This window comes from Microbacter sp. GSS18, from assembly GCA_029319145.1.
Taxonomy (GTDB): Bacteria; Actinomycetota; Actinomycetes; order Actinomycetales; family Microbacteriaceae; genus Microbacterium.
This window is the reverse complement of record CP119753.1, coordinates 3163414-3278490: the sequence shown is the minus strand read 5'-3', so window position 1 is coordinate 3278490 and position 115077 is coordinate 3163414. Positions and strand designations below refer to the sequence as shown.

Here is a 115077-nt window from a genome sequence, read left to right as displayed (position 1 = left end):
TCCGCACCCGCCGTTCACCTGCGTCGCATACCGTAGAGGGGGCCCTTCCCCCGGGGCCAGAAGGAGCACCACCATGAAGATCGTCTCGTCGTCCGATTGGCGCAGCTCCCTCCCGTTCGACACCCCGACGCTGCTGTCCGACGTCATGCCCGGCGAGGACACCAACTGCTTCATCTGCGGCACCGGAGCCGAGCCCCGGCCCCGCACGGAGCTGTGGGCGGTCAAGCACCGGCATCCGAAGAACCACGACGGGTACGTGCGGTTCTACTGCCTCGAGCACCGGCCCGCGATCGCGGCACCGCCCGCGCCGGCGCACGCCGCGAGCGCGCCCGCCCGGGCACGGGCGAAGACCGAGCGCCGCGCCGCCGCGCCGCGCCGCGCGCCGGCCGCCCCCGAGAAGCCCCGGGCGGTGTGCCCGGACTGCTTCGTCGAGGTGGCCGCGAGCGGCATCTGCGGCCTGTGCGGCAACAGAGTCGGCTGAGCGCTACTTCTTCTTCAGCGACTTCTCCGACGCCGGCGCCTCACCCGAGGCCTCGAGCGCGGCGTAGTACGCGCGCGCCTCGTCCTGCCGTGCCTGCTCGGCGCCGGAGGCGATCGGCGCGCGCACGTGCTCGGGCGCGAAGCCGTAGGCGTCGACGAGATCCTGCGCGTGGGGTCGGAGCCGGTTGCACAGCCGGTCGATGTAGCGCGAGACGGATGCCGCGCGCTGCGTCGACAGGCGGCCGTTGATGAGGTGCCATGCCAGGTGCTTCTCGATCAGGTGCAGGCCGAACAGGTCGCGCAGCCACGTGAGGACCTGCTTCGTGCCCTCGTCGGACACGGCGTTGACACCGTCGGAGAATGCCTCCCACTGCAGCAGCTCGCCGTGGGCGCGGGCCGCCTCGATCAGCTCGGCCTGGTGCTGGTTGAACAGCGCGGCCGCCTCGGCGGGGTCCAGCTTGGACGCTGGACGCAGAGCCGCGGCGACGTCGGCGACCATCTGCTCGACGCGGTCCGCCAGCAGCTCGTGCTGCTGCTCGGCGCGCAGCCCGAGCTCGACCGAGCGTGCGGTCGAGCCGAAGTCGGCGACGGCCTGGCCGAGCTGGCGAAGCCCGGCGCCGTGGAACACCTTGCCGGCCGTCTGGCCGACGGCGAAGCGGGCGAGGGTCGCGGCATCCGCTCCCTTGAACTGCTTGGCGTAATCGCTGAGCAGGCGCTTGCCGACCAGCTGCAGCAGGACGTTGTTGTCGCCCTCGAACGTGACGTAGACGTCGAGATCCTGGTGCAGGCCCACGAGCCGGTTCTCGGCGAGGAAGCCGGCGCCGCCGCAGGCCTCGCGGCACTCCTGGATGCCCGACAGCGCGTTCCACGTCGAGAGGGGCTTGAGGGCGGCGGCGAGGGTCTCGAGGTCCTCGCGCTCCTCCGGCGTGTCGTGCTCGCCGCCGAACACGCCGTCGAACTTGCGCAGCAGCTCGTCGTGCGCGAAGAACTGCGCGTAGTTCTGGGCGATCAGCGGCAGCAGACGCCGCTGGTGCTTGCCGTAGTCCAGCAGCACCACTTCGTCGGTGCCCGTGCCGGAGTCGAACTGACGGCGCTGGTTGGCATACGTGACGGCGATGTTCAGCGCGAGCGCGGTGCCGGTCGTCGCGGCGCCGTCGAGCGAGACGCGGCCCTGCACGAGCGCGCCGAGCATCGTGAAGAACCGGCGGCCGGGGCTGCCGATGTCCGAGGAGTAGGTGCCGTCTTCGGCAACCTGGCCGTAGCGGTCGAGGAGGTTGAACCGCGGGACGCGCACGTGGTCGAAGTGCAGGCGTCCGTTGTCGATGCCGTTCAGGCCTCCCTTGACGCCGTCGTCCTCGCCGCCGACGCCCGGGAGGAAGTTCCCCTCGTCGTCGCGCAGCGGCACGAAGAAGCAGTGCACGCCGTAGTTCACGCCGCCGGTGATGAGCTGAGCGAACACGGTCGCCGCCTTCCCGTGCAGGGCGGCGTTGCCCAGGTAGTCCTTCCACGCGCCGCGGAACGGCGTGTGGATGACGAACTCCTCGGTCGCGGGGTCGTAGGTCGCAGTCGTGCCGATCGCGGCGACGTCCGAGCCGTGCCCGGTCTCGGTCATCGCGAACGCGCCCGGGAGCTCGAGCGTCATGACGTCGCGCAGCCACGCGTCGTGGTGCTTCTCGGTGCCCAGCTGCTGGATCGCCGAGCCGAACAGGCCCCACTGCACACCCGACTTGATCTGCAGGCTGGGGTCGGCGAGGACGACCTCCTCGAAGCCGGCGAGGTTGGCGCCGTTGTCGTTCAGACCGCCGTACCGCTCGGGGTACGCGCGGCCGGACGCGCCGTTCTCGACGAGCAGGTGCAGCTGCGCCAGCACGCGCTCGCGATGCTCGGGCACCGGCATCCCATCGATCCGCCAGAACGCGGGGTCCTTGATCATCTCGCGCGCGGCACGACGGGTCTCGGCCCACGTGCCCAGCAGCAGGTCGGTGACTCCGGGGATGTCGATGCGGGGCTCGGATGCCTCCTCGGCGGTGTGCGGCGCCGTGGGGGCACCGCCTGCGGGCGTGCGTCGGCTGGTGGACGGCTTGTGGGAACGGACGGCGGCGTCGGTCATGCACATCACCTTTCGCTGTGATGGGGACGGGAAGTCGACTCCGAACGTAGGACTCCCACAACAGCACTCCAAGCTCGTTGTTCGAGAGGCACAAATGTGCGTCGGACCGGTCCCGAGACGTGTTGTGTGTTCCCGACAGCCGCTGTGCCGCGGGGATGTTGTCGAGGTCGGAGGACAGGCGCAGGATGGCTGCATGGAGGTCTCGCTCGTGCCGTGGAGTCCAGATGATCTGGCCGTCCTCGAGCGCGCCAACACCCCCGACATGACCGAGCACCTGGGCGGGCCCGAGACCGACGCACAGGTCCGTGCGCGGCACGAGCGCTACCTGCGCGACCGCGAGACGGGCGCATCGCACATGTTCCGCATCGACGTGGACGGACACACCGTCGGCGGCATCGGATACTGGCCGATCGAGTTCGACGGCGAGCCCGCCTACGAGGCCGGGTGGAGCGTCGAGCCGGCGTGGCAGGGTCGTGGCGTGGCGACCGAGGCGCTGCGTCGGCTGGTGGACCTGGTCACCGCCGCCGGTGATCGGCGGCTGCTCGCAGCCTTCCCGTGGCCGTCGAACACCGCGTCGAACGCGATGTGCCGGCGCGCGGGATTCACGCTCCGGGGCACATCATCGGGACCGTGGCGGGGGCGGGACGTCGCCTACAACGAGTGGGTGCTCGAGCTCGGCGTCGATTGAGCCCGCCGGACGGGTTCGTCGTTCGTCGCGACTGCGGTGACGGCCCCCGAGCACCGGGCGTCACGTCACCTCAGAACAGCCCGATGATGCGCCCGCTCTCGTCGACGTCGATCGAGGCGGCCGCGGGCACGGCGGGCAGGCCCGGCATCGTCATGATGTCGCCGCAGATCATCACGACGAAGCCCGCGCCGGCCGACAGACGGACTTCGCGGATGTCGACGACGTGGCCCGACGGTGCGCCGCGCAGCTTCGCGTCGGTCGAGAACGAGTACTGCGTCTTGGCGACGCACACCGGGAACGACCCGTAGCCGTCGTCCTGAAGACGGCGGATCTGCTTGCGCACCGCCGAGGACGCCGTGATGTCGGACGCCCCGTAGATCCGCGTCGCGATCGCGCGCATCTTCTCCCACAGCGACGCCTCGTCGGGGTAGGTGAAGCTCATCTCGCTCGGCTCGTCGCACAGCTCGACGACCGCCCGGGCGAGCTCCTCGGCGCCGGCGCCGCCCTCGGCGAAGTGCCGCGCCACGATCGCGCGGCCGCCGGCATCCGTCACTTCGTCGATGAGCGCCTGGACCTCGGCATCCGTGTCCTCCGCCCGGTGGTTGATCGCCACGACCGCCGGGATGCCGAACGTCTCGCGCACCGTCGCGAGGTGGCGGCGGACGTTGGCGCATCCCTTGCGGACCGCCGCGACGTCCTCCTCGGCCAGGTCCGGGACGTCGACCCCGCCGTGGTACTTCATCGCGCGCACCGTCGCCACGATCACGGCGGCGTCCGGACGCAGGCCCGACTCGCGGCACAGGATGTCGACGAACTTCTCGGCCCCCAGATCGGCGCCGAAGCCGGCTTCGGTGACGACGTAGTCGGCGAGGTGGAGGGCGGACGAGGTCGCGATGAGCGAATTGCAGCCGTGGGCGATGTTCGCGAACGGACCGCCGTGGACGAACGCCGGCGTGTGCTCGAGGGTCTGCACGAGGTTGGGGGCGAGCGCATCGCGCAGGATCGCGGTCATGGACCCGTGCGCATCGAGGTCGCGGGCGCGCACCGGCTGCCGTTCGCGTGTGTAGCCGACGACGATCTCGCCGAGCCGCTCCTTGAGATCGGCGAGGTCGGTGGCGAGGCAGAACACGGCCATGACCTCGCTCGCCACGACGATGTCGAACCCGCTCTCGCGCGGGTAGCCGTTGCCCGGGCCGCCCAGCCCGATCGCGACGTCGCGCAGCGCCCGGTCGTTGACATCGAGCACGCGCCGCCACGTGACGCGGCGCAGGTCGATGCCGAGCGCGTTGCCGTGGTGGATGTGGTTGTCGATGAGCGCGGCGAGCAGGTTGGTGGCGACGCCGATGGCGGCGAAGTCGCCGGTGAAGTGCAGGTTGATGTCCTCCATCGGCACGACCTGGGCATGGCCGCCGCCGGCGGCGCCGCCCTTCATGCCGAACACCGGCCCGAGGGCGGGTTCGCGCAGACAGATCATGGCACGCTCGCCGACGCGGTTCAGGGCGTCGCCGAGGCCCACGGTGGTGGTGGTCTTGCCCTCGCCGGCGGGCGTCGGCGACACGGCGGTCACGAGGACGAGCCTGCCGCGCGGGCGATCGGTGATGCCGGCGAGGAAGTCGAGCGAGACCTTGGCCTTGTGCCGGCCGTACGGCTCGATGCTCTCGTCGGGGATGCCGAGGCCCTCGGCGATCCGGGTGATGGGGTGCAGGCTGGCCGCCTGGGCGATCTCGATGTTGCTCGGCATCCTCGGACCCTTCCGGACGTCGTCGTCCGAACCTCAGCCTAGGCGGGCGACGCGGCGCGCGTCATCCGGCCCGCCGCGGCGGAGGGGCGGGCGACGCGGCGCGCGTCATCCGGCCCGCCGCGGCGGAGGCACGACGGGCCGGACCGGTAACGGTCCGCCGCCGAGTCGTCGCTACGCCTCGCGGGCGATCCGGCGCACGCGCGCGTCGACCTCGTCCATCCCCGGACCGGTCAGCCGAGGGTCCGACGACGACCGCCCGTGCAGCGCATCGTCGAGGTAACGGCGGTCGGCATCCAGGCGCGCGATCGCATCCGCGCCCGGAGAGCCGTGCCCCGGGATCACGACGCGCGCGCGGGCCGCGGCATCCGCCAGTCGATCGAGCCCCACGAGGTACGCGGAGATGTCATCGGGGTCGAAGGGCAGGGGCAGCTCGACGTCGCTCAGCATGTCGCCGGCGACGAGCACCCGCTGGTCGGGCAGCCACAGCGCGGTGTGACCGGGCGCATGCGCGTCGTGCACGATCAGTCGGGGGTGGAACCCCCGCGGAACCGAGGCTCGAGGCAGCGCGTCCCCGACGGGCCGGACCTTCCCGACCAGCTCGACGAGAGGGGCGGGGAACCCGGGGCCGAGCGCGGCGATCGCCGTCCTGCGCTCCTGGCGCGCAAGGTGTGCCGTCGCCGCCGACGCCCATCGCGGCACGCTGCCGAATCCCGGATGCCACAGCAGGTGATCGTGGTGGGCGTGCGTCGAGAAGCCGCCGATGACGCGGATGCCGCGCCGCGTCAGCTCGGCGGCGAGCCCGTCGAGCTCATCCGGCGTCCAGGCCGGATCGACCAGCAGCGCCTCGCCGCCGGCGACGATCACCGTCGAGGTCGTCAGCTGCTCGCGGCTGGTCGCGACCAGGACGCCCGGAGCGACCTCCTCGAGCTCGCGCATGACACCAGCTTGCCCCGTCACGGCCGTCGGCGTGTGCGATGGCGGGGATCGCGGGCGACGCGCCGGATCCGGCCGTCGCGGAGCGGCGTGTCGGCGAGGACCCCCGCCGTTCGGCACGCTCGGGCGTCAGCGGCAGGTGGCGGCGACCTCGATCATCTCCTGCGGCGGGTAGCCGTAGGCCTGCACGCCGTTTCCTTCGGCGTTGTGCCCCATGCTGATGGCCCACGCCGTCGCCCACTGCTCGTTCGCCGTTTCGTCGGCGGAGTCGAACAGGTCGCTGCACTTCGATGTGATCGCGTGGCCGACCTCATGGGCGACGAGCGCCATCGCATCGGCGGACGGCCAGTTCTGGGCGACCGAGTCCGACAGCGTGATCGTGGAGGACCCGCCGCGCGCGGTGTTCCACGTGGCGGTGCCGCTCATGCCGTACACGCCGCCGAGACCGTTGACCAGGGGCGCCCAGTCGAAGTCGAGCACGACGCCTCCCGAGATCGAGCGCGCGTACGCCTCGATCTCGAGTCGGGTGTCCAGAAGCGGGCCGGCCTTCTCAGCCAGTTCGCTCTGCGCCGAAGACCGCAGGTTCTCCGCCGCGGCGGCGTAGCGCTCGAACGCCAGCACCGCACCCGTGCTGATCCGGTCCCGCGACGCGGCGAACTCCGCGGCGTCGCGGAAGTCGAGCACGACGATCCAGCGTGCCGAGATGTTGGCTGCCTCGAGGGCGGCCGCCGAGGCTTCGACGGTGGACGACAGCGCCTGACCGCTGTCGGTGAGCTCGGCCAGCGAGTCGTCGATGGCGGCGGTGGCCGTCGCGAGCTCGGCGGTCTGCGCCGCGAGAGCCTCGGCGGTGTCGTCGAGGACCGGAGTGGCTGCCAGGAGCTCCCACGTCCACACGGGTCTCGGTCCGGGGGCCGAGGGAACGTCGGCCGCGGCCACCTGCTGGGCGGATGCGACCGTGGCTGCGACCCTCGCGCCGGAATCCTCGAAGCTCGATCGCGCGTCGGCCGCGACGAGTGAGTCCGCGGCGGCGACGACGATCGAGGCCGCGGCATCTGCGGCAAGCGTCCCGTCGCCGATCGCGTCGGCAGCATCCGCCTGCGCGGCGGAGTGCGCGGCGGCCGCCGCCTCCACCCGCTCGAGCGCGGCGTCGAACGATCTGCTCGCATCCAGGTGCACGAGGCCGCCGGCGACCGCTCCGGCCAGGACGAGGACTCCGACGATGATCCACACGAGCGGGCCGCGCCTGCGACGCTGTCGCGGGGCGAAGGTGCCCGCGTACGCGACGGGGGCCGTCGAGGTGATCGCCGACCGCGGATCGTCGAGGGCGTCCACCGCGCCGCCGTGCTCGACTCCGTCACCCCAGCTCACCAGGGAACCCTATCGGCCCGGCGGGGTTCGCCGGCGCCGGGCCCCGGACCCTGTGGACGGCACGCGGACCCGGTGCACCATCGCCATCCCACGGTGCGGCTGCGGGACGAATGGCACTCGACACCCCGCGGGGCGCGCCTACCCTGGAATCGAGGGACCTGCGGGCAGGTCCGCAGGTGGCGACGCCGTCGGCGATCGGTTGGGAACCGAACGAAAGGCGGTTGATTGCGATGACAACGGTCACCCACACAAGCCACGTGCACGTCGACGCTCCCGTCGAGCGTGTGTTCGCGCACGTCAAGATGCCGGAGAACTTCTACGCAGCCATGAACGGCACGTTCCGGGCCGGCGATGCGGGACACATCACGAAGATGGAGATGGCGCAGGATGACGGCGTCGGCTCGGTCTACGAGTGGGAGTCCCGCGTGATGATGATCCCCTTCCACGCGACGACGACCCGTGAGGAGTTCGTCCCCGACGAGAAGATCGTGGACCACACGTCGACGGGCGTGACATGGATCTGCACCCTCGAGCCCGAGGACGGCGGCACCAAGCTCGTCCAGACCGCCGAGGTCTCCAGCAAGGTCCCGGGTTGGGCGCGGCTGGAGGACCTCATGGCGTGGAAGGGCGATGAGGACCTCGCCAAGATGCTCGCGTTCTACAAGGAGGCGATCGAGGCCTGAGAGGTCACCCCGCCGCCGCGACGACCTCGATGACGGCCTCGCCGTAGGCCTCGCGCTTCTTGGCGCCGATGCCGGTGATGCCGTCGAGGTCGCCGAGGTTCTCCGGGCGGTGCTCGGCGAGCGCCCGGAGCGTCGCGTCTCCGAAGACGATGTAGGCGGGCACGCCGAGGTCCTTCGCGACGCCTGCGCGCCACTCGCGCAGCGCCTCGAACAGTCCGCGGTCGCCGTCGGCGAGGGATTCGGATGCCGAGACCTTGCGCTGGCGCGGTGCGCCGCCCGTGCGTCCGAGGACGTCGCGGCGCAGCGGCACCGGGGTCTCGCCCCTCAGTACGCCTGCCGCGGGGTCGCCCAATGCCAGCGTCCCGTACTCGCCGCGCGCGACGAGGATGCCGCGGGCGAGCAGCTGCCGCACGACGCTGCGCCAGTCCTGCTCCGACAGGTCGGCGCCGAGACCGTAGGTCGAGAGCGTGTCGTGGCTCTGCTGGCGGATGCGGTCGGTCGAGGCCCCCCGCAGGATGTCGATGAGGTGGCCGGCGCCGAAGGACTGCCCGCGCTCGCGCTGAAGGCGCACGATCGTCGACAGCAGCTTCTGCGCCGGGATGAGCCCATCCCACGTCTCGGGCGCCTCGAGGCACGTGTCGCAGTTGCCGCACGGCTGGGACGGCTCGCCGAAGTAGCCGAGCAGGTTCTGCCTGCGGCATCCGACCGTCTCGCACAGGGCCAGCATCGCGTCGAGGTGCTGGCCGAGCCGGATCTTGTAGCCGCGGTCGCCCGGCGACTGGTCGATCATGCGGCGCTGCTGGACGACGTCGCCCAGGCCGTACGCCATCCACGCCACGGCCGGATCGCCGTCCCGCCCGGCGCGCCCGGTCTCCTGGTAGTAGCCCTCGACCGATTTCGGCAGGTCGATGTGCGCGACGAACCGGACGTCGGGCTTGTCGATGCCCATGCCGAAGGCGATCGTGGCGACCATCACCACGCCGTCCTCGCGCAGGAACCGCGACTGGTGCTTCGAGCGCACCGAGGCGTCGAGGCCCGCGTGATAGGGAAGGGCGTCGAGCCCCTGCGTCTGCAGGTACTGGGCGGTCTGCTCGACGGACTTGCGGCTGAGGGCGTACACGATGCCCGCGGAACCCGCCGGCTGCGCCTTGATGAACGCGGCGAGCTGGCGCCGGGGATCGGACTTCGCCTCGATGCGGTACTGGATGTTCGGCCGGTCGAAGCTCGAGACGAAGTGCTCGGCTCTCGGCATCCGCAGGCGCTCGGTGATCTCCTTGTGGGTCGCCGGCGTCGCCGTCGCCGTCAGCGCGAGCCGCGGCACGCCCGGGAACCGGTCGGCGAGGTCGCCGAGCGCCAGGTAGTCGGGCCGGAAGTCGTGGCCCCACTGGCTCACGCAGTGCGCCTCGTCGATCGCGATGACGCTGAGCCGCCCCTTCTCGAGGAAGCGCAGCATCGGCTCGGTGTTGAGCCGCTCGGGAGCGACGTAGAGCAGGTCGAGCTCGCCCGCGAGGTAGGCGCGCTCGACGGACTGCCGCTCATCGGCCAGCTGCGTCGAGTTGAGGTACGCCGCGCGCACGCCGTTGGCCACGAGGGCGTCGACCTGGTCGTGCATGAGCGCGATCAGCGGGCTGACGACCAGGCCCGTTCCCGGCCGCACGAGGGCCGGGACCTGGTAGCAGACGCTCTTGCCGCCGCCCGTGGGCATCAGGACGACGGCATCCCCGCCGCCGACGACGTGGTCGACGATCGCGGCCTGATCTCCGCGGAACGCGTCGTAGCCGTAGACCTCGTGCAGCACCGCTCGGGCGTCCGATCCGGCGAAGTCGCGTCGTGGGCTGCCGGTGTCGGCGGCGGGAGCGGACGCGTCGCCCGGGTCCGGCGGCGGCATCCAGCCGTCGGGCGGCGGTGCCCATTCGTCCGGCGGCGGGGCGTAGGCGTCGTCCGGCGGCGCGTAGGCGTCCGGGTCCCACGCGAGGTCTGCGTACGGATCCGACGGGCTGGTCACCCGCCCCACTGTAGCCCGGGCCCACGACGCGGGATCCGCCTGTGGACGGCATCCGCCGCACCTCCCGCTGGGGAGGACGGAGCGTCAGGACTCCGAGGGCACGAGCGGGAGCTCCGGCCCGTGGTTCCAGGCCAGGATCGCCGGCTGCTCGCGGTAGAAGCCGAGCACCGACACCGAGCCGGCGTCGAGGGTGATCATCGCGCCGAACCGCGGGGCCTGGCGGAGGAAGACCGCGGTCAGGATCCGCAGCAGATGCCCGTGGGCGACGAGCGCCACATCGCCCGAGACCATCGCCGGCAGCACGCGCGTGAGCACGCGCGACGCCCGCGCGGCGACCTCTTCGACCGTCTCGCCCGGCGTCTCTCCGCGGACGACGCCATGCGTGAAGGTCGTCCAGTTGTAGCCGAGCTCCGCGCGGATCTCCTTGGTGGTCCGTCCCTCGTACCCCCCGTAGTCCCACTCGACGAGGAGCGGGTCGATCTCGGCGTCGAGCCCGGCGAGCTCGGCGGTTCGCCGGGCGCGCTCGAGCGGCGAGCTCAGCACGAGCGAGAAGTCGTAGTCGCGGACCAGGTCGCCGGCCCCGCGCGCGAGCTCCTCCCCGTGGGCCGTCAGCGGAATGTCGGTGAGCCCGGTGTGCTTTCCCGCCTTGGACCAGGCCGTCTCGCCGTGCCGCAGGAGCACGAGCTTTCCGTGCGGATTGTCCGGCGCCGGACGGTCAGGGAGCGGGTCGTTCACGTCCACGACCCCACGCTAGTCCCGCCCGGCTCACCCGTGGGGTGGATCTTCTCCGGCGAGCCCCAAAGGCCCGATCCGATCAGCACCACTTCGCCGCGATCGCGGTCACGACGTTGACGTTCCGGTTGGTGGCGACGCCCAGCAGCGGCGCGGCGCCGAGCGGATCGACCTGCCCGCCCTGGTAGCCCTCGCCCATGAGGGCGTGGGCGGCGCGGCCGCGGACCACCATGCTGCCGACGTCGGAGGTGAGGGCCTCGACCTCGGCAGCCCGCTCGGCGGTGAGCTCGTCCTTCATCAGGTACACGTAGTGACGCACCAGGCCCGGATGCTCCGCGCTCAGCTCCGCCGCCCCGGCGGTGACGCGCGCGAACTCCGCGGCCGTGAAGGAGACCGTCGGCACGTCGAATCCGCGATCGGCCAGGAACGCCGCCTCGAGCTTGTGCTCGACGCGCGGCCGGGACCGCATCCCGGTATCGAACCGGACGTTGCCGGTGTTGATGTGCGTCTCGACGGCGCCGAACCCGGCGCCCTCGACCACGCGTCGGATGTCGTCCTTGGGGAACTTCCGCGTCGGCCCGAGATTGATCGCGCGCAGGAACGCCAGCCACGTGGTCATGGCGCCACCCTAGACGCCGGTCCCGACGGGGCTACCCTGGCCCCGTGGTGTCGTACACGCTCCGGCAGGTCGAGTACTTCGTCGCCGTCGCGGACGCCGGCTCGATCTCCGCCGCGGCCGAGCGCCTCCACGTCTCGACCGCGGCACTGTCGCAGGCGCTCGGCGAGCTCGAGCGGATCGTCGACGCCCAGCTGCTCGTGCGGCGCCGGTCGAAGGGCGTCGCGCTCACGGCATCCGGAAGCGCGTTCCTGGTCGACGCACGGGCGCTGGTCCGGCACGCCGCGGACATCCAGGACCGCGCGACCGAGCGCCAGACCGAGGTGGCGGGGCCGCTGTCGCTCGGCTGCTACACATCGCTCGCGCCCTTCTGGATCCCCGCGATCAGTGCCGACTTCATCCGCGCGCATCCGCGGCTGGAGATGACCGTCGAGGAGGGGGACGCCGGCGAGCTCCAGCAGCGGATGCTCGAAGGGCGGCTGGACGCCGTGCTCACGCACACGCGGCATGTCCTGCCGGACGTCGACGCGCACGTCGTCGCACCCGGCCGCCCCTACCTGCTGCTGCCCGCGGACCACCGGTTCGCCGACCGGCCGTCGGTGGCGCTGTCCGAGATGGCCGGCGACGATTACGTGCAGCTCGACGTGCCCTCCGTGCGCGACAACCAGCTGGCGAACCTGCGCGAATCGGGGCTCGAGCCGCGCGTGCAGTGGCGCTCGTCGAGCTTCGAGGCGGTGCGCGGCATGGTGGGCCGGGGGCTCGGCTACACCGTGCTCGTGCAGCGGCCGCCCACGGACATGACGTACGACGGCGGCGCCGTGGTCGCCGTCGAGATCGACGGGCCGATCGGCCGCAGCGACATCTGCCTCGCCACGACGAGCGCGCAGCGGCCGAGCCTGCGATTGCGCGCCCTCATCGAGTTCTGCACGCGGCACGGACGCGGCGAGGCCCGCCGCCCCGGTGAGGAGGCGGCGGGCCGGTGAGCCGCGCGGGTGTCAGAAGTCGCGCTGCGTGAGGTCCTGCGTGCGACCCTCGCGGAGGGCCAGCAGGGCGATCAGGGCGACGACGAACGCACCCGCCCAGCACACCGCCACCAGCCACAGCTCGCCCCCCGCGAGCAGCACCAGGGCGCTGGCGATCATCGGCGTGAAGCCGGCGCCGATGGTCGAGGACAGCTGGTAGACCAGCGACGCGCCGGTGTAGCGCATCCGGGTCGGGAAGAGCTCGGCGGTGAAGGCGCCGAACGGGCCGAAGATCGAGCCCTGCACCACGCCGTTCGCGAGGAAGAGCGCGATCGCGAACGCCCACAGCTCGCCGAGGCCGAGCAGCCAGATCATCGGGTAGGCCAGCACGATACCGGCGATGATGCCGAAGGCCATGACGGGACGGCGGCCGAAGCGGTCGGAGGCGCGAGCGGCGAACCACACCGCGATCACGGTCAGGAGGGCCCCGATCGCCTTGATGTTCAGCACACCGGTGCGGCTCACGCCCATCTCGTCGACGACGATCGCGATGGCCCACACCGTCATGAGACCCTGCACGGTGTAGGAGCTCATGCCGGCCAGGGTGCCCAGCAGGACGCGGCGCGGGTACTTCGCGAAGACCTCGATGAGCGGCATCTTCGCGCGCTCGGCCTTCTCTTCGAGGGCGACGAACAGCGGCGACTCCGACACCTTCAGCCGGATGACCAGGCCCACGCCGACGAGGATGACGCTCGCGAGGAACGGCAGGCGCCAGCCCCACGCGAGGAACTGCTCCTCGGGCAGCACCGACACAGCCGACACCGCGAGGGTCGCCATGACCGCGCCCGCGGGACCGCCCATGTTGGCGAAGCTGGCCGCGAAGCCGCGGCGCTCCTTGGGTGCGTGCTCGAGCGCCATCAGCATGGCGCCGCCCCATTCGCCGCCGACGGCGATGCCCTGCACGATGCGCAGCAGGATGAGCACGATCGGCGCGAGCATGCCGATGGCGGCGGTCGGCGGCAGCAGGCCGATGAGGGTGGTGGCGACGCCCATCATCACCATCGAGATGATCAGCACGCCCTTGCGGCCGATCCGGTCACCGAAGTGACCGAACACGATGCCGCCGATGGGGCGGGCGAGGTAGCCGACCGCGAGCGTCGCGAACGATGCGAAGATCGCCACGCCCGGCGCGAGATCGACGAAGAACACCTTGTTGAACACCAGCGACGCGGCGGTGGCGTAGAGGATGAAGTCGTAGAACTCGATCGCGCTGCCGATGAAGCTCGACGCGAGGATGCGCCGCATCGCGGGCGTGTTCAGGCTGGGAACGGCGATCTTGCCGCTCTCGGTGGTGCCTGAGGTGTGAGGGTCCATGGTGCTCGTCATCGTGCAACCGCCATTTCATCTTCGTTGATGGATGCCGCCGGGTCGATGCCCGGCTGCGGGGGAGTGGAGAAGGGGATGCGGTCCAGGTCGTCGGGCACGAGGAACGTGCCGTCGAACAGGGGCGCGTGGGAGTGCCACACCGCGTCGGGCGTGGTGCCCGGCACCAGGTGGTGCAGGGCGAGGGTGCGGGCGCCGGCGCGCTCGGCGATCTCGATCGCCTGCGCGGGCGAGGTGTGCGAGCGGCGGTGGTGCGAGATCGACGCGCGCGCCTCGTCGCTGTCGATGTGGCCGTAGGCGCGCTCGACCCAGTCGAAGTCGATCGCCTCGTGCAGCAGCAGGTCGGTGCCCGCTGCGAGGGTCACGAGGTTCTCGCACGGCGCGGTGTCGCCCGAGATCGTGACCGAGCCCTCGGCCGTGTCGAAGCGGAACGCGAAGGCCGGGGCGATCGGCGGGTGCGCGACGAGTGTCGCGGTGACGGTCACGAGGTCGTCGCGGTAGATCTCGAACGGCGCCATGCCGGCGGGTGTCGGGTTGTCGTTCGGGTGGTACCCGCTCGAGGCCGGGATCGCGATGTCGGATGCCTGGAAGTGCGCCGCCGGCGAAGGGCGCAGCGCGTCGAGGATGCGGTCGTTGAGGTCGGTCGCGTGCGCCCGCAGCAGCAGCTCGAACATCTCGCTCGTTCCCGGGGTCGGCGACGCGGGGTTCAGCGGCTGGGGCCGCGTGGTCGCCAGCGGCGAGACGGGAGGAAGCACCCCGCGGTCGCCGGGGCCGATGATGCGGATCGGGCGGTGCCCGGCGGGCAGCGTGAACATGCCGAAGACGGCGAGGCTGCCGAGGTCGATCGTGTGGTCGGAGTGCAGATGCGTCAGGAAGATCGCCCGCAGCGAGGGGATCTCGACACCGGCGCGCTGCAGCTGCCGCCCGACGCCCGTGCCGGCGTCGACGAGGTACGCCGCATCGCCGACCATGACGGCGGTCGCGATGCCGCTGCGTCGCCCGGCGTTCTCGCCGGTCCACCAGCGCGGTCCGCCGGCGGTCCCCAGCGTCAGCACGTGCGGTTCGAGGTTCGTCTTCATCGATGGCACCTTCCCAATCGGCTGCTCTGCCGTTGGTTCATGGTCCGCCCGACGCATTACCTCGCGCAAACGGGTAAATCAGGCCAACTTAATCGGCTCAGCCGATTAGGCATCCGTCCCCCACCGCATCCGTGTCCCACTTCTGGCCGCTCGCACGCCGCCCAGGCGACCAGAAGTGGGACATGACACCTCAGCCCCGCGGGGACGTGTCCCAGAAATGACCGCGTCACGGGCGCCCAGGCGACCAGAAGTGGGACATGACACCTCAGCCCCGCGGGGACGTGTCCCAGAAATGACCGCGTCACGGGCGCCCAGGCGACCAGAAGTGGGACATGACACCTCAGCCCCGCGGGGACGTGTCCCAGAAATGACCCCGTCACGGGCGCCCAGGCGACCAGAAGTGGGACATGACACCTCAGCCGGGAGCCCGGACGGATCCCGTGTCAGAGGCGCAGCACCTCGGTGATCCGCACCACCGCGGTGCCGGCCTCCTCGGAGGCTGCGAGGTCCACCTCGCCGCGGATGCGCCAGTCGTGGTCGCCGGCGGGGTCGTCGATCGTCTGCTCGACCTTCCAGAGGCCGGATGCCGCGGCCTCCGCCTCGTCCACGTCGACGAGCCGCGGCGAGCGCGCCGGGCCGCCGGTGAGGATCTCGTCGTGCTCCTCGAAGTAGCGATCGAGGGCGGCGGGCCAGTCCACGTCGGGGTCCAGCTCCACGAGTTCGTCGTCGCGCTGCAGCGCGGCCAGCTGCACGCGGCGGAACAGCTCGTTGCGCACGAGCACCAGGAACGCGCGCCGGTTCGTCAGCACCGAGGGCGGAGCCGGCGGAACCACGACGGCGTCCGGCACGTCGACGGGGTTCACCAGCGACGCCCACTCGTCCACGAGGCTCGAGTCGACCTGGCGCACGAGCTCGCCGAGCCACTCGATGACGTCGATGAGCTCGTTCGTCTGCGCCTCGGCGGGAACGGTCTGCCGGATCGCGCGGTACGCGTCGCTGAGGTAGCGCAGCACGAGTCCCTCGCTGCGGGCGAGCTGGTACCACGACACCAGCTCGGCGAACGACATCGCGCGCTCGAACATGTCGCGCACCACCGACTTCGGCGACAGCTCGAAGTCGCGCACCCACGGCTGGCTCGACGCGAACACCTCGTAGGCCTGCCCGAGGAGATCCTCGAGGGGCTTGGGATACGTGATCTCCTCGAGCGCCTCCATGCGCTCGTCGTAGTCCAGCCCCTCCTGCTTCATGGCGGCGACCGCCTCGCCGCGCGCCTTGAACTCCTGCTGCGACAGGATCGCGCGCGGGTCGTCGAGCGTCGCCTCGATGACGCTCACGACGTCGAGCGCGTAATGGCCCGTGCCCGCCGCGCCCGGGGTGTCCTCGGGGTCGAGCAGCTCGATCGCGGCGAGCGCGAACGGCGACAGCGGCTGGTTGAGCGCGAAGTTCGGCTGCAGGTCGACGGTGAGGCGGATGCTTCCGTCCGAGGTCGCCTCCACGACGCCGGCGGCCACGAGGGTTCGGAAGATCGCCAGCGCCCGCCGCGCGAGCGCGTACTTCTCGGCGCGCGGCTGGTGGTTGTCGAACACGAGCGACCGCACGTTCGAGAACGCGTCGCCGCCCCGCCCGATGACGTTGATGAGCATCGCGGCCGTGAGCTCCAGGTGCGGCGTGAGCGGCTCGGGCTGCGCATCGACGAGCCTCTCGAACGAACCCAGGCCCCAGTTCACGACTCCGGTCGGCGCCTTCTTGCGCACGATCTTCTTTCGCTTGGCCGGGTCGTCGCCGGCCTTGCGCAGCGCGGCCTCGTTCTCGATCTCCCACTCCGGGGCCATCACGACGACGTTGCCGTAGGTGTCGTAGCCGGCTCGGCCCGCGCGCCCGGCGACCTGATGGAACTCGCGGGCGCTCAACTGCCGCATCCGCGTGCCGTCGTACTTCGACAGAGCCGTGATGAGGACGGTGCGGATCGGCACGTTGATGCCGACGCCGAGCGTGTCGGTGCCGCAGATGACCTTGAGCAGCCCGCGCTGGGCGAGCGTCTCGACCAGGCGCCGGTAGCGCGGCAGCATTCCGGCGTGGTGCACGCCGATCCCCGCGCGCACGTACCGCGACAGCGTGCGCCCGAACGCCGTGGTGAACCGGAAGCCGCCGATCGCCTCGGCGATCGCGTCGCGCTGCTCGCGCGTGACGAGGCGGATGCTCGACAGCGCCTGCGCCCGCTCCATCGCGGCAGCCTGCGAGAAGTGGACGATGTAGACCGGCGCCTCGCGCTCGTCGAGCAGGCTCTGGACGACCTCGTGGATCGGCCGCCGCTCGTAGGAGAAGTGCAGCGGCACCGGACGCTCGACGCCGGTCACGAGCGCCGTCTCGCGGCCGGTGCGGCGCTTGAGGTCGTCGGCGATGTCGGTGACGTCGCCGAGCGTGGCCGACATCAGCACGAACTGCGCCTTCGGCAGGAGCAGGAGCGGGATCTGCCACGCCCACCCGCGATCGGGGTCGCCGTAGTAGTGGAACTCGTCCATCACGACCTGGTCGATGTCGGCGTCGGCCCCTTCGCGCAGCGCCAGGTTGGCGAGGATCTCGGCGGTGCAGCAGATGATCGGGGCGTCCGGATTGACCGACGAGTCGCCCGTGACCATGCCGACGTTGTCGGCGCCGAACACGTCGACGAGGGCGAAGAACTTCTCGCTCACCAGCGCCTTGATCGGAGCGGTGTAGAACGTCACCCCGCCGCGGGCGAGCGCCGCGGCGTGGGCGGCGATCGCCACGAGCGACTTGCCGGTCCCGGTGGGGGTGGACAGGATCACGTTCGCCCCCGAGACGATCTCGATGACCGCCTCGTCCTGCGCGGGGTAGAGCGTCAGCCCCTGCTCGCCTGCCCACTCGACGAAGCCGAGGTAGACGTCATCGGGCTCGGCACCGGTCGGGACGAGGTCGAGGAGCGCGGACGGCATCCCTCCACTCTGTCATCGATCCGCGTGGGGCGATGACGCCGCGGGCGCTGTCGCCCGCGGCGTCCGCGCGGCGGCGATCAGGCGACGCCGAGCGCGAGCAGACCGTAGTACACGAGGTACACCGGCCACACACACGCCTGGAGCAGCCCCAGAATGACATCCCAGAAGCCGCCGTCGGTGATCGAGATGAAGTAGATCGCGGCGCCGATGTACGCCAGCAGGAAGAAGAATCCCCACGGTGCCGCGCGCTCGACGTATCTGACCCGCTCGGTCATGTCGGCCCCCTTTCTCCGGAGCAGACGCTAGACCGGTGCACCCGCTCGTCACAGGGCCATTGGTCGCATCACGCGGACGAGCCGGGGTCGCCCTGAGGAGACCCCGGCTCGTCCGTGATCGCAGGGACTACGGGGTCAGCATGGCGGCGATCGCCTGCTGCCCGGGCGTCGTGATGTGCAGGCTCCGGTCGAAGGTCTTCTTGCCCGACACCAAGCCGCTGATCCATCGGTCGCCGGTGTCGCACAGCCCGTGGCCGAAGAACAGCGCCGCCACGTTTGCGTAGTCGACATTCGGATCGCCGAGTCGGATGGTCTGGACCATCTGGAAGAGCGCCGAATCCAGCGCCGCGATCGCGGCGTTGACCGCGTGCGTCTGCTCCGACGTCACCTTGACGGGTGTGCCCTGCACGGCGCCGATGCTGCAGAAGTCTTCGACCTCCCCGAAGAGCAGCGGGTAGCCGGTCACGAGGATGGTGGCGCTCGGCGCCATCGATCGGATTCCGCCGACGGAAGCGGCGAGGTTGCCGATCATGCCCGGAACCGCGCCGGAGCTGGCGGCGATCGCGGCCGCGCATGCCGCGTCGTCCATGGTGAAGCAGGTCTCCAGCGCGGTCTGCCAGGAGAGGTCGTTGGCGCCGATGGTGATCGTGACGAGTTGAGTGCCCGCGCCCAGCGCTCCGTCCGCCATCGCCATCGCGATCTGCTCGGGCAGATCGAGGGCGGCGGACATGTCGTAGGTCGCCGCTCCCGAGCAGGCGTAGGACATGCCTCCTGCCAGCAGCGGATACGACTTCTTGGAGCGCTTGCAGTCCTCGTCGACGTACGGGAGGTTGCCCGTGCCCGCCGCCTCGGAGTCGCCGAATGCGACATAAGGCACGCCGATCGCCGGTTCGGCCGTCGCCGCCGGCGCCACCCCCACGACCGCGGTCAGCCCCAGAGCGGCAGCCGCCAGCATCCCCAGCACACGTCTTTTCACGATTCCTCCTCGAACCACGAACCGGCGGTTCCCCATGTCACCGCCTGAGCCAGAGGATAGACCTGTCCGGTCACAGGCGACAGGGGGCCACCGTCGCATCGGCCCTCGCGTGGGCTGCTGAGCCGCCGGAGCCCGGCGTGCGGACCTCGGCCGGTGCCGTGCAATGCCGCGCCGGCGGCACGGGAGCCCGCTAGCGTGGACCCAGGAGGAGGCGCGCATGACGGCCATCGACGGAACGCTCACGGTGCGACGCAACGACGACGCCGGTCGCTACGAGATCTACGTCGGCGATGTGATGGGCGGCTACACGGAGTTCCAGGCCGACCCGCACGGTCGGCTGCGATTCCCCCACACCCTCATCGACCACGCGTACCGCGGCCGGGGCCTCGCGAACGTGCTCGTCGAGGGGGCGATGCGCGACGTCGCCGCGCGCGGCGAGACGGTCGAGCCGATCTGCCCCGTCGTGCGTCGCTGGCTGCGCCACAACACCGTTCCCGGCCTCGAGGTCATCTGGCCGCTGTGGGCGCAGAAGGAGGAGGAGGGCGGCGCATGACGCGCCTGGGCGCCGACGCGCCTGAGTCCCTCGAGACCGCCGCCGAGTGCGACGGCCCCCGCGCCCTCGTGCTCGAGGCGCGCGACGTGCCGCTGGGCGGCGTGCGGGCGATGTCGGTGCGCCGAGCGCTGCCGCAGCGCGATCTTCCCCTCGTCGGCGCCTGGTGCTTCCTCGACCGCTTCGGACCGCAGACGACGCGCATGCGGGTCGAGCCGCACCCGCACACGGGGCTGCAGACGGTCACGTGGCCGTTCGTCGGCGAGGTGCGCCATCGCGACTCCCTGGGCAGCGATGTCGTCGTCCGCCGGGGGGCGTTGAACATCATGACCAGCGGCGCGGGCATCGCCCATTCGGAGTACTCGGTGGGCGAAGGCGAGATCCCGCTGGACGCCCTTCAGCTGTGGGTCGCGCTGCCGGAGTCGCGGCGGCACGGCGCCGCGGGCTTCGAACAGCACGAGAACCTTCCGCTCGCGCGGCTGGACGCCGTCCACGGCGAGCCGGGAGACGCGATCGTCGTGGTCGGCGAGTTCGGCGGCGGCTCTGCTGAGCCCGGACGAAGCATCAGCTCTCCGGCGACGATGCACACGCCGATCGTCGGCGCCGAGCTGCACGTCCCGGCGGGTTCGCGCGTGCGCGTGCCGCTGCGGCCGGAGTGGGAGCACGCCATCCTCGGCGTCACCGGCGACGTGCGCCTGGTGGAGGCGGATGCCGACACCGACGTCGAGGTCGGCACCGACCTGCTCTACCTCGGTCGCTCCCGCGACGGCGCCCATCTCGAGAGCACGGACGGCGCGACGGCGTTCCTGCTCGGCGGCGAGCCGTTCGCCGACGAGATCGTGATGTGGTGGAACTTCGTCGGCCGGTCGCACGACGAGATCGTCGCCGCGCGGGAGGCCTGGGAGTCCGGTGACGGACGCTTCGGACACGTCGTGACGCACGGCGGCGAGCGCATCCCGGCGCCGCCCCTGCCGGGCGTGCGCCTCACCCGCCGCCGGCGCCGGCTCTGACGGTCTGTGCGGGTGCACGAGCGCCCGGCGCCCCCGAACGCGCAGAGGGCGCCCGGGCCGAAGCCCGGGCGCCCTCTGTCGTGCGGGGTGTTACGGCACGTCGACCGAGAGCACCGTGCGCACCTCGGAGTCGCCGTAGCGGACCACACCGAGGTAGCTGCCCGACGTCAGGCCCGACCACGACAGCTCGAACGCCGCCGTCTCACCCTCGGTGACGGGGAGCGGGTTCGGCGTCGCCTTCAGGTCGCCCTCGCCGCCGGTGGTGACGAGCGCGCCCGTCAGGTCCCACGTGAACGGGTCGGTGTACGAGTACACGTGCGACTCGATCAGGTAGGTGCCCGGGGTCGGCGTGGTGAGCTGGACCGCCTCGTCGGCGGAAGCCGTCGCCGAGGTCCACATCTCGTAGTAGCGCCAGTCCTCGGGGCCGACCACGCGGTAGACGAACAGATCCATGTCGGAGCCGGTGTCATCACTCGAGTCGATCGCGAACCGAGCGAGCTCGGTGCCGTCGACGACCTCGACCACCTCGTAGCTGTACCCGCCTTCGGCGGCGCCCGTGGTCTCATCGCCCTGGATGAGGAGCTCCTCGGGCGCGAGGCCGAACAGGTTCAGCGGCAGCTCGCCGCTGAGACCCGGGACGATCTCGACGCCGACCATACCGTCCGCGCCCGAGCCCGTGACCGCCGCCGGAGCGTCGGCCGTGACCGGGAAGATCGCGATCGGGGAGCGCACCTCGGTCTCGCCGGAGGTCCAGGTCAGGAACCCGGTCGCCCACTGCTCCACGTCGGCCTCGGCCTTGGTGAAGGTGACGGTGAACTCCTGCTTCTCACCCGCGCGCTTGAAGTCCAGCGTGCTGGGCTCGACCTTCGCGTCGATGCCCGGCAGGTCCACCGAGGCGGTGAAGGTGCCGGCTTCGGTCGAGGTGACCGAGCGCGTGATCGTCTGCGGGCCCGACAGGGCGCCGATGGCGATCGAGGCGAGGTTCAGGTCGCTGGCGTCGATCGGCTCGATGCCGAAGTTCGCCAGGCCGAGACCCTGCAGGTACTGCGCCCAGTCGTACGAGCCGCTGAGGTACAGCAGACCCGGCTCGAAGAACTTCGTCGGGTCGACGTGACCGGCGCCCTGCGCGAACGGGTCGGTGTTCTCCGAGCCGTCGGCGTTCACCGAGTCGTAGGCCGTCGTCATGAGCGCCGACTTGACCTCGGCCGGCGTGGCGTTGGGGTGCTCACCGAGGTAGAGCGCACCGAGACCGGCGACGTGGGGCGACGACATCGACGTGCCCGACTTGAACCCGAAGGTGGGCTCGGTGCCGGGAGCGTTGTGCTCGGCCGCGAGGATCGCGACACCCGGAGCCGTGACGTCCGGCTTGAGGACATCGCTGCCGTCGGCGAGCATCGGACCGCGGCTCGAGAAGCCCGCGATCTGCGGCGTCGGGGTGACGTCGTCCGTGATGTTGCCGCTGACGAGGGTCGCCGTGGGGTCCTCGGCGTTCTGCACGTAGTCGAGCAGGTCGTCGCGGTAGGTGTCGGGGATGTGGATCGTCGGCACCGAGTGGAAGTCGTTGTCGAGCGACGCGGGCGTCACGTTGACGTGGATCATTCCGATACCGCCGGCCTCGGCGACCGCCTGCGACTTCTCGACACGCGCGATGGCGCCGCGGTCGCAGACCACGATCTTGCCCGCCACCGCTTCGGCGTCGAGCGAGTCGATGTAGCACAGCGCCGACACCGAGGACTCGACGCCCTCGGCCGGCACGTCGCCGGCGTAGACGACGTCACCGCTGATCTCCTCGCCGAAGGGGACCGTGATCGTCGCGCCGACGGCCTCGAAGCCGTTCGGGAGCACGACGGTTCCCTCGTAGGTCGGGATCGTGGATGCCGCCACCGTCATGTACCACGGCGAGGCGTGGTCGGCCGTGGAGTAGCCCGGGCCCGAGTTGCCGGCGCTGGTCGAGACGAAGACGCCCGCCGCCGCCGCGTTGAAGAACGAGATGTCGTCCGGTCCGAGCACCGTCGTGGCGGCGCCGCCGCCGATCGAGTAGTTGATGACGTCGACGCCGTCCGCGACCGCCTGGTCGATGGCGGCGAGCAGGTCGCTCAGGGCGCAGATGTCATCGGCGGACGAGAGCAGGTCGGGCCCGACGAAGCAGGCCTTGTAGCTCGCGACCTTGGCGCCCGGGGCGACACCCGAGATCATGCCGAAGTCGATGCCCTGCACGTCGGCGTCGACACCGAAGTTGCCGGCCGCCGTGCTCGCGGTGTGCGACCCGTGGCCGTCGCCGTCCAGCGGCGACAGGTAGTCCGACGAGAAGTCGTAGCCGGCCGCCTCGGCGCCCGACGAGAAGTACTGCGCGCCGATGAGCTTGGTGTTGTAGTCCTGCTTGCTCCAGCCCTCGCCGACGACGCGCTTGGAGCGGAAGATGTTGCCGTCGGACTTGCGGTACAGCACGTGGTTGCCGTCGATGTACGGCGTCGCGCCGGGCTTGCCCTTCAGCTTGTCGCCTGCGAACGAGGGGTTGTCTGCGGCGATGCCGGTGTCGATGACACCCACCACGATGCCCTCGCCGGCGCCGTCGGTCCCGCCGACCTCGTCCCACACGCCGCCCGTCCCGTCGGGGAAGGCGCCCAGCCCGAGGAACTCGGTGGAAGGGACCGCGTCCAGGTGCCGGACCTCGTCGGCGTAAACGCCGAGCACGCTCTTGTCAGCGCGGAGCTTGGCGACATCGGCCGCCGTCAGGTCCGCCGAGAAGCCGTTGAGGGTGATCTGGTACTCGGCCGAGGCCTCGACCCCCACGCTCTCGGCGAGCTTGCGCTGCTCGTTCTTGAGGTGGGCGACGTACTTCTGCGAGTTCGGCGTGTAGGCGTCGAGCTGCTCGCCCTCGGACGGCTTCGTCGGGGCGATGCCCGGCGTTCCGCCCTCGTAGGTGGCCAGCGGCTCGTCCTTCAGAAGGACGATGTAGTGGCCGTCGGTGGCATCGACGGGGGTGGGTGCGTTCACCTCCTCCCCGGATGCTGCGAAGCTTGCGGTGGCTGTTCCGGTGAACAGTGCGGCGAGTGTGACGACCGCAGCTGCTCTCACGGAGTTTCGACCCATGAGCGGCCTTTCCGAGGAAGGGGTATCTTCAACGTGCGCACGGCTTCGCCGCCGCACAGTGAATGCCAACCTAGCTCACAGCGTGTATCCAGCAAACACCCGATTGTGAATTCCTTGTGACCCAGCCCGAGAAGCCTGAGCGGTCTGCTCAGCGAAGCCGAATCTCCACCAGCACTCTGCTCATCTGCGCCGCCATCGGCGTCGGAACCGGTGCGCTGCAGGCGGGCGCCGGCGCGCTGGGCGGAGTCGTGTCGGCGGCGGTGCCGCTCATGTACGGCCTGGTCCTGGGCATCCATGTCCTCCCGGGCGTCATCGCCCAGGAGCTGTTGCGCCGCCCGTGGGTCGCGCTGCTGACGCATCTCATCGCGGCCCTCGTCGGAGCCGCGTTCGTCCCGGTCTGGATTCCGCGGTACATCGGCACGGCGCTGCTCATCGGCGGCCTGCAGGAGGGGATCGCGGCGCTCGGACGCTACCGGCGGTGGGAGCCGTGGCGCTTCTTCGTCTCGGCGATCGTCGTGGGCGCAGTCATCGCCGCGCTCATCTGGTTCGCCGCCGACGTGTCACGCTTCCCCCTGTGGGGCCAGATCGTCTACGTCGCGATGTTCCTTCTCGGCCCGGTCGTCTGGACGGCCGTCGGACTCGGCATCGGCGCCGCGCTGCGGCGCGCCGGGGTCGCCCGCCGCACCTGATCGGCGGGCCCGCCGGGCTCGGATAGCGTGGAGGGTGATCCCGCAAGGTCCCCCGAGTTCAGGAGCCCCGTGGCCGCCCTCGAGCGCGACGTTCCCCCCGCGGCGACGGCGCCGGCCGGCACGCCGCTCGTCCGCGTGCGCGATGTCGCGGTGACGCACGCGGGAGCCGATCGAGCCGCGCCCGCGTCCGTGTCGTTCACCCTGTCGCCGGGCGAGGTGCTTCTCGTCCTCGGCCCGAGCGGATGCGGCAAGTCGACGCTCGCGCTGACCCTCGACGGCCTGATCCCGCATGACATCGATGCGACGGTCGACGGCACGGTCGAAGTGCTGGGGCTGGACGCGGCGAGATCGACGCCCGCCGAGCTCAGCACGCGCGTGGGCACCGTGTTCCAGGACCCTGACGCGCAGCTGGTGACCGGTACGGTGCTCGACGAGGTCGCGTTCGGACCCGAGAACCTGCGGATGCCGGTGGCCGACGTGCTCGCTCGCGCGCAGGACGCGCTCACGCGGGTCGGCCTCTGGGAGCGACGCGGCGAGAACCCCGACCGACTGTCGGGCGGGGGTCGGCAGCGCCTCGCCCTGGCCTGCGCACTGGCGATGGGCTCGCCGGTGCTGGTGCTGGACGAACCCACGGCCAACCTCGATCCGCGCGGCATCGACGAGGTTTACGCGACCCTGGCGGAGGTGGTCGCGGCTCGCGATCGTGCGATCGTGCTCGTCGAGCACAACCTCGACGCAGCGATGGACGTGGTCGACCGTGTGCTCGTGCTCGACGCCGACGGCCGCGTGGTCGCCGACGGCTCCGTCGACGACGTCCTCCGACACGACGCCGACCGCCTGGACGCGCTCGGGGTGTGGCTGCCGACCTCGGCGCTGGCCGCGCTGCGCCTGCGCGACGCCGGCTTCGTGCTGGATCCGCTGCCTCTGACACCGGACGAGCTGCGCGCGGCGCTCGAGGCCGAGGCGGGTCCGGGCGACGACGGGCAGCCGGACCCGGATGCCGCCGGACGCCGCGACGCGCCCGCGGACGGGCGCTCCGGAGCCGCGCCGCTCATCTCGGTCCGCGGCCTCGCCGTGGATCGCGGGAGGCGCCGCATCCTCGAGCCGATCGACCTGGACGTCCGCGCGGGCGAGTTCGTGGCCGTCGTCGGCCGCAACGGCGCCGGCAAGACGACGCTGCTCCAGGCCCTCGCCGGCGTGCGTCGCCCGCCGAAGGGCACGGTGCACATCGACGGGCTCGACGTCGGCCGCGTCGACACGCGGCGGCTGTCGGCGCGCATCGGCTTCGTCTTCCAGAACCCCGAGCACCAGTTCATCGCCCCCACCGTCTTCGACGAGATCGCCCACGGGCTGCGGCGGCGGCGTCTTCCCGAGGACGAGGTGCGGGAGCGCACGACGGACCTGCTGGCCCGGTTCGGCCTGACCGACAAGGCCGAGCTGCATCCGTTCCTGCTGTCGGGCGGACAGAAGAGGCGCCTGTCTGTGGGAACGGCCCTCGTCACCGGCGCACCCGTGCTGGCGCTGGACGAGCCGACGTTCGGCCAGGATCGCGCGCGCGCCGACGAGCTGATGGGACTGCTGCGAGAGCTCAACCGCGGCGGGACGACGATCCTCATCGTCACGCACGACATGCAGCTCGTCGCCGAGTACGCCGAGCGCACGCTCGTGCTCTCGCAGGGACGCCTGCTGCGGGACGGGCCGGCATCCGACGTCCTCGCCGACGACGCGCTGCTGGACGAAGCCGGGCTGCGCCCACCGCCGCTGCGCCGGGCGCTGCGCGGGCTGACGCGGCATCCGCACCTCGCCCGTGCGGGCCGGCTCGCCGACCTGCCGACGACGCGAGCCGAACGGGGGAGCACGTCGTGAGCTCGGTCGACCCGATCCTGTCGGTGCAGGCCACGCATGCGCGCGTCGACCCATACGCCGACCGCGTCTCGGCGTCGCCCGTGCGGTTCCTGCACCGGCTGAGCCCGATCGCGAAGCTCGCGGCGCCACTGCCGGCGATGCTGCTGCTGGTCGTCGTGCGCGACATCGCCACGCCGGCGGCCTTCCTCGCGCTCAGCTACGCCGTCGTCCTCGTGGGAGCTCGTCTGACCCGGAGGGTCGTGGCCGTGCTCGCGATCCTCCCCGTGGTCGCCGTGGTGATCGGCCTCGGCTTCTCGATCTGGACCGACGCCTCGCGCGTGGACCAGTCGGTGGTGGCGTGGCAGATCGGCTCGTGGACGATGTACGGCGGGGCGCTCGTGGTGGGCTTCGCGACGGGCCTGCGCATCGCCGCCATCGCGTCGCTCGCCCTGATCGTGGGCCTGTCGACGACCGGACCCGATCTTGTGCGCGCGACCGTCCAGCAGCTGCGCGTGCCCTACCGGATCGGCTACACCGCGCTGGCGGCCCTGCGGTTCGTGCCCCGGTTCGGCCACGAGCTCGACGTCATCCGTCAGGCGCACCGCGTCCGTGGCGCGCACGGCGGACGCGGTCCCCTCTCGGCGATCGCGCGCTGGTCCGGCTACGTCGTGCCGCTGCTGGCCGGCGCGATCCGCCATGCCGAGCGGGTGGCGCTCGCGATGGACGCCCGGGCGTTCGGGGCGTACCCCGAGCGCACCGAGCGTCATCTCGTGCCGTGGCGGGCCCGCGACACGGTGTTCACCGTCGTGTTCGCGGCGTCATCCGTGGCGGTCTTCTGGGCGCTGTTCCCGTGGGGGCTGTGACCTGCCCGGACGACGGATGCCGTGAACCGCGGCCTCCGGCGGGGCCTCGGCTCACGGCATCCGGAGTCGTCGCGTCGGCTACTTGCCCTTGACGATCTCGCGGCTGACGATGTCGCGCATGATCTCGTTCGTGCCTCCGTAGATGCGGTGGACGCGCGCGTCGAGGAACGCCCGGGCGATCGGGTACTCGGTGATGTAGCCGTAGCCGCCGTGCAGCTGCACGCCGATGTCGAGCAGCTCCCACTCGCGATCGGTCGCCCAGAACTTCACCTTCGCAGCCTCTTCGGCGGTGAGCTTGGAGTCCTTGTAGAGCATCATCGCCCGGTCGATGTAGGCCCACATGACGTCGACCGTGGTGGCCATGTCGGCCAGCTTGAACCGCGTGTTCTGGAAGTCCGCGACCGACTGCCCGAACGCCTCGCGGCTGAGGGTGTAGTCGCGGGTCCATGTGAAGGCCGCCTCGCCGGCCGCCGCGGCGGCGACGCCGATCGACAGGCGCTCGAGCGGCAGGTTCATCATGAGCTGGATGAAGCCGAGGCCTTCCTTGCCGCCGATGAGGTTCTCCTCGGGCACGAACACGTCGCTGAAGCTGAGCTCGGCGGTGTCCCAGCCGTGGAAGCCCATCTTCTCGAGCTTCTTCCCGTGGTCGAAGCCCTCCATGCCGTTCTCGAGGATCAGCAGGCTGAATGCGTCGGGGCGGTTGCCCTCGCCGGTCTTGACGAAGGTCACGACGATGTCGGCGGTCTTGCCGGACGAGATGAAGGTCTTGGCGCCGTTGACGATGTAGCCGCCGTCGACCTTCTTCGCGGTGGTCTTGATGCCGCGAAGGTCCGAGCCGGCACCCGGCTCGGTCATCGCGAGGGCGCCGAGGATCTCGCCGGTCGCCATGCCCGGCAGCCACTTCTGCTTCTGCTCCTGCGTGCCCATGTGGGCGATGTAGGGCACCGCCAGGTCGTCCTGGATGCCGAGGGCGCCCGCGAGCGAGCCCTGGCCGGCGCCGATGACCTCTTCGAGCACGATCGAGCGGAAGCGGTAGTCCTGCAGCATGCCGGCGCCGCCGAACTCTTCGGGCACCGACAGGCCGATGATGCCCGCCTCGCCCGCGGCGAGCATGGTCTCGCGGTCGACTTCGCCGTCCGCGTCCCACTTCTTGCGCTTGTCCTCGCCGGCGTATCGCTTGATGAACTCCTTGACGACGTCGCGGAACGCCTCGTGGTCCTCGTCGTAGATGTCGCGCTCCATGTGCGCCGTCCTCTCATCCTCGAGTCTTCGCGGAGAATGCAGATGGCATTCAATCCCGCCATCTATGGTACTCAGTTTCGACCTGAACGGGTGCTGTCAGTCCTCGTAGTCCGGAGCGGCCGGCAGGCCGAAGAACTCCTCGAGCGTCGTCCAGCCGCCGTCATGGTACGCCCGCGCGAGCTGCGGCCCGATGTAGCGCAGGTGCCAGGGCTCGGGCACGTAGCCGGTGACCTCGGTACGGTCCTGCTCGTACCGGACGACCCAGCCGTACCGCCACGCGTTCTCGACGATCCACTCGCCCTGGGTGGTCGCGGCGAGGTCATCGAGGGTCCCGCACCGGCCGTCGCACGCCACGACGTCGGCGGCGAGGCCGGACTGGTGCTCGCTGTGCCCGGGGCGCGCGCTGACGAGGTCGGCACCGTCGACGCCGCGGGCGGACACCTGCCGGCCGTAGGAGCCCTGCTGCGTCCGATACGAGCGGAACCCGCTCTCCAGCGCGATCTCGCCGACGCCGTCGGCGAGCGCGTCGGCCGCCATCGCCGACAGCGCTGCCGCCGCGTCCGCACGCAGCCCTCCGCCGGACAGGCTGCGAACGCCGTCGGGCATCGCCACGGGGGACGGCTCGTAGGCGATCGGGTCGAACGGGCGGTGCTTGTTCACCACGACCCACAGGCGCGCGGCGTCGTCCAGCGCCGCGCAGTCGGCCTCTCCCGCGACGATCGCGGCGCGGAACGCCTCGCCGCCGCCGGCCCTGTCGATGGCCGCGACGTCGTCTCCCGCCGCGAGGGCCTCGGCGACGCCGGCGAGTTCGCAGATGTCGGCGGTCGCCTCGGCCGAGCGGAGCGAGGGGACGGGGATCGCCGCGGCGACCTCCGGCAGCGGCGCCGCCTGCTCGCCCACCGGCGCGCCGGCACCCAGCGGCGCGTCGGCCGCGAGGGCGGGCCCGGTGAGGGCGGCTGCGATCGCCACTCCCGACCCCACGACGAGCGTGAACGCGAGAAGGCCGCCGAAGCCGGTGGCGATGCGCGCGGCCCGGCGGACCCGCGCATGACGGACAGGCGACGTGGACACGTCCATGAGCGCGTCCGCGCGCGCCGCGCGGCGCGAGGTGGGGCTCGTGTCCGGTCGGGGCGCCGTCACATGCCCATTGTGTCCGGCCCTCCGCCCGAATGCGAACGGGCCGGGCCGAGTGTCGCCGGCCCTGTTCCGAATCTCACACCGTCGCGCTTGACGGACATTCGTTTCTATGTTCGACTGATCCCATGAGATGGCAGGGACAGCAGCTCGGCGCGGCGGATGCCGCGGCGCTCCCCGGCCTCGAGCGGCTGAACGGTCTCGTGCGCTCGGTGACGACGCCCGAGTTCGCCGACGTGACGTTCCACGAGGTCCTCTGCAAGTCCGCGCTCAACCATGTCCCCCGCTCCTCGGCGATGCCGTTCGAGTGGACCGTCAACCCCTACCGGGGATGCACTCATGCGTGTTCGTACTGCTTCGCCCGGGGCACGCACGAGTACCTCGAGCTCGACGCCGGGCGCGATTTCGACTCCCAGATCGTCGTCAAGACCAATGTCGCGCATGTCCTCCGCAAAGAGCTGTCGCGCGGCAGCTGGCAGCGCGAGCACGTCGCACTCGGCACCAACACCGATCCGTATCAGCGCGCCGAGGGCCGGTATCGGCTCATGCCCGACATCATCGACGCCCTGGCGGCATCGGGCACGCCGTTCTCGGTGCTGACGAAGGGGACCCTGCTGCGCCGGGACCTGCCCGCCCTGCGCGAGGCCGCATCCGCCGTGGAGGTCTCGCTGGCGATGTCGATCGCGGTCTTCGACGATGCGCTGCAGAAGCTCGTCGAGCCGGGGACGCCCTCGGCGACCGCCCGCCTCGAGACCGTGAGGGCGGCGACCGACGCGGGGTTCGGCGTGACGGTCTTCCTGATGCCGGTCATGCCGCATCTCACCGACTCGATCGCCCACATCGACCACGCGCTCAGCCGCATTCGCGAGGCGGGCGCCGTCCGCGTCGTGTACGGATCGCTGCACCTCAGGCCCGGCGCCAAGCAGTGGTTCTTCCGGTGGCTCGAGGCCCACCGGCCGGATCTCGTGTCGTCGTACCGGGGGCTCTACCCGGGCGCGTCGGCGAACGCGTCCAAGGTCTACCGGTCGTGGCTGGCCAAGCGTGTACGTCCCCTGCTGCGCGTCTACGGCCTGGACGGTCACGAGGAGGACGATGCTCCGCGCCGCGCGCGACCGCAGTCACGCGGAGCGGAGGCCGCGCGCGATCGCATCGTGACCACGTCGCGCGGCCGTGCCGCCGCCCCGGCCGCGGCCATGCTCTTCTGACGTCGGCACCGCCGCACCGGGGGCGCTCGGAGGTGGGACGATGAGGACGGGAGTCCTCGGATGTTCGTCTTCGCCTATGCCTCGCTGCTGCACCCCGACTCGCTGTCGGCCACGCTTCCCGGCGTCTTGCTGTCGGACTGCGTGCCCGTGTGGTTCGAAGGCCGGGAGCGCACGTTCTCCGTCGCCTTCCCGAACGCCGGATCTGAGCCCGACAAGGAGTATCGCGACGACGCCGGCCGCCGGCCGCCGGCCGTGAGGTTCTGCGATCTCACACCCTCGCCCGGTTCTCGGGTCAACGGCGTCTGCATCCCCGTCGACGACGCCGCCCTCATGCGTCTGCGACAGCGCGAGCGCCGCTACGACGAAGTGGTGATCGCCGCCGAGGTCCGCACATATGCGGACGAGAGCATGTTCGCGCACGAGGTCGTGGCGTTCATCGGCAAGCAGCGGTATCGCGCTGCGACGCGCGAGACCGGAGTGGTGCCGGCGGGCTATCTCGAGACAGCCGTCTCGGGTGCGCGGCACTGGGATGCCGTCGCCCCCGGCTTCTTCGATCACTTCCGCCGCTCGACCGTCATGCCCGCTCCGCACGAAGTGGTGCCCCTGACCCGCATCGACCTCGCTTTCCGCGGGCCCCGAGCCGGCGAGGGATGACACGATGGGCTGGTGGCAGACGACACCCGTGACGAGCTGAGGTCTCTCCGCGAGCGTGCGTTCGGGCGGCACCCCGACATCCACGATGATCCGGCCGCTCTGGAGCGGCTGTACGAGCTCGAACACGTCGTCGGATCCTCGCGCCCCGAGCCCGAGGCGACACCGGCACCCGCAGCAGCGCCGGACGCCGCCGACCGCGTCGGCGGGCAGCCCGCCGATGCGGATTCCGGCGGCGCCCCCGCAGCCACGTCCGCGCCCCGAGCGGCACTCGAGCGACCGCAGTCGGCCGCGACCGGCCCCGCAGCCACGGAGACCTCGACGGTGCCGACCGCCGACGCCGCCGCCGACGCCTCCGGCGATCGCCCGCGGCGCCTCTCGCTCCGCGTCGCGTGGGCGCTGTCGCTCGTCGCCGCGATCGCGCTGACCGCCGTCGCCACGACCGCGATCCTCGCACCGGGCCACACCCGGGTCGCAGTTCTCCAGACCTCGGCGGACCAGGACTGGTCCACGGACTTCTTCGGACCCTCCATCGAGGACGCCGTCATCTTCGAAGAGCACTACGGTCTCACGCCGATCGCGTTCGAGCAGTCCTGGACCCGATCCGAGGGGGTCGAGAGCCACTGCCTGTACGTCGTGTCCCGCGACAGCGGCGCGGGCGACGAGATGGTCGGCGGCGGGTGCGGGGTGGGCGGTTTCTCGGCCGCCGCGACGCTCGCCGTCGTCGCCGACGCTCCCGAGCCGCTGCGCGAGCGGTACGGCGAAGGCACAGCGCTGCGGTTCGTCCTCGACGGCTCGCAGGTCGTGGTCTACAGCGACACGCCCTGACCTCCCGCCCGCGCCTCGAAGTGCGCGGGCGCAAGGGCGTGATCGGGCAGCGTCAGGTGCGCCACCGCAGCGTCGAGGAACGCGTCGGAACGCACCAGACGGGCATGCCAGGCGCCGTCGGTGTCGAGCGTCGCCGCCTGCGGCAGCGCCGCCCGCAGCCGGTCGGCCTCGGCGTGGGGGATGACGCGGTCGCGGCGGTCGTGCGCGATGAGCGCATGCACCGCATCGCCCAGCGGGTGGGCGACGGCCGACACCCGGCCGATCGGGTCGTCCTCGTCGAAGTAGCGCCGCGCGAACAGTGCGCGCATCGACACATCTGCCGCATCGTCCAGCCCAGCGCCCGCGGCGAAGACGTCGAAGACCGCGGCCGCGTCCGCGGGCGCGGACGCGGTCACGACGCGGCGGACCTGAACGCCCTCGGCGACGGCGACGAGCACCGCGAGCCCGCCGAGCGAGTGGCCGACGATGCCGTGCAGCGCGCCGTGGCGTGCCTGCACAGCGCGGATCGCCGAGATCCAGTCGACGATCGTCGTCGCGCGCCCCGGCGCATCGCCGTGGGCGGGCATGTCGACGGCCACCACGCGGAAGCGCTCGGCGAGCAGCTCGCGCACGAGAGGAGCGAACTGGCTCGCGCGGCCCTGCCACCCGTGCACGAGGAGCACGACGTCCGCGCCGGTTCCCCACTCGTAGACGCCGACGCGCGCACCCCGGCCGCGAGTGCCCGGGATCAGCGCCTCCCACGTACGCGCGCGGAGCATCGTGGCGGCGTCGGCGGGGTCCACCGGCATACGCCGACCGACCCGCATGAACAGAGGGAGGGCGATCCGTGCGGCCAGTCCGGGAGACACGGCGGACGTGGCGCCGAACAGGCCCTGGACGATGCGCTGACTCGTCTTCATCATGACTCCAAACCGCACGTACGTTCGTGCGTACTTGTCGAACACGAACGATCGTACGTATAATGGCGTCATGCCGCAAGAGGTGATCGACGGACGACGGGCCCGGGGCGACGAGACACGGCGGATCGTGCTCGCCCACGCGGTCGATCTCGCGAGCGTCGGAGGACTCGACGGCCTGTCGATCGGTCAGCTCGCCGAGGCGTCCGGGCAGAGCAAGAGCGGTGTCGCCACCCTCTTCGGCTCCAAGCAGGCGCTCCAGCTCGCGGTGGTCGAGGCGGCCCAGACCGTCTTCACGCGCGAGGTCGTCGAGGCGGTGCGAGCACGCATTCCACGCGGTCTCGACCGCGTCGTCGCTCTCGTGACCGGCTGGATCGAGTACTCGCGGGGTCGTGTCTTCGCGGGTGGATGCTTCTTCTCGGCGGCGTCCGCAGAGTTCGACTCGAAGCCCGGGCCGGTGCGCGACGCCGTCATGGGCGCGCTCGACGCGTGGGAGTCCTACCTGGCCGCTTCACTGGCCCACGCGGCATCCGAACTGCCAGGGATGTCGGATCCCGCCCAGATCGCTTTCGAGGCGACGGCGGTCCTCGCCACCGCGAACACGAGGTCGCTCCTGCACGACAGCGATGTGCCCTACGCACGTGCCGCGGCGGCCATCCGCGATCGTCTGCATTCCCTCGGCGCCGACGAGGCGAAGCTGGCGCCCCTGGCGGCTGTCGCCGACGACGTCACCGCTCCCTGACCGCCCCCCGAACGGCGCCCTCCGGCGCGACCGGTCAGCCGGCGGTGGGGTCCACCTGCCGTCCGCTGATCTCCTCGAGCACGTCGTCACCGAGGTCCGCCTCCTCGAACGGTGCATCGATCTCTGCGCGGTCGAGCAGCTCCGCCATGCGGCGGCGGCGCTGACGCGTCACGAGGGTCACGACGGTTCCGGCACGACCGGCCCGGCCGGTGCGCCCGGAGCGATGCAGGTACGTCTTGTACTCATCGGGTGCATCGGCCTGGATCACGAGGTCGATGTCGTCGACGTGGATGCCGCGCGCGGCGACGTCGGTGGCGACCAGGACGCTCACCTTGCCGCTGGTGAGCTTGTCGAGGTTGCGCATGCGCTTGGCCTGGTTGAGATCGCCGTGCAGCGCGAGTGCGGGGATCCCGGCCTCGTCGAACTGCTCCGAAAGCATCTCGGCGTAGGCGCGCGTACGTGCGAAGACCAGGGTCTTGCCCTCGCGGTCGACGAGTGAGGCGAGGATGTCGGCCTTGCGGCGGTGGTCGATGACCAGCACACGGTGGTCGATCGTGCCCGAGCCCTGGTCCTCGCCTGCGACCTCGTAGACGGCCGGGTCGACGAGGAACTCGTCGACGAGGGCGGCGACCTCGCGGTCGAGGGTGGCCGAGAACAGCAGCTTCTGGCTGCCGTCTTCGGTCAGGCGCAGGATCCGCTGCACCGGCTCGAGGAAGCCGAGCTCGCACATGTGGTCCGCCTCGTCGAGCACCGCGATGCGGATCTCGGACAGATCGAGGCGACCCTGCTCGTGCAGGTCCTCGATGCGGCCCGGGGTGCCGATCACGATGTCCACACCCTTCTTGAGCGCACCGACCTGGCGCGCCTGCGGGACGCCGCCGTAGATCTGGGTGGTGAACAGGCCCACGCTGCGCGCGATCGGCTGGATCGTGCGGTCGAGCTGCAGGGCGAGCTCGCGCGTCGGCGCCAGGATCAGGGCGCGCGGCGCACGGCCGTACTCCCGCTTCTTGCCGGCCTGGGTGCGCAGGATCGACTCGACCAGAGGTGCGCCGAACGCGATGGTCTTGCCCGAACCGGTGCGGCCGCGACCCAGGACGTCGGCGCCTTCGAGGATCGGGCCGATCGTCGCCGCCTGGATCGGGAACGGGGTCTCTGCCCCCAGGTCCGCGAGCGCGCGGACGATGTTCTGGCCGAGGCCGAGGTCGGCGAACGTGGCGCCCGACACCTCGTCGGCCTGGATCGCGCGGGCCTGCAGCCGCTCGTGGACGACGTCGACGTGCTCGTCGTGGGCGCGGGTGGCGCCGGGCTTCGCCGTCCAGTCGGCCCGGCTCGGCCCGTCGTCACGGCGAGGCCGCTCATCCCGGCGGACGCGGTCATCGCGACGCGGACGATCCTCGCGACGACGGTCCTCGTAGCGCGGACGGTCATCCCGACGCGGACGATCCCCGTAGCCGCTGTCGTCACGACGCGGACGATCCTCGCGACGACGGTCCTCGTAGCGCGGACGGTCATCCCGACGCGGACGATCCCCGTAGCCGCTGTCGTCACGACGCGGACGATCCTCGCGACGACGGTCCTCGTAGCGCGGACGGTCATCCCGACGCGGACGATCCCCGTAGCCGCTGTCGTCACGACGCGGACGATCCTCGCGACGACGGTCCTCGTAGCGCGGGCGTTCGTCGCGGCGCGGACGGTCCTCGATGCGCGACCGGTCGTCGCGCCGCGGACGATCCTGACCGCGGATGGCGCGAGCCTCGTCCCGGCCCGCCCGCTCCTGGGCGGTCCAGCGGCGCTTGGGCGCCTCACCGGACTGCTCCGGGCGATGCCCGCGGTGGTTCGGGCTCTTCGAGCCGGCCTTTCCGGCCGACGATTCGCCGGGGCGGCGCTTGCGATCCTGATACGAGGTCTTCGCAGCGTATCGGGGCTCGAAGTTCTTGGCGGCGCGGCCGCCCGAGGGCTTCCTGTTCTTGGGCACGGGTGCGTCCTTCTGTCGTTCTCGCACGAGAACGGCGTCCGAGCGCACGCCCGGACAGCCCGGACAACCGTCGGCCGGGGGCCATTCCTGTGATGGTTCATGCGCGCCGATCGGCGCTCACCATCGGCCCCCTGGACTCACAATGCTCACACGCGCCCACGGCGCGGCGTCCTGAGCCGACGCTCCAGATTATCGGCAGATCCTGAGAGATCACAGACCGTGAACCTTGGCGGGCGGGGATACGATGCTCCCGTTACGAGCGCCGTCTCACAGCCGTCAGCAAGGGGGGACCTGCGGACGTCGACGACGCTCGCTTCGGGATTCCGTGCCGGGCGGTCTCGCGCGGAGCGGGCCGTCGACCCGTGGAAGAACGATGACAACGTCGACGATCACACCGAGACCGTCCACCGCCGCGCTGCCGGACGCGCCGCCGGACAGCGGTGAACCGCCCTCGATCCCCCTCTCCCACCGATCGTTCATGCTCGCGATCAGCATCCTGGCCGTCGGCGTCGGGATCGCGATGTTCACGACGAGCGATTCGGAGTGGTGGCGCCTGCACTTCTCCGAGCTCGGGACGCACGCCGACTTCTCCGGCCGGCTGTTCAACTCGACCGCGATCGGCTCGGGCATGCTCCTGGCCCTCTACGGCCTGCTGCTGGCTGCCGACATGCCCGCATCGGTGGGCGCGTGGCCGTCGCGCGGCATCCGGGCATCGATCGTCTCGGCCGGCGGCCACCTCACCATGGTGGGTCTCGTGCCGATCCCGGTCTCGACGCTGATGCACGATCTGGCCGCGATGGGGCTCGCACTGTCGTTCCTCGCGCTGGTCGCCTGGGCGCTCGCCCTGCGAGGGGTTTCCGCGCGGTTCCGCGCGGCGACCGTCGGCGGGGTCGTCGTCCTTGCGGGAGGCATGACCGCGCTGATCACCGGGGTGATCAACCTCGCCGCCTACGAGGCCATCGCCTTCGCGACGGTTGGCTGCTGGATCGTCGCGTTCAACCGCATGACCCGCGGGGCGGGTTCACGTGCAGAGCCGAACCGCGCGACGCTGACAATGGATGCATGGCAGACCCGGAGTCCCCGCATCCCATCACCGTCGCGATCGAGCGGCGCATCGACCCGGCACGCACCGTCGAGGCGACCAGCTGGATGCAGGCCGGCACCGACCTGGCGACCGGCTTCGAGGGCTTCCTGGGCTCGGGCTGGGTCCGCGCCGGCGAGGCCAGCGACCTCTGGTACATGCTCTACCGGTTCCGCGACATCGCCACCCTGGAGGCGTGGGAGGACTCGGCGCAGCGAGCGTGGTGGCTTCAGTCCGGACGGCCCTTCGCCCGCGAGGTGAGGATAGAGCGGCGCACCGGCATCGAGGGCTGGTTCGACGCGCCGTTCGCCACCGACGTCGAATCGTGGCCCGGAGCGGATGAGCCGCGCACCGCTCCCGTCCGTCAGCCCATTCCGGCGGCGCCTCCGCGGTGGAAGCAGGCCGTGACGATCTGGCTCGGGTTCTTCCCCGTCAACCTGCTCGCGTCATGGCTGCTGGGCTACGTCCCCGGGTTCGAGGCACTCCACCTCATCGTGCGTGTGCTCATCACGACGGTGGTGCTGACACCGCTCATGACCTACGCCGTCCTGCCGGCCGTGACCCGCGTGCTGCGCCCGTGGCTGCAGCGACCGCGCCGCGCGGCCGGCTGACGCGGGACCTCAGCGCTCCTCGTCGTCGGACGCACCGTCCCCGGCGTCGGAACCGGATTCCTCGGCACCCTCGGGCACGGCGTCGGATCCTGACCCGTCGGTGTGCTCGGGAACGTCGTCGCGCGCTTCGTCCGAAGGCGCGTGCGCGTCACCGGAGTCCTCGCCTTCGGCCTCCGCGGCAGGCTCGGAACCGCCCTCGGCGCCTTCGACGTCGGCGTCGCTCACGTGCTCCGAATCCTCATTGCCGCTCTGATCGGCATCGTCGTGCGCATCCGCTTCGGTCACCGACTCCGGCGCCTCCGGCTCCGCGTCTGCACCGGAGGCGGCATCCGTCTCGACGTCCGCGTCAGCATCCGATTCGGCGCCGACGTCCGCGACCGCACTGTCGTCCGCACCCAGGCCCGACGGACGGTAGGCGCTCGGCGCGCTCCACGCACCGGCGAGCTTGTCCGCTCCGGGCAGCCGGCCGCCCGGCAGCCGGTCCGCACCGGGCAGTCCGCCCGTGGCCGGCCGGTCGGCGTCGTCCGCGGACGGCTCGGTAACCTCGGGCGCGGCGTCCTCGACGGCTCCGACGGCTCCGACGGCTCCGACGGCTCCGACGGCTCCGACGGCTCCGACGGCTCCGACGGCATCCTCGCCCGACGTCTCGTCGGCGTCCGCCGTCGGGATGTCGACGATGTCGACGATGTCGGCGGCGCCCGCGGGGGCGGGGGTGCCGTCCGGAACCTCGACGTCGGGCGCCTCCTCGATCGGCGGCACCTCCACGTCCTCCGCGGTCACGATCGCGATCGAGCCCGTGGTCACCGCAGCGGCCGCGGCGGCGGCGAGACGACGTTCACGCCGGGTCTCGAACACGGGCTCGGCGCTCGCGGGCGCGGTATCGCCGGCACCCTCGGTCTCCTCCGCGCCCTCGGTGACGGACGCCGCGGACTTCGCGGCGCGGCGAGCCTGCCTCCGCTCCTTCGCGCCCTCGACGAGGTTGTAGAGCGTCGGCAGCACGAGCAGCGTCAGCACGGTCGAGGACACGAGTCCGCCGATCACCACGATCGCGAGCGGCTGCGAGATGAAACCGCCCTCGCCGGTGATCCCGAGCGCCATGGGCGTGAGAGCGAAGATCGTCGCGAGCGCCGTCATCAGGATCGGCCGGAGCCTGCGCGCGCCGCCGGCGATGGTCGCATCGTGCGCGGACAGACCCTTCTCCCGGTACTGGTTGACGAGGTCGACGAGGACGATCGCGTTCGTCACGACGATGCCGATCAGCATGAGCACGCCGATGAGGGACGCGACGCCCAGCGGGACGCCGGTGGCGATCTGCAGCAGGATCGCGCCGGTCGCGGCGAAGGGCACCGAGACCAGCAGCAGCAGCGGCTGACGCAGCGACTTGAAGGTCGCGACCATCACGACGTACACGATGAGGATCGCCGCCAGCAGGGCCAGGCCCAGCTGCGAGAATGCGTCCTGCTGCTGCGACACGACGCCGCCGAGATCGGCGCGGGCGCCCTCGGGCAGGTCGATGTCGGCAAGCACCTCGTCGACCGCCGCGGTCGCGGCCGTCAGGTCGTCGGTCGCGGGCGTCACGGCCACCGTCGCGGTGCGCTGGCCGCGCTCGGTCGTGATCGAGGTCGGGCCTTCGGCGACCTCGACCGTCGCGACGTCCTGAAGCTCGACGGGACCGGTCGCGGTGGGGATCTCCAGCTCGCGCAGCTCGTCGAGGCTCGCGGGCTCGTCGCTCGCCGCGAGGTACACCGTCAGTGCGGTGTCGTCGATCTCGACGGCTCCGACCGACTGGGGCCGCATGGTGTTGGACACCAGCGCGCCCACCGCGACCTCCGACAGGCCGCGCGCGGCGGCCTCCTCGCGGTCGACGGACACAGCGATGTACGGCAGCGACGCCGCCAGGTTGCTCGAGACCTGCGACACGCCGTCTGCCCCGCCGGCGGCCTCGACCACGACGTCGGTCGCCTCCTGCAGTGTCGCGGAGTCGGGCGCGGTCACGCCGATCTCGATGTCGCTCGAGCCGAAGCCGCCGCCCGACGCCGACACCGTGATCTCGCCGACGTCGTCGAGGTCGGCCATCGCGGCGATGACCTCGTCGCGCAGCGCCACCTGGTCGGCGTGCTCGTCCGTCGTGATCGAGTAGGTGATGCCGCTGCCGCCGCCGGAGAAGGCGTCCGCGAGGGCCGATCCGCTCGTGCCGATCGAGGCCTGCACGGTCTCGATGCCCTCGATGTCGAGCAGCACCTCCTCGACCCGCTCGGCCGCGGCCTGCTCGGACTCCAGGCTCGGCGCCGCGCCGATGTCCTGCGTCATCGTGAAGGTGTTCTGCCCCGAGTCGCCGAGGAAGTTGGTCTTCATGAACGGCGCCGCGGCGACCGTCCCGGCCAGCACGAGCACCGCCAGGAGGAGCGTGACCCACGAGCGGCGCAGCGTCCACCGCAGAATCGGCAGATAGCCCTTCTGCAGGATCGACGGCGGCGCCGCCGGGTCCTCGGGGTCGACCTGGTTCCCCTCGTCGTCGAGAAGGGGCTTGCCGGGCTTGAGGAACCAGTACGCCAGCACGGGCACGATCGTGAGGGCCACCAGCAGGGACGCCAGCATCGCGATCGTGACGGTCAGCGCGAACGGCCGGAAGAGCTCGCCCGTGATGTCGCTGACGAAGGCGATGGGCAGGAACACCGCGACGGTGGTGATCGTCGACGACGAGATCGCCGTGGCCACCTCGCCGACGCCGCGCAGCACCGACTTCAGCTTGTCGGCGTCGCCGACGTAGTGGCGTTTGATGTTCTCGATCACGACGATCGAGTCGTCGACGACGCGTCCGATCGAGATGGTGAGGGCACCGAGCGTGAGGATGTTCAGCGAGTACCCGAAGGTCTGGATGCCGATGAAGGTGATGAGGACGCTCGTGGGGATCGAGATCGCCGTGACGAGCGTCGCGCGCACCGACAGCAGGAACACCAGGATCACCAGGACGGCGAAGGCGAGTCCGAGCATGCCCTCGACCGCGAGCGTCTCGATCGACTGCTCGATGTACGGGGCCTGGTCGAACACGATCGTGAACTCGGCGCCGCCCAGGCCCTCCTCGAGGTCGGGCAGGAGCGCGGCGACGCCGTTCGAGACGTCGACGGTGTTGGCGGCCGGGAGCTTCGTGACGGCGATCGTGAGCGCCGGCTCGCCGTTCACGCGCGAGATGGTGGTGACGGGGTCCTTGTCGAGCTCGACGTCGGCGACGTCGCCGATCGTCGTCGTCTCGGCGGCGAACTGCTCGGCGTCCGTCGGGACGAGCGGAAGGTCGGCGAGCTCGTCGACGCTCGTCACCTTCGCGCCGGTCTGGACCGTGAGCGTCTCGTCGTCCTCGGTGATGCTCCCGCCGGGGAAGAGCACGCCGTTCTGGTCGAGGGCGTCGGTGATGGCCTGCTGCGTGTAGCCCGCCTCGGCGAGGGCCTCCTGATCGGGCGTGATGGTGACGCGCTGGCCGATGCCTCCGACGATCTCCGCCGCGTTCACGCCGTCGACGTCCTCGAGTTCGGGCACGACGGTGCGCTCGAGCTGCGCCTGGATCGTGTCGGCGTCGTCGTAGCCGGTGACGGCGATCTGGATCACCGGGAAGTCATCGATGCTCGCCGTGATGACGGTCGGCTCCACGCCGTCGGGAAGGTCGAGGCGGTTGATCGCCTGCGTCATCTTCTGCTCGGCGGTGCCGAGATTCGTGCCGTAGTCGAACTCCGCCTGGACGATCGAGGCGTTGGTGGTGCTCGTCGCGGTGGACCCCGCCAGCCCCGGAACGGCCTGGATGGCGGCCTCGATCGGCGTCGAGACGTCCGTGTTGACGACCTCGGGCGACGCCCCCGGGTAGGTCGAGACGACGATGAGCGCGGGGAACTCGATCGAAGGGATGAGCTCCTGCTTCAGGCTGTTCAGCGCGATGCCGCCGAACACGGCGGCGACGATCGTCACGAGCGCGATGAGCGCCCGGTTCTTCAGGCTCAGGACGGCGAGTTTCGACACGGTGCGCCTTCGGAGTCGGGGTGTGCTGTGGTGTGCCCGGCCGCGAATACGCGGATGTATCGGGACTTGTAGTATTTCACGGCTCAGCCTGGGCGAAGCGGGCGCGGAGCCGACGCGTGATTCAGCCGGCGAGCCCTGCCGCCCACAGCCCCGTGGCGAGGCCGACGCCGGCGGCGATCACCGCCAGGGCCAGCGTGCCGAGGAGGTTGGCGATCGCCTCGCGACGCCGTCGCCGCTGCGCGATCAGCACTGACTCGACGCACACGGTGCTGAAGGTCGTGTAGCCGCCCAGCAGCCCGGTGCCGATCACGGCGAGCACGCCGGCGGGCAGGACCGCCGCGCCGAGGCCCGTGACGATGCCGAGGGCCAGCGAACCCGACACGTTGACGACGAGGATGCCGCGGGGGAACTCGCCCGGAACGCGGGTCAGCCACCGGTCGAGGCTGTAGCGCAGTCCCGCGCCGATGCCGCCGGTCAGAGCGATCAGGAGCAGCTGCCCGATGTTCACTCGGCATCCTCGGCGCGTTCGACCTCACCGGGCACGTCGGCGATGCGCCGGCCGATGAAGAGCCCCGCGAGCGCGGCGAGGACGCCGGCGGCCAGCGATGCGGCCATGAGCACCAGGGCGAGCCAGGGGACGGAGATCAGCTGAGCCGAGGCGACCGCGAACGCACTGTAGGTCGTGAACCCGCCGAGGGCGCCGGTGCCGAGGAACGCACGCATCGACGGGCTGCGGTCGCCGAGCACGCCGACCACGACGCCCAGCATGAGCGAGCCCGCGATGTTGACAGCGAACGTCACCCACACGGCCTCATCGGCGTCGGCCACCGGCGAGAGGATCGCGGCCCGCGCGAGCACGCCCACCGCGCCGCCCGCGACCACCAGCCCGAGAGTGCGGGTGTCGACGGGCTGCGGCATGGGGCCCACCGTACCCGCATCGGCCGGACGGACCGGTGGCCTGCCTTCCGGCCATCGCAGGCGGATAGCACCGCCGCATCGAGCGCGTCAAGCCCCACCGCCGTGATGGGGGGACGGTGCCAGAGTGTCTTCCGTGCCCACGAGGCATCCGGCGCGAATGAGCGCCGGCGAGAGAAGGAGACATCCGCATGAACCTCGCCCTGATCATCATCATCGTCGTCGCCGTGGTCCTCGCCATCGTCGGAGGGCTCGGAGAGGCCCTCAGCTGGCTGCTGTGGGTTGCGCTGATCGCCGGAATCATCGCGCTGATCGTGCTGCTGTTCAGAGTCATCAGCGGCAGCCGGCGCTGACCGGATCGCCTTCAGACCAGAGAGCGGATGCCGCGGCCGGGGGGCCTGCGGCATCCGCTCTCTCATGCGCGGGCCTCACAGATGCGCCGCCGCGTAGGCGGCGAGCGCGTCGCGCACGAACTCGGCGCCGAGCGTGCCGCCCGCGCTCGTGGCGTAGTTCGCCGCGAACCGCGGATCGGCGACGTACATGTCGCCCAGGCCCGTGACGTACGCCTTGAGCGCGGCGGGGTCGCCGCTCGCCGCCGGCGTGCCGGGTATGCCCGTGAGCCAGGCGACATGGCGCGCGGCCACCTCGGCGGCCTGCTCGCCGTCGGGTGGCGCGCCGCTCTCGGCGACGGCGATCCAGTCGCTCTGCAGCCGGGCGGCCTGCTGCGTGAACGCGTCCTTCTCGGACGCGGTCTTGCCGCGCCACCAGCGGTCGCTGTCGGCGTAGGCGTCCTTGCCCCAGCGCTGCTCGACTTCGTCCTTGTACTGCGTGTGGTCGAAGCCGTCGAACATGTTCTCTGCCATCAGTCGTTCACCTCCTCTCAGGGCTTCGATGGTGGTCCGGACGGAGGCGATGCGACGCTCGAGCCTCGCCTGCTCCTGGCGGAGCCAGGCGAGGTGGCGCTCGAGCGCCGTCTGCTCGTCGGCCTCGCGGTCGACGATCTCGGCGATCTGCGGCAGGCCGAGTCCGAGTTCGCGCAGCAGCAGGATCCGCTGCAGCCGGACGAGGGCGGTCTGGTCGTAGTACCGGTAGCCGTTGGAGCCGACGCGCGTCGGCGCGAGGAGCCCGATGTCGTCGTAGTGACGCAATGTCCGGCTGGTCGTGCCGGCGAGCTGCGCGATGTGCTGGATCGACCAGTCCATGTCGTCCTCCTTCCGTCCCGACTCACGGTAGAGCTTGACGTTGCGTCAATGTCAACCGTCGTGACCCCACGGTCTTCCAACTCGCGATATATCGTGTTATTCTGAAGACGCGATATATCGCGAATAGTCTTCGTCGTAAGGAGAACGACATGACCCTGGAGAAGTGGATCGTCCACCCGGGTGAGACCCGGGTGATCGACCTCGAGAACATCAGCAGCCTCAAGGCGGGCCTCGTGGGCGGCCAGATCGACGTGATCGCCCACGACGAGCCCGGCGCGCGCATCGAGGTCCACAGCGTCACCGTCAAGGATCTGCGCATCGAGGTGACGGGCGACGCCGTCGAGATCGACCATCCGCAGCTGCGCTGGGACAACTTCCTCGAGGTGTTCCGCAACTTCGGCGCGGGCGGACCGAAGGCCGAGATCAGCGTGGCCGTCCCCCGCTCGGTGGCTCTGAACCTCGGCGTGGTGTCCGCCGGCGCGCTCGTCTCGGGCCTGACCACGGACGCCCGCGTCAACACCGTCTCGGGCGACATCCTCGTCGACGGCCTCACCGGCGACCTCATCGCCAACGCCGTCTCAGGCGACGTGCAGGCCCGAGGCCTCGTGGGTGCCGTCAACGCCAACAGCGTGTCGGGCGATGTCGCCGTCACAGGCGAGGTGAGCAAGGCGACCGCCGACACCGTCGCCGGCTCCGTGCTCATCGACGCGACGGGCCCCGTGCACTCGGTGGGCGTGAACACCGTGGGCGGCGACATCACGATCCGGATGGACGAGGGGCTCGCGGCCAACTACGTCGCGCGCAGCGTCAGCGGACGCGTGCAGATCGACGGCATCGTCCGGTCCACCTCGGCCATGTCGAACTACGCGGGTTCGACGGGGGAGCTCAGCGGCTCGTTCGCCGACGTCCGGCTGAACTCCGTCTCGGGCGATCTGACCGTGCTGCGCCGTCCCGCCGGCACGGAGACCTCGGCCGCCGACGACACGTCGGCGGCGGCATCCGGAGGGGAGGAGCGGTGATGGCACCGGTCTTCTCGCACGGCGATCTGCGCCTGTACCTGCTGAGCCTGCTCAACGAAGGACCTCGCCACGGGTACGACATCATGCAGGCCCTGTCCGACCGCACCGGCGGCACCTACACCCCCAGCGCCGGCACCGTCTACCCGCGGCTGGCGAAGCTCGAAGAGGAGGGCCTGGTGACCAAGACGGTCGAGGGCCGCAAGACGATCTACGCGATCACCGAGGCCGGGCGCGCCGAGGTCGCCGCTCGCTCGGGCGAGCTCGAGGACATCGAGGAGGGGCTCGCCGACTCGGTGCGCCTCATCGCCGACGAGGTGCGCGGCAGCGTGCGCGAGGCGATGAAGAGCCTGCGTGCCGACCTCGCCTCGGCCACCCGCCAGGAGCGCGCCGGCGCCCCACGCGACGAGCCCGGCGCGGACCCGCGGGTGCGCAGCCGGGAGCAGCTGAACCGAGCGGACGCCGCGGTCAACGACTTCCGGGTGCGCGTGCGCAGCGACCTGCGCACGTTCGTGTCACAGGGCGGGCAGCTCGCCGACACCCTCGTGGACGACCTCGTGGACGGACTCGACCGCATCGCGCGCGACGTCACGCGCACGCTGCGCGGCTGAACCGGTCAGGCGGACCAGGGGTCCTCGTCGTCGGGGACGGGCTCGCCCAGCGGGATGACGAGGACCGGCCGGTGCTGGCGGTGGGAGAGCCGCGCGGCGACCGATCCCGTGAAGAACTCCCGCAGCGACTCGCCGAAGCCGTGCTTGCGGGTGCCGACGACGAAGATCCTGGCGTCGATCTTGTCGCCGAGGTGCTTCAGGGCGAGCGCGGGATCGCCCACCAGCTGACGGATGCTCCACGTCAGGCCGCTGCCGGCGAGCACGTCGTCGGCGGACTGACGGACCTCTTCGAGGTCGCTCTCGCCCGAGGCGATGTTGACGTCGATCGGCGCGGAGTGCACGTAGCCGTCGGGGTCCTCGTAGGTCACGAAGCGCGTGACGTCGACGTGGACGACAAGCAGCGGGGCGTCGAGGAGGCGCGCGTAGTGCATCGCCTCTTTCAGCACGCGCGGGGACTGACCGGGCACCACCGCCGCGACGACGGCTCCGTGGGTGGTCGCGTCCCCGGCGTCGACCTGGTCGACCCCGTATTCCTCGTCGGCCATGTGATTCGCCCTTCAGCATCGTCGCCACGAGAGCCGATCTCGGCACCGCCGGGGCACCGAAGCACCGTGGTATCCTGAATGCTACTCTTACCGGCGCGTGCCGGATTCGTGAATGCCCGGGTGTATGCAGCGGAAAACCCGCGCACAGCCCGCGACTCTGAAATGAGGGGGTCTCGCATGGGGCGTGGCCGTCAGAAGGCGAAGCACACAAAGATCGCCCGTGAACTCAAGTACGACACGTACAGCGTCAACTACGCGGCGCTCGAGCGTGAACTGGGTCACCCGTCGAACGACGAGGAGTACGTCGACAAGTGGGCTGACCAGTACGACGACGAAGACGAGGACGAACTGGAAAGGGCCTAGCGCCCGCTTTCCATCCTCACCAGCCGATCAGCCGCCGCCTTCGCGGCGGCTTTTCGCGTGCGCCGAGCCCGCCACCACACCCAGAAGCGGTCGAGCAGGCTCTTCAGCCACGCGGCGACCCGGCGCGCCCAGTGGAACTCCGTCCCCAGGACGGCGAGCCCGAGGAAGACGATCAGCCATCCCGGGCCGGGAAGCGGCACGAGGATGAGTCCGCCGATCACCATCGTCACGCCGACGATCGCGACGGCCGCACGGTAGGCGAACTCCATGCGCGGATGCGCGGCCACCCACTCGCGCATGAGCCGCATGCGGCGGCGGATGCGTCGCTCGGGGTCCTCGGCCTCGACGATCTCGGCACGTACGACCTGTTCCAGGTGTCCCGGCTCGACGGCGGGATCGGCAGGCTGCACCGGTGCGAGCGTCATGGCCCGACGCTAACACCGCTGGTCGCGAACCACCTGTGAATCCCGCCCGCGACGGCTGAGCGCAGACGGCGGCGCGGTCGCGTGCGCGACGCGCGGGTCGAAGGGCCTTGCGACCGGGGTCGGCAGACGCTGAGATGGTGCGAACAGCGCACGGAAGGAGCCCGCGTGCACGAGCCCGCGTTCACCGTCGGCATCGAGGAGGAGTACCTGCTCGTCGACCGGGACTCGCGCGCCCTCGCCGTCGCCCCCGAGGGCTATCTGGAGGCCCTGCAGGCTGATCTGCAGGAGCAGGTCAGCCCCGAGTTCAAGCAGTGCCAGGTGGAGATCGGCACGCGCGTGTGCGCCGACATCGGCGAGGCGCGCGACGACCTGCGGCGCCTGCGCGCCACGGTGTCGGAGCATGCGGCCCGCTACGGGCTGTCGCCGATCGCCTCTGCATGCCACCCGTTCGCCGACTGGAAGCGCGAGCACCACACCCGCAAGGATCGGTACGACGGTCTCGAGCGCGATCTCGCCGGCGTCGCGCGGCGCCTGCTCATCTGCGGCAACCATGTGCACGTCGGCATCGGCGACGACGCGCTGCGCATCGACCTGATGCGCCAGATGTCGTATTTCCTGCCGCACCTGCTGGCCCTGTCGACGTCCTCGCCGTTCTGGCAGGGCGAGGACACCGGCATGGCGTCCTACCGCGTATCCGTGTTCGACAACCTGCCGCGCACCGGACTTCCGCCCGACTACTCCAGCTGGGCGGAGTACCAGCGCTCCGTCGCCGTGCTGGTCGACCTCGGCATCATCGAGAACACGTCCAAGATCTGGTGGGACATCCGCCCCTCGCACTCGTATCCCACGCTCGAGACGCGCATCATGGACGTCTCACCGCGCCTCGAGGACGCGCTCACCCTCGCCGCGACGACACAGGCGATCCTGCGGATGCTGTGGCGCCTGCGCACGCAGAATCAGCGCTGGCGCACCTACGGCCGCTTCCTCGTCGGCGAGAACCGCTGGCGCGCCCAGCGGTACGGCGTCTCCGAGGGGATGATCGACTTCGGGGCCGGGACGATCAAGCCGTTCCCCCCGCTCATGGAGGAGCTCATCGAGCTCGTCGCCGAGGACGCGGACGCGCTGGGCTGCCGGGACGAGCTCGAACGCATCGCCGCGATCGCGTCCTCGGGCACATCCGCGACGCGACAGCGCGCGACCGTGGCGGGCGCCGAGGCGGCGGGATCGGATCACACCGCCGCGATGGAGGCGGTCGTCGACAGCCTCATCGAGGAGTTCCACGAAGGCCTGTGACCGTCAGGACTCCTGCGTGCCCTCGACCCACGAGAGGTACTCCTCGGACACCGTTCCGGTGACGTAGTGGCCGTCGAAGCAGCTCATGTCGAGATCCTCCACGTCCGAGCCCTCGAGGATCGCGGCCTTCAGGTCCTCGACCTCCTGGTAGACCATGTAATCCGCGCCGAGCTCCTCCGCGATCTCGGGGATGGTCCGCCCGTGGGCGACGAGCTCGTGCCGTGACGGCATGTTGATGCCGTAGACGTGCGGGTAGCGCACCGGCGGGGCCGCCGAGGCGAACGTGACGCTGGTGGCGCCGGCATCCCGCGCCATCTGGATGATCTCCTTGGAGGTCGTGCCGCGCACGATCGAGTCGTCGATGAGCAGCACGTTCTTGCCCTTGAACTCGCTCGACATCGCGTTGAGCTTCTGACGCACGCTCTTCTTGCGCACCGCCTGGCCGGGCATGATGAACGTGCGGCCGACGTAGCGGTTCTTGTAGAAGCCCTCGCGGTACTCGATGCCGAGCTTGCGGGCGACCTGCATCGCGGCCGGCCTCGACGAGTCGGGGATCGGCATGACCACGTCGATCGAGCCCGCCGGGGTGTACTTCGCGATCGTGTCGGCGAGGCGGTCGCCCATGCGCAGTCGCGCCTCGTAGACCGAGATGCCGTTCATGATCGAGTCGGGCCGGGCGAGGTAGACGTACTCGAACGAGCACGGCATGAGCTTCGGATCCGGCGCGCACTGCTGCGTGTGCAGGTGCCCGTCGAGGTCGACGAAGACGGCCTCTCCGGGCAGGACGTCGCGCACGACCTCGAACTCGCCGTTCTCGAGCACGAGCGACTCGCTGGTGACGACCCATTCGTACGTGCCGTCCTCGTTCTTGCGGGTGCCGAGGATGAGGGGACGGATGCCGTACGGGTCGCGGAAGGCCAGCAGACCGTAACCGGCGATGAGGGCGACGGCGGCGTAGGAGCCCTCGACCCGCTCGTGCACCCGCGTGACGGCCTGGAAGACCTGCGCGGGATCGAGCTCGAGCCCCGAGATGGAGGACTGCAGCTCGTTGGCCAGGACGTTGACGAGCAGCTCGGTGTCGCTCGAGGTGTTGAGGTGCCGGCGGTCCTTGGTGAACAGCTCCTCGGTGAGCTCGCGCGTGTTGGTGAGGTTGCCGTTGTGGACCAGCACGATGCCGTAGGGGGCGTTGACGTAGAACGGCTGCGCCTCCTCCTCGCTGGAGGCGGTGCCCTTGGTGGCGTAGCGCACGTGGCCGAGGCCGAGGTTGCCCAGCAGCGCCCGCATGTCGCGCGTCCGGAAGCCCTCGCGCACCTGGCCCTTGGCCTTGCGGACGTGGAACACGCCGCTCGGCTCGGCGGTGGCGATCCCGGTCGAGTCCTGGCCGCGGTGCTGGAGCAGCAGCAGCGAGTCGTAGATCTCCTGGTTGACGGGGCCGCGGCCCACCATCCCGACGATTCCGCACATGGGGTGTTACTTCGCTCCGTCCGCGTACGTGCCCACGAGGCGGACGGCTCCGCCGTCGACGCCCTTCGCGCCCTGCTCGAATTCGCCGGCCGGGCGCGCGCCGTCGCCGACGACGCCGACCTGCCAGGTCGCGATGCCGTCCTCGACGAGGGCGGCGGTGGCCGCATCGGCCTTGTCGGCCGACACGACCGCGAGGAACCCGATGCCGAGGTTCCATGTCCCCTCGGTCGCCGTCAGGTCGAGGTCGCCGAGGTCGGCGAGCACGCGGAACACCGGAGGCGGCGACCAGGTCGACCGGTCGACCTCCGCCCACGTGCCGGTGGGCAGAACGCGCGCGAGGTTCGCGGCGATGCCGCCGCCGGTGACGTGGCTGAGGCTGTGCACGGCGCCCGGGACCTGCGCGAGCAGGCGCAGCAGCGGGCTGGTGTAGAGCCGCGTGGGCTCGAGCAGAGCCTCGCCCCACGTGGTGCCGAAGTCGGCGGCGTTGTCGCCGTACGCGATGCCGGCACCGGTGACGATGTGGCGGATGAGCGAGTAGCCGTTCGAGTGCGGGCCGCTCGAGGCGAGGGCCAGCACGACGTCCCCCGCGCGTACGCGGTCGGCGCCGAGCACGTGGCCCGCCTCGACGACACCCGTCGCGGCGCCCGCGACGTCGTAGTCGTTGATGCCGAGGAGCCCGGGATGCTCGGCGGTCTCGCCGCCGACCAGAGCCGTGCCGGTGGAGGAGCAGCCCTCGGCGATGCCGCGGACGATGTCGGCGATGCGCTCGGGGAAGACCTTGCCGCACGCGATGTAGTCGGTCATGAACAGCGGCTTGGCGCCGACCACGACGATGTCGTCGACCACCATGCCGACGAGGTCCTGCCCGATCGTGTCGTGCTTGTCGATCGCCTGCGCGATGGCGACCTTGGTGCCGACGCCGTCGGTGCTGGTGGCCAGCAGCGGCTTGTCGTACGCGCGCAGCGCGGATGCGTCGAAGAGGCCCGCGAATCCGCCCACGCCGCCGAGCACCTCGGGACCGTGCGTCTGGCGGACGGCCGACTTCATCAGTTCGACGGCGAGGTCGCCGGCGGCCGTATCGACACCGGCTTCGGTATAGGGGTTCGCAGAGGCGTCACGAGAAGGGGAGCCCACGCCTCCAGCCTACCCGCGCCGCGCCTGGACATCCGCCGAGCCCGGCGCGCCGACCCCGGGCGGCCGGGCTCGCCATACAATGGCCGCATGGGCGGGGCTGGGACACCCGAGTGGCTGATCCGCGAGGATGCGAGCCAACCGGTGCTCGTCGCGCTCTATGTGCGGCAGGTTCTCGGCATCCGCTCCCCCGATGAGCTGCCGCAGCTGCGTGGCATCCGCGGCCATGAGGTCTCGCGCGGCGAGCGCGAGCAGGAGACGCTCGAGCGCCAGTGGCGCGAGTACTGGGCGATGACGGTGGAGCCGCAGGCGCACCCGTCCCCGGTGCCGCTCGAGCTGCTCGACGGCTACGAGACGCTCGTGGCGCTGCCGGTGTCCGGCGCCGACCGGCTGCAGGCCGCCATGGCCCCGCTCGCCGCCGAAGCCGTCGCATTCGCCCAGTCCACCCACGCCCGCTACGCCCGCGACGCCGGGACGGGCACGGCGTACCGTGCGTACGCGAGCGCGATCGCCGAGCACGAGCGGCAGGTCGGGCGCCGCGCCCACTCGTTCGAGCTCAACGTGCAGGTGCTCCCGCTCTCGCAGCGCGGAGTGTGGTGGATCGGCTCGCTCACGGTCGCGGTGACCGACGGCCTGCGCGGCGACGTGGCCGCCTTCGACGCGGCGATCCACCCGATCATCGCGGAACTGGCGTAGCGGGCCGAGGTCGCGTCAGCGGCCCGTTTCGATGTCGCCGTCGCAGCGGCCGCCGCGTGCGGATCAGTCCTCGGAGTGCACCGACTCGTGATCGACCGCGACGTCCTGCGCGCGGCGCAGCGACACGCGGTCGAGGATCAGCGCCACGCCGCCGCCGAGCGCCAGGCCCACGGCGATGCCGATGAGTGCGAGGAAGCCGAAGACCTGCGCCTGCGAGTACTCCAGACCCGTGTTCGGGCTGACCTCGTCGGTCCCGCCGAAGGCGAACGTGAGGATCATGGCGGTGAGGATGCCGAGGGCGGCGCCGGCCAGCAGGAACACCGAGATCTTCGGCGCGCGCCGAACGCGCACCGTCTCGACGCGCTCGTTGGTGGAGGCGGGCGTCGCCGGCGTCGTGTCGGGGTTCTCGGGCGATTCGGGCATTGGTCCATTATCTCCCGGCCGACCGGCGGGGCTCGTCGCCGCCGGCATCCGGGTCGACGTCGGCGTCGCCGATCCAGCGAGGCGGGTCGTCGGTGACCGGCGAGGTCAGATCGTCGGTGAGCACCGTCGCGCGCTCGGCCGTCTCGGGGCGGATGCGGCGGCCGACGACCCGGTCGAGCACGATCGCGAGCACCCCCATGATCGCCAGCCCGGCGCCGACGCACACCGCGGCGAGCGCGCCGAAGACCCGGAGGAAGCCGGACGCGCCGGTCGAGAGCGGTCCGCCCGGGTCGCCGGTCGCCGCCTCGACGGCGGTGAGGATGCCGGCCACGATGAGCCCGCCGAAGAGCCCGATCATGAGGAATCGGCCGTAGCGGGGGGAGCGGCGCACCACGACCGAGACGACCTCGTCGTCCACGACGTGGTCGTCATCATCGGGCGAATCCGCGGCGGCGCCGCGTATGCGTGCCATGGTTCCAGTGTCCCACCCCCGCGGCGGGCTGTCGCCGGAGGGGTCAGGGCCGCAGCGGCAGCAGGTGCGACACGTCGGCGCGTGTGCCGCTGGCGACGATGCGTCCGGCCGCCGCCGCATCCGCCCACCCCTCGTCGCCGAGCGCGAGGGCGAGCCACGTCGTCGGGTCGGTCTCGACGACGTTGGGCGGGGTGCCTCGCGTGTGCCGGGGCCCTTCCACGACCTGCACGGCGCCGAACGGCGGCACGCGCACCTCGACGCTGTGGCCCGGCGCCTTCTCTGCCAGCAGCTGGAGCAGGTAGCGGACGGCCGTCGCGTGCGCCGTGCGCGGCGGCGGCGCCCCGTCGGCGGATGCCGCGCGCACCGCAGCGAGCGCGTCGCGTCCGTCTTCCGTCGAGATCCTGCGGGGCACGGGACCACGGTAGTCCCTCCCCCTCCCCGGCCCTTGCCCCGCCCCGTGCCCCGGTGCGATCTCGACGTCACGGCGTGATTGCACGCGAAACAGCCCGATCCCGGTGCTGTCACGCGGTCACGTCTCACTGACGGGCGGGTGGGGGCGCTGGGTAGGGTGAAAGGGTGAAGGTTCTGGTCCTCGGCTCGGGCGCGCGCGAGCACGCCATCATCCTGGCGCTTCGCTCCGAAGAGGCGGAGCACGAGATCCTCGCGGCCCCCGGCAACGCCGGCATCGCCCGCGACGCGACGCTCGTCGACGTCGACCCGAACGACCCCGCCGACGTCACGGACTTCGCCAATGCGAACGCCGTGGACCTCGTCGTGGTCGGCCCCGAGGCGCCCCTCGTCGCCGGGGTCGCCGATGCCCTGCGCGAGCGCGGCATCCCGGTGTTCGGACCCGGCAGGGCGGCCGCGCAGCTCGAGGGCTCGAAGGCCTTCGCGAAGCGCATCATGGAGTCCGCCGGCGTCCCCACCGGCCGCGCCGTCCGCGCGCGCACGCGCGTCGAGGTCGAAGCCGCCCTCGACGAGCTGGGCGCGCCGCACGTGGTCAAGGCCGACGGGCTCGCCGCGGGCAAGGGCGTCATCGTCACCGACGATCGCGACGCCGCGCTCGCCCACGCCGACACGTACCTGGCGGGGGGATCGGTGCTCGTCGAGGAGTTCCTCTCGGGCCCCGAGGTGTCGCTGTTCTTCCTCAGCGACGGCGATCGCGTGCTTCCGCTCAGCCCCGCGCAGGACTTCAAGCGCCTCGGCGACGGCGACTCCGGCCCCAACACCGGCGGGATGGGCGCGTACTCGCCGCTGCCGTGGCTGCTGGAGCGGTTCGGCGGCGAGGACGCCTTCGTGGATCTCGTCACGCGCGAGGTCGCCGAGCCGGTCATCCGGCAGCTGGATGCCGAGGGCACGCCGTTCATCGGGCTGCTGTACGCCGGACTCATCCTCACCGAGGGCGGCGTGAAGGTCATCGAGTTCAACGCCCGCTTCGGCGACCCCGAGACGCAGGTGGTGCTGCCGCGGCTCGTGGACCCGCTGTCGGAGCTGCTGCTGGGCGCGGCCTCCGGCCACCTCGAGGACTTCGCCCGCCCGGCGTTCGCCGAGGCGGTCGCCGTGACCGTGGTGCTCGCCAGCGAGGGCTATCCGGTGGCCCCCCTGACGGGACGCCCGCTGTCGGGCCTCGAAGCGGCCGAAGCCGTCGAGGGCGTCCACCTCGCTCACGCCGCGACGGCCGAGGCCGCCGAAGGGCTGGTCGCGACGGGCGGCCGCGTGCTGAACGTCATCGGCATGGGCACGACGTTCGCCGAGGCCCGCGGCCGCGCGTACCGTGCGCTCGATGAGATCGGGCTCGAGGGCGGGCAGTTCCGCACCGACATCGCCGCCCGCGTCGTCGAGCACTGACCCGCCCGGGTGCGCGGGCGATAATGGGCGGGTGACGGACTCCGCAGCACCCTCGTCCCCGCTCGACCTCCCCGGCTGGCGCCATGTCTACTCGGGCAAGGTCCGCGACCTGTACGAGCCCGCCGACGACGGCGAGGGGATGCTCGTGGTCGCCAGCGACCGCGTGAGCGCGTTCGACCATGTGCTGGACCCCGGCATCACCGACAAGGGCGCCCTGCTGACCTCGCTCAGCCTGTGGTGGTTCGGCCGGCTCGCGGGCGCCGACGGCGGGCGCCCGATCCCGAACCACCTCGTTCCCGGCGCGACGCCGCCGGCGGCCGTGGCCGACCGCGCGATGATCGTGAAGAAGCTCGACATGCAGCCGATCGAGTGCGTCGTGCGCGGCTACCTGACCGGCTCGGGCTGGGCCGAGTACCAGCAGACGCAGACCGTGTGCGGCATTCCGCTGCCCGCAGGTCTTGTGGACGGCGATCGGCTCCCCGAGCCGATCTACACGCCGGCCTACAAGGCGCCGATGGGCGAGCACGACGAGAACATCACGTTCGAGCAGTCGGTGGAGCTCGTCGGCGCCGAGCGGGCGACCGAGTTGCGCGACCTCTCGCTCGAGATCTACGCGCGCGCGGCGGCGATCGCCGAAGCGAAGGGGCTGATCCTCGCCGACACCAAGTTCGAGTTCGGGCTCGACTCCGACGGCGTCATGACCCTCGCCGACGAAGTGCTCACGAGCGACTCGTCGCGCTACTGGGATGCCGAGGCATGGCGCACCGGCACAACGCCGAAGGAGCGCATGGCGAGCTTCGACAAGCAGATCGTCCGCGACTGGCTCGCCGCCCACTGGGACAAGCAGGGCACGCCCCCGGCCCTGCCCGCCGAGATCGTCGAGCGCACGGCGGCGCGCTACCGCGAGCTGATCGGACTGCTCACCGCCTGAGCCCCGGCGGGCGGCCCTTGATCCGCCGGTCCGGCAGGCGTAGATTGCCACCTAGTCGGTCGAACGACCGAACGATACGGGAGTCGGGATGCCGGACACACGTCAGCTGATCATCGATGCCGCGCGGCAGGTGCTTCGCGATCAAGGGTACGGCGCCATCTCGGTCCGCAAGGTCGCGGCCGCCGCCGGCGTGCCGCTGTCGCAGATCCACTACCACTTCGGCTCCAAGCAGAAGCTTCTGCTGGCGCTCTACGAAGACGAGGACCGCCGGCGTCTGGAGCGGCAGACCGACCTGTACGCCGGCGACGAGCGCTTGAGCGAGCAGTGGGATCGCGCGTGCGACTATCTCGAGGTCGACCTCGCCGAGGGCTACGTCCGCGTGCTGATGGAGATGATGGCGGCGGGGTGGTCCGACCCGGAGATCGCCGGCGCGGTGCGCGAGCGCACCGCCGGCTGGATCGGCGTGCTGAGCGACGCTGCCGCCCGCGCTCAGGAATCCGGAGTCCGCCTGGGCGATTTCACCGCCGACGAGCTCGCAGCCCTCACGGCTGCGATGTTCATCGGGGCCGAGGCCATGATCCTGTCGGAGGACGCGTCGGCCGCGGATGCGCGCTCCGCGCTGCGCAAGCTGGGCGGCGTCATCCGCGCCGCCGAAGGGGGATCCGCCTAGGAGGTCCATCATGCGTCCCGTCCAGCCCCGCGAATCCGGGTACGCCCTGCGCGGCGGCCACCGCATCGCCTTCGACGTCTACGGCGACGATGACCGCCCTCGGCCGGCTGCTCTGACGGCCGCTGCACGTCAGCCCAGCAGCATCCGCTCGAGGTTCGCGATCGGCTCGTACCAGCCCTGGTCGAGGATCCACGTCTGGAGCGCCCGGTCCCAGCCGAGCGCGATCCCGAGCCCCACGACGACGAGCAGACCGCCCATGACGCGGCGGAAGACGCCGTGCGGGTCGGCGAGCCACCCGAGCCGGCGGACGAGCGCCGTTCCGGCCAGGGCGATGCCGAGCAGGGCGAGCGCGAGTCCGATCGCATAGGCCGAGACATAGACGACCCCCGCGGCGAAGGTCGCGGGCAGCACCGTGGCGACGATGAGCGCATACGTCGGCGAGCAGCTGCTGAACGCCGGTCCCAGCGCCGCCCCCAGCGCGATGTCGCCCGTGAGCCCGCCTCGGCGGTAGCCGCGGTCGAGCAGTCGCCCGCCGCCGGCCTGCCATCCGGCGGCGACCGTGACGCGCTCCCACACCGCGGGGAAGAGCATCGTGAGCCCCAGCACCCCCACGATGACGCCCGATGCCGTCTGCCACACCCAGACCGGCACGCCCAGCAGCGCGCTGGTCGCCTTCAGCAGCAGCGTGAACGCCACGACGGATGCCGCAAGGGCGGCGGCGATCACGAGCGGGCGGAACCAGCGCCTCTCAGCGACCGCGGTATCGGCATCCGCGCGCGCCGCCGTTCCCCCCACGATCACCGGCAGCAGCGGCAGCACGCACGGCGCGAGGACGGTGAGGACTCCGGCGGCGAACGAGACGAGGGTGAGGGCGAGCATCAGCCCGCGAGTCCGACGCCGGCCAGCGCCGCGCCCACGGTCGGGTCGTCGTAGGCGACGAAGCTCGCGGTTGCGTCGCCGTCGCCGTCGAGAGCGACCACCGTGGTCTGCTGCCGGACGTCGTAGCGCTGGCGGAGGTCGGTGCTGGTGTCGTAGTCGACTTTCAGGATCGTGACGCCGTCGGGCACGCCCTCGTCCTGGATGCTCGCCTCGAGCGCCCGGCACTGCGGGCACCATGTGGCGTGGAAGAACAGCACGCGCGTGCCCTCTGCCGACGCCAGCGCCGACTCGCTGTAGTCGACGTAGGCGCCGGGGGTGACGGCACCCTCCTCCGCGACGGTGTCCGAGGCCGTCGGCTCCGGCTCCGGCTCCGGCTCGGGCTCGGGCTCGGCGGCGGTCGCGGGACCGGCGGTCGCGGTCGCCGCCGTCTCGGGTGCGGCCGTGTCGCCGGCGCCGCCCCCCGCGAGCGCCGCGACGGCCCCCGCCCCGACACCCAGGACGACGACGCCCGCCACCACCAGTCCCACGACCGTTCCGCGCTTCATGAGTCCATCCTCGCCCGCCGAAGCAGGGCGAACGGTGACGATCCGGTGACGGCCTCGTCGCGACGGGCGCGGGCGCCCCCGGCGCTAGGGTGGCCAGCGTCCCACCGCAGCGAGGAGTCGCCATGCCCATCTGGAACCTTCACGGCAACGGCCGCACCGTCGAACCGGGCCGGGTCGTCGCCCCCGACGAACGACTGAACTGGGGCGCCACGGTCGCCGTCGGCGTGCAGCACGTCATCGCGATGTTCGGCGCGACGTTCCTCGTGCCGGTGCTCACCGGCTTCCCGGTGTCGACGACGCTGCTGTTCTCGGGCGTGGGCACGCTGCTCTTCCTCGTCATCACGCGCAACAAGCTGCCCAGCTACCTCGGCTCGTCCTTCGCCTTCATCGCGCCGGTGACGGCGGCGACGGCCTCCCAGGGCATGGGCTCGGCCCTCGCCGGCATCGCCGCCGTCGGCATCCTGCTCGCCGCCGTCGGGTTCGTCGTGCAGTTCGTCGGAATGGGCTGGATCGACAGGCTCATGCCACCGGTGGTCGCGGGCGCCATCGTCGCGCTGATCGGTTTCAACCTGGCGCCGGTGGCATGGACCAACTTCGAGCAGCAGCCGGTGACCGCGACCATCACGCTGGTCGCGGTGGTGCTGTTCAGCGTGCTGTTCCGCGGCTTCCTCGGCCGCATCTCGATCTTCCTCGGGGTCGCCGTCGGCTACGCGGCGGCGGCGATCGCCGGCGAGCTCGACTACACCGCGGTGGCCGAGGCCGCGTGGATCGGCCTGCCCGAGTTCCGCATCGCCGACTTCGCCTCGCCCGGCACATGGTCGGTGATCGCGATGTTCCTGCCCGTCGTGCTGGTGCTCGTGGCCGAGAACGTCGGTCACGTGCGCGGCGTCGCGGCCATGACCACGCGCTCGGTGAACCGGCAGACCGGCCGCGCCCTCATCGCCGACGGTGCCGCCACCACCCTCGCGGGCGCGTTCGGCGGATCGGGCACGACGACCTACGGCGAGAACATCGGCGTGATGGCGGCGACCCGCGTGTACTCGACGGCGGCATACTGGGTCGCCGGGGCGACCGCGATCCTGCTGAGCCTGTCGCCGAAGATCGGGGCGGTGTTCAACTCGATCCCCGCCGGCGTCCTCGGCGGCGTGACGACGGCCCTGTACGGGCTCATCGGCATCATCGGCATCAAGATCTGGGTCGACAACCGCGTCGACTTCTCGCGCCCCGTCAACCAGTACACCGGAGCGGTCGCGCTCGTGATCGCCATCGCCGGGTTCACGATGCAGTGGGGCGACTTCCAGCTGGGCGCGATCGTGCTCGGCGCGGCGGCCGCGCTCCTGATCTACCACCTCGGCAACGCCATCGCCCGCTGGCGGAAGACCGGCGCCGACGACGGCGGCCCGATCCCCGCGGTGGGCGCGATGGGCGGCGACCCGCAGTAGCCGCGGATGCCGCGGCCGCGCGGCATCCGCTTCACCGAGTGCACATGCTCTGGCCGACGGCGTACGTCATCGACGCACAAGACCTATGGTCTCGACGACTGCATGTGCGCTCGTCGCGCGACGCGCGGGCTAGACCGACTCGCGGACGATCAGCTCGGTGTCGAGCACCGTGACGTGTCGGGGGTCGCGGTCGGCGAGGATGTCGAGCAGGATGCCGGCCATCTGCTCGCCCTGCTGGAACGAGGGCTGGCGCATCGTCGTCAGCGGCGGCGTGACCGAGGTGGCGACCGGCGAATCGTCGAATCCGATGATCGCGATGTCGCCAGGCACCCGCAGACCCGCGCCGGCGAGCACGTTCATGGCGCCGCGGGCCATCAGGTCGCTGGCGATGAAGAGCGCGTCGGGCACGTCTCCGCTCTCGAGGATGCGGCGCATCGCGTCGGCACCGCCGGCGGCGGTGAAGTTGCCGTCCTCGACGGCGACCGGCTCGAGGCCTCGTGCCGCGAGCGCCTCGCGGAACCCCACGAGGCGGTCGACGCCGGCGGGCATGTCGAGCGGGCCTGTGATGGTGCCGATGCGGGTGTGACCGCGATCCATGAGGAACTCGGTCGCCATGAGCGCGCCGCGGGTGTTGTCGACGTCGACGTAGTAGTCGCGCTCGCGCTCGCGCACGGGGCGCCCACCGTAGACGACCGGCACGACGGCGGCGATCCGGTCGATGAAGGTGTCGCTGGTGTGGTGCGACACGACGATCGCGCCGTCGACGGCGCCGCTGCGCAGGTAGCTGGTCGTCTTGTCGCCGGGATCGTCGCTGGCGATGAACAGGTTCAGCACGAAGTCCGACCGGCTGATTCGGGAGTTGATGCCCGACACGATCGCGGCGAAGAACGGGTCGCCGAAGAACCGCGTGGTGTCCTCGGGGACGACCAGGGCGATGGCGTGCGTCTGCCTGCTCGCCAGCGACCGCGCGGCGCGGTTGGGGACGTAGTTCAGCTCGGCGATCGCGCGCTTGACGGCCTCGAGCGCCTCGGGGCTGACAGCCGTCGAACCGTTGACGACGCGGGAGACCGTCGAGCGGGACACCCCCGCCGCAGCGGCGACCTCTTCGATCGTGACCGACCCGCGCAGCGCCTGCGTGCTCATGGCGACCTGCCTTTCTGTGCCTACCGTACGGGTGCGTCGGCGACGGCGTCGAGGGAGCGCGCCGCGATGACGCGACGGTACTCGAGTCCGGAGTCCTTGACCGTGCGCTCCTGCGTGTCGTAGTCGACCCGGACGATGCCGAATCGCTTCTCGTAGCCCCACGCCCACTCGAAGTTGTCGAGCAGCGACCAGTAGAAGTATCCGCGCACGTCGACACCGGCCTCGATCGCGTCGAGCACGGCACCCAGGTGCGCGCGCAGGAACGCGCGGCGCTCGTCGTCGTGGACGCGCATCTCGCCGCCCTCGACGACGACGTCGTCGTCGTACGCGGCGCCGTTCTCGGTGACGTAGAGGGCCACGTCGGCGGGAACGGCGTATTCGGCCGACACACGCTCGAGCAGGCGGGTGAGCCCCTCGGGCTGCACCTCCCAGTGCATGCTGGTGCGCGGCAGACCGCGGTCGTGCCAGTGGATGCGCTCGAACGACGGGAACGGCGACCCGGTGGCCCGGTCGGTCGGCGCCTGGCCCGCGTCCGGCGCCGCCACGGGGGCCGCGCCCCCGACGAGCTCGCCGTGGTAGTAGTTCACGCCGAGGGAATCGAAGGGGGTCGAGATGGCCTCGAGGTCGCCCGGCCGGTTGGCCTCCGCGAGCGCGTCGATCGCCGCGGCGCCCGAAGCGCCGGTCGCGCGGATGTCCTCGACGACGTCCGCGGGGTACTCCCCGCGGAAGATGGGGTCGAGGAACCACCGGTTGAACTGGCCGTCGATGCGGCGGGCCGCGTCGGCGTCGGCGGCGTCGGCCGGGTCGACGGGGTCGGCGACGGTGAGGTTCAGGGTGATGCCCAGGTTCAGCGACTCGTCGCGCGCGCGCAGCTCGCGCACCGTCTGCCCGTGGCCGAGCATGAGGTGGTGCGCGGCGAGCACGCCCTCGGTCACGCTGAAGTGGCCGGGGGCGTGGACGCCCGCGGTGTGGCTGAGGAAGGACGAGCACCACGGCTCGTTGAGGGTCGTCCACACGTTGACGCGGTCGCCGAGCGCATCGTGCATGTCGAGCGCGTATTCGGTGAACTTCTCGGCGGTCTCGCGGACCGTCCAACCGCCCTTCTCCTGCAGCGCCTGCGGCAGGTCCCAGTGGTACAGCGTCAGCCACGGGAGGATGTCCGCATCGAGGAGCTCGTCGACGAGTCGCTTGTAGAAGTCGACGCCTGCGGGGTTGAGCGCTCCGCCGTCGGGCCGCACGCGCGACCACGAGGTCGAGAACCGATAGGTCTGCAGGCCCATGTCCTTCATGAGCGCCACGTCGTCGCGGTAGCGGTGGTAGTGGTCGCACGCGACATCGCCGTTGTCGGCGTTGATGACGGCGCCGGGCACGCGGCAGAAGGCGTCCCAGATCGAGTCGGTCCGGCCGTCCTCGTGTGCGGCGCCCTCGATCTGGAAGGCGGCGGTGGCTGCCCCGAAGAGGAAGCGGGTGGGGAAGGCGCGCGCGTCGGACGCGGTCATGGGCGTGGGGTCCTCTCGGAGGGGCTGGTGCGAAGTGCCGAGTGTCGTCTGCTGAGTCATCCCTTGACCGCTCCCGCCATGATTCCGCTCACGAGCTGCTTGCCCGTGAAGATGAACAGGATGAGCAGCGGGATCGTCGACAGCAGCACTCCGGCCAGGACGACCGAGTAGTCGACGAAGTAGTTCGACTGCAGCAGCGACAGCGCCACCGGCAGAGTCGGGTTCTGACGGTCGAGCACGATGAAGGGCCAGAAGAAGTTGTTCCACGCCGTGACGAACGTGAACAGGCCGAGCATCGCCGCGGCGGGCCGCGCTGCGACCACGCCGACGGTGAGGAAGGTGCGGAACGACGAGGCTCCGTCGACGCGCGCCGCTTCGATGAGCTCGTCGGGCACAGACTGACGCAGGTACTGGGTCATCCAGAACACGCCGAACGCCGTCACGAGCGCCGGCACGATGATCGCGCCGATGCTCCCCGTCCAGCCGAGGTCGGCGAACAGGATGTACAGCGGCACGACGCCCAGCTGCATCGGGACCGCCATGGTCGCCACGACGAAGACCAGGAGCGGGCCGGAGCCGCGGAACTTCAGCTTCGCGAACGCCCACCCGGCCAGCGTCGAGAAGACCACGACGGATGCCGCGATGAGCGCCGAGCTGTAGATGGAGTTCCACAGCGCACGCCAGAAGTTCACGGCGGGGTCGCTGACGACGGCGGCGGCGTTGTCGAGGAAGTTCCCGCCGGGCCACCACGACATGTTCGGGTCGTTGATGGTCGAGGCGTCGCCGGAGCCGATCAGGAACGACCAGTAGAACGGGAAGACCGAGCCGATGAGCACGACCACGAGGGCACCGTAGACCCAGAAGCCGGCGCGGCGGCCACGGATCCGGATGGTGCGATGGCGCTTGCGGGGGGCGTTCTCGGTGACGACGGCGGTGGTGTCGAGGGAGGTCATGACGCACGTCCCTTCTTGAGCGGCTTGGGACTGCGTCTGCCCTCGTCCCGCACGAGCGTGCGCGTGACCATGAGGTTGATCAGCCCGATGACCAGGATGATGAGGAAGAGGATCCAGGCGAGCGCCGCTGCGCGGCCGAAGTTCCACTCGCGCCAGCCGATGTTGTAGAGGAACAGCGTGATCGTGAGCCACTGCTGAGCGGGTCCGCCGGCTCCGGTGTTGTCGTACATGCGCGGCTCGTCGAAGATCTGCAGACCGCCGATCGTCGAGGTGATGATGACGAAGATCAGCGTGGCCTTCAGCGACGGCACCGTGATGCTGAAGAACTGGCGGAAGGCTCCGGCGCCGTCCACGGTCGCGGCCTCGTAGTAGTCGCGGGGGATCGCCTGCATCGCGGCGAGCAGGATCAGGGTGTTGTAGCCGGTCCAGCGGAAGTTCACCATGGTCGCGATCGCGACGTGGCTCCAGAACGGGTCCTTGTGCCACGGGATGGTGATGCCGAACCAGTTGTCGAGGACGTTGTTCACGAGTCCGTGGTTGTCGCCGAACATGTTGCTGAAGATCAGCGCGACGGCGACGGGGGCCATCACGAACGGGATGAGCACGCTCATGCGCCAGAAGGTCTTGGCGCGGATGTTGCGGTCGAGCAGGGCCGCGATGAAGATCGCGGCGATCAGCTGCGGGACGCTCGAGAGCAGGAAGATGCTGAAGGTGTTGCGCAGCGCGGTCCAGAACTGCGGGTTGTTGAGGATCCAGATGTACTGCTCGAACCCGATGAACTCGCCCTCGTTGCGGACCAGGTCCCAGTCCTGGAACGAGATCACGGCGGTGAACGCGATGGGGAACAGACCGACGATCGCGAACAGGATGAAGAACGGCGAGATGTAGAGGTAGGGCGAGAACTTCAGGTCCCACTTGTTCAGCCGCTGGCTGAAGGAGAGGACGCGGACGGGGCGGTCCTTGGGGGGCGGCGGCGTCTTCGGTGACGCCGGCGATCGCGTTTCTGTCGCAGTCACGGGAACTCCGGTCGGTATCGGTGGTGGGCGCGGGACCGGGGTGCGTGCGGGCCGCGGGGGCGGCCCGCACGCACCCGACGGATCAGAAGGCCTGGACCTCGTTGACCCACGTGTTCCAGGAGGTCTCCTGGTCCTCGAGGCCGTCGAAGACGCGGTTCACCGCGTTCTGCAGCGCGTCGTGGTACTTGAAGTAGTCGGCGTCCTTGTAGGGCGCGACGGTGACGGCGGCGGCGCGGCTGGAGAGGATCTCACCGGTCGGCGCGTCGTTGAAGTACTCGTTGGTCGCGCCGGCGAGCTCGTCGCTCTCGAGCGCCTCGAGCTGGCTCGGGAAGGTGCCCGCGTTCGCGAACGCCTGCATCTGCTGCTCGGGAGCGGTCAGCCACGAGGCGAGGGCGAGGGCGGCGTCGACGTTCTCGCCGTCGGCGGGGACGGTCAGGTACGAGCCGCCCCAGTTGCCGCCGCCGTTGGGGAAGACATCCGCGATGTCCCAGCCGGTGACGTCGGGCGCGCTGCCGGAGATGACGCCGAGCATCCAGCCCGGGCACAGCATGGCGGCGAACTCGCCGTTGGCCATCGAAGCGAACCAGTCGTCCGACCACTGGCCCGAGTACGCGGCGTTGGGCACGGCGCGCTCGACGACGAGGTTGTACGCGTCCGCGATCTCGGGGTTCGTGGTGGCGATGACGGTGCCGTCGGGCTCGGTGTAGGTGTACTCGATCTGGTTGACGATGCCCTGGAGGACCGAGTTGGCCGAGTCGATCATCGGCTTGCCGGTGGCCTCGCGGTACTGGTCGGCGACGTCGAGGAAGTTGCTCCAGTCGCCGTCGAACAGCGCCGCGACGCCCTCGCGGTCGCTCGCGAGCCCCGCCTCTTCGAACAGGTCGGAGCGGTAGCACACGCCCTGCGGGCCGATGTCGGTTCCGAAGCCGACCAGGCGGCCGTCGCCGTCGGTTGCGGCGGCTTCCTTCCAGTCGAGCCAGCGGCCCTTGACGTCGGCGGGCGCCTCGGCGAGCAGGTCGGAGTACTGCATCGCTTCGGCGAACCAGTCGATCTCGACGGCCTCGACGTCGGCGAGCCCGCCCTTGCCGAGCTTCTGGAAGAAGTTGGCGCGCGCGTCGCCGGACTCGGCGGCGCGGTTGTGGACGACGGTGATGTTCGGGTTCTCGTCCATGTACTGCTGGAGCAGCTCGTCGGTGTAGCCGAAGTCGTTGAACGTGGCGACGGTGAGGGTGATCTCCTCGTCGCCGGTCGAGCCGCCATCGGTCGAGCCGCTGCTCGAGCAGCCGGCCAGGACGACAGCTGTGGCGGAGAAGGCGGCGGCGGCAACGAGGCCTCGCCGGATGGCACGTGATTGCACGGTCACTCCTTTGTGTGTATTCAGGTCAGTCTTGCAGGCAGAGGCCGACTCGGATCGACCTCGGTGTCGGCGGGGAGCTTCCCATGGGAGCGCTCTCACGACCGCGGACCACACGTTACGGGAGCGCTCCCATGAATGTCAAGGGAGCGCTCCCACGAGATTGATCACGGTTGCATCACGGTCCCCTTCGGCATCCGCATCGGCGTCGCCTAGACTTGAGCAGTTCCCTTCCCGCGACATCCGGAGCCTCGAATGCCCACCATCGTCGTCGACGTCATGCCCAAGGCCGAGCTTCTGGACCCCCAGGGCAAGGCCGTCGTGGGGGCCCTCGGGCGCCTGGGGATCGAGGACTTCTCTGCCGTGCGCATCGGCAAGCGCTTCGAGCTCACCGTCGACGGCGAGGTCACCGACGACGTGCTCGACGCGGCCCGCAAGATCGCCGACGACATGCTGTCGAATTCGGTGATCGAGGACGTCGTGGGCATCGAGGTGGTCGAGTGACCGTCCGCGTCGGGGTCATCACGTTCCCCGGCTCGCTCGACGACGTCGACGCGCAGCGCGCGATCCGCGTGGCGGGCGCCGAGCCCGTCGCCCTGTGGCACGGCTCGCACGACCTCGACGGCGTCGACGCACTCGTCCTGCCCGGCGGGTTCAGCTACGGCGACTACCTGCGCGCCGGCGCGATCGCCGCGCACGCGCCGATCATGGCCGAGGTGAAGGACGCCGCAGCCCAGGGCATGCCGATCCTCGGCATCTGCAACGGCTTCCAGATGCTCGTCGAGGCCCACCTTCTGCCCGGCGGCCTGATCCGCAACGCCCACCAGCAGTTCATCCGCCGCGACCAGCGCCTGCGCGTCGAGAACGCCTCGACGGCGTGGACGAGCGCGTTCGAGCAGGGGCAGGAGATCGTCATCCCGCTCAAGAACGCCGACGGCGGATACATCTGCTCGGTGGACACGCTCGAGCGCATCGAGGGCGAGGGCCTGGTCGCGTTCCGCTACCTCGGCGTGAATCCGAACGGCTCCCTCGACGACATCGCCGGCCTCACCAACGAGCGCGGCAACGTCGTGGGTCTCATGCCGCACCCCGAGCATGCCGTCGAGCCGGGCTTCGGGCCCGACACCGCCGCCGCGATGCGCTCGGGAGTCGACGGTCTCGGCTTCTTCACGTCGGCGGTCAGCGCCGTCGTCGCCGCCGCGGCCTGATCCGGCGCCCGCCGAAGCGCGCGCGACCGTCACGGCCTCGTAAGGCCGGGGCCCTTGCCCTCGCTCGCCCGCCGTCGTTGACTGGGATCAGTCGGCGACGCGAGGAGGCGTGGCATGGACGCTTCGCTGGACCCGCTGCGTGCTCGGTCCGCCCAAGCCCTGATGGCGGTCGTCCGCATCGGCGTCGCGCTGATGTGGATCCAGAACGTGGCGTGGAAGCGCCCGCTCGACTTCGGGCGCGCGGCCGACAACGGCCTGTACTTCTGGGCCGGCCAGGCGGTGGACTACCCCGTGCTCCCGCCGTACTCGTGGTTCGTCGAGACGGTGTTCCTCCCGGGCATCGAGGTCTTCGGATGGATCATCCTGCTCGTCGAAGGCGGACTCGGCGCATTCCTGCTCATCGGCCTCTCGACACGGCTGTGGGCGCTCATCGGCATCGCGCAGTCGGTCGCGATCGCGCTCTCGGTGCTCCACGCTCCCCACGAGTGGCACTGGGCCTACTACCTGATGGTCCTCGCCCACGTGGCGCTGTTCGCCACGGCCGCCGGACGGTGGTTCGGGGTCGACGGCGTGCTGCGCCCGCTCTGGCAGGAGTCCCGGCGGCCATGGGCGCGCGCACTGGCGGTGGTGTCGTGAACGCGCTCGGACGTCGCCTCGATCACGCCGCGGTCGCACTCGGCGTAGGCGCCGTCATCGCCGGCGCCTACGCCGCTCTCGCGCTGCCGACGACCCTGAACTTCATCCGCTCCGGCATGGGCGGAGTCCTCGTGCTCCTGATCGCGGGCGGGCTCGCGCTCGTCGGCGGATGGCGGCACGTTCGCGCCGTCGTGCTCGTCGCCGGCGCCGTGCTGGTGGCCGCTGCGATCATTCAGGTCGCGACGCTGGCCGGCGGCGCGTTCTTCGGCGGGGACGCCTCGCTGATGGCGGTGTGCGGCGGACTCGGCATCGGCCTGCTGGCCGTCGGCGCCCCGCGCCGCCCCGACGACCACGAGGACGCCGAACCCACGCCGTAGATCCCGCTCCACCCGCCGATCGGAAGGGCCCCTGCCATGCAACTGCAAGAACGTCTCGCCCCTGTGCTCGCCGCCGCCGCAGACAACGCCGCGGCCGTGGACCGCGACGGAAGGTTCCCCGAAGAGGCCATCGCGGCGCTGAGAGAATCCGGGCTGATGGGGCTCACTCTCTCGCCCGATGTGGGAGGGCTCGGCGGCGGGCCGAGAGACATGATCACCGTGCTCGACGCGATCGCCGGCGCGTGTGGATCGACGGCGATGATCACCCTCATGCACTTCGCGGCATGTGCCCCTCTGGCGGCAGCGCCGCCGTCCGGAGACCTCGATCTGCTCGCCGACATGGCCGGCGGTCGGGCACTCGGCACACTGGCCTTCTCGGAAGCCGGCTCGCGCTCGCACTTCTGGGCGCCCGTGTCGCGCCCCCGGCGCGAGTCCGGCTCCCTGCGGGTGAACGCGAAGAAGAGCTGGGTGACCTCGGCCGGCCACGCCGAGGTGTATGTCCTCGGCACCCAGACACCCGACGGCGCCGGCGTCGATCTGTACAGCATCCGCTCGGGCACCGACGGGGCCGAGATCGCGGGGGGCTTCACGGGCCTCGGCTTCCGCGGCAATGCATCGACGCCGATGACCTTCGACATCGCGCTGAGCGACGGCATGCGCCTGGGCGACGGCGGCGCGGGCGCCGACCTGATGCTTGGCGTCGTGCTGCCGTGGTTCAACCTCGGCAACGCCTCGGTCTCGCTCGGCCTCAGCCGCGCATCGGTCCAGGCGGCCCTCAAGCACACCACGGGGGCTCGGCTGCAGCACCTCGACCAGACGCTGTCGGCCCTGCCGACGATCCGGGCACAGCTGGCGAAGATGTCGATCGAGCTCGAGGCGGCATCGGCGTACCTCGAGAAGGCCGCGGCGCGCGTCGCCGAGCCGCAGGAGGACACGGCGCTGTTCGTGCTCGGCAGCAAGGCCGCGTGCAACGATGCCGCGCTCCGGATCACGGATGCCGCGATGCGCGTGTGCGGCGGGGCCGCGTTCTCGCAGCATCTGCAGCTGGAGCGCTACTTCCGTGACGCCCGAGCCGGGCACGTCATGGCCCCCACCGCCGATGCGCTGTACGAGTTCTACGGCCGCGTGATCACGGGACGGCCGCTGTTCGACCCACCCGCCGACGCAGAGACGTCCGGTTCAGAGGAGGCGGCGGCGTGACCCGCACGCTCGTCGTCGGCGCGGTCGCCTACACCCCGAACGTCGTGACGATCTGGGAGGGCATGCGCGACTACTTCGCAGAGACCGATACGCCCATCGACGTCGTGCTGTTCCTGAACTACGGCCGGCTCGTCGACGCGCTCGTCGCGGGGCACGTCGACCTGGCATGGAACACCAACCTCGCCTACGTGCGCACCGTGAAGCAGACCGGGGGCGCGTGCCGCGCGCTGGCCTCGCGCGACACCGATCTGGTGTTCCGGACGGTGTTCGTCGCGCGCGCCGGCAGCGGGTTCTCGGGGATCGAGGCGCTGAAGGGCCGCCGCCTCGCACTGGGGTCGCGCGATTCGGCGCAGGCGGCGATCCTGCCGGTGCAGTATCTGCGCGAGGCGGGGCTGTCGGACGGCGACGTCGAGCTGATGCGGATCGACAGCGACGTCGGCAAGCACGGCGACACCGGGCGCAGCGAACTGGACGCCCTGCGCGCCGTGCTCGACGATCGGGCCGATGCCGCGGCCATCGGCATCAACACATGGGAGTCGATCGCGCGCGGCGATGTCATGGCCGGCGCCGTCGAGGAGTTCTGGACGTCGCCGGAGTACAGCCACTGCGCCTTCACCGCGATGCCCGCGCTCACCGATGCCGACGCCGAGGCCTGGCTGGCGAACCTGTACGCGATGGACTGGGACGATCCCCGTCACCGCGAGATCCTCGAGCTGGAGGGTCTGCGCGCGTGGGTTCCGCCGCACCTCGAGGGCTACCGCGAGCTGTTCGCCGCCGTCGAAGACCAGGGGATCCCGGAGCGATGGTGAACCACGCGCTCATCCTCGACCTGATCGAGCTGCTTGCCGCGACGCCGGCAGGACAGACTGTCACGCTCGACGTCTCCGGGGGGTCCGACGACCGGGACGAGATCGCCGCGAACAGCGACCTGATCGCCGCGTGGTGCCGCGCGAGCGGCAACGAGCTGGTCGAGGTGCGCCCGGACGCCGTCGTGGTGCGCCACGGGAGAGGGCGCGACCCGCTCGCCGACCTCGATCCCGAGCAGATGCCCGGCAGACGGCTGTGGATGTACGCGAACTTCGACTGCAACCTCCACTGCGACTACTGCTGCGTGGCCTCGTCGCCGCAGACCGAGCGGCGCGCGCTCGGCGCCGAGCGCGTCGCGCGCCTCGCGGCGGAGGCCGGGTCCGCCGGCGTCGAGCAGCTGATCCTCACCGGCGGCGAGCCGTTCCTGCTGAACGACATCGACGAGCTGGTGGCCTCGTGCACCGAGCGTCTGCCGACGACGCTGCTGACCAACGGCATGCTCTTCCGCGGTGCGCGGCTCGAGCGGCTCAAGCGCATGGACCGCGAGCGGCTCACGCTGCAGATCAGCCTGGACTCGGCCACCGCCGAGCAGCACGACGCCCACCGTGGGCGCGGGGCGTGGGAGCGGGCGGTCGCCGGCATCCGCCTCGCCCTCGACGAAGGGTTCGACGTCAAGGTCGCCGCGACGCTGCCGGCGGAGCAGACGCACGAGGTCGAGCCGTTCAAGCGGTTCCTGGCCGACCTCGGCATCCGCGACGAGAACCGCGTCATCCGCGCGGTGGCCCATCAGGGGGTCGCCCGAGACGGCATCGAGCTGCCCGTCGACTCGCTCATCCCCGAGGTCACCATCACCGCCGAGGGCGTGTGGTGGCATCCGGTCTCGGCGACGGACGAAGCCCATCTCGTGCAGCGCGAGATCTTCCCCCTCGCGGACGCCATCGCCGCGGTGCGCGAGCGCTTCGCCGGCTATCGGCGTGCGGCGGACGACGCCGCCGATTGGTTTCCCTGCTCGTAGGAGTCGGTCAGACCGTCCCGGCGGGCGGCCAGACCCCGATGATGACCGCCATGACGATCACCGTCACCAGTTCGTGGGCGATGTTGATGACGGTCAGGTTCGTCGGACGGCCCTCGAACGCGTCGTGCGTGATGAAGCGTGCGGCGGTGAAGCCCGCCCACAGGATGATGCCGGTGAGCACCGAGGCCCACAGGTAGCTGCCCTCGTAGAAGTGCCACGCGATCGTGGCGGCGCCAGCGAGCACCCAGGCCGAGACGAAGCTCACGAACACCGTCACCACGATCGGGAGCACCGCCGACGCTCCGGGCCGGTTCATGTCGACGCCGGCGAGCTGCGCCCACTTCGTCCCGAAGACCTTCGGGGTGTACCAGATCGTGCCGACGATCATCGTCGAGAGGGTGGCCAGGATCACGGCCCAGTAGTTGATCTCGGGAACCTGCATGGCGGCCTCCTGTGGACGCGCGTCGGGTGCTGTCGGGGCGAGCGTAGCGGTCCGCGTGCGGGCGTCGTCGTCACCGCGCCGGACCGGCGGTGCGCGCGGGCTGTCCGCTCCCGCCGAGCCCGGCGCCGCGTCGCGCCGGTAGCGTGGAGCGGGTGACCACCGGCATCCGTCCCCTCGTCGTCTCCGTCCCCGGCGAGGAGCTCGCCGCCGATCTGCAGCCGCTGCCGCCGGGGGTCGAGGTCATCCGCTGGGACATGGACTCGCCCGCGCCCCGGAACGAGATCGACATCGTCGTGCCGCCGTACATGAGCGCGTCGGTCATCATGCCGCGACTGGCGGACGTGCGCACGCGGCTCGTGCAGGGCCAGTCGATCGGCTATGAGGGCATCGCCGACCATCTGCCGCCGGCACACGTCTTCGCGAACGCCGCGTCGGTGCATGAGGCCTCGACCGCCGAGCTCGCTGTGGCGCTCACGCTCGCCGCTCAACGCCACCTCCCCGACTTCGTCCGCGCTCAGGGCGAGCACCGCTGGGCCGCGCAGTTCACGCAGAGCCTCGCCGACCGGCGCGTGCTGCTGCTGGGCTTCGGCGGTGTGGGCAAGGCGATCGCGGCGCGCCTGGCCGGCTTCGAGGTCGACATCACGGCCGTCGCATCGCGCGCGCGTGTCGAGGACGGGATGCCGGTGCACGGCGTCGACGAGCTCGCGGACCTGCTGCCGTCGGCCGAGATCGTGATCGCGTCGCTGCCCGGCGGAGCGTCGACACGCGGGATCGTCGACGACGCGTTCCTTACCGCGCTCCCCGACCGGGCGCTCATCGTCAACGTCGGGCGCGGATCGCTCGTCGACACCGATGCGCTCGTCGACCACCTGCAGCGCGGACGCGTGCGGGCGGCTCTCGACGTCACCGACCCGGAGCCGCTGCCGGCGGATCACCCGCTGTGGTCGGCGCCGGGCACACTCATCGTCCCCCACGTGGGGGGCGCCACGTCGGCGATGCGACCCCGGATCGCGCGCCTGGTGCGCCGTCAGATCGAGCGGATGCTGGCAGGAGACGAGCCGGTGAACGTGGTGATCCGCAGCTGAGTGCGTCCGGCCGGGATCGGCGGCCGACCCCCACGCGGACGCCGATCGTGGCACGCTGGAAGGCGAGGAGTTCGATCCCATGGGAGACGATGCCTACAGCCTGACGTCGCGGATGTACGACCGGTTCGTCGAGCCGATGAACGCACCGCTGCGGCGCATCGCGCATCGGGTGTGCCCGCCCGAACCGGGGTGGACAGTGCTCGACGTCGGCTGCGGCACCGGCGCGGCGCTGTCGGAGTACGCCGCCGCGGGCTGCACGACCATCGGGGTCGACACGTCGCCCGCGATGATCGCGGCCGCTCGTCGGCGTCTCGGCCCGGATGCCGACCTGCGGCTGTCGCAGGGGCCCGGGCTGCCGGTCGCCGACGCGTGCGCGGATCTCGTGGTCATCTCGCTCGTGCTGCATTCGATTCCGCGTGCCGATGCCGTCGCGCTGCTGCGCGATGCGTCGCGCGCCCTCACCGCTGACGGCCGCGTGCTCGTGACAGACTTCGGCTCGGGCGGGTTGCGGTTCCCTCGCGGGTGGTGGAACCGCGTCGTCACGGCGATCGCCGAGATGATCGCCGGGCCGCGCCATGCGGCGAACGCCCTGGCGTACCTGCGCCGAGGCGGGCTGGAGCCCCTCGTCGCGGACGCCGGGCTGACCGTGCGCACGCACCGGCAGTCCGCCGGCGGGAACATCGTGCTCGCGGTGCTCGGCGCTCCCGCCGCGCACGCGTAGCGCCCGGGCGACCGCATCGGCTCCGGCGCGGCGGCTACGACCGAGAGGGGCGCAGCATCCGGATCTCGCGCACGCCGTCGTCGATGCGCTCGACGCCGTCGGGTGCGAAGCCGTTGCGCCGGTAGAACTCCTGCGCGCGGGGGTTGGGGTCGGCGACCCACAGACACGTCGTCTCGCCCGCATCGGTCACGGCGTCCAGCAGCACCTGCCCGACCCCGGAGCCATAGTGCGCGCGGAAGACGTAAAGCACGTACAGCTGGCGGGTCGCCGCGGTGTCGTCGTCCATCGGCGGTCCCGACATCGCGATGCCGACGAGGCCGTCGAGGGAGTCGGCGACGGCGATGCGGTTGCGGCCGGGCCACTCGTCGGCCAGGGCTGTGCTCCACAGGCGCTCGCGTCGCTCGACGAATCCCGGATCGTCGAGGATCTCGTCGCTCATGAGGCCGCGGTACGCCTCGCGCCACGTCTCGACGTGGACGCGCGCCATCGCCGCCGCGTCCTCGGTGCGCGCCGGTCGGACGTGTACGCTCGCGACGGCGTCGCCGCTGGTGGGGTCTCCGCCGGCCCGATCGTGAGCCGGACCGCCCGCGGCATCGCCCTGGACAGGACCGGCCCCATCGCCCACGCCGCCCGCACCGCCAGGGGGCATCGTCAGCCCGCCCCACCCGGCAGCAGCACCACGACCCCCGCGATCGCGGACACCACGGCGAGCACGAGGGCGAGGGTGATCAGCACGACGTGGACGGTGTAGAACGGCGTGCGCCGACCCTCGTCGTCGCGGGCTCGAGGATCGTTCGCGATGCGCGGGTAGAACCGCGGCCACACCACGACGTTGAACAGAGCGTTGGCGAAGAGCAGGACGGCCGCGAGGATGAGCACTCCACGATCGTATGCCGGAGCTCCTGGGCGCATGCCGGAGCCTCTGGGCGCATGCCGGAGCCTCTGGGCGCATGCCGCAGCCCAGGGACGCATGCCGCAGTCCCCCGTGCGCATGCCGCAGCCGTCGTGTCCGTGCCGGAGTCCTCGTGCGGCCCACCGCCCACGGATGCGGGACCCGGCTACGGCGCCCGCGCGATGCGATCTCGCAGGCGCGTGGGCGACGTCGTCGCGCGTCGCCATCGCTGTCCGGGATCCCACCACATCGGGCCGCGCACCTCGGGGACTCCCTCGTTCATGCGGATCCGCCAGCCGCCGGCGTCAAGGGTCCGGTGATGGAACCAGCACAGCAGAACGCCGTTGTCGGTGTGCGTCGGACCGCCGTCGGCGTGTTCCTCGACGTGGTGCACTTCACACCACTGCGGACGGACGCCGCAGCCGGGGATGAGGCATCCGCCGTCGCGGACGGCGATCGCCCGTCGCTGGTGATGGTTGAAGACGCGATCGAGTGTGCCGATCGCCACGACGCGACCCTCGTCGTCGAACACGACCCGCTGCGTCCGCCCCGCACAGGCGGTGTGACGGGCCACGGTGATCGGAACGGGGGTGTCCTCACCGGGAATGTGCGCCCGGCCACGCCCGGACTCGAGGTCTTCCTCGCGCACCGACACCACGAGCGTGGGAGGCGCGCCGCCCAGCTGCGGCAGCGCACCGGACCCTGCGGCGATGCTGAGCGCGACCGCCAGCGCGTCGTGGTGGCGCTGCTCGCGGGTGCGCAGATCGGACCGCTCGGTCTCGGCGCCTGCGCCGGCTGCGTCGTCGCGGGCATCCGGACCGCGATCGTCCTCGACCGCGCGGAAGCGAGGACCGCCGCTCCCGTCGGCAGGGCGTCCACGATCGAGCTCGGAGGCGTCGACCCGGGGATTGTCGATGCTGTCGCAGATGAGGCGGAACTGCGCGGCCGTCTCGGGTAGCAGCATGCCATTGAGGGGCACGAGCCCGTCGCGCTTGACACCGAGCCGGATGCCGCGCTTGCGCATCGACCGCGCCTCCGTGGGCTCGGAGCCGTCCTGGTCGAGATACGTCGCCCAGACGGTCGCCTGCGCACGGAGGTCGTCGGGCGACGCCGGCGGAGCGTCATCGGCACCGCAGCCCCGCGCCGAGGCGGCGAGCTCTTCATCGGCGGCCAGTTGTGCCTCGCGCCCCGCCACGCGAGCGGCACCGGCGAGCGTCCTCACCACGGCGATGGTCCCGTCGAGACCCACGGCCCCGTCGATCAGCGCTTCGCGCATGCCCGGGAACTCGGCCGGCATCCGCTCTCCGCTCGACGGCGAGATGTCGCGCCGGACGGCCCGCGCGACGGCGATCATGCGTGCGGCCGTTCCCGAGGCGACGAGCATCGAGCGCTGGACGAGCTCGTTCACGGACCGGCAGCCGAGGCGGGTGCTCAGGCGGTCGTGGCCCGCGTACGGATTCGACCGCTCGTCGAGGGCGTCGACGCCCCCGATCGCGAGCGCTTCGGCGGCTCGCACCATCTGACCCGCGACCGCGGCGAAGCGCATCGCCTCGTCGTCGCTCGCGCCCGCGAGACGCTCGGAGCCGACCACCTGCTCGACGATGTCGAGGAGGTCGGCGCCGAGCTGCTCGGCGCGGGCGATGAACTCTTCCATGCCCCCATTCTGATGAGGGCCTCCGACATTGTCGGGCTGGTGAAATACCCGGTCAGAGGTGTTTTCCACAGGGCATGTCGAGAAGGTGACAAACGCGCTCCTGTGGAGGAGAAGGTGGCCGCTGGCACGCCCGGCGGGGCTGCGAGCACGACGCGGCACCGAGCACCACGCCGCGCCCAGCACCACGCCACACCGAGCACTACCGAGCACCGAGCACTACCGAGCACCGAGCACCGAGCACCACGCCGCCGAGCACCACTGAACACCACGCGGGGCGACCGGATCCGAACCCGGCCGCCCCGCGTGATCGTCACCGCGCGATCGTCACGCCTCGTGCGCGAGGATCTCGTCGCGACGGCGGTCCATCTCGGCCTCCAGCGCGCGACGGTCCTTCGCGAGGGGCCGGTAGAGCAGCGTCAGGAACAGCGCATTGAGCGTCATGACGCCGCACACGAGCCACAGCATGACCGACTGCAGGCCGTCGGCGTCGGCGAGGAACCCGGCGACCAGCGTGTAGATCGCGAACCCGACAGACTCGATGACCGATACGAAGAACGCGAAGGCCGCGCCGCGCAGCTCGGGCGGGACGACGGCCATCACGAGCGGCCGGTTCACCCCGGCGACGGGCGACTTCTTCACGCAGTACCTGGGCAACCTCGCGGCCAACGACCGCCAGCCCCAGCTGGTCAAGTTGTTCGCGATCCTGTCCGCCGAGAGCATCAGCGACGACCACCCGGCTCACGAGTGGTTCGCGCGCCGCTACCAGAACATGATCGAGGACATCACGGCGATCATCGAGCCGCTGATCGACCCCGCGGCGGCCGGCGCGCACGTCGACGCGCGCACGCTCGCGCAGTGGCTCGTCGGCCTGGCCGACGGGCTGCGGACGCAGGCTCTGCTCGTGCCGGGATCGGTCGACCGGCACGAGTCGATCGGCAGATTCGTGGCCATGATCCGGCCGTACCTGCGCGACCCGGACGCCGACGTCGCCGCCGCGGAGGGAGTCGCCGCCGCGGAGGGATAGGGACCCGGCTCAGCGCTCGTCGACGTCCGACCCGGACCACAGGTCGGATGCCTCCACCTCGATCACTCCGTAGGCGGCGAGGTATGGGCGGGCGCCGCGGTCGCCCTGCAGCGCGCCGGCGACATCGGGCCAGTGCCCGCGCCCGATCAGCACGGGATGACCCGGACGTCCGGAGTACACGGCCTGCACGAGCGCATCGGCGCCCCCCGAGATCTCGGCGACCGCCAGCAGCCGCCGCAGCGCCTCCGGCGGCGCCTCCGGCGTGTCGACCGGCGTGATCGCGAGCAGGTCGGCGCGTGAGGCCCCTGCCGCAAGGATCCCGGCCCGCAGGCCGGCCGACACCCCGTCCGCCCAGTCAGGCACCGAGACGACCGCGGCCTCGCCGGGCACGAGCGCGGCGACGTCATCGCCCCGCGCACCCACGGCGACCAGCACGTCATCGCAGCCGCCGTCGCGCAGCATCCGCACCGCCCGCGCGACCCACGGCTCGCCGTCCGGCATGCGCGCCAGGCCTTTGGGACCGCCGAATCGGGTCCCGGCGCCCGCGGCCAGCACGAGACCGCACACCCGCATGAACCGCCCCGCTTCCCCGCCCTCGGCGCGGCGCACCTGGCGCCGCGTGCGTGTCACGACAGCGTAGTGCGCCCGAAACACAGCGGGTCTAGCGTATTTCCATGCTCGAACTGGCGCGTGATCTCCTGCCGCTGGTGAGGGCGGGAACACCCGTCGCCACCGTGATCGTCACGCACGTCGCGCGCAGCGCCCCGCGCGGAGCCGGCGCCGCCATGGCCGTCACGTCCGACGCCGCCGTGATCGGCTCGATCTCGGGCGGATGCGTCGAGAGCGACGCCGTCTCCCTCGCTCTCCGGGCGATCGCGACGGGCGGCGGGCACACCGCGCGGTTCGGGTTCACCGACGCCGATGCCCACGCCGCCGGGCTCGCATGCGGCGGGCAGGTGGACGTGCTCGCCCGCGCCCTCGATGCGGGCGATCCGCTGGTGATGCGGGCGCTCGAAGACGCCGCCGCCGATCGGCCGGCCGTGCTCGCGCTGGTCGCCACGGGCCCACGCGCCGGAGCGGCGCTCGACCCCGCCGCGCTTCGCGCCGGCATGGACGCTCCCGGTCGCGCCGACCTCGACCGCGCACTCGCGCTGCGTGAGAGCATCGCGCTGCCCGCCGCGCACGACGGCGCCGACGTGCTCGTGATCTCCCACGCGCCGCGGCCACGCCTGATCATCCTGGGTGCGGGCGAGCACGCCGCCGCCCTGTGCCGCGTGGGGGCGGCCGCCGGGTTCGCCGTGACCGTGTGCGACGCGTGGGACGCGCTGGTCACCCGCGAGCGGTTCCCGGAGGCCGACCGTCTCGTCGTGGGTATGCCGCACGAGCATCTCGCGACCCTGGCGGACGACGAGCTCGACGCCCGCACCGCGGTCTGCGTCCTCACCCACGACGAGCGTCTGGACATCCCCGCGCTGCGGCAGGCCCTGTCGATGCCGGTGGGCTTCGTCGGGGCGATGGGCGCGCGCCGCACCGTCGCGCACCGCTCCGAGCTGCTGCGGTCCGCCGGCGTCGACGACGTCGACCTCGCCCGCCTGCACTCGCCGCTCGGCTTGGATCTGGCCGGCTCCAGCCCCGACGAGACCGCCCTGTCGGTCCTCGCCGAGATCGTGTCCTCACGCCACGGCGGCACCGGTCTGCCGCTGCGCGAGCGCACCGGCCCCCTCCACCGGCGCGACGGAGCGCCCGCCACCGCGGACGAAGACCCGGCAGCCCTCGCGGCCGGCATCCCCGCCGCATCCGTCTCGTGCGCCGCACCGGCGCCCCACCGCCGCCGCGCAGGAGCCCCCGAATGACCCGCACCATCATCGAGAACGGCTACGTCGCCACCGTCGACGCCGCCGGCACCGAGCACGCCGCCGGCCACGTCGTCATCGAGGACGGGGACATCGTCGCCGTGGGGTCCGGAGCCGCGCCGGCGGCCGTGCGGGACGGCGCAGAGATCATCGACGCGACCGGATGCCTCGTCACTCCGGGTCTGGTCAACACGCACCACCACCTGTACCAGTGGCTCACGCGCGGCCACGCGCAGGACGCCATCCTGTTCGACTGGCTCACGAGCCTCTACCCGCTGTGGTCGCGCATCGACGCGGGCCTCACCGGCGCCGGCGCCGCGGGAGCCATGGCCGTGCTCGCGCGGTCGGGCTGCACGACGGTCGGCGACCACCACTACATCTTCCCGCAGGGCTCCGGCGACATCGTCGGCGCCCTGGTGGAATCGGCCTCACAGGTCGGCGTCCGCCTGCACGCCACGCGCGGCTCGATGGACCTCGGCGCGTCGCAGGGCGGGCTGCCGCCGGACTTCGCGGTCGAGACGACGGATGCCGCCCTCGCGGCGTCGCAGGAGGCGGTCGAGCGATACCACGACCGATCCCGCGAGGCGATGGTGCGCGTCGCGATCGCGCCGTGCTCGCCGTTCTCGGTCACCGCCGACCTGCTCCGAGAGGCCGCCCTGCTCGCCCGCAGCCTCGATGTCCGTCTCCACACCCACGCGTCCGAGACCGTCGAGGAGGACTCGTACTGCCAGGAGCACTTCGGCAAGACGCCGACGCAGTACCTCGAGGATCTCGGGTGGCTGGGCGACGACGTGTGGATGGCGCACGGCGTGCACCTCGACGACCCGGCGATCCGGCGATACGCCGCCACCGGCACGGGGGTCGCGCACTGCCCGTCGTCCAACGCGCGGCTGGCCGCCGGGATCGCCCCCGTGCGGGACCTGCTGAACGCGGGCGTCCCGGTCGGCCTCGGCGTCGACGGCGCAGCCTCCAACGAGTCCGGGCAGCTGGGCGTCGAGGTGCGCGAGGCGGTCCTGATGAACCGCCTGCGCACCGGGTCGGACTCCATGAGCGTGCGCGACGGGCTGCGCATGGGCACGATGGGCGGCGCCCGCGTGCTCGGCCGGCAGGACGAGATCGGCTCGCTCGAGCCGGGGAAGCTCGCCGACATCGCCGTCTGGCGGGTCGACGGCGTCGAGCACGCCGGCATCCTCGACCCCGTCGCAGCCCTCGGACTCGGCGCCCTTCCGCCGCTCAAGCGCCTGTTCGTCGGCGGCGCGCCGGTCGTCGAGGACGCGACGCTCGTCACTGCGGAGGAGGACCTCCTCGCCCGCGGCGTCGCCGCGGCCTCGCGCGAACTGGCCGAGAGGCTCTGACATGGACATCACGAGCATCACCGGGTTCCGGCGAGCCCGCACTCGAGACGACCTGGCGCTCGCCCCCGGCGAGGTCTTCATGGCCGGGGGAACGTGGCTCATGAGCGAGCCACAGCCCGAGACCACCGGGTTCGTCGACCTGACCACGCTCGGCTGGCCCGATCTCGAGGTCACCGCCGACGGCCTGCGCATCGGCGCGACCTGCACGATCGCAACGCTGCGCGCGTGGGCCGAGGGACGCGGGGCCGAGCCCGTGCCCGCGGACTGGCACGCCACCGGAATGATCCCGGATGCCGCCGACGCGCTGCTGGCGTCGTTCAAGATCTGGAACACCGCGACGGTCGGCGGGAACATCTGCCGCGCGTTCCCCGCCGCGGCGCTGGCCTCCTTCGCCGTCGCGCTCGACGCCCGGGCCGAGATCTGGACGCCGTTCGGCGGCGTCACCCATATGCCCGTTTCGGAATTCATCACCGGTGCCGGCGAGAACGCCCTCGCGGCAGGTGAAGTCCTCCGGGCGATCGACGTCCCGGCATCCGCTCTGCGGTCCCGAGCGCGGCTGCGCAAGATCGCGCTGGCCGAGCTCGGCCGGTCGGGGGCCGTGGTGACCGGTCGCGCGGACGAGGACGGCTCGGCCGTGTTCGCCGTCACCGCCGCCGTCGATCGACCCGCGGTCCTGCGCTTCACCGCGCTGCCCGACGCCGCCGACCTCGCCGAGGCCGTCCGGTCGGCATCCGGCTACTACACCGACTCGCTCGGCGCCGCGGACTGGCGGCGCGGCGTGAGCGTCGTGCTCGCGGAGCGCATCCGGCAGGAGCTGACCGCATGAGACTCGACGTCAACGGCGCCCCGCTCGACGCCGACCCGCGCCCGGGCCAGTGCCTGCGGACGCTCCTGCGCGAGCACGGCCACACCGAGGTCAAGAAGGGCTGCGACGCGGGCGACTGCGGCGCGTGCGCGGTGATCCTGGACGGCGAGCCGGTGCACTCGTGCATCATCCCGGCCATGCGCGCCGAGGGCGCACAGGTCACGACGGCTGCGGGCCTGGCCCGGGGCGACGAGCTGCACCCGGTGCAGCAGGCGCTCGTCGACGGCTTCGGATTCCAGTGCGGCTTCTGCACGCCCGGCATGAGCGTGACCGCGTCGACGTTCGACGGCGCCGACCTCGACGATCTGGACCGCCGCCTCAAGGGGAGCCTGTGCCGGTGCACCGGCTACCGGCCCATCCGCGAGGCGATCCGCGAGTCCGTCCTGGGAGAGGTCCGGCAGACGGGCCCCCGTCCGCCTTCGGACGCGCCCGACGCCGGCGTCGGGCGGTCCGTCTCGCCCGAACCCGCGCGGCGCATCGTGCAGGGGCTCGAGCCCTTCACCTTCGACACCGAGCGCACGAGCGACGCCCTCGTGCTGCGCGTGCTCGGCTCACCCCACGCGCACGCCCGCATCACCGGGATCGACACCGCCGCCGCCGAGGCCCTGCCGGGTGTCGTCGCCGTGCTCACGCATCGCGACGCCCCCGCGACGCGCTTCTCGACGGCGCGGCACGAGCATCGCACCGATGATCCGGACGACACGCGCGTGCTCGACGACGTCGTCCGCTTCGTCGGCCAGCGGGTCGCCGCGGTGGTCGCCGAGACCGCCGAGGCGGCCGACGCCGCGCTCGCGCTCCTCGACGTGACGTACGAGGTCCTGCCGGCGGTGTTCGACCCCGAGCAGGCGCGGCAGCCCGGCGCCCCGCTCGTGCACCCCGATCGCACGGCCGGGGACCGCGTGGCCGAGGCCGGTCGCAACGTCGTCGCCAGCATGCACGCCGGTCGCGGCGGCGACGTCGACGAGGCGCTGGCCGCCAGCGACGTGAGCGTGAGCGGAACGTGGCGCACCGGCCGTGCATCGCACGCCCAGCTCGAGACGCACGGCGCGCTGGGATGGCTCGACGACGACGACCGCCTCGTGATCCGCGCGAGCACCCAGGTTCCGTTCCTCACCCGCGACGAGCTCGCCCGCATCTTCGACCTGCCCGCCGACCGCATCCGCGTGCACACGGCGCGCATCGGCGGCGGCTTCGGCGGCAAGCAGGAGATCTTCGCGGAGGACCTCTTGGCGCTTGCCGTGCTGCGCACCGGCCGCCCCGTGGCGTACGAGCTGACCCGCAGCGACGAGTTCCGCCGCACCGCCGTGCGGCATCCGTATCGCGTCGGCGTCTCGCTCGGCGCCACCGCGGACGGCGTGCTCACCGCGATGAAGGTCGACGTGCTCAGCAACACCGGGGCGTACGGCAACCACGGGATCGGCGTGCTCTTCCACAGCGTGTCGGAGTCCATCAACGTCTACCGGTGCCCCGTCACGCACGTCGACGCCGAGGTGGTCTACACCAACACGGTGCCCTCGGGCGCGTTCCGCGGCTACGGCCTCGGACAGGTGATCCTCGGGATCGAGTCGGCGCTCGACATGCTCGCCGAGCGCCTCGGCATGGATCCGTTCGAGCTCCGCCGCCTCAACGCGGTCCGCGACGGCGAACCCCTGCTGACCGTGCACGACGAGCCCGAGGCGGACCTGGTGTGGGGCAGCTACGGCCTCGACCAGTGCCTCGACCTCGCGCAGGACGCGCTGCGCCGGGGCAACGGCGTCGACGCCCCCGACGGGTGGCTCACCGGCGAGGGCATGGCGATCTCGCTGATCGCCGGCGCCGCTCCCGGCGGGCACTTCGCCGACGCCACGGCGACACTGCGCCCCGACGGCGTCTACGAGATCGCCGCCGGCACCGCCGAGTTCGGCAACGGCACGAGCACCGTGCTGCGCCAGGTCGCCGCGACCGTCCTCGGTGCGCCGCCGGACCGGATCGTGCTGCGGCACAGCGACACCGACCTGATCGGCCACGACACCGGGGCCTTCGCCTCGGCCGGCGTCGTCGTGGCCGGGAAGGCCGTGGGGCGCGCCTGCGCGGCGCTGCGGGATCACCTCGCGGCCGAGCCGGACGCCGGGCCGTTCATCGCCCACGGGAGCGCCGACGCCGCCGAGCGCACACCGTCCTTCAACGTCCACGCGGTGCGTGTGGCCGTCGACCCCGAGACCGGCAGCGTCCGGGTGCTGCAGTCCGTGCAGTCGGCCGACGCCGGCTTCGTCATGAACCCCGCGCAGTGCCGCGGCCAGGTCGAGGGCGGTGCCGCGCAGGCGCTCGGCGGTGCGCTCTACGAGGAGGTCCTCCTCGACGAGGACGGCGCCGTCTCGAACCCGGCGTTCCGCCTCTACCGCGTGCCGCAGTCGGCGGACATCCCCGACACCGAGGTCTTCTTCGCCGACACCCATGACGACATCGGTCCGTTCGGCGCCAAGTCGATGAGCGAGTCGCCGTACAACCCGGTGGCGCCCGCCGTCGGCAACGCCATCGCGCGCGCCCTGGGGCGGCGCCCGTTCCACCAGCCCTTCACGCGCGAGCGCGTGTGGCGTGTCGCGCAGGGCCTCGACGAGGACTGAGCGGACGCCGTCGTCCGCGGCATCCGACCGGCGTCATATCTCCGAAACACGCCGACCTCGGGGCTGAAACGTAACACCACTAGGGTCTTGCCGATCACATTCCGTCCTTCCTAGGGGGAGCCAGACCCGATGGCCATTCACAGCAACCTGAAGGGACGGGCCCGCGTCGGGCTCGTCGCCGCGGCGTTCGCCGCATCCGCACTCGTCCTCGCCGGCTGCGCCAGCAGCGACTCGGGGTCCTCGACCGACACCGAGGCTGAGGCCGCCTCGTACGGCGAGGTCAGCATCCAGTACTCGTGGATCAAGAACGAGGAGTTCGCCGGCGAGTTCTACGCGTACGAGAACGGCTACTACGACGAGGCCGGCTTCGAGAACGTGGTCGGCATCGCCGGCCCCGACACGGGTGTCGCCAAGCTGCTGTCCGGCACGGTGCAGTTCGCCCTCAGCGACGCAGCGTCGGTCGGCGCCGCTGTCGCGGAGCAGGACGCCCCGCTGAAGATCATCGGCGCGACGTTCCAGAAGAACCCCTTCACGATCCTGTCGCTCGCCGACGGCGGCGACATCGCCACGCCCGAGGACCTCATCGGCAAGCGCATCGGCGTTCAGGACTCCAACGCCTCGGTGTTCGCGGCCCTGCTCGCCGCCAACGGCATCGACGCCGCCGATGTCGAGGTCGTGCCGGTCGACTTCGACCCGACCCCGCTCATGAACGGCGAGGTCGACGGCTTCATGGCGTACCTGACCAACGAGTCGATCACGGTCGAGATGTCGGGCTACGAGGTCACCAACCTCGCCTACGCCGACAACGGCCTGCCCTACGTCGCCGAGACGTACACGGTCACCGACCAGTACCTGGCGGAGAACCCCGAGCTGATCAAGGCGTTCCTCATCGCCGAGATCAAGGGCTGGTCGGACGTCTTCACCGAGACGACCGACGACACCGTCGACCTCGTCATCGAGTACTACAACGAGTCCGCCGCCGCCGGCGACCTGACGTTCGGCGACCTCGACCCCGACAAGACCGCCGCCGCGGTCGAGGCCGAGAAGCTGCTGATCTCGACCGAGGAGACCGAGGCGAACGGCCTGTTCACCATCTCGGACGACCTGAAGGCTCAGACGCTCGCGTCGCTGGCCGCCTCGGGCTGGGACCTGACGGCGGATGACCTGTTCGACACGACGATCATCGACGAGATCTACGCCGAGAACCCGGACCTGGTCGACTACCTGGGCTGATCGGCTCGCACATCATGACCGACATCCACAGCACGGATGCCGCCACCACGGCGCCGGCGACGGGGGAGACCTCGTCGCCGGCGCCGACCGGTGGTACGGGCATCCAGATCTCCGGCCTCAGCAAGACCTTCCCGCTGCGCGGCGGCAAGAGCCTGACGGCACTGCAGGACACCGACCTGCACACCGACAAGGGGTCCTTCCTGGCCCTGCTCGGCCCATCGGGCTGCGGCAAGTCCACGATCCTGCGGATCCTCGCGGCGCTCGAGCACCCGACGACGGGCGAAGCGCTCGTCGACGGCGAGACGCCCGACCAGATGCGCGCGAACAGCGAGCTGGGCATCGCCTTCCAGGATCACGCCCTGCTCCCGTGGCGCAGCATCCGCAAGAACATCGAGCTGCCCTTCGAGGTCGCCGGCCGCAAGGTCGACAAGGACTACGTGCAGGAGCTCATCGACCTGGTGGGCCTGCACGACTTCGCCAACGCCAAGCCCTCCCAGCTGTCGGGCGGCATGCGCCAGCGTGCGTCGATCGCCCGCGCCCTCGTGCTCAAGCCCTCGGTGCTGCTGCTCGACGAGCCGTTCGGTGCGCTCGACGACATGACCCGCCAGAACCTCAACCTCGAGCTCCTGCGCATCTGGACCGAGAAGCCGGCGACGACCCTGCTGGTCACCCACGGCATCAGCGAGGCGATCTTCCTCGCCGACCGCGTCGCGGTCATGTCGCCGCGACCGGGCCGCATCAAGGAGATCATCGACATCGACCTCCCCCGGCCCCGCACGCCCGACATGATGCGGACGCCGGAGTTCCACGCGTACGTCGATCAGGCCAGCGAACTGCTGTTCGGAACGGACGGGCGCTCCGAGGCGGAGGACTGATCGTGCGGGCCCGCTCCGTCCCGCGGTGGCTCGCAGGCGTCATCGGCGGTGTCTCGCTGATCCTGCTCTGGTGGATCTTCTCGCTCGTCGTGTTCCAGCCCGGCGAGGGGACCGACTACACGCCGGTCCCCTCTCCCTGGGCCGTGTTCCAGTGGCTGTTCGTCGACGGCAACATCGCCGGCGCGTGGAACGTGTTCCAACCCACCATCACGGCCGCGGCGATCGGGTACGTGTGGGGCAACGGCATCGCGCTCGTGCTCGCGGCGTTCGTCCTGATCTTCCCGAAGACCGAGAATCTCATCACCCAGATCGCCGTCGTCACCTACTGCCTGCCGATCGTCGCGGTCGGCGGCATCTCGGTCGTCGTGCTCGGCGGTGCCAAGAATCCCGGCGAGCCGTCGGCGACCGCCATCTTCCTCGCGGCCCTCGTGTGCGTGTTCACGACCGTCGTCGGAGCGATCCTCGGCTTCAAGTCGGCCGACAAGGCCTCGCTCGACGTCGTGCGCGTCTACGGCGGCGGCGCGTGGACGCAGCTGTACAAGGTGCGGCTCATCGCGGCGCTTCCGGCCATCCTCAACGCGCTGCAGATCGCCGTGCCGACGGCCTTCCTCGGCGCCGTCCTCGGCGAGTACCTCGGCGCCATCACCGCGGGCGTCGGTCCGACGCTCGTCCGCCTTCAGGGTCAGCTGGATTCGGCCGGCGTGTGGTCGGTGTTCCTGCTCACCGCGGTGTTCGCCCTCGTCGCGTACGGGCTGGTGGGACTGCTGATCCGACTCGTCACCCCGTGGGTCGCAGGGAGCGCAGCACGATGAGCCAGAGCCAGATGAACCGCCCCGTCACCGTGGCGAACCCGGTCACATCTCCGATCGACGAGCCGCAGGCCGCGCGCGCGGCGCAGGCGCGGCTGCGCGCCCAGCGGCGCCGCGCCATGACGAAGGCCCTGCTGCGGTCGCTCGGCAACGCCGCGATCACCCTCATCGTGCTGCTGCTGCTGTGGCAGGCGGTCGTGAGCCTGACCGGCATCTCGCCGTTCGTCGCGAAAGGCCCGGTCGACGTGTGGCAGTTCCTGTTCACCGACGAGGACGCCGCCGCGAACCGCGCCCAGATGGCGCCCCTGCTCGCGCAGACGCTCGCCGACTCGGCGCTGGGCTTCGTGGTGGGCATGATCGTCGCGATCGTGCTGGCCGTGCTGTTCAGCCTGTCGCGCTCGGTCGAGGCCGGCGTCATGCCGCTCGTGCTGCTGCTGCGCACGATCCCGCTCGTCGCCATCGCGCCGGTGATCATCCTCATCACGGGTCGCGGGACGACGGCATCCGTCGCGGTGATCGGCACGATCGTCGTGCTGTTCCCGGCGCTCGCGAACGTGCTGTTCGGACTGAACCGCGCCAGCCAGCAGAGTCTCGACGTCGTGCACGTCTTCGGCGGCAACCGGCTGATGACGATGCGCAAGGTCAACATGCCCGGCGCCCTGCCGAGCGTCTTCGCCGCCGCCCGCGTCTCGGTGCCCGGCGCCGTGACCGGTGCGCTGCTCGCCGAATGGCTCTCGACCGGAACCGGCATCGGCGGCTCGATCCTGAAGTTCAACGCGCAGGCCCAGTTCACGCAGCTGTGGACCTCGATCGCGCTGATCACGATCATCACGCTGGTGCTCTACAACCTGGTGCAGATCGCCGAGAACATCGTGCTCGCCCGCATGGCGATGACGACCGCCCAGCAGTAGTGCACGGTGCCGTCCGCGTCTCCACGCGCGGCGCGGACGGTACCGTGATGGGAGGCGACGGACCAGGAGGTGACTCGTGCGCACAGGACGACCGGTACCGCGGCCCAACGCGATCGCCGCGGCGATCCTGCTGGGCGTCGCCGCCGCGGGCCTGGCCGGATGCGCCGACGGCGGTGAGACGGTCGAGACCGCCGAGCCGACGTCGGTCGAGGAACTGTGCGCGATCGAGCTCGTGGTCGACTGCTCGGAAGGTCCGTCCTCGCTCGTGGTCGAGATCGCGGGAGCCGCGACCGACGAAGAGGTGCTCGAGTTCGCCGCCGACGTCCGATCCGTCGCGGCGTCCACGACCTCCGTGACGTCGGCGACCCTCGAGCTCGAGGGCCCCGAAGCCGCCCAGCTCGACGGCGAGGTCACGGCGCCCCCGAAGTGGTCGGTCCAGGTCTACCCCGCGGAGGCCGCGCCGGTCACGGCACTGCTCGAGAAGGTCTTCGAGGTCGCAGCTGTCCCGGGCACCACCGGCATCAGCCTCGACGGCGACTGGCCCACGGTGACGGTGCTGGACATATCCGACATCGAGTGGGTCTTCACGACGGTGCGCGAGCTGCCGCTCTTCGCCGAGGGCGGCACCTACACGCTGCTCCCCGGCGACGAAAGGCTCACGATCGTCCACGTCCCGGCGCGCATGAGCGACGAGGCGGTGCGCGAGGTCATCCGCATCGCGCTGACGCACCCCGAGGCGAGCGTCCTGCTCGAAGCAGCCACGGAGCCGCCGCACAACCCGACCCTCTACGTCTCGGGCCTCACGCCCGAGGCCGTGGCCGACATCGCCGAGCGCTTGAGCGATCCGCGGCTGGCGGATGCCGACATCGACGGCTACCCGGTGTCGTTCGTGCTGTCGACGCCGGGCGAGGACGGCGAGGAGTACACGAGCGGCACGTTCGGCGGGGTCGGGTCCGACTGACGTCGCGTCACGCCTCGGCGTCGACGATCAGCAGCACCCCGCGATCATCGGCTCCGCACACGCGGCCGTACTCACCCAGGAACGACGTCGCGTCCTGTCCGCCGGGCAGCTGGCGCAGCGTGAGGTAGGCGCCGGTGACGTCCAGGCGCGATCCCTGGCCGGCGTGGCGCCCGGAGGGCAGCAGGACGACGTCGGCGTCGAGCTTCACCGCCTCGGGCCAGATGATCCAGGCGCCGTTCGCCGTCCGGGTCTCGGCGTCGATCGTGCGCCACGTGAGGCATCCGTTCGGCTCGACGACGAGTGTTCCCGAGAGGTCGACGACGTCGGCGCCGCTGGCCGCGAGCACGCTCTGGACGACGTCGTGCGTCAGCGTCGGCAGTCCCCGGTCACCGGCGCCGCCGTCCTCGGAGCACCCCGCGAGGCCGGCGAGCGCCGCCGCCGCGAGGACGGCGGACGCTCCGATCGGCCACCGGCGACGACGCGGGTATCGGGTTCGCACATCCGCCATTCTCGTCCGCTCGACGCCTGCCGGCGTCATCGGCTCGGGCGATCCCGCACTCGACGCAGACCGGCCGGCCGGACACGGGGTCCGACCGGCCGTTCGCGCAGGGCGCGGTCAGTGACGCACGAGCACCTTCATGAGCCGCCCCGAGCGCAGGTCGTCGATCGCCTGAGGCACCTCGTCCACCGGGATCTCCGACACCCAGGTCTCGCCCGCGTCGTAGAGGCCCTTCGACATCGCGTCGATGACGGCGTCGAAGTCCTCGGGCAGGTAGCCGAGCGCGCCGGTGATGGTCGTCTCGCCGAGCACCAGCTGCGTCGGGTGCAGATCCATCGTCCGCTCGTGGATCGCGACGACGACCACGGTGCCGCCCGGCGTCAGGGACGCCAGCCCTCCCGCGACGGCCGAGCCGACGCCGGCGGCGTCAAAGGCGACGTCGACGCCGTCGCCGTTCGTCGTGTCAGCGACTCGGGCTGCCAGATCCTCGTTCACGGGATCGACGATGTTCGTCGCGCCGACCGAAGCGATCGCGAGGCGACGAGCCTCGCTCGGCTCCGAGACGAGGATGTTCTCGACACCGCGAGCGCGCAGCGCGAAGCAGCAGAGCGCTCCCGGTCCGGCTGAGCTCAGGCCGGCTGCGGAAGGCCGTCGATCCGGAACACCGGGTGCTCGGCCGCGATCCGCTCGAATGCGGCCGGCGGTGCGCCGCGCTCGGCCGCCAGGTGCGGACGAGCCCCCGGGGCGACATCGAGATAGCGCCGCAGGATCGGCGCACGCTCCGCCACGGCGACCTCGGCGAGGGTCACGTCGTGCTCACCGTCGTGCCGGATGATCGCACGGCCGTCACCGGCGCGGACGTTGCGCACCCAGTTCGCCTGCTCCCCCAGCATCGAGACGAGGTACCAGTGACCCTCGTGGTCGGCGAGCACAACGGGGAACTGCAGCGGGCGGCCGCTCGAGCGGCCGCGCACCTCGAGCGTGACGTCCCGATCCCGCGCCAGAGCACCGCCCTTCCGGTACTGCCGCGCCCAGAAGCCGTTGAGCGCCCGCGCGACCGGCCCCGGCCTGTCGCCGCGGTAGATGAGGCGCTTCATCCAGTACAGGCGCGAGAACGTCCCCGCGCTTCCCCCCTCGGCCATCGGCCACCCTTCCGCTGACATCGGGTCACGACAACCCCGACCGTATGCGCGATCCCCGCCCCCGGCCAGGGGGTTATCCCGACTCTGCCGCAGAAACCCTTCACTCGCCGCCGAACCGGTGCGCACACCGTCATGGTGCCATCGCCGTTCGACACCGCCGATCGCGACGGCGGGCCCGGGTCGGGCCGGCTCAGCCCCGGTCCGCCGCCAGCTGCAGCACCGACTCGGCGAGGGCCTGGATGCCGCGGGCGACGTCCCCGGCCGAGACCGCCTCGTCGGGGTGGTGGCTGATGCCGTCGGGGTTGCGGAGGAACAGCATGCCGACATCCGTCACGGCCCCGATCGCCATGCCGTCGTGGCCGGCGCGGCTGAAGATGACCGCGGGGTCGTCGGCGGTCTCCGGCGTCGTCGAGCGGATGCCGAGGCTGACGGCGTCCTGCAGCAGCGGCGCGCAGAACACCGCCGGGGCGCTGTGGATCTCGTGCGCGCGCCAGCGCAGTCCGCGGCGGCCCATGATCTCGTCGAGATCGTGCTCGATGCGCTGCCACACGCGGTCGCGCTCCCCGTCGAACTCGCCGCGCAGGTCGAGACTCAGGTGCGCCTCGCCGGGAACGATGTTCACCGCGCCGGGATACGCCTCGAGCTGGCCGACGGTGCCGATGATGTGATGCTCGGAACGGCATATTCGCTCCACGGCGAGCGCGGCCTCGCTCGCACCGAGCAGAGCATCGCGCCGCCGATCGTAGGGCGTGCCGCCCGCGTGACGCGCCTCACCCTCGACGACGAGCTGGAAACGCCGCGCGCTCGCGATCGACGACACCACCGCGAGCGATTCCCCGCGCTCGTCGAGCTCGGGCCCCTGCTCGATATGCGCCTCGAGGTATCCGACCAGCTCGTCGGGTCGCCGTGCCGCCTCGCCGACGCGTCCCGGATCCAGGCCGAACTCCAGGAACGCCTCGCGCAGCGACGTGCCGTCCTTGTCGGAGAGCGCCCACCAGTCCGCGTCCCACTCGCCGGCGACGGCCGAGGACCCCAGCAGCGCCTTGCCGAACCTCGTGCCCTCCTCGTCGGAGAATGCGATGACCTCGAGCGCGAACGGCAGCGGCGACCGGAACCCGGAGCCGTCGGCGGTGGGCACGCGCAGCATCCGCACCACTTCGAGCGCCATCAGCACGCCGACGATGCCGTCGTAGCGTCCGGCGTCGGGGACGGTGTCGAGGTGCGATCCCATCAGCAGTGCCCGCGCTTCGTCCCGCACGGCGGGTTCACCCGGCGACCGTCCGGACGGCGCCGGATTCACACGCAGACGCCCCAGCTGGTTGCCCGCGGCGTCCTGCCGCGTCGTCATGCCCAGCTCGCGCATCCACTCGGCGGCGAGGCGGTTCACGCGCGCGTGCTCGGGTGACAGGTAGACGCGTTCGATGCCGCCCGACATGGCCGAGACCCGCGCGAGCTCGTCGCACCGCGCCATCACGCGCCGCGCCGCGCCCGCGACGACGTCCCGGTCCACGCGGAGCAGTGTCGCGGTCACGTCACGCGCTCCGGTACACGTCGGCCGCGGCCTCCACCCCGCCGCCGGTCGGCACGGCGTGGCCGTGACGGCGCAGCACCGCCTCGAGCGCGGCGAGCGTGGTGAGCACGGCGTCCTTTCGAGCGTTGTAGCCCATCGTGCCGATGCGCCACACCCGGCCGTGGAGCGGGCCGAACGACGTGCCGATCTCGATGCCGAAGTCGGTGAGCATCTCGCCGCGCGCGACGTCGCCCGGAACGCCCTCGGGGATCTCGACCGCGACGACGTTGTTCATCTTGTGGGCGACGTCGCCGAAGACGACCAGGCCCAGGCCCCGGACGCCGGCGAGCATCGCCTCGCCCGCGAGACGGTGGCGGGCGACGACGGCGTCGCGCCCCTCCTCGAGCAGCACACGCGCGCACTCCCGGGCGCCGTAGAGCATCGACGTCGCCTCGGTGTGGTGGTTCAGGCGCCGCGGGCCCCAGTAGTCGAGGATCATGCCCAGGTCGAAGTAGTTCGAGCGGACGAAATCGGGCGCGTCGGGATCGCCGGGCTCCCGGATGCCGGCCTCGATCTTCTTGCGCGACTGCACGACCTCGACGGCGCGCTCCGACAGCGTGATGGGCGCCGAGCCGCTCGGGCCGCCCAGGCACTTCTGCAGGCCCGCGGTCGCGGCATCCAGCCCCCACGCATCCGCCTCGAAGGCGTTGCCGCCCAGCGACGCGGTGGCGTCGGAGTAGAAGAGCACCCCATGCTCAGCGCACAGCGCGCCCACCTCGTCGAGCGGCTGATTCATGGTCGTCGACGTGTCGCCCTGCACGAGACCGAGCAGGTGCGGCTTGACCCGCACGATCGCCTCTTCGATCACGGACACGGGGAACACCTGCCCCCACTCCACCTCGATCGTGTGGACCTCGGCCATCGCGCGCTCCGCGATCTCGGCGAGCAGGTGCCCGAACCGTCCGAACACCGGCACCAGCACGCGATCACCGGGGCGTACGAGCGACACGATCGCCGCCTCGATGCCGGCACGGCTCGTGCCGTCGATGAGCAGGGTCGCGTCGTTCGTCGTCGACCACACACCGCGGTACAGCTCCTGCGTCTCGGCCATGGTCGCCGTCATGAAGGGGTCGTACTGACCCACGAGCGGCGCCGACATGGCGGTCAGCACGCTGGGGTAGGCGCTGATGGGGCCCGGCCCCATGAGGAGGCGAGCGGGGGGATCGATGGGTCCGGGCAGGGTCATGCGGGTGTTCCTTCTGGAGCGGATGCCGCCTCGGACAGCACACGCGCGAGGCGGCGGCCGAGGCGGACGAGGGCGATGTCGGTGCCTGCGCGCGAGACCGCGCAGACCCCGACAGGGGCGGGTCCGAGCTGCGACGGGACCGTCAGCAGCGGGACCGACAGCGCGGGGATGCCGGCGACGGCGGCGGGCGTGGTCATGCGCAGCGTCGCCATGCGGACGCGGTCGACCTTCTCGCCGCCGCTCGTGCGCATGGGCGCGGGGCCCGGCACGGTCGGCAGCAGCAGCTGGGCGTCGCCGACGATCTCGTGCAGCCGCTCCGCGAGCGGGGCGAGCGCCTCGCGGGCCGCGGTCTCGTCCGCGGACGTCACGGCCGCTGCGGCCCGGAACCGCTCGGCGACGGCGGGACCCACCGCACCGGGGTGCTCGCGCAGCCACGGTCCGTTGTTGCGCCACGCCTCGGCGCCCTGGACGGTGCGGAAGGGCAGGAACCAGTCGTCGAGGGCGCCGATCGAGACGGTGCCGATCTCGGGGCCGGACGGATGCTCGGCGAGGGCCGCCAGCATCGCCTCGAACGCGGCGCGGGTCTCGGGCTCGACCGCGTCGAGGACCTCGTCGGGAACGAGGAACCGCCACGGCAGGTCGTGTCCGGACTCGCCGTACACCGACTCGGTCGAGTCCGATCCGTCGTAGCTGAGGCACCAGTCCGCGACGCGCTGCAGCGTCTCGCCGTCGCGCGTGAGCCACCCGATCGTGTCGAAGGACTGTGCGAGCGGCAGCATGCCCTGGCGGGGCACGAGGTCGTGCGTGGTCCGCAGACCCCACAGGCCCTGGTAAGACGCGGGCACGCGCACCGAGCCGGCGGTGTCGGTCGCGAGGCCGATCTCGGCCTGACCGGTGGCGACGGCCGTCGCGGGACCGCTGGACGATCCGCCGGGCAGGGCGCCGGGCAGGGCGCCGTTGGGGGGCGTGCCGTAGTGGGCGTTGTCGCCGGCGATCGAGTACGCGAACTCGTCGGTGCGGGCGATGCCCCGCAGCGACGCGCCGCCGCGCATCAGGTCGCTGACGGCCGGCGACGTGTACGTCTCGGCCTTCACGCTGTCGAGGAACGTCGGGTTGCCCGCGCCGATGCGGTAGCCCTTGATCGCGAACAGGTCCTTGACGGCCACCGTCAGGCCCTCGAGCGGACCCTCCCACGCGCCCTGGAACAGCGGGTCGCCGACCGTGCGCCAGATCGAGCGGTCCAGCGCCTGCGCACGCGGGGTCACGTGCGCGGCGGTGATGAGCCAACCGGCCTCGCGGCGCTCCCACAGCTGCGTCTGCAGCCCGGTGCCGCCGGTGGCGTAGCGCGAGATCGACACGAGCAGAGCGGCATCCGGTCCGAGCTCGCGGTACTCGACGCGCTCGATGACGCGCTTGGGCACGCCCCCGCGCGTTCCGCGGAACGCCGAGATCGCCTCGTGGCCCACGAGCAGGCCCGCGGCGTCGCCGCGCATCGTCTCGGGTCCGGGCGCGAAGGCGGCGTCCAGGTGGTCGAGGTCGTTGGCGACGATCGCGGCCTCGTAGGCCGTGAACGCCGCGTACAGGTCGGCCGGAACGGTCTCGGCGCCTCGGACGGCGGTCATGCGCGCACCTGCCCGATCGTGCCGGTGGCCGGCGGCATCCCGGGAGCAGGAGGAATCGCCGCGACAGGAGGATCGGATGCCGCATCACCGGCATCCGCGAGATCTCCTGTCTCGGCGCGATCTCGTGTCTCCGCGGGGCCGCCGGGCGCGACGCCGTCGAAGTCGGCCTCGCGGATGCGGGCGTGGACGCCGCACACGATGTCGACCACCTGCGAGATGTCGAAGTCGGTCGCCGCGCTCAGGTACGCGTAGGCGAGGTGCTCGTCCAGACCCCAGCGGGCCCGGATGAGCGCGATCGCGGCGCGCACGGCCTTGCGCATCGCCTCGTTCAGGTCGCGGTCGAGCCCCGTCGGCACCAGATAATCGGACGTGCGCACGAGCGGTCCGAGCACGTCGCCGAACGCGGCGAGCGCCGCCTCGCGCGGCACGACCTCGAACCGCAGCGTCGCGCGCAGCGAGGCCTCGAGCGCCGTCAGCGCGACCTCGCCGTCGCCCTGTGCGAAGTGCGGATCGCCGACGTAGGCGAGCGCGCCCGCGACCTGCACCGGCAGGTAGAGCACCGCGCCCTCGGTGAGGAGGTTGATGTCGATGTTGCCGCCGTGCGAACCGGGGGGCACCGAGTGCGGGCGGTCGCCGCCCGCCACGGCCAGGCCCATCGTGCCGAGGAACGGCGCGAGCGGGAACTGCACGACGCGCGGTCCGCCCTCGATCACCGGGAGCGTTCCGACCAGGCGCCCGTCCCGCTCCTCGACAGGGCAGAACACGCTGACGTTGCCCTCGCCGCGCGGCAGCTCGCCCACGAGGGCGCCCTTGCCGTGCCGGTTCGAGATGACACCGTACGGCACGCGCGGCGCGAGGGTCCCGACCGTGATCTTGAGCAGATCGCCCGGCATGGCGCCCTCGACGTGGATCGGGCCGGTCACGACGTGCGGGCCGTCGTTCTGCGGGTCGCGCGAGAGCGTCGCCGCGATCTCGACCGCATCGGCCAGCACCGCGTCGGCGGCGACCCCGTGCCCCGTGAAGTACGCCAGCGGGTCCTTGCCCTGATCCTCGAGGATCCCCTCGTGGCTGACGGTGTCGATCGTGACGGTCTCACCCGGGGCGATGCGCAGCACCGCCGCGTCGTCGGCGCAGGGCAGGCGCCCCCACATCACGGTCGCGGGCGTCGCGGGCAGATAGTGGTCGCCGGGCCGTTCGCCCTCGCCCGGCTGCAGGATCGGCGTCGTGGCGTGCATGGCACCATCCAAGCCCATCTCGCGCGCCGCCGCCGGGACGGTCACGCGACCGGCTCCGCCAGGGCCGACAGCAGACGCCCGCCCGGTGCCCCGCGGAACCATGGCGCCTCGCCGGCCCCGCCCTCGGTGACGTTGAAGACGCCGGCGCCGTGCAGCCACGTGCGCCGCACCTTGCCGTGCAGCGTCCGGTGGTCGTAGGCGGTGATCGGGTTCTTGTGCAGCAGCTCGCGCGCGTCGATCGGGTACGGGTCGTCGAGGCCGAAGACGGCCAGGTGCGCGGGGGCGCCGGGCTCGATGACGCCGACATCGGTCAGACCGGCGACCGATGCCGGGCCGGTGGTGAACAGCGGCACGAGCGCCTCGAACGGGATGCCGCGCGAGTGAGCCTCGGTCCACACCGCCGACAGCCCCACCTGGAGCCCGGCGATGCCGCCCCACGCGAGGCCGAAGTCCCCGCCGCCCGAGCGCTTGAGGTCGACGGTCGAGGGCGAGTGGTCGCTGACGATCGCGTCGATGGTGCCGTCGAGGATGCCCTCCCACAGCAGGTCGCGGTTGGCGTCGTCGCGGATCGGCGGGCAGCACTTGAACTCGCTGGCGCCGTCGGGGATCTCCTCGGCGGCGATCGTGAGGTAGTGCGGGCACGTCTCGACCGTGAGCTTCACGCCGGCGGCCTTCGCCGCGCGGATCGCCGGCAGCGACGTCGCGTCGCTCAGGTGCAGGATGTGGGCGCGCGCGCCGGTGCGCTGCGCACCGTCGATGACGGACTGAATCGCGGAGGCCTCGCTCGCGGGCGGCCGCGAGCGCAGGAACGCCTCGTAGGTGCGCCCGAGGGGGCCGGCCTCGTGCAGCAGGTTCGGGTCCTCGGCGTGCACGATCAGGCGCGAGCCGATCGCCGCGATCTCCTCGAGCGCGGCGTCGAGCTGCTCGGGTCCGAGGTGCCCGAACTCGTCGACCCCCGACGGCGCGAGGAAGCACTTGAAGCCGTACACGCCGGCATCGTGGAGGGGTGCGAGACGGCCGAGGTTCTCGGGCACGGCGCCGCCCCAGAAGCCGACGTCGACGTAGGCGGATGCCGCTGCCGCAGCCTTCTTGATCTCGAGCGCCTCGACGGTGGTCGTCGGCGGGATCGAGTTCAGCGGCATGTCGACGATCGTCGTGACGCCTCCCGCCGCGGCGGCGAGGGTCGCCGAGCGGAAGCCCTCCCACTCGGTGCGACCCGGCTCGTTGACGTGCACGTGCGAGTCGACCAGGCCCGGCAGCAGCACGGCGTCGTCGGGCACGATCATGGCCCGGTCGTAGCGCGGGATGCGGGAGCCGACGGGCTCGACGGCGGCGATGACTCCGTCGTCGACCACGACGGCGGCCGGGCGGAAGCCTCCGTCCAGCCACGTCCGCTGGGCGCGGATGACGGTTCGTCCGGGTGCGGTGCGCTGAGGCGTCACTGGTGCTCCTTCGTCCTCGGTGCTGTCATGGTCCCGCATCCGTGTCTCGGAAGATCGTGGCGGCGGTTTCGGCGGTGTAACGGGTGCGCGCGAGGACCGGGCGCGGGGTGTGGTCACCCGCGCCCGGCCGTCTCAACGCGTCACTCGGCGGACTCGACGGCGGCCTCCGCGGGGGCCGTGTCGAGAGGGGCGGGGCGCAGGTTCCACATCACCGCGATGTAGAGCCCGGCGCCCAGGATGGCGCCGATCACCCATGCGAACCCGCTGAGGAATCCGAGAGCGGGAACCCACACGGCCGAGATCGAGAAGATCGCGGCGACGACCACGACGATGACCGCGCGGATGTTCCAGCCCTTCTGGTAGTAGTAGCGGCCCGCCGCATCCATCGAGAAGAGGTCGGCGACCTTCAGCCGGCGCCGCTGGATGATGTAGTAGTCGGCGACGAGCACGCCGTAGAGCGGAGCGAGGAAGGCACCCAGCGTGTCGACGAAGATCGGCAGGTTGTCGCCGATCGTGACGACCCACAGCGCGCCGATCACGAAGCCGATGGCCGCGGTGATCCAGCCGCCGGTCTTGAAGCTGATGCGCTGGGGCGACAGGTTCGACAGGTCGTACGCCGGCGGGATGAAGTTGGCCACCAGGTTGATGCCGATCGTGGCGAGCAGGAAGGTCACGGCGGCGAGCACCGTCAGGAACACGTTGCCGACCTGGCCGACGATGTCGGCGGGGTTGGCGAGCGGCTCGCCCTCGCCGCCCTGCAGCACGAGGTATGCCCCGGCGGTGATGAACAGGCTGAGGAACGTGAAGAAGGTCAGGCTCACGGGCAGGCCGAGGAAGTTGCCCCGGCGCATCGACTTCTCGCTCTTGGAGAATCGGGCGAAGTCGCCGAAGTTGATCACGACCGCCGAGAAGTACGCGATCATCGTGCCGATGACGCCGACGAAGGCGCCGACGGCGGCCCAGCCCTCGACCTCGCTGTTGTTGAAGATCTGGCCGACGGCCGAGAACATGTCCCCGCCCGCCTCGATCCAGATGGCGATCAGGAGCACGATCATGACGGCGTAGACGGCGGGGCCGGCGAAGTTCAGGAACTTCTCGATCCAGGAGATGCCCTTGACGAACAGCAGCACCTGAAGGGCCGCCACGATGACGTACGACACCCAGCCGATGACGTTCATGCCCAGGAAGGTCGCCGATTCGGGGCTGCCGAAGATCGCGTTGAGCGCGAGCGCGACGGCGGTCGAGGCGAAGTAGGTCTGCGCGCCGTACCAGAACATCGCGACGATGCCGCGGATCAGGGCGGGGAACTGCGCGCCCTGCACGCCCATGCTGGCGCGCGCCATGACGGCGTAGGGGATGCCGTACTTCACGCTCGGCTTCCCGGTGAGGTTCACCAGCCAGTTGACGAAGAATCCGGCCAGGATGATCGCCGCGAAGACGTACCAGCCGTTGATGCCGGCGGTGATGAACAGGCTCGCCGCGAGCGTGTAGCCGGCGAGGCTCTGGACGTCGTTGGTCCAGACGTTGAAGATCTCGAAAGAGCCCCAGCGCCGCTTCTCGGGAGCGAGCGGCTCGAGGTCTTCGTTGTGGAGGGACGGATGCGGGTCCGAGCCGACGTGGGTGTCGAACTCGCCCGCGGGGAGGGTCGCGGTCATTTCGGTCTCCAGACAGAGCGGTCGGGGATGTCGGTGCTGGATGTTGCGGTGTTGCGACGGCGCCATCGGCGTCCTCACGTCAAGCTATTGCTTAACATGGCGCGGCTGGTTTCCCCGATGTAACGTCTGCGTGACGTTAAGTGACCGCTTAAGGCGCTGGCGTGGGCTCCGCCGCCTCGGCGGCACCGCTCCCGACCGCCCCGGCTTCGGCCGCGCGCTCGATGTCGACGGTGAGCCAGATGCTCACGGCGACGGCATCCGTCTCGTTCACGACGCGGTGGGGCCGCGTCGCCGCGAACGACAGCGACTGCCCCGCGCCGAGCCGCACCGCGCCCTCGGTGAACTCGAACGTGAGCTCGCCGGTGACGACGTGACCGCTCTCATACCCGGGATGGACGAGCATGGCGCCGTCGAGGCTCGACGACGAACCCGGCGGGTAGGTGGATTCGAACCACGTGACGCCGGGAAGCTGCGACGGCGAGAGCCGGCGGTACACCACCCCCTGGCCGAGATGGGCCGGCGCGACCTCGACGCCGCGCGAGACCAGGACGCCGGGCAGCGGCTCGAGGACGTCCCCGTCATCGCCGTCGTCGTCGAGCGCGAAGACGCTCAGGTCGTCGAAGATCGCCGACACCGGAACGCCCAGCACGCCGACCAGCTCCACGAGGCGGTTCACCGAGGGCTGCATCGCCCCGGTCTCGATCTGCGACAGCGCGCTCGACGAGATGCCCATCTGCTGGGCGACGGACGTCAGCGACCGGCCCGTCGCCAGCCGCAGCTTGCGCAGGCGAGCCCCGATCTGCGTCGACAGCAGCGGCTCGTCCACGGCGTCTCCCCTCGTCCCGGTCTCTCATGGTAGGCGGATCCGGTGACCGGTTACGCCCCCGTCACAATGGCGAAACGTACGGCTGTGCCGTCCCCGATACGGTCGAGTCACGAGAGGAGCACCGTGCATCTCGACGATTTCAACCGGGCGGCCGTCCCGGAAGCGCGAGCCGTCGTGTCCGTCTGGGCGGCCATCCCGACGTGGGTCGACGCGATCGTGGCCGCGCGCCCCTATTCTTCGGTGGACGCCCTCGCCGAGGCCGCCGGCATGCTCGCGGCCTCGTGGGGACTCCCCGAGCTCGAGGCGGCGCTGGCCCACCACCCCCGCATCGGCGAGAAGCCGTCGGGTGCGGGCGCCGAGGCGGCCGCGTCGCGGCGCGAGCAGGCGAGCATGGCGGATGCCGACACGTCGGTCGCCGACCGCATCGCCGCCGGCAACGCCGCCTACGAGCAGCGTTTCGGGCGGGTCTTCCTCATCCGCGCGGCGGGTCGCTCGCCCGACGAGATCCTCGCCGAGCTGCAGCGGCGGCTCACCAGCGACAGCGACGCCGAGATCGCCGAGGCGTGCGATCAGCTCGCCCAGATCGCGCTGCTGCGCCTGCACGCCGCGTTCGCGGAAGGATGAGGGCATGACCCACCTCACGACCCACATCCTCGACGCCTCGATCGGGCTGCCCGCACCCGGGGTCGTCGTCTCGCTCGCGCGTCACGGAGCCGACGGCACCGAGGCGGTCGCCGAAGGCGTCACGGACGCCGACGGCCGACTGGCCCTCGGGCCCGAGCTGCTGACCCCGGGCACCTACGCCCTCACGTTCGGCACGGGTGCGTACTTCGGGCACCGCGGGGTCGAGACGTTCTACCCCCTGGTCACGATCACCTTCACCGTCGAAGGCGACCGGCACCTCCACGTGCCGCTGCTGCTGAGTCCGTTCGCGTATTCGACGTATCGAGGGAGCTGAAGGATGAAGATCATCGTCATCGGGGCCGGCATCGGCGGAACGAGCGCCGGCATCGCCCTCAAGCGCCTCGGGCACGACGTGGTCATCTACGACCGCATGCGCGAGAACAAGCCCGTCGGTGCCGCCCTGTCGCTGTGGTCGAACGGCGTGAAGGTGCTCAACTGGCTCGGCCTGGCCGACGAGGTCGCCGCGCTCGGCGGCGACATGGCGTACATGTCCTACCAGGACGGGCACACCGGCGAGACGATGTGCCGCTTCAGCCTCGCGCCGGTCACCGAGATGACGGGGCAGAAGCCGTACCCGGTCGCGCGCGCCGACCTGCAGATGCTGCTCATGGAGGCCTTCGGCCTGGACGACATCCGTCTCGGCATGAAGATGATGGCGGTGTCCGAGGCGGACGGCGTGGTGACGGCGACGTTCGCGGACGGCTCGACCGACACCGCCGACCTGCTGATCGGCGCCGACGGCGCCCGATCGATCACGCGTGACTACGTCACGGGCGCGACCGAGGGCTCCCCGAGCATCGAGCGCACGTACTCGGGCTACACGAACTTCAACGGCCTCATCACCCAGGACACCGCGATCGGCCCCGTCGACCAGTGGACGACCTACGTCGCCGAGGGCAAGCGCGCTGCGGTCATGCCGGTCGCGGACGGCCGCTTCTACTTCTGGTTCGACGTCCCCCAGCCCGCGGGGCTGCCGTACGACAGCGCTGACGGCAAGACGCCGCTCGAGCAGGCGTTCGCGGGCTGGGCACCCGGCGTCCAGTCGCTCATCGCGGCGATCGACCCCGCGGTCTCGCTCAACCGCGTCGAGATCTGGGACATCGACCCGTTCCGCACGTGGACACGCGGACGCGTCGCGATCCTCGGCGACGCCGCCCACAACACCGCCCCCGACATCGGCCAGGGCGCGTGCTCGGCGCTCGAGGACACGTTCGCGCTGGGCATCAGCCTCGCCACCAACACCGTCGGCGTCGAGGACGCGCTCAAGCGCTACGAGCTCAGCCGCGCCGAGCGCGCCGGCGAGCTCGTGCTGCGCGCCCGCAAGCGCGGCGACGAGACGCATGCCTTCGATGCCGCCGCCACCGACGCGTGGTACGAGAGCCTGCGGGGCAGCGACGGATCCGGCATCATCAAGGGCATCGTGGGCAACATCGTCGACAGTCCGATCAACCTCGGCGTCGGAACCCTGTGACGCGGCCCTAGGCTCGGCATCATGGACACGGCCCGAATCCAGCGTCTGCTCTCCGGCGACGACGTCGACCCCCGCGCTGCCCTGGACGAGCTCTTCCCTGCCGACGAGGGCCGCAGCAGTCACGAGATCGCGGTGGCGTGGGCCGCCGAGCGGCTGCGGTCGTCCGGGGTCGATCCGGCGGCGTCGCCGATGGCCGCGATCAAGACCCTCCGCGATGCCGACCCCCGGCTCGACCTCGCACCCGCCCGCTATCTGATCCGCCGCGTGACACGGCTGTAGCCGGCGCGACGGCCGCGGCGACGGCTCAGGAGCGCGCGGGCAGCAGCGATGCCGCGAACGCCAGCTTGTCCAGGACCGGCGCCGGGATCGCGAACGGGTAGAGGTCGTCCTTGCCCATCGAGCGGTTGATGACGTTGAGCGCCGTCGACAGCGGGATCCAGACGTCCGTCACCAGCGCACGCAGATCACCCGTCCGCTCGACGCGCGCGGCGTCGACGAGACCGTGCGAGACCGCCGAGTCGACGGTGTCGTGGATGTGGAGCAGGTGCGCCCACGTCTCGGCGAAGTCCTCGTGCGGGTGCATCGTGGCGTAGGTCGAGATGTACGACGCCCTCCAGTCGGCGGGCGCCCCGTCTGCGTAATGCCGGTCGATCGCCTCCTGGTAGTCGGCGCGCTCATCGCCGAAGAGCTCGCGGAACCGCGCCGTGTGCGGGCCCTCGCCCACGAGCTGCCACTGGAAGTAGTGGCCGACCTCGTGGCGGAAGTGCCCCAGCATCGTGCGGTACGGCTCGTCGAGCTGATCGCGCACCTTCTCTCGGTGCACGTCGTCGCCTTCGGCGAGGTCTATCGTGATGACGCCGTCGACATGGCCGATCGTCACCTGCGCATCGCTCGAGGAGAGCAGGTCGAACGCCAGTCCGCCGAGCGGATCGGCATCCTTGCCCCGCACCTCGAGGCCGAGACGGTCGAGCTCGTACAGCAGGTGGCGCTTGGCGCGCTCGGCCGGGACGAAGTTCGCCAGCCCCTCGAGGTCGGCGTCGTTCGGGCGCACGCGCGTGAGCGCGCAGCTCTCGCACGCGCCGCCCTCGAGGGCCGCGAGCCACGTGCAGCCCGACAGATTCAGATTGCGGCACACATGCCACACCAGCCCCTCGGCGTCGACGTGGCGCCCGGCGTCGTCGACGGGGACGATGGCGCGCTCGGCACGCGAGTAGCCGAGCGCGGTACCGCACGACACGCACACCGAGTTCTCGAAGAACAGCCTCGCGTCGCACACGCGGCAGCGGAACGCCTGCACGTCAGGCGCCCTCGTGGGGCGCGACGTCGACCGAGACGCGCAGCGTCGACTTCTTCGCCTTCGACCAGATGATGCCGCGCACCGGCGACACGTCGCCGTAGTCGCGGCCCCACGCCACGGTGATGTAGCGGTCGTTCGCCCACTGGTTGTTGGTCGGATCGATCGCGAGCCACTCGCCCGAGACGGGCAGCCACACCGCCAGCCACGCGTGCGAGGCATCCGCCCCGACGACCCGCTCCTTGCCGGGCGGCGGCTGGGTCGCCAGGTAGCCGCTGACGTACCGGGCGGCGATCCCGTGACTGCGCAGGCACGCCAGCGCGACGTGAGCGAAGTCCTGGCACACGCCGGCGCGCTTGCGCATCGCGTCCGCCACCGTGCTGGTGACGGTGGTCGCCTTGGTGTCGTAGTCGAAGTCGCGGTGGATGCGCTGCATCAGGTCCGTCGCGGCCTCGCCGATCGGGCGACCCGGATGCAGGGACTCCGCCGCGTACTCGGCGGCCTCGGGGACGTGGGCCACGCGCGGCGACTCGAGCGCGAACTCCGTCGCCGCCCACGCCCCCGGCAGCGTGGGGTCGTCGAGCGGGCGCGCACGCTCCCACGGCATCGCGAGCGCCTCGGGGTCGTACACGGGGCTCTCCACGGTGACCTCGCTCGCGGCGTCGATGACGAGCTCCGTGTGCGGCGAGACGACGTGGTAGTACGTCACGGCGTTGCCGTAGTAGTCGACATCGGGCGTGAGATCGGCGGGCGGCGGATCAAGCGTCACGGCGTGCGAGGCGACCTGCTGCCACGGCAGCTGCCGCGGGCGCAGGTGGTGGACGCCGAGGCTGTTGCGCACCGGCTTGTCGTAGACGTACTCGGTGCGGTGCGACAGGAGGTACTTCATGCGCGGCCCATCTCCTCGACCAGGGCCAGCGACGACATCTGCACGGCGGGCGGACCGCCCTCGAAGTGCAGCTCGGCGATCGCGTCGGCGAGCCGGCGCAGCCCCTTCACCGTCTCGGCCAGGAACTCGGCCAGTGCCGGTCGTCGGCCGTCGATCTCGGCCGACAGCTTCGCGACGTCGACCGCGTCGAGTGCCTCGCCCAGCGCGTCACGGAGGCGCTCGGGGCGGGTCGAGCCGGTCGAGTCCGGCATGGCGTCGAGGTGCCGGCGCAGCCCCTCGAGCGCGAAGGCGAGCGAGCGGGGGTTGTCGAGGTCCTTCAGGAGCAGCTCGAAGATGCTGCGGGTGCGCCCGTAGCCGCGATAGCGGCGGCGGTGCGTCACGAGGCTCTCGGCCGCCAGCAGGACGCCGTCGAGGACCTGCCGGTCCGCGGCCCCTGCCGCGTCGGCGGCGGTCGTCGCCTCGAGCAGGATGCACAGCTGCAGCGCACGCTCGAGGTAGCGGCCCGCCTCGATCATGTGCCAGCCGGTGTCACGGATCATGTTCGACGTCACGCCGTACAGCGACAGCACACCGCTGAGCATCCGCTCGGCCGAGTCCGCGATCTGCGGCGCGTGGGTGGAGTCGCGTGCGGCGTCCATCGCGCGGTCCGCGATGCTGAACACGCGCCACGTGTCGCCCGAGAGCTGATCACGCACGCCCTCGAGCGCGCCGCGCATTCCCGCGAGGGCATGCGCCGCCGTGCCCGCCCGGCCGGTCTCGACGAGCAGCGAGCGCAGTTCGTCGGTCGGCGATGCCCAGCGGCTTCCCGCGAGCCGCTGGAGGATGCTCTGCAGCGCCCACGCCGCGCTCGCGGAGCGCCGCCCATCGCGTTCGAGCAGCCCCTGCGTCGCGATGACGAGCCGCAGCACGTCCTCCGCGCGCTCGGCGTAGCGGCCCGCCCAGAACATGTCGGCGAGAGCACGCGGCGCGAACGCGGGGATCGAGGGCACCATGGTCAGCGGCGAGGGACCCGGCAACCCCTGGTCCGGATCGGCCGGATCGGCCTTGAGGACCCACACGTCCTTGGTGAGGGGGACGCCGTCGTCATCGCGCGCGGTGGCCATGCCGCCCGCGAGCGTGCGGTAGGCGGAGCCGTACCGCACCGAGAAGGCGCGCAGCACCAGGGGGCGCGCCTCGGCGATACCGCCCGAGCGCCACACCGGCGCCTGCGACAGCGGCAGACGGGCAAGGCCCACGTAGCGATACGGGTGCGCGAGGATGCGCACCGCCAGCTCGTCGGGGCTCACGTCGTCGGCCGAGGCGCCGTCGAGGGTGCGGATGAGGATGGACTCCGGATCGCGACGCAGCTGGGCGAGCACGTGGTCGAGGCCCTCGCGGTCTCCGCACCACCATGCCGGCGTCGCGGGCAGCAGCAGCTGCTCGCCGAGCAGCCGCTCGCACGCGGCGGGAAGGAACGGCAGCAGCGCGGGGTTCTCGAGCACGCCGGCGCCGAGACCGTTGACGATCTTCACCGTGCCGCGGCGCACCGCCTCGACGAGTCCCGCGACGCCCAGCTGCGAGTCGCCGCGCAGCTCGAGCGGATCGCACCATGCGGCGTCGACGCGGCGCAGGATGACGTCGACGCGGTCGACGGGCTTGGTGTGCGGCCAGCGGGGAGGCTTGATCCACACGCTGCCCTCGCTGACCACCAGGTCGTCGCCCTGCACGAGCGGGAATCCGAGCGTCGTGGCGATGAACGCCTGGTCGTAGGCGGTCTCGGAGTGGGTGCCCGGCGACAACACGACCACGCGCGGATCGGGCGAATCGGTCGGCGCGCACTGCAGCAGCGCGTCGCGCAGCACGACGAAGTACGGATCGATGCGGTGCAGATCGGCTTCGTTGTACAGCTCGGGCAGCAGCCGCGAGATCACCAGCCGGTTCTCCATCGCGAAGCCCAGACCCGACGGGGCCTGCACGCGATCGGCCAGCACGCGCCACTCGCCGTCCGCGTCGCGGCCGAGATCGGTTCCGGTCAGCACGATCGGATGCGCGTCGGCGACGCTCGGGCGCGCGATCGGGCGGACGAAGCCGGGGTGGGCGAACACGGCGGCGGCGGGGATCACGCCCTCCGACAGCAGGCGCTGGTCGCCGTACAGGTCGGCCATGATGGCGTTGAGCAGCTCGGCGCGCTGGGCGAGGCCCACCTCTATGCGGTTCCAGGACGGCGCGTCGAAGACGAGCGGCAGCGGATCCAGGCGCCACGGGCGCGGACCACCGCGGTGCGCATAGGTGACGCCGTCGTCGGCGAGGGCGCCGGCGATCTCGGACACCAGACGTGCGATCTCGCTCTGCGTGAGGGTGATCGCCGCCGACGCGAGCCCCTTCCACGCCGGGCGCAGCGCGCCCTCCGGGCCGATCACCTCGTCGAAGCGCGGCGAGACCGCGGCCGACCCGCCGTTCAGGGGCAGCGTGGCCCGGGTGAGGTCCGCCGCATAGTCGTGCAGGACGCTCACTGCGGGGGGACCCTGCGCAGGTCCAGAGTGTGGGGGTAGTCGGACGTGGCGGCGCGGCGACCCGCCTCGCGGGCTGCCGCGACGTCGAAGTGTCCCGACGTCAGGCCGTGCGCCTCGAACCGGCTCGCGCGGCGGGCCTCGGCCTCGTTGGCGTTGACCGGCGGGTGGTGGTAGGCGCGGCCGCCCGGGTGGACGACGTGGTACGTCGCGCCGCCGAGACTCGTCTCGGCGTTCGCGTCGACGACTTCGAAGGTCAGCGGAGCGTGCACGGCGATCGACGGATGCAGCGCCGACCACGGCTGCCACGCCCGGTAGCGGACGCCGGCGTAGTACTCGCCGAGGTGGCCGGTCGGAGTCAGAGGCACAGGTACACCCTGGCACGTCACCAGGTGCCGGTCGATGTCGACACCGCGGACGCGCACCTGGATGCGCTCGACGGACGAGTCGACGTACCGCGACGTCCCGCCCGCCGTCGCCTCCTCGCCGAGCACGTGCCACGGCTCGATCGCCTGCCGGAGCTCCATCTCGATGCCGCGGCCGGGCGCACCGATGCGGGTGAAGCCGATGCGCGGGAACCGGAACTCGGTGAACGGGTCCAGCCACGTCTCCTCGAACGCGATGCCGTGGGCGCGCAGGTCCGCGACGACCTCGTCGATGTCGGCGGTCGCCCCCTGCGGCAGCAGGAAGTCCTCGTGCAGGCGCGTTCCCCAGCGCACGAGCGGCGCGGTGTACGGCTTCTCCCAGAACATCGCCACGAGGCTGCGCACGAGCAGCGCCTGCACGAGCGCGAGCTCGGGGTGCGGCGGCATCTCGAAGCCGCGCAGCTCGAGCAGGCCTAGGCGCCCGCGGCTGGAGTCGGGGCTGTACAGCTTGTCGATGCAGAACTCGGCACGATGGGTGTTACCGGTGAGGTCGGTCAGCAGGTGCCGCAGGGCCCGGTCGGTGAGCCACGGCAGCGCGTCGGTCTCGGCGTTCTCGGGGTCCCCCTGCAGCCGCCGCAGCTCCTGCAGCGCGATCTCCATCTCGTAGACCGCCTCGGGGCGGCCCTCGTCGAAGCGCGGCGCCTGGCTGGTCGGGCCGATGAACCGGCCCGAGAACAGGTACGACAGACTCGGATGCCGCTGCCAGTAGGTCACGAGGCTCGCCAGCAGGTCGGGACGGCGCAGCAGGGGCGAGTCGATCGGCTGGGGCCCGCCGATCGTGATGTGGTTGCCGCCTCCGGTGCCGGTGTGCAGGCCGTCGAGGTCGAACTTCTCCGTCGACAGGCGACTGCGGCGGGCGTGGTCGTACAGCGAGATCGTGAGATCCCGCTGGTCCGCCCACGACGAGGTCGGCTGCACGTTGACCTCGATGACGCCCGGGTCGGGGGTCACCACGAGCTGCACCAGGCGCGCGTCCGGCGGCGGGCCGTAGCCCTCGAGCACGACCGGCACCTCGACCTGGGCGGCGGCGGTCTCGATCACGGTCAGCAGATCCGCGTACGCCTCGAGCGTCGTCGTCGGCGGCAGGAAGACGTGGACGTGGCCGCCCCGCGCCTCGATCGCCAGCGCCGTGCGGCTCGAGTCGGCGGGATCGGCGATCTTCACGTGCGGGATGCCGGGGGCCAGCGGTGCCGACACCTCGACGTACGACGGCTCGCCGGCGTACTCCGGCTCCTCCCACGCGACCGAGTCCAGCGGCAGGCGCAGACCGACCGCGCTCGTACCGGGGGTCAGCACGAGCCGGCCTCGGCGGAACCGCCATGCCGGACTCGTCCATTCGTCCTCGGTCGTGATCGGCAGCACCCATCCCGTCGGATCGGTCACGGCCGCATCGAGCTCGGCGACCTCGGCGGCGTCGATCTCGTCGGCATCCGGGCGCGGCCCCGTCGGCTGCCGGACCTCGGCGGCGAGCGCCGCGAGCGGATCCTCGTACGCCGGCAGCAGGTGCTCGGCGGGGAGCCCCAGCACGCCCGTGACGGCGCGCGCGAGCGCCTCGGCGTGAGCGGCGGAATCGGCATCCGCCTTCTCGCTCCACGGGTCGGCGAACAGCGACGGGTCGCTCCACAGCGGCTCGCCGTCGCTGCGCCACTGCAGCGCGATGTTCCAGCGCGGAAGCGGCTCGCCCGGGTACCACTTGCCGTCGCCGCGGTGCACGACGCCGCCCTGCGCGTAGGCGCGACGCAGCTTATCCGCGAGATCGTTCGCCAGCTCTCGCTTGTGGGGTCCGTCCGCCGACGTGTTCCATTCGGCCGCCGTCGCGTCGTCGAGGGCCACGAAGGTCGGCTCCCCACCCATCGTCAGACGCACGTCCCCGCGCCGCAGCCGCTCGTCGACGGCCTCGCCGAGCGCATCGATGCGCTCCCACTGCTGCGCCGTGTAGGGCTTGGTGGTGCGCGGGTCCTCGTGGATGCGGCGCACCTCGTTGTGGAAATCGAAGGTCACCTCGGCCACCCCGGTCGACCCCTCGATCGGGGCCGCGGTGCTCGGGTGCGGCGTCGCCGACAGCGGGATGTGGCCCTCACCGGCGAACAGGGCGCTCGTGGCGTCCATGCCGATCCAGCCGGCGCCCGGGATGTAGACCTCGGCCCACGCGTGGAGATCCGTGAAGTCCTCGGCCGGGCCGCTCGGGCCGTCCAGCGACTCCTGATCGGCCGCCAGCTGCACGAGGTACCCCGACACGAAGCGCGCGGCGAGGCCGTACTTGCGCAGCAGGCTCACCAGCAGCCACGCCGAGTCGCGGCACGAGCCGATGGCCCGCGAGAGCGTCTCGTCGGGGGTCTGCACGCCCGGCTCCATGCGGACGTCGTAGGCGACCGCGCCGTTGACCGCCGCGTTCAGCTGCGAGAGGAACTGCACGGTGGCCATGCCGTCCTCGGGCAGCTCGGGCAGTCCCTGCATCCACACGCCCGCCTCGTCGCTGTCGTCGACGGGGGCCATGTAGGGAGCGAGGTCGGCCTTGAGGTCGGCGCGGTAGTCGAACGGGAAGCGCTCGGCGTACTCCTCGATGAAGAAGTCGAAGGGGTTGATCACCATCATGTCGGCGACCAGGCCGACCGTGATCTCGAGGTGGCTCACCTTCTCGGGGAAGACGATGCGGGCGACCCAGTTGCCGAACGGGTCCTGCTGCCAGTTGATGAAGTGGTTCTTCGGGCTGACCTCGAGCGAGTAGGCCTCGATGGGCGTGCGCGAGTGCGGGGCCGGCCGCAGGCGCACCAGGTGCGGGTGCACCGTCACCGGCTGGGCGAAGCGATAGCTCGTGTAGTGCTCGAGCGCGACCTTGATGGACATGAATACAGGATGTCCCAGGTTCGTTGCGTTCGGGTTACGTGTGACCGGCGCCGTCCCGATCCGATCGCGCCGTCCTTCGGCACCCGCACTGCCGATCGATGGTCCGGATGCCCGGATTCCGGCGTCAGGACTCCTTCGCGGGCGTCCCCGGCTCTGCGCCCTCGGCCGTCGGGACCACCTGGACGAGCTTGCCGTCGCCGTCGAACGCGTGGGTCGGGATCAGGCCCGTGCCGGTCGCATCGGGATGGACGAGGGCCGCCGCGGCCGGGCCGCGCACCGCGTCGTGGGCCGAGATCGCGGGATCGTCGCGCAGCTGATGCGAGTTCAGCAGCAGATTCAGCAGGATCGCGACGATCGCGCCGGCCGAGATGCCGGAGTCGAAGATGAGCTGGAACCACGACGGGAACTGCTCGTAGATGGTCGGCGTCACGGTCGGCAGCAGGGCGATCCCGACCGAGATCGCGACGATGAGCACGTTGCGGTTGTCGAACTTCACCTTGGCGAGCGTGCGGATGCCGGAGGCCGCCACCATCCCGAACAGCGCGATGCCGGCGCCGCCCAGCACCGCACGTGGGACGCCTTCGACCAGCGCCGAGACCTTGGGGATGAGTCCGAGGACCACCAGCAGGGCCCCTGCCATCGTCGCGACGTAGCGGGACTTCACGCCGGTGAGCGAGACCAGCCCGACGTTCTGCGCGAACGCGGTGTAGGGGAACGTGTTGAAGATGCCGCCGAGCACGGTGCCCAGGCCGTCGGCGCGCAGGCCGTCTGCCAGCTGACGGCGCGTCACCGGCTTCTCGACGATCTCGCCGACGGCGATCATGTCGCCGGTGGTCTCGGTCATGATCACGATGCCGACGATGATCATCGACACGATCGAGGCCAGTTCGAAGGTCGGCAGGCCGAAGTGGAACGGCGTCACCACGGCGAACCAGCCGGCCTCGCCGACGCCCGACCAGTCGACCATGCCCGGCACGAACAGCGCCGCGACCGTTCCGGCCACGAGGCCCAGCAGCACCGAGACGCGCGCGAGCGCCGCCGGCGCGAAGCGCTCGATGAGCACGATGAACAGCAGGGTCCCGAAGGCGAACGCGATGTTGATCGGCGGGGCGCCGGGCTCCTCCTCCGACGAACCCGTCATGATCCAGCCGGCCGCGACCCGCATGAGCGAGAGGCCGATGATGAGGATCACCGTTCCCGTGACGATCGGCGGGAAGAAGCGCAGCAGCTGCGAGAAGAACGGCGCGATGAGGATCATGAACAGGCCGCACGCGATCACCGATCCGAAGATCGTCGTGATGCCGTGCTCGAGCCCGATGGCGATCATCGGCCCGACGGCGGCGAAGGTCACGCCCTGCATGAGGGGCAGACGCACGCCGAAGCGCCAGAAGCCGACCGACTGGACGATCGTCGCGATGCCGGCGATGAACAGATCGGCGCTGATGAGGAAGGCGAGGTCGGCCGAGGAGTATCCGAGCGCGCCACCGACGATGAGCGGCACGGCGACCGCTCCGGCGTAGAGCGCGAGCACGTGCTGGAGCCCCAGCGGGAACAGGCGGGCGAGCGGCGGAATCGAATCGACCGAGTTGCTGTTCGCCCGCTCGCGGCGGGCGGCCTTCTTCGCCGCCTTCGCGTCGGCGGCGGCGTGGTCTTCGTCGGTGCTGGTCATGGCTGCGCTCCCGTCCCCGGCGGGACGCGACGGTTGGGACGCGCCGTCCTCGCCGTGCTCGAGAAACTAGGGCCGGCGGAGGCCGGGTGGAAGGCATCCGCTCCGATCGTCGCGGGAAGTTCACGAGGCGAAACAGCCTCGCAACGCGCGGTGGCCGGATGGGAGCGAGCGCGGTGGGACGTCCGGCCCCGGCACGGCCGGCTCCGCAGGCGTACCCTCGCGCGTGTGGACATCGAACAGCTCCGCGAGGCGCCGCTCGTGCGCCGCATCCGCGAGTCGGTCATCGGCGACGATCAGGTCGTGCCGGGTCCGTACGGTCCGCGCCGGGTGACGTATGCCGACTACACCGCATCGGGTCGTGCGCTGACCTTCATCGAGGACTTCATCCGGGACGAGGTGCTCCCCCGCTACGCCAACACCCACACCGAGTCCAGCGGCACGGGCCTGCAGACCACGCGCCTGCGCGAGGACGCCCGCGACGTCATCCGCCGCGCCGTGGGAGGCGACGACGACACCGTGGTGATCTTCGCCGGGTCGGGCGCCACCGGCGCGATCGACAAGATCACCGGCATGCTCGGACTGCGCGTGCCGGCCGAGCTCGACGACCGCTACCACGTGACCGACGCCATCCCCGCCGCGCAGCGCCCGGTGGTCTTCATCGGCCCGTTCGAGCACCACTCGAACGAGCTGCCGTGGCGAGAGTCGATCGCCGACCTCGTCACGATCCCGCAGGACGTCGACGGGCACATCGACCAGGCGGTGCTCGAGGCCGAGCTGGTCCGCTACGCCGATCGGCCGCTCAAAATCGGCTCTTTCTCGGCGGCGAGCAACGTCACCGGCATCGTCAGCGACACGCACGGCATCTCGGCGCTGCTGCACGCCCACGGCGCGCTGTCGTTCTGGGACTTCGCGGCCGCGGCCCCGTACGTGGACATCGAGATGTACCACCGGGGCGACCCCGACGCGGCGCGGGCGAGCGGCGAGTACAAGGACGCGATCTTCCTCAGCCCGCACAAGTTCATCGGCGGCCCGAGCACTCCCGGCGTCCTGGTCATCCGCCGCGACCTCGCCCGCAATCGGGTCCCGGACGTGCCCGGCGGCGGCACCGTGGCGTACGTCAACCCCACCGAGCACCGCTACCTCGACGACGTCGCGCATCGCGAGGAGGGCGGCACGCCCGCCATCGTGGAGTCGATCCGTGCGGGCGTCGTGTTCGGGCTGAAGGAGGCTGTGGGGGTCACGGCGATCCGCGCGCTCGAGGAGGACTTCCTGCGCCGCGCCGTCGCGGCGTGGCGCGACGAACCGGCGATCGAGGTGCTGGGCAACCTCGACGCCGAGCGCCTGTCGATCGTCTCGTTCGTGATCCGGACGCCCTCGGGGAGATTCCTGCACCACAACTTCGTCGTGTCGCTCCTCAACGACCTGTTCGGCGTCCAGGCGCGCGGCGGCTGCTCGTGCGCCGGGCCCTACGGGCACCACCTTCTGGGCATCGACCTCGACCGCTCCCTGGAGTACGACCGCGAGATCTCGCGCGGCTGCGAGGGCATCAAGCCGGGATGGGTCCGCATCAACTTCAACTACTTCATCTCGCCCGCCGTGTTCGACTACCTCGTCGAGGCGGTCCGGCTCGTGGCGCGCGACGGGTGGCGGCTGCTGCCGGACTACCGATTCGATCCCGAGCGCGGCCTGTGGCACCACCGTCGCGGGCCCGTCGAGCCGCCGCTGCGGCTCGCCCAGGTCCACTTCGACGAGTCGGGACGGCTGACCTTCCCCCACAACGACGAGCGCGCGCCCGAGTCGGCGCTGGCCGGCTACCTGGATGAGGCCCGCACGCTGTTCGCGCGCGCGGCGGTCGATACGAGCGAAGGGTCGACTGGGCTGTCGGCCGACTTCGAGCACCTGCGCTGGTTCGATCTGCCGGCCGTGTGCCTGTCGCCGCAGGCGCCGCCGCGCCGCGCCGAGGGCGTCAGGCCGTGAAGACGGTGTGCACGTCGCCGACGGCTGCGCGCCCGCCCAGCCCCTCGAGCTCCATGAGCACGCTCGTGCCGACCACCTCGCCGCCCAGGCGCGCCACGAGGTCGTGGGCCGCGACCAGGGTGCCCCCGGTGGCCAGCACGTCGTCGACGAGCAGCACGCGCTGACCGGGTTCGAGGTCGTCGTGGGCCTCGATCGTCGCCGTGCCGTACTCGAGGGAGTACGAGACGGATGCCGCGGGCCGCGGGAGCTTCCCGGCCTTGCGGATCGGGACCAGGCCCACTCCCGCCGCGATCGCGATCGCCCCGGCCAGCAGGAAGCCGCGCGCCTCGACGCCGGCGACGATGTCGAAGCGGCCGGCGAAGGGCTCGATCATGGCGTCGGTGACGGCGCGCACCGCCTCGGCGTCGGCCAGCAGCGGCGTGATGTCGCGGAACAGGATGCCCGGCTCGGGATAGTCGGGGATCGTCCGGATGAGCGACTCGGCGCGGGTGACGGCATCGATGGGCTGCACGAGGCCACCCTAGCGAGGCGTCGCCCCGATCCAGCTCCAAGCCAATCTGCAAGCGCTTGCACTATCCTGGCGGGATGCCTCTGACCGAGACGGAAATCCTCGCCGACGCCACCCCGACCGCGCCCGGCGATCAGTGGTGGCGCACGGCCGTCATCTACCAGATCTACCCGCGCTCGTTCGCCGACGCCTCGGGCGACGGCATCGGCGACCTGCCGGGCATCACCGCGCACCTCGACGACCTCGCCGACCTCGGCGTCGACGCCATCTGGCTGAGCCCGTTCCAGCGGTCGCCGCAGAAGGACGCCGGCTACGACGTGTCGGACTACTGCGACGTCGACCCGCTGTTCGGCACCCTCGCCGACTTCGACGAGATGCTCGCCGGCGCGCACGGCCGCGGCATCCGCGTCATCGTCGACCTCGTTCCGAACCACTCGTCCGATCAGCACGCGTGGTTCCAGTCCGCCCTCGCGGCTGCGCCGGGCAGCCCCGAGCGCGCCCGGTACGTCTTCCGCGACGGCCTCGGACCCGACGGCGACGTGCCGCCGAACAACTGGGAGTCCGTCTTCGGCGGTCCCGCCTGGACGCGCGTCACCGAGGCCGACGGCACGGCGGGGCAGTGGTACCTGCACCTCTTCGACTCGACGCAGCCCGACTTCGACTGGACCAACCCCGAGGTCCACGCGGAGTTCCGCCGCATCCTGCGCTTCTGGCTCGATCGGGGCGTCGACGGCTTCCGCGTCGACGTCGCCCACGGCCTCGTCAAGGCCGATGGGCTGCCCGACTACACCCCCGATCCCCGTGCCGGCTCGATGGGCGGCGAAGAGGCCGGCGTGCCCTACTGGGGTCAGGACGGCGTGCACGAGATCTACCGCGACTGGCACGCCCTGCTCGCCGAGTACGACGGCGACCGGGCGCTGTGCGCCGAGGCGTGGCTGCCCACGCCCGCCCAGACCGCGCAGTGGGTGCGACCCGACGAGATGCACCAGGCGTTCAACTTCGCCTACCTCGAGACCGAGTGGGATGCCGAGGCGCTGCGCGCCGTCGTCACCGAGTCGCTCCGCGCCTACGGCATGGTGGGCGCACCGAGCACGTGGGTGCTGTCGAACCACGATGTCGTCCGTCACGCGTCGCGTCTGGCGCTGAGCGCCGAGAACCCGCAGGGCCACGGCATCGGACCGGACTCGCCCGGCAAGCCCATCCCCGACGTGGGTCTGCGGCGCGCCCGCGCCGCGACGGCCGTCATGCTGGCCCTCCCCGGCTCGGCCTACATCTTCCAGGGCGAGGAGCTGGGCCTCCCCGAGGTCATCGAGATCCCGGGGCACGCCCGTCAGGACCCGACGTGGTTCCGCACCGACGGCGAGCGCTACGGACGCGACGGATGCCGCGTGCCGCTGCCGTGGACCGCGGACGGCGTCGCCTACGGGTTCAACGCGACCGGCGCATCGTGGCTCCCGCAGCCGGCCGAATGGGCCGAGCTCGCCCGCGACGTCCAGACGGAGGACCCCGGCTCGACGCTGTCGCTGTACCGGGCTCTCATGACGGCCCGTCGAGCGCATACGCTGGGCAGCGGCGACCTCACGTGGATCGACGCGCACGACCCGAGCGTGCTCGCTTTCCGCAACGGCGACATCACCGTGGTGGCCAACACCGGCGACGCGCCGGTGGCGCTGCCTCCCGGCGATGTGATCGTCGCGAGCGGGCCGCTCGACGGCGGCGCGCTTCCCGGCGACACGACCGTGTGGGTGACCGGGGCCTGAGACCCGACCGGATGGAGTGACGACGTGGTCAGCATCGACGAAGTGGCTCGCGCGGCCGGCGTCTCGACCGCGACGGTGTCGCGCGCGCTCAGCGGGCGCGGGCACGTGTCCGAGAAGACACGGGCCCGCGTCGACATCGCTGCGAAATCCCTCGGCTACGTCGTGTCCTCGTCCGCGTCGAGCCTCGCCTCCGGCCGCACCCGCAACATCGGGGTGCTGCTGCCCTTCCTGGACCGCTGGTTCTTCAGCACCGTGCTCGCCGGCATCGCCGACAGGCTGATGCGCGACGGCTACGACATCACCCTCTACAGCCTCAGCGTCGAACGCGAGCAGCGGGACAGCATCTTCGAGGAGTTCCTGCGCCGCCGGCGCGTGGACGGCGTGATCGCCATCTCGCTCGAGCTCGACGCCGACGAGATCCAGCGCCTGTGCGAGCTCGACCTCCCCGTCGTCACGATCGGAGGACCCAACCCCGGGCTCAGCTCGCTCACGGTGGACGACATGGCGCTGGCACAGCTCGCGACCGAGCACCTGATCGCGCTGGGGCATCGGCGCATCGCCCACATCGGCGCCGATCCCGAGTCCGACGTCGACTTCCACATCCCCGGACGGCGGCGCGTCGGCTTCGAGCAGACCCTCGAGGCCGCCGGCATCCCGATCTATCCCAATCTCTACGAACCCGGCGACTTCACGATCGAAGGCGGGTTCCACTCGGCCAAGCAGCTGCTGGGCAGGCCCGGCCCCCAGCCGACCGCCGTCTTCGCGTCGTCGGACGAGATGGCGATCGGCACCATGCTCGCCGCGCGCGAGCTCGGGTATCGCGTGCCCGAGGACCTGTCGGTCGTGGGCATCGACGGCCACGAGCTGGGCGCGTTCTTCCAGCTGACGACGGTTGACCAGGCGCCGCGCGCCCAGGGCGAGCGCGCGGCCGAGGCGATCCTCGCCGCTCTCGAGGAGACCGGGGCGGAGAACCGTATGACGGTCGCGGTGGAGCCGCAGCCGTACCAGCTGGTGGTGCGGGGCTCCACGGCCCGCCCGAGCGCGGATACCGCCGCCGGGTAGGCTCAGGACATGACGCTCGACCTCGAGGCCCTGTACATCGATCTCCACCGGCACC

The 115077-nt window shown here is 71.4% G+C and carries 109 protein-coding genes (1 of these 109 only partly in view); 51 read left to right on the top strand and 58 right to left on the bottom strand.

Going from position 1 to position 115077, the window contains the following annotated elements:
• The first annotated feature begins 73 nt into the window (after window positions 1-73).
• Window positions 74-481: a hypothetical protein gene (locus tag P0L94_15155; GenBank protein ID WES63796.1), complete on the top strand. Its 408-nt coding sequence runs from the start codon at window positions 74-76 to the stop codon at window positions 479-481.
• A gap of 3 nt (window positions 482-484) precedes the next feature.
• On the opposite strand, the gene P0L94_15150 is transcribed toward P0L94_15155, so the two are convergent.
• Entirely contained in the window at window positions 485-2590 is a 2106-nt protein-coding gene (locus P0L94_15150; protein WES63795.1) for an acyl-CoA dehydrogenase, read from the bottom strand.
• A 193-nt stretch (window positions 2591-2783) separates the two neighbouring features.
• Here P0L94_15150 and P0L94_15145 point away from each other — a divergent pair, with 193 nt between their 5' ends.
• A complete protein-coding gene (locus P0L94_15145) occupies window positions 2784-3278 on the top strand; it encodes a GNAT family N-acetyltransferase (protein WES63794.1) in 495 nt (164 codons plus the stop codon).
• Between the two features lie 70 nt (window positions 3279-3348).
• Here P0L94_15145 and P0L94_15140 read toward each other — a convergent pair whose 3' ends face one another.
• From P0L94_15140 to P0L94_15130, 3 genes are all read right to left on the bottom strand, one after another.
• Window positions 3349-5019, bottom strand: a complete 1671-nt coding sequence (locus P0L94_15140; protein ID WES63793.1) for a formate--tetrahydrofolate ligase — start codon at window positions 5017-5019, stop codon at window positions 3349-3351.
• 171 nt (window positions 5020-5190) lie between these two features.
• Window positions 5191-5955: an MBL fold metallo-hydrolase gene (locus P0L94_15135; protein WES63792.1), complete on the bottom strand. Its 765-nt coding sequence runs from the start codon at window positions 5953-5955 to the stop codon at window positions 5191-5193.
• Between the two features lie 126 nt (window positions 5956-6081).
• Window positions 6082-7320, bottom strand: a complete 1239-nt coding sequence (locus P0L94_15130; GenBank protein WES63791.1) for a hypothetical protein — start codon at window positions 7318-7320, stop codon at window positions 6082-6084.
• 230 nt (window positions 7321-7550) lie between these two features.
• Here P0L94_15130 and P0L94_15125 point away from each other — a divergent pair, with 230 nt between their 5' ends.
• Complete coding sequence (locus P0L94_15125; GenBank protein WES63790.1) at window positions 7551-8003, top strand: hypothetical protein; 453 nt, start codon at window positions 7551-7553, stop codon at window positions 8001-8003.
• A 4-nt stretch (window positions 8004-8007) separates the two neighbouring features.
• Here the strand turns inward: P0L94_15125 and recQ are convergent, their stop codons facing one another.
• The 3 genes from recQ to P0L94_15110 all read right to left on the bottom strand — a co-directional run bounded on the left by recQ (window position 8008) and on the right by P0L94_15110 (window position 11359).
• Entirely contained in the window at window positions 8008-10008 is a 2001-nt protein-coding gene (gene recQ, locus P0L94_15120) for a DNA helicase RecQ (protein WES63789.1), read from the bottom strand.
• 84 nt (window positions 10009-10092) lie between these two features.
• A complete protein-coding gene (locus P0L94_15115; GenBank protein ID WES63788.1) occupies window positions 10093-10749 on the bottom strand; it encodes a histidine phosphatase family protein in 657 nt (218 codons plus the stop codon).
• A gap of 73 nt (window positions 10750-10822) precedes the next feature.
• Window positions 10823-11359, bottom strand: coding sequence for a DUF1697 domain-containing protein (locus P0L94_15110; protein ID WES63787.1), 537 nt, complete (start codon window positions 11357-11359; stop codon window positions 10823-10825).
• A gap of 44 nt (window positions 11360-11403) precedes the next feature.
• Here P0L94_15110 and P0L94_15105 point away from each other — a divergent pair, with 44 nt between their 5' ends.
• Window positions 11404-12339, top strand: coding sequence for a LysR substrate-binding domain-containing protein (locus P0L94_15105; GenBank protein ID WES63786.1), 936 nt, complete (start codon window positions 11404-11406; stop codon window positions 12337-12339).
• A gap of 12 nt (window positions 12340-12351) precedes the next feature.
• Here the strand turns inward: P0L94_15105 and P0L94_15100 are convergent, their stop codons facing one another.
• The 5 genes from P0L94_15100 to P0L94_15080 form a co-directional block, all read right to left on the bottom strand.
• The gene (locus tag P0L94_15100; protein WES63785.1) at window positions 12352-13692 is read right to left on the bottom strand and encodes an MFS transporter; all 1341 of its coding nucleotides are present in this window, start codon (window positions 13690-13692) and stop codon (window positions 12352-12354) included.
• Between the two features lie 8 nt (window positions 13693-13700).
• Window positions 13701-14780, bottom strand: a complete 1080-nt coding sequence (locus tag P0L94_15095) for an MBL fold metallo-hydrolase (protein WES63784.1) — start codon at window positions 14778-14780, stop codon at window positions 13701-13703.
• A 443-nt stretch (window positions 14781-15223) separates the two neighbouring features.
• Entirely contained in the window at window positions 15224-17734 is a 2511-nt protein-coding gene (locus P0L94_15090; protein WES63783.1) for a DUF3516 domain-containing protein, read from the bottom strand.
• Between the two features lie 77 nt (window positions 17735-17811).
• Window positions 17812-18009, bottom strand: a complete 198-nt coding sequence (locus P0L94_15085) for a hypothetical protein (GenBank protein WES63782.1) — start codon at window positions 18007-18009, stop codon at window positions 17812-17814.
• A gap of 127 nt (window positions 18010-18136) precedes the next feature.
• The gene (locus tag P0L94_15080) at window positions 18137-18985 is read right to left on the bottom strand and encodes an SGNH/GDSL hydrolase family protein (GenBank protein WES63781.1); all 849 of its coding nucleotides are present in this window, start codon (window positions 18983-18985) and stop codon (window positions 18137-18139) included.
• A 217-nt stretch (window positions 18986-19202) separates the two neighbouring features.
• Here P0L94_15080 and P0L94_15075 point away from each other — a divergent pair, with 217 nt between their 5' ends.
• Both P0L94_15075 and P0L94_15070 read left to right on the top strand, forming a co-directional pair.
• Window positions 19203-19538 carry a GNAT family N-acetyltransferase gene (locus tag P0L94_15075; protein WES63780.1) on the top strand — a complete coding sequence of 112 codons (336 nt, stop codon included), beginning with the start codon at window positions 19203-19205 and terminating at the stop codon, window positions 19536-19538.
• Complete coding sequence (locus P0L94_15070) at window positions 19535-20545, top strand: pirin family protein (protein WES63779.1); 1011 nt, start codon at window positions 19535-19537, stop codon at window positions 20543-20545. The genes P0L94_15075 and P0L94_15070 overlap by 4 nt, the downstream gene beginning before the upstream one ends.
• A 90-nt stretch (window positions 20546-20635) precedes the next feature.
• Here P0L94_15070 and P0L94_15065 read toward each other — a convergent pair whose 3' ends face one another.
• Window positions 20636-23542 carry a S8 family peptidase gene (locus P0L94_15065; GenBank protein WES63778.1) on the bottom strand — a complete coding sequence of 969 codons (2907 nt, stop codon included), beginning with the start codon at window positions 23540-23542 and terminating at the stop codon, window positions 20636-20638.
• Window positions 23543-23754: 212 nt separating this feature from the next.
• On the opposite strand from P0L94_15065, the gene P0L94_15060 reads away from it, so the two are divergent.
• The 3 genes from P0L94_15060 to P0L94_15050 all read left to right on the top strand — a co-directional run bounded on the left by P0L94_15060 (window position 23755) and on the right by P0L94_15050 (window position 27035).
• Entirely contained in the window at window positions 23755-24327 is a 573-nt protein-coding gene (locus P0L94_15060; protein WES63777.1) for an ECF transporter S component, read from the top strand.
• A gap of 69 nt (window positions 24328-24396) precedes the next feature.
• The gene (locus P0L94_15055) at window positions 24397-26193 is read left to right on the top strand and encodes an energy-coupling factor transporter ATPase (protein ID WES63776.1); all 1797 of its coding nucleotides are present in this window, start codon (window positions 24397-24399) and stop codon (window positions 26191-26193) included.
• Window positions 26190-27035, top strand: coding sequence for an energy-coupling factor transporter transmembrane component T (locus P0L94_15050; GenBank protein ID WES63775.1), 846 nt, complete (start codon window positions 26190-26192; stop codon window positions 27033-27035). The genes P0L94_15055 and P0L94_15050 overlap by 4 nt, the downstream gene beginning before the upstream one ends.
• A 78-nt stretch (window positions 27036-27113) precedes the next feature.
• Here P0L94_15050 and P0L94_15045 read toward each other — a convergent pair whose 3' ends face one another.
• On the bottom strand, window positions 27114-28277 hold the full coding sequence (locus P0L94_15045) for an acyl-CoA dehydrogenase family protein (protein WES63774.1): 1164 nt from the start codon (window positions 28275-28277) through the stop codon (window positions 27114-27116).
• A 96-nt stretch (window positions 28278-28373) separates the two neighbouring features.
• A complete protein-coding gene (locus P0L94_15040; protein WES63773.1) occupies window positions 28374-29417 on the bottom strand; it encodes a M15 family metallopeptidase in 1044 nt (347 codons plus the stop codon).
• Window positions 29418-29539: 122 nt separating this feature from the next.
• On the opposite strand from P0L94_15040, the gene P0L94_15035 reads away from it, so the two are divergent.
• Genes P0L94_15035 through P0L94_15025 form a run of 3 tightly spaced genes read left to right on the top strand, consistent with a single transcriptional unit; the run spans window position 29540 to window position 32095 of the window.
• Window positions 29540-30616: an Rv2578c family radical SAM protein gene (locus P0L94_15035; GenBank protein WES63772.1), complete on the top strand. Its 1077-nt coding sequence runs from the start codon at window positions 29540-29542 to the stop codon at window positions 30614-30616.
• 60 nt (window positions 30617-30676) lie between these two features.
• Window positions 30677-31270, top strand: coding sequence for a hypothetical protein (locus tag P0L94_15030; GenBank protein ID WES63771.1), 594 nt, complete (start codon window positions 30677-30679; stop codon window positions 31268-31270).
• Window positions 31271-31282: 12 nt separating this feature from the next.
• Window positions 31283-32095 carry a hypothetical protein gene (locus P0L94_15025; GenBank protein WES63770.1) on the top strand — a complete coding sequence of 271 codons (813 nt, stop codon included), beginning with the start codon at window positions 31283-31285 and terminating at the stop codon, window positions 32093-32095.
• On the opposite strand, the gene P0L94_15020 is transcribed toward P0L94_15025, so the two are convergent.
• Window positions 32077-32997: an alpha/beta hydrolase gene (locus tag P0L94_15020; protein WES63769.1), complete on the bottom strand. Its 921-nt coding sequence runs from the start codon at window positions 32995-32997 to the stop codon at window positions 32077-32079. The two genes, P0L94_15025 and P0L94_15020, sit on opposite strands and share 19 nt — an antisense overlap.
• A 67-nt stretch (window positions 32998-33064) precedes the next feature.
• Between P0L94_15020 and P0L94_15015 the strand changes: the two genes are divergently transcribed.
• Window positions 33065-33733, top strand: coding sequence for a TetR family transcriptional regulator (locus P0L94_15015; protein ID WES63768.1), 669 nt, complete (start codon window positions 33065-33067; stop codon window positions 33731-33733).
• A 34-nt stretch (window positions 33734-33767) separates the two neighbouring features.
• Here P0L94_15015 and P0L94_15010 read toward each other — a convergent pair whose 3' ends face one another.
• Both P0L94_15010 and P0L94_15005 read right to left on the bottom strand, forming a co-directional pair.
• A complete protein-coding gene (locus tag P0L94_15010; protein ID WES63767.1) occupies window positions 33768-35708 on the bottom strand; it encodes a DEAD/DEAH box helicase in 1941 nt (646 codons plus the stop codon).
• Window positions 35709-35984: 276 nt separating this feature from the next.
• Entirely contained in the window at window positions 35985-36338 is a 354-nt protein-coding gene (locus P0L94_15005) for a hypothetical protein (GenBank protein WES63766.1), read from the bottom strand.
• 432 nt (window positions 36339-36770) lie between these two features.
• Here P0L94_15005 and P0L94_15000 point away from each other — a divergent pair, with 432 nt between their 5' ends.
• The gene (locus P0L94_15000) at window positions 36771-37400 is read left to right on the top strand and encodes a hypothetical protein (protein WES63765.1); all 630 of its coding nucleotides are present in this window, start codon (window positions 36771-36773) and stop codon (window positions 37398-37400) included.
• Between the two features lie 9 nt (window positions 37401-37409).
• Here P0L94_15000 and P0L94_14995 read toward each other — a convergent pair whose 3' ends face one another.
• The 3 genes from P0L94_14995 to P0L94_14985 all read right to left on the bottom strand — a co-directional run bounded on the left by P0L94_14995 (window position 37410) and on the right by P0L94_14985 (window position 42326).
• Window positions 37410-41408 carry an efflux RND transporter permease subunit gene (locus P0L94_14995; protein ID WES63764.1) on the bottom strand — a complete coding sequence of 1333 codons (3999 nt, stop codon included), beginning with the start codon at window positions 41406-41408 and terminating at the stop codon, window positions 37410-37412.
• A 121-nt stretch (window positions 41409-41529) separates the two neighbouring features.
• On the bottom strand, window positions 41530-41916 hold the full coding sequence (locus P0L94_14990) for a CrcB family protein (protein ID WES63763.1): 387 nt from the start codon (window positions 41914-41916) through the stop codon (window positions 41530-41532).
• A complete protein-coding gene (locus tag P0L94_14985; GenBank protein ID WES63762.1) occupies window positions 41913-42326 on the bottom strand; it encodes a CrcB family protein in 414 nt (137 codons plus the stop codon). The genes P0L94_14990 and P0L94_14985 overlap by 4 nt, the downstream gene beginning before the upstream one ends.
• 188 nt (window positions 42327-42514) lie before the next feature.
• On the opposite strand from P0L94_14985, the gene P0L94_14980 reads away from it, so the two are divergent.
• Complete coding sequence (locus tag P0L94_14980) at window positions 42515-42676, top strand: hypothetical protein (protein WES63761.1); 162 nt, start codon at window positions 42515-42517, stop codon at window positions 42674-42676.
• Window positions 42677-42751: 75 nt separating this feature from the next.
• Here the strand turns inward: P0L94_14980 and P0L94_14975 are convergent, their stop codons facing one another.
• Window positions 42752-43525 (bottom strand): MerR family transcriptional regulator, encoded by a 774-nt coding sequence (locus P0L94_14975; GenBank protein WES63760.1) that lies wholly within the window; start codon window positions 43523-43525, stop codon window positions 42752-42754.
• A 149-nt stretch (window positions 43526-43674) separates the two neighbouring features.
• On the opposite strand from P0L94_14975, the gene P0L94_14970 reads away from it, so the two are divergent.
• Together P0L94_14970 and P0L94_14965 are read left to right on the top strand one after the other, a co-directional pair.
• Complete coding sequence (locus P0L94_14970; GenBank protein WES63759.1) at window positions 43675-44544, top strand: DUF4097 family beta strand repeat-containing protein; 870 nt, start codon at window positions 43675-43677, stop codon at window positions 44542-44544.
• Window positions 44544-45152: a PadR family transcriptional regulator gene (locus P0L94_14965; protein WES63758.1), complete on the top strand. Its 609-nt coding sequence runs from the start codon at window positions 44544-44546 to the stop codon at window positions 45150-45152. Before P0L94_14970 ends, P0L94_14965 begins: the two co-directional genes overlap by 1 nt.
• Before the next feature lie 5 nt (window positions 45153-45157).
• Here the strand turns inward: P0L94_14965 and P0L94_14960 are convergent, their stop codons facing one another.
• Window positions 45158-45697, bottom strand: coding sequence for a universal stress protein (locus P0L94_14960; protein WES63757.1), 540 nt, complete (start codon window positions 45695-45697; stop codon window positions 45158-45160).
• Between the two features lie 177 nt (window positions 45698-45874).
• Between P0L94_14960 and P0L94_14955 the strand changes: the two genes are divergently transcribed.
• Entirely contained in the window at window positions 45875-46060 is a 186-nt protein-coding gene (locus P0L94_14955; protein ID WES63756.1) for a DUF3073 domain-containing protein, read from the top strand.
• Here the strand turns inward: P0L94_14955 and P0L94_14950 are convergent.
• The gene (locus P0L94_14950; GenBank protein ID WES63755.1) at window positions 46057-46485 is read right to left on the bottom strand and encodes a TIGR02611 family protein; all 429 of its coding nucleotides are present in this window, start codon (window positions 46483-46485) and stop codon (window positions 46057-46059) included. The two genes, P0L94_14955 and P0L94_14950, sit on opposite strands and share 4 nt — an antisense overlap.
• A 165-nt stretch (window positions 46486-46650) precedes the next feature.
• Here P0L94_14950 and P0L94_14945 point away from each other — a divergent pair, with 165 nt between their 5' ends.
• Window positions 46651-47778 carry a carboxylate-amine ligase gene (locus tag P0L94_14945; GenBank protein ID WES63754.1) on the top strand — a complete coding sequence of 376 codons (1128 nt, stop codon included), beginning with the start codon at window positions 46651-46653 and terminating at the stop codon, window positions 47776-47778.
• Between the two features lie 3 nt (window positions 47779-47781).
• Here the strand turns inward: P0L94_14945 and purF are convergent, their stop codons facing one another.
• Together purF and purM are read right to left on the bottom strand one after the other, a co-directional pair.
• Complete coding sequence (purF, locus tag P0L94_14940) at window positions 47782-49242, bottom strand: amidophosphoribosyltransferase (protein ID WES63753.1); 1461 nt, start codon at window positions 49240-49242, stop codon at window positions 47782-47784.
• Between the two features lie 6 nt (window positions 49243-49248).
• Window positions 49249-50376 (bottom strand): phosphoribosylformylglycinamidine cyclo-ligase, encoded by a 1128-nt coding sequence (gene purM, locus P0L94_14935; GenBank protein ID WES63752.1) that lies wholly within the window; start codon window positions 50374-50376, stop codon window positions 49249-49251.
• 87 nt (window positions 50377-50463) lie between these two features.
• Between purM and P0L94_14930 the strand changes: the two genes are divergently transcribed.
• Window positions 50464-51069, top strand: a complete 606-nt coding sequence (locus P0L94_14930; protein ID WES63751.1) for a hypothetical protein — start codon at window positions 50464-50466, stop codon at window positions 51067-51069.
• Window positions 51070-51132: 63 nt separating this feature from the next.
• Here the strand turns inward: P0L94_14930 and P0L94_14925 are convergent, their stop codons facing one another.
• From P0L94_14925 to P0L94_14915, 3 genes are read right to left on the bottom strand one after another with little or no spacing between them, the layout of a single operon-like run.
• Window positions 51133-51492 (bottom strand): hypothetical protein, encoded by a 360-nt coding sequence (locus P0L94_14925; protein WES63750.1) that lies wholly within the window; start codon window positions 51490-51492, stop codon window positions 51133-51135.
• A 7-nt stretch (window positions 51493-51499) separates the two neighbouring features.
• Window positions 51500-51964, bottom strand: a complete 465-nt coding sequence (locus P0L94_14920; protein ID WES63749.1) for a hypothetical protein — start codon at window positions 51962-51964, stop codon at window positions 51500-51502.
• A 43-nt stretch (window positions 51965-52007) separates the two neighbouring features.
• Window positions 52008-52376, bottom strand: coding sequence for a sterol carrier family protein (locus P0L94_14915; GenBank protein WES63748.1), 369 nt, complete (start codon window positions 52374-52376; stop codon window positions 52008-52010).
• A gap of 164 nt (window positions 52377-52540) precedes the next feature.
• On the opposite strand from P0L94_14915, the gene purD reads away from it, so the two are divergent.
• The 3 genes from purD to P0L94_14900 all read left to right on the top strand — a co-directional run bounded on the left by purD (window position 52541) and on the right by P0L94_14900 (window position 55413).
• A complete protein-coding gene (gene purD / locus P0L94_14910) occupies window positions 52541-53812 on the top strand; it encodes a phosphoribosylamine--glycine ligase (protein WES63747.1) in 1272 nt (423 codons plus the stop codon).
• A gap of 31 nt (window positions 53813-53843) precedes the next feature.
• A complete protein-coding gene (locus P0L94_14905; GenBank protein ID WES63746.1) occupies window positions 53844-54743 on the top strand; it encodes a phosphoribosylaminoimidazolesuccinocarboxamide synthase in 900 nt (299 codons plus the stop codon).
• Between the two features lie 88 nt (window positions 54744-54831).
• Window positions 54832-55413, top strand: a complete 582-nt coding sequence (locus P0L94_14900; protein ID WES63745.1) for a helix-turn-helix domain containing protein — start codon at window positions 54832-54834, stop codon at window positions 55411-55413.
• Between the two features lie 129 nt (window positions 55414-55542).
• On the opposite strand, the gene P0L94_14895 is transcribed toward P0L94_14900, so the two are convergent.
• Together P0L94_14895 and P0L94_14890 are read right to left on the bottom strand one after the other, a co-directional pair.
• The gene (locus P0L94_14895; protein WES63744.1) at window positions 55543-56292 is read right to left on the bottom strand and encodes a cytochrome c biogenesis protein CcdA; all 750 of its coding nucleotides are present in this window, start codon (window positions 56290-56292) and stop codon (window positions 55543-55545) included.
• Window positions 56292-56837, bottom strand: a complete 546-nt coding sequence (locus tag P0L94_14890) for a thioredoxin family protein (GenBank protein WES63743.1) — start codon at window positions 56835-56837, stop codon at window positions 56292-56294. Before P0L94_14890 ends, P0L94_14895 begins: the two co-directional genes overlap by 1 nt.
• Window positions 56838-56959: 122 nt before the next feature.
• Here P0L94_14890 and P0L94_14885 point away from each other — a divergent pair, with 122 nt between their 5' ends.
• Complete coding sequence (locus tag P0L94_14885) at window positions 56960-58279, top strand: solute carrier family 23 protein (GenBank protein WES63742.1); 1320 nt, start codon at window positions 56960-56962, stop codon at window positions 58277-58279.
• A 129-nt stretch (window positions 58280-58408) separates the two neighbouring features.
• Here the strand turns inward: P0L94_14885 and P0L94_14880 are convergent, their stop codons facing one another.
• The 5 genes from P0L94_14880 to P0L94_14860 form a co-directional block, all read right to left on the bottom strand.
• A complete protein-coding gene (locus tag P0L94_14880) occupies window positions 58409-59422 on the bottom strand; it encodes a LacI family DNA-binding transcriptional regulator (protein WES63741.1) in 1014 nt (337 codons plus the stop codon).
• A gap of 20 nt (window positions 59423-59442) precedes the next feature.
• Entirely contained in the window at window positions 59443-60921 is a 1479-nt protein-coding gene (locus tag P0L94_14875) for a GH1 family beta-glucosidase (protein WES63740.1), read from the bottom strand.
• Window positions 60922-60977: 56 nt separating this feature from the next.
• The gene (locus P0L94_14870) at window positions 60978-61874 is read right to left on the bottom strand and encodes a carbohydrate ABC transporter permease (GenBank protein ID WES63739.1); all 897 of its coding nucleotides are present in this window, start codon (window positions 61872-61874) and stop codon (window positions 60978-60980) included.
• The gene (locus tag P0L94_14865; protein ID WES63738.1) at window positions 61871-62890 is read right to left on the bottom strand and encodes a sugar ABC transporter permease; all 1020 of its coding nucleotides are present in this window, start codon (window positions 62888-62890) and stop codon (window positions 61871-61873) included. The genes P0L94_14870 and P0L94_14865 overlap by 4 nt, the downstream gene beginning before the upstream one ends.
• A gap of 82 nt (window positions 62891-62972) precedes the next feature.
• Window positions 62973-64247 (bottom strand): ABC transporter substrate-binding protein, encoded by a 1275-nt coding sequence (locus tag P0L94_14860; GenBank protein ID WES63737.1) that lies wholly within the window; start codon window positions 64245-64247, stop codon window positions 62973-62975.
• A gap of 252 nt (window positions 64248-64499) precedes the next feature.
• Between P0L94_14860 and purS the strand changes: the two genes are divergently transcribed.
• The 7 genes from purS to P0L94_14825 all read left to right on the top strand — a co-directional run bounded on the left by purS (window position 64500) and on the right by P0L94_14825 (window position 69487).
• Entirely contained in the window at window positions 64500-64748 is a 249-nt protein-coding gene (gene purS, locus P0L94_14855; protein WES63736.1) for a phosphoribosylformylglycinamidine synthase subunit PurS, read from the top strand.
• On the top strand, window positions 64745-65452 hold the full coding sequence (gene purQ / locus P0L94_14850) for a phosphoribosylformylglycinamidine synthase subunit PurQ (GenBank protein ID WES63735.1): 708 nt from the start codon (window positions 64745-64747) through the stop codon (window positions 65450-65452). Before purS ends, purQ begins: the two co-directional genes overlap by 4 nt.
• A 114-nt stretch (window positions 65453-65566) precedes the next feature.
• Window positions 65567-66088: a TQO small subunit DoxD gene (locus P0L94_14845; GenBank protein ID WES63734.1), complete on the top strand. Its 522-nt coding sequence runs from the start codon at window positions 65567-65569 to the stop codon at window positions 66086-66088.
• On the top strand, window positions 66058-66465 hold the full coding sequence (locus P0L94_14840; GenBank protein ID WES63733.1) for a hypothetical protein: 408 nt from the start codon (window positions 66058-66060) through the stop codon (window positions 66463-66465). Before P0L94_14845 ends, P0L94_14840 begins: the two co-directional genes overlap by 31 nt.
• A 36-nt stretch (window positions 66466-66501) precedes the next feature.
• A complete protein-coding gene (locus P0L94_14835; protein WES63732.1) occupies window positions 66502-67665 on the top strand; it encodes an acyl-CoA/acyl-ACP dehydrogenase in 1164 nt (387 codons plus the stop codon).
• Complete coding sequence (locus P0L94_14830) at window positions 67662-68474, top strand: PhnD/SsuA/transferrin family substrate-binding protein (GenBank protein ID WES63731.1); 813 nt, start codon at window positions 67662-67664, stop codon at window positions 68472-68474. The genes P0L94_14835 and P0L94_14830 overlap by 4 nt, the downstream gene beginning before the upstream one ends.
• Window positions 68468-69487, top strand: coding sequence for a radical SAM protein (locus P0L94_14825; protein WES63730.1), 1020 nt, complete (start codon window positions 68468-68470; stop codon window positions 69485-69487). Before P0L94_14830 ends, P0L94_14825 begins: the two co-directional genes overlap by 7 nt.
• A 7-nt stretch (window positions 69488-69494) precedes the next feature.
• Here the strand turns inward: P0L94_14825 and P0L94_14820 are convergent, their stop codons facing one another.
• The gene (locus tag P0L94_14820; GenBank protein WES63729.1) at window positions 69495-69929 is read right to left on the bottom strand and encodes a DUF1761 domain-containing protein; all 435 of its coding nucleotides are present in this window, start codon (window positions 69927-69929) and stop codon (window positions 69495-69497) included.
• A 152-nt stretch (window positions 69930-70081) separates the two neighbouring features.
• Between P0L94_14820 and P0L94_14815 the strand changes: the two genes are divergently transcribed.
• The gene (locus tag P0L94_14815) at window positions 70082-71014 is read left to right on the top strand and encodes a 2-hydroxyacid dehydrogenase (protein ID WES63728.1); all 933 of its coding nucleotides are present in this window, start codon (window positions 70082-70084) and stop codon (window positions 71012-71014) included.
• Window positions 71015-71093: 79 nt separating this feature from the next.
• Window positions 71094-71735, top strand: a complete 642-nt coding sequence (locus tag P0L94_14810) for a class I SAM-dependent methyltransferase (protein ID WES63727.1) — start codon at window positions 71094-71096, stop codon at window positions 71733-71735.
• A gap of 34 nt (window positions 71736-71769) precedes the next feature.
• Here the strand turns inward: P0L94_14810 and P0L94_14805 are convergent, their stop codons facing one another.
• The 4 genes from P0L94_14805 to P0L94_14790 form a co-directional block, all read right to left on the bottom strand.
• Window positions 71770-72222, bottom strand: a complete 453-nt coding sequence (locus P0L94_14805; protein WES63726.1) for a GNAT family N-acetyltransferase — start codon at window positions 72220-72222, stop codon at window positions 71770-71772.
• A gap of 164 nt (window positions 72223-72386) precedes the next feature.
• Window positions 72387-72614 (bottom strand): hypothetical protein, encoded by a 228-nt coding sequence (locus P0L94_14800; protein ID WES63725.1) that lies wholly within the window; start codon window positions 72612-72614, stop codon window positions 72387-72389.
• A 179-nt stretch (window positions 72615-72793) separates the two neighbouring features.
• Entirely contained in the window at window positions 72794-74350 is a 1557-nt protein-coding gene (locus P0L94_14795) for a DUF222 domain-containing protein (GenBank protein ID WES63724.1), read from the bottom strand.
• A 255-nt stretch (window positions 74351-74605) separates the two neighbouring features.
• The gene (locus P0L94_14790) at window positions 74606-74878 is read right to left on the bottom strand and encodes a hypothetical protein (GenBank protein ID WES63723.1); all 273 of its coding nucleotides are present in this window, start codon (window positions 74876-74878) and stop codon (window positions 74606-74608) included.
• Here P0L94_14790 and P0L94_14785 point away from each other — a divergent pair.
• The gene (locus P0L94_14785; protein ID WES63722.1) at window positions 74820-75305 is read left to right on the top strand and encodes a TetR family transcriptional regulator C-terminal domain-containing protein; all 486 of its coding nucleotides are present in this window, start codon (window positions 74820-74822) and stop codon (window positions 75303-75305) included. The genes P0L94_14790 and P0L94_14785 overlap by 59 nt on opposite strands.
• A gap of 9 nt (window positions 75306-75314) precedes the next feature.
• On the opposite strand, the gene P0L94_14780 is transcribed toward P0L94_14785, so the two are convergent.
• Window positions 75315-75935 (bottom strand): nucleotidyltransferase family protein, encoded by a 621-nt coding sequence (locus P0L94_14780; GenBank protein WES63721.1) that lies wholly within the window; start codon window positions 75933-75935, stop codon window positions 75315-75317.
• A 44-nt stretch (window positions 75936-75979) separates the two neighbouring features.
• Here P0L94_14780 and P0L94_14775 point away from each other — a divergent pair, with 44 nt between their 5' ends.
• The 9 genes from P0L94_14775 (at window position 75980) to P0L94_14735 (ending at window position 86770) form a co-directional block, all read left to right on the top strand.
• Window positions 75980-77158, top strand: a complete 1179-nt coding sequence (locus P0L94_14775) for an XdhC family protein (protein WES63720.1) — start codon at window positions 75980-75982, stop codon at window positions 77156-77158.
• Window positions 77155-78513, top strand: a complete 1359-nt coding sequence (locus P0L94_14770; protein ID WES63719.1) for an 8-oxoguanine deaminase — start codon at window positions 77155-77157, stop codon at window positions 78511-78513. The genes P0L94_14775 and P0L94_14770 overlap by 4 nt, the downstream gene beginning before the upstream one ends.
• 1 nt (window position 78514) lies before the next feature.
• Window positions 78515-79339, top strand: coding sequence for an FAD binding domain-containing protein (locus tag P0L94_14765; GenBank protein ID WES63718.1), 825 nt, complete (start codon window positions 78515-78517; stop codon window positions 79337-79339).
• Window positions 79336-81981, top strand: coding sequence for a molybdopterin-dependent oxidoreductase (locus tag P0L94_14760; GenBank protein ID WES63717.1), 2646 nt, complete (start codon window positions 79336-79338; stop codon window positions 81979-81981). The genes P0L94_14765 and P0L94_14760 overlap by 4 nt, the downstream gene beginning before the upstream one ends.
• A gap of 129 nt (window positions 81982-82110) precedes the next feature.
• Window positions 82111-83214: an ABC transporter substrate-binding protein gene (locus P0L94_14755; protein WES63716.1), complete on the top strand. Its 1104-nt coding sequence runs from the start codon at window positions 82111-82113 to the stop codon at window positions 83212-83214.
• Window positions 83215-83228: 14 nt separating this feature from the next.
• On the top strand, window positions 83229-84089 hold the full coding sequence (locus P0L94_14750) for an ABC transporter ATP-binding protein (protein WES63715.1): 861 nt from the start codon (window positions 83229-83231) through the stop codon (window positions 84087-84089).
• Between the two features lie 2 nt (window positions 84090-84091).
• On the top strand, window positions 84092-84901 hold the full coding sequence (locus P0L94_14745; protein WES63714.1) for an ABC transporter permease subunit: 810 nt from the start codon (window positions 84092-84094) through the stop codon (window positions 84899-84901).
• Window positions 84898-85809, top strand: coding sequence for an ABC transporter permease subunit (locus P0L94_14740; GenBank protein WES63713.1), 912 nt, complete (start codon window positions 84898-84900; stop codon window positions 85807-85809). Before P0L94_14745 ends, P0L94_14740 begins: the two co-directional genes overlap by 4 nt.
• A 76-nt stretch (window positions 85810-85885) precedes the next feature.
• Window positions 85886-86770 carry a hypothetical protein gene (locus P0L94_14735; GenBank protein ID WES63712.1) on the top strand — a complete coding sequence of 295 codons (885 nt, stop codon included), beginning with the start codon at window positions 85886-85888 and terminating at the stop codon, window positions 86768-86770.
• A gap of 7 nt (window positions 86771-86777) precedes the next feature.
• Here the strand turns inward: P0L94_14735 and P0L94_14730 are convergent, their stop codons facing one another.
• The 10 genes from P0L94_14730 to P0L94_14685 all read right to left on the bottom strand — a co-directional run bounded on the left by P0L94_14730 (window position 86778) and on the right by P0L94_14685 (window position 97947).
• Complete coding sequence (locus tag P0L94_14730) at window positions 86778-87269, bottom strand: hypothetical protein (protein WES63711.1); 492 nt, start codon at window positions 87267-87269, stop codon at window positions 86778-86780.
• Window positions 87270-87386: 117 nt separating this feature from the next.
• Entirely contained in the window at window positions 87387-87902 is a 516-nt protein-coding gene (locus tag P0L94_14725) for a zinc-binding dehydrogenase (GenBank protein ID WES66330.1), read from the bottom strand.
• The gene (locus P0L94_14720; protein ID WES63710.1) at window positions 87899-88411 is read right to left on the bottom strand and encodes a nitroreductase/quinone reductase family protein; all 513 of its coding nucleotides are present in this window, start codon (window positions 88409-88411) and stop codon (window positions 87899-87901) included. Before P0L94_14720 ends, P0L94_14725 begins: the two co-directional genes overlap by 4 nt.
• 190 nt (window positions 88412-88601) lie before the next feature.
• Complete coding sequence (locus tag P0L94_14715; GenBank protein ID WES63709.1) at window positions 88602-89942, bottom strand: Zn-dependent hydrolase; 1341 nt, start codon at window positions 89940-89942, stop codon at window positions 88602-88604.
• Between the two features lies 1 nt (window position 89943).
• Window positions 89944-91167: an alanine--glyoxylate aminotransferase family protein gene (locus tag P0L94_14710; protein WES63708.1), complete on the bottom strand. Its 1224-nt coding sequence runs from the start codon at window positions 91165-91167 to the stop codon at window positions 89944-89946.
• The gene (locus P0L94_14705; protein ID WES63707.1) at window positions 91164-92789 is read right to left on the bottom strand and encodes a DUF3225 domain-containing protein; all 1626 of its coding nucleotides are present in this window, start codon (window positions 92787-92789) and stop codon (window positions 91164-91166) included. The genes P0L94_14710 and P0L94_14705 overlap by 4 nt, the downstream gene beginning before the upstream one ends.
• Window positions 92786-94024 (bottom strand): acetamidase/formamidase family protein, encoded by a 1239-nt coding sequence (locus tag P0L94_14700; GenBank protein ID WES63706.1) that lies wholly within the window; start codon window positions 94022-94024, stop codon window positions 92786-92788. Before P0L94_14700 ends, P0L94_14705 begins: the two co-directional genes overlap by 4 nt.
• A 41-nt stretch (window positions 94025-94065) precedes the next feature.
• The gene (allB, locus tag P0L94_14695) at window positions 94066-95466 is read right to left on the bottom strand and encodes an allantoinase AllB (protein WES63705.1); all 1401 of its coding nucleotides are present in this window, start codon (window positions 95464-95466) and stop codon (window positions 94066-94068) included.
• Window positions 95467-95606: 140 nt separating this feature from the next.
• Entirely contained in the window at window positions 95607-97121 is a 1515-nt protein-coding gene (locus P0L94_14690) for an NCS1 family nucleobase:cation symporter-1 (GenBank protein ID WES63704.1), read from the bottom strand.
• Between the two features lie 148 nt (window positions 97122-97269).
• Window positions 97270-97947, bottom strand: a complete 678-nt coding sequence (locus P0L94_14685) for a helix-turn-helix domain-containing protein (protein WES63703.1) — start codon at window positions 97945-97947, stop codon at window positions 97270-97272.
• A gap of 123 nt (window positions 97948-98070) precedes the next feature.
• On the opposite strand from P0L94_14685, the gene uraD reads away from it, so the two are divergent.
• From uraD to P0L94_14665, 4 genes are read left to right on the top strand one after another with little or no spacing between them, the layout of a single operon-like run.
• Window positions 98071-98571: a 2-oxo-4-hydroxy-4-carboxy-5-ureidoimidazoline decarboxylase gene (uraD, locus tag P0L94_14680; protein ID WES63702.1), complete on the top strand. Its 501-nt coding sequence runs from the start codon at window positions 98071-98073 to the stop codon at window positions 98569-98571.
• A gap of 4 nt (window positions 98572-98575) precedes the next feature.
• Window positions 98576-98905 (top strand): hydroxyisourate hydrolase, encoded by a 330-nt coding sequence (gene uraH, locus P0L94_14675; protein ID WES63701.1) that lies wholly within the window; start codon window positions 98576-98578, stop codon window positions 98903-98905.
• A 3-nt stretch (window positions 98906-98908) separates the two neighbouring features.
• The gene (gene hpxO / locus P0L94_14670) at window positions 98909-100102 is read left to right on the top strand and encodes an FAD-dependent urate hydroxylase HpxO (GenBank protein WES63700.1); all 1194 of its coding nucleotides are present in this window, start codon (window positions 98909-98911) and stop codon (window positions 100100-100102) included.
• A gap of 21 nt (window positions 100103-100123) precedes the next feature.
• Window positions 100124-100381 carry a hypothetical protein gene (locus P0L94_14665; protein ID WES63699.1) on the top strand — a complete coding sequence of 86 codons (258 nt, stop codon included), beginning with the start codon at window positions 100124-100126 and terminating at the stop codon, window positions 100379-100381.
• A 25-nt stretch (window positions 100382-100406) separates the two neighbouring features.
• Here P0L94_14665 and P0L94_14660 read toward each other — a convergent pair whose 3' ends face one another.
• The 5 genes from P0L94_14660 to P0L94_14640 form a co-directional block, all read right to left on the bottom strand.
• The gene (locus P0L94_14660) at window positions 100407-101399 is read right to left on the bottom strand and encodes a putative zinc-binding metallopeptidase (protein WES63698.1); all 993 of its coding nucleotides are present in this window, start codon (window positions 101397-101399) and stop codon (window positions 100407-100409) included.
• A gap of 1 nt (window position 101400) precedes the next feature.
• Complete coding sequence (locus P0L94_14655) at window positions 101401-102285, bottom strand: transglutaminase family protein (protein ID WES63697.1); 885 nt, start codon at window positions 102283-102285, stop codon at window positions 101401-101403.
• On the bottom strand, window positions 102282-104777 hold the full coding sequence (locus tag P0L94_14650) for a circularly permuted type 2 ATP-grasp protein (protein ID WES63696.1): 2496 nt from the start codon (window positions 104775-104777) through the stop codon (window positions 102282-102284). Before P0L94_14650 ends, P0L94_14655 begins: the two co-directional genes overlap by 4 nt.
• Complete coding sequence (locus P0L94_14645; GenBank protein ID WES63695.1) at window positions 104774-108046, bottom strand: transglutaminase family protein; 3273 nt, start codon at window positions 108044-108046, stop codon at window positions 104774-104776. The genes P0L94_14650 and P0L94_14645 overlap by 4 nt, the downstream gene beginning before the upstream one ends.
• Window positions 108047-108170: 124 nt before the next feature.
• Window positions 108171-109715 (bottom strand): nucleobase:cation symporter-2 family protein, encoded by a 1545-nt coding sequence (locus tag P0L94_14640; protein WES63694.1) that lies wholly within the window; start codon window positions 109713-109715, stop codon window positions 108171-108173.
• A 225-nt stretch (window positions 109716-109940) separates the two neighbouring features.
• On the opposite strand from P0L94_14640, the gene P0L94_14635 reads away from it, so the two are divergent.
• A complete protein-coding gene (locus tag P0L94_14635) occupies window positions 109941-111692 on the top strand; it encodes an aminotransferase class V-fold PLP-dependent enzyme (GenBank protein ID WES63693.1) in 1752 nt (583 codons plus the stop codon).
• Here P0L94_14635 and P0L94_14630 read toward each other — a convergent pair.
• Entirely contained in the window at window positions 111682-112194 is a 513-nt protein-coding gene (locus P0L94_14630) for an adenine phosphoribosyltransferase (protein ID WES66329.1), read from the bottom strand. The two genes, P0L94_14635 and P0L94_14630, sit on opposite strands and share 11 nt — an antisense overlap.
• A gap of 83 nt (window positions 112195-112277) precedes the next feature.
• Between P0L94_14630 and P0L94_14625 the strand changes: the two genes are divergently transcribed.
• The 3 genes in view from P0L94_14625 to P0L94_14615 are tightly spaced (at most 24 nt apart) and all read left to right on the top strand, a layout consistent with a single transcriptional unit that may run on beyond the window.
• Entirely contained in the window at window positions 112278-113960 is a 1683-nt protein-coding gene (locus P0L94_14625; protein ID WES63692.1) for a glycoside hydrolase family 13 protein, read from the top strand.
• A 24-nt stretch (window positions 113961-113984) separates the two neighbouring features.
• Window positions 113985-115022 carry a LacI family DNA-binding transcriptional regulator gene (locus tag P0L94_14620; protein WES63691.1) on the top strand — a complete coding sequence of 346 codons (1038 nt, stop codon included), beginning with the start codon at window positions 113985-113987 and terminating at the stop codon, window positions 115020-115022.
• Between the two features lie 9 nt (window positions 115023-115031).
• A protein-coding gene (locus P0L94_14615) for an amidohydrolase (GenBank protein ID WES63690.1) crosses the window boundary here: on the top strand, window positions 115032-115077 show its 5' end (the start). It continues 1169 nt past the right edge of the window; only the first 46 of its 1215 coding nucleotides appear in the window; it begins with the start codon at window positions 115032-115034; its stop codon lies beyond the right edge, outside the window.

Excerpts from the sequence above, each read along its gene's own strand:
- P0L94_15155 (WES63796.1), top strand. The coding sequence starts at position 74 with ATGAAGATCGTCTCGTCGTCCGATTGGCGCAGCTCCCTCCCGTTCGAC.
- P0L94_15150 (WES63795.1), bottom strand. The coding sequence starts at position 2,590 with ATGACCGACGCCGCCGTCCGTTCCCACAAGCCGTCCACCAGCCGACGC.
- P0L94_15145 (WES63794.1), top strand. The coding sequence starts at position 2,784 with ATGGAGGTCTCGCTCGTGCCGTGGAGTCCAGATGATCTGGCCGTCCTC.
- P0L94_15140 (WES63793.1), bottom strand. The coding sequence starts at position 5,019 with ATGCCGAGCAACATCGAGATCGCCCAGGCGGCCAGCCTGCACCCCATC.
- P0L94_15135 (WES63792.1), bottom strand. The coding sequence starts at position 5,955 with ATGCGCGAGCTCGAGGAGGTCGCTCCGGGCGTCCTGGTCGCGACCAGC.
- P0L94_15125 (WES63790.1), top strand. The coding sequence starts at position 7,551 with ATGACAACGGTCACCCACACAAGCCACGTGCACGTCGACGCTCCCGTC.
- P0L94_15110 (WES63787.1), bottom strand. The coding sequence starts at position 11,359 with ATGACCACGTGGCTGGCGTTCCTGCGCGCGATCAATCTCGGGCCGACG.
- P0L94_15100 (WES63785.1), bottom strand. The coding sequence starts at position 13,692 with ATGGACCCTCACACCTCAGGCACCACCGAGAGCGGCAAGATCGCCGTT.
- P0L94_15095 (WES63784.1), bottom strand. The coding sequence starts at position 14,780 with ATGAAGACGAACCTCGAACCGCACGTGCTGACGCTGGGGACCGCCGGC.
- P0L94_15090 (WES63783.1), bottom strand. The coding sequence starts at position 17,734 with ATGCCGTCCGCGCTCCTCGACCTCGTCCCGACCGGTGCCGAGCCCGAT.
- P0L94_15085 (WES63782.1), bottom strand. The coding sequence starts at position 18,009 with ATGACCGAGCGGGTCAGATACGTCGAGCGCGCGGCACCGTGGGGATTC.
- P0L94_15075 (WES63780.1), top strand. The coding sequence starts at position 19,203 with ATGACGGCCATCGACGGAACGCTCACGGTGCGACGCAACGACGACGCC.
- P0L94_15070 (WES63779.1), top strand. The coding sequence starts at position 19,535 with ATGACGCGCCTGGGCGCCGACGCGCCTGAGTCCCTCGAGACCGCCGCC.
- P0L94_15045 (WES63774.1), bottom strand. The coding sequence starts at position 28,277 with ATGGAGCGCGACATCTACGACGAGGACCACGAGGCGTTCCGCGACGTC.
- P0L94_15035 (WES63772.1), top strand. The coding sequence starts at position 29,540 with ATGAGATGGCAGGGACAGCAGCTCGGCGCGGCGGATGCCGCGGCGCTC.
- P0L94_15030 (WES63771.1), top strand. The coding sequence starts at position 30,677 with ATGTTCGTCTTCGCCTATGCCTCGCTGCTGCACCCCGACTCGCTGTCG.
- P0L94_15020 (WES63769.1), bottom strand. The coding sequence starts at position 32,997 with ATGATGAAGACGAGTCAGCGCATCGTCCAGGGCCTGTTCGGCGCCACG.
- P0L94_15015 (WES63768.1), top strand. The coding sequence starts at position 33,065 with ATGCCGCAAGAGGTGATCGACGGACGACGGGCCCGGGGCGACGAGACA.
- P0L94_15005 (WES63766.1), bottom strand. The coding sequence starts at position 36,338 with ATGCCCGAGCCGATCGCGGTCGAGTTGAACAGCCGGCCGGAGAAGTCG.
- P0L94_15000 (WES63765.1), top strand. The coding sequence starts at position 36,771 with ATGGCAGACCCGGAGTCCCCGCATCCCATCACCGTCGCGATCGAGCGG.
- P0L94_14985 (WES63762.1), bottom strand. The coding sequence starts at position 42,326 with ATGCCGCAGCCCGTCGACACCCGCACTCTCGGGCTGGTGGTCGCGGGC.
- P0L94_14980 (WES63761.1), top strand. The coding sequence starts at position 42,515 with ATGAACCTCGCCCTGATCATCATCATCGTCGTCGCCGTGGTCCTCGCC.
- P0L94_14975 (WES63760.1), bottom strand. The coding sequence starts at position 43,525 with ATGGACTGGTCGATCCAGCACATCGCGCAGCTCGCCGGCACGACCAGC.
- P0L94_14970 (WES63759.1), top strand. The coding sequence starts at position 43,675 with ATGACCCTGGAGAAGTGGATCGTCCACCCGGGTGAGACCCGGGTGATC.
- P0L94_14965 (WES63758.1), top strand. The coding sequence starts at position 44,544 with ATGGCACCGGTCTTCTCGCACGGCGATCTGCGCCTGTACCTGCTGAGC.
- P0L94_14960 (WES63757.1), bottom strand. The coding sequence starts at position 45,697 with ATGGCCGACGAGGAATACGGGGTCGACCAGGTCGACGCCGGGGACGCG.
- P0L94_14955 (WES63756.1), top strand. The coding sequence starts at position 45,875 with ATGGGGCGTGGCCGTCAGAAGGCGAAGCACACAAAGATCGCCCGTGAA.
- P0L94_14950 (WES63755.1), bottom strand. The coding sequence starts at position 46,485 with ATGACGCTCGCACCGGTGCAGCCTGCCGATCCCGCCGTCGAGCCGGGA.
- purF (WES63753.1), bottom strand. The coding sequence starts at position 49,242 with ATGTGCGGAATCGTCGGGATGGTGGGCCGCGGCCCCGTCAACCAGGAG.
- P0L94_14930 (WES63751.1), top strand. The coding sequence starts at position 50,464 with ATGGGCGGGGCTGGGACACCCGAGTGGCTGATCCGCGAGGATGCGAGC.
- P0L94_14925 (WES63750.1), bottom strand. The coding sequence starts at position 51,492 with ATGCCCGAATCGCCCGAGAACCCCGACACGACGCCGGCGACGCCCGCC.
- P0L94_14920 (WES63749.1), bottom strand. The coding sequence starts at position 51,964 with ATGGCACGCATACGCGGCGCCGCCGCGGATTCGCCCGATGATGACGAC.
- P0L94_14900 (WES63745.1), top strand. The coding sequence starts at position 54,832 with ATGCCGGACACACGTCAGCTGATCATCGATGCCGCGCGGCAGGTGCTT.
- P0L94_14895 (WES63744.1), bottom strand. The coding sequence starts at position 56,292 with ATGCTCGCCCTCACCCTCGTCTCGTTCGCCGCCGGAGTCCTCACCGTC.
- P0L94_14890 (WES63743.1), bottom strand. The coding sequence starts at position 56,837 with ATGAAGCGCGGAACGGTCGTGGGACTGGTGGTGGCGGGCGTCGTCGTC.
- P0L94_14885 (WES63742.1), top strand. The coding sequence starts at position 56,960 with ATGCCCATCTGGAACCTTCACGGCAACGGCCGCACCGTCGAACCGGGC.
- P0L94_14880 (WES63741.1), bottom strand. The coding sequence starts at position 59,422 with ATGAGCACGCAGGCGCTGCGCGGGTCGGTCACGATCGAAGAGGTCGCC.
- P0L94_14875 (WES63740.1), bottom strand. The coding sequence starts at position 60,921 with ATGACCGCGTCCGACGCGCGCGCCTTCCCCACCCGCTTCCTCTTCGGG.
- P0L94_14870 (WES63739.1), bottom strand. The coding sequence starts at position 61,874 with ATGACCTCCCTCGACACCACCGCCGTCGTCACCGAGAACGCCCCCCGC.
- purS (WES63736.1), top strand. The coding sequence starts at position 64,500 with ATGCCCACCATCGTCGTCGACGTCATGCCCAAGGCCGAGCTTCTGGAC.
- P0L94_14845 (WES63734.1), top strand. The coding sequence starts at position 65,567 with ATGGACGCTTCGCTGGACCCGCTGCGTGCTCGGTCCGCCCAAGCCCTG.
- P0L94_14840 (WES63733.1), top strand. The coding sequence starts at position 66,058 with ATGGGCGCGCGCACTGGCGGTGGTGTCGTGAACGCGCTCGGACGTCGC.
- P0L94_14835 (WES63732.1), top strand. The coding sequence starts at position 66,502 with ATGCAACTGCAAGAACGTCTCGCCCCTGTGCTCGCCGCCGCCGCAGAC.
- P0L94_14825 (WES63730.1), top strand. The coding sequence starts at position 68,468 with ATGGTGAACCACGCGCTCATCCTCGACCTGATCGAGCTGCTTGCCGCG.
- P0L94_14820 (WES63729.1), bottom strand. The coding sequence starts at position 69,929 with ATGCAGGTTCCCGAGATCAACTACTGGGCCGTGATCCTGGCCACCCTC.
- P0L94_14810 (WES63727.1), top strand. The coding sequence starts at position 71,094 with ATGGGAGACGATGCCTACAGCCTGACGTCGCGGATGTACGACCGGTTC.
- P0L94_14805 (WES63726.1), bottom strand. The coding sequence starts at position 72,222 with ATGGCGCGCGTCCACGTCGAGACGTGGCGCGAGGCGTACCGCGGCCTC.
- P0L94_14785 (WES63722.1), top strand. The coding sequence starts at position 74,820 with ATGACCGATACGAAGAACGCGAAGGCCGCGCCGCGCAGCTCGGGCGGG.
- P0L94_14790 (WES63723.1), bottom strand. The coding sequence starts at position 74,878 with ATGGCCGTCGTCCCGCCCGAGCTGCGCGGCGCGGCCTTCGCGTTCTTC.
- P0L94_14775 (WES63720.1), top strand. The coding sequence starts at position 75,980 with ATGCTCGAACTGGCGCGTGATCTCCTGCCGCTGGTGAGGGCGGGAACA.
- P0L94_14770 (WES63719.1), top strand. The coding sequence starts at position 77,155 with ATGACCCGCACCATCATCGAGAACGGCTACGTCGCCACCGTCGACGCC.
- P0L94_14765 (WES63718.1), top strand. The coding sequence starts at position 78,515 with ATGGACATCACGAGCATCACCGGGTTCCGGCGAGCCCGCACTCGAGAC.
- P0L94_14760 (WES63717.1), top strand. The coding sequence starts at position 79,336 with ATGAGACTCGACGTCAACGGCGCCCCGCTCGACGCCGACCCGCGCCCG.
- P0L94_14755 (WES63716.1), top strand. The coding sequence starts at position 82,111 with ATGGCCATTCACAGCAACCTGAAGGGACGGGCCCGCGTCGGGCTCGTC.
- P0L94_14750 (WES63715.1), top strand. The coding sequence starts at position 83,229 with ATGACCGACATCCACAGCACGGATGCCGCCACCACGGCGCCGGCGACG.
- P0L94_14740 (WES63713.1), top strand. The coding sequence starts at position 84,898 with ATGAGCCAGAGCCAGATGAACCGCCCCGTCACCGTGGCGAACCCGGTC.
- P0L94_14720 (WES63710.1), bottom strand. The coding sequence starts at position 88,411 with ATGGCCGAGGGGGGAAGCGCGGGGACGTTCTCGCGCCTGTACTGGATG.
- P0L94_14710 (WES63708.1), bottom strand. The coding sequence starts at position 91,167 with ATGACCCTGCCCGGACCCATCGATCCCCCCGCTCGCCTCCTCATGGGG.
- P0L94_14705 (WES63707.1), bottom strand. The coding sequence starts at position 92,789 with ATGACCGCCGTCCGAGGCGCCGAGACCGTTCCGGCCGACCTGTACGCG.
- P0L94_14700 (WES63706.1), bottom strand. The coding sequence starts at position 94,024 with ATGCACGCCACGACGCCGATCCTGCAGCCGGGCGAGGGCGAACGGCCC.
- P0L94_14690 (WES63704.1), bottom strand. The coding sequence starts at position 97,121 with ATGACCGCGACCCTCCCCGCGGGCGAGTTCGACACCCACGTCGGCTCG.
- uraH (WES63701.1), top strand. The coding sequence starts at position 98,576 with ATGACCCACCTCACGACCCACATCCTCGACGCCTCGATCGGGCTGCCC.
- hpxO (WES63700.1), top strand. The coding sequence starts at position 98,909 with ATGAAGATCATCGTCATCGGGGCCGGCATCGGCGGAACGAGCGCCGGC.
- P0L94_14665 (WES63699.1), top strand. The coding sequence starts at position 100,124 with ATGGACACGGCCCGAATCCAGCGTCTGCTCTCCGGCGACGACGTCGAC.
- P0L94_14655 (WES63697.1), bottom strand. The coding sequence starts at position 102,285 with ATGAAGTACCTCCTGTCGCACCGCACCGAGTACGTCTACGACAAGCCG.
- P0L94_14645 (WES63695.1), bottom strand. The coding sequence starts at position 108,046 with ATGTCCATCAAGGTCGCGCTCGAGCACTACACGAGCTATCGCTTCGCC.
- P0L94_14640 (WES63694.1), bottom strand. The coding sequence starts at position 109,715 with ATGACCAGCACCGACGAAGACCACGCCGCCGCCGACGCGAAGGCGGCG.
- P0L94_14625 (WES63692.1), top strand. The coding sequence starts at position 112,278 with ATGCCTCTGACCGAGACGGAAATCCTCGCCGACGCCACCCCGACCGCG.